Raw genomic sequence first — 82730 nt, 5'->3', positions numbered from 1 at the left:
CAATGGAAACGTAGGCTGCCTAAGAATGTGCTTTCAGACGCGAGTGTACTTCTGACAGGATTCTATCCTAAACAATATTACCCAGAGCCACTTAGGCTGGTTAAATATTGGGATGAAGAACAAGAACGAGAATTTATATTCATAACCAATGCGATGCATATATCTGCGCTTCAAGTTGCTGAACTTTATAAAAATCGCTGGCAGGTAGAGCTGTTTTTCAAATGGCTCAAGCAGCACCTTAAAATCAAAAGATTTTGGGGAACTACAGAGAATGCTGTTCGAATACAGATATATGCTGCTATATGCGCTTACTGTTTGGTGGCAATCATTCAACACGATATGCAACTGAACAGAAGTACATATGAAGTGTTACAAATACTGAGCATCTCATTGACTGATAAGACTTATCTGAGAGACCTCTTTAATAAAACTAAATTTCAAAATGACAAAGAACTATTCGGACCAAATGGGCCAAGTTTGTTTAATTTTTAATTCGTCCCAATTTTAATGGGACACTAATGACTGAATATATATATATCAAATATCAAACTTTGATATATTAATTTCACTTGTCAGAAACCAAACACAGTTAAGCAAAAAGAAACTTTATATTAGATTTCATAACAAAGCATTCATCCGCAAATTCTAAAAGATTCTTTTTTTTCCTCAAAAAAAGTTTGAAGTTCCAATGCTATATAACTTTCCAACTTTCATAAAACAGGCTACAATCAATACTCAAAAAAGAACCAGAGGAACATTAACAGCCTCCAACAAATACTTCTGGGCGACCTTATCATCGAAAGTAAAGCCAGTGTTCACATCAGGAAAGACTTTCTTTCCAGCTATTTGCAATGTACACAAAAGCTGTTTAGCAAACAACGTATCTTTATAAATAGCATGATGATGATGCCACATAAAAATGTCACAATCAGTCAACTGGTCAATAATATCATATTTATAGGCATCAACCACCTTATATGGAATATGATTATCCCGACAATATTCAATCCAAGCATCCGAAAAAGAGCCTATTCTATGATGTATTGCAATTTTCATAAACAGTTGTCTTTATAACCTTCCATCAACAGCCGTCTTATCAAACACACCTTTCACATCAAACAAAATAAATGGTTCTTTTAGAAGATGATCCAACTGCAGATGGAGAAATTCTTTATGTGCCACAGCCAAAATTACAGCATCAAACTTCTCTTTCGGCAATTCATTTACAGCCTCAATGCTATACTCATTCTTCACCACTTTAGGATTAGCCCATGGATCATATACTGTGATATTCACATTATATTCTTTCAGTGAATTATAGATATCAATCACTTTCGTATTGCGAACATCCGGACAATTCTCTTTGAATGTAAAGCCAAGTATCAATATGTTAGAATTTAATACCTGGATACCTTTCTTCAGCATCAACTTCACTACTTGATTGGCTACATATTCTCCCATGCCGTCATTCATACGACGACCGGCAAGAATAATTTCCGGATTATATCCAAAGGTTTGTGCACACTGAGCCAAATAATAAGGATCAACACCTATACAATGACCACCTACCAAACCCGGCTTAAACGGCAAGAAATTCCATTTTGTACTTGCAGCTTCAAGCACATCCTGCGTGTCAATACCCATACGGGTAAATATTTTAGAAAGTTCATTAACGAAGGCAATATTAATATCGCGTTGAGAATTCTCAATAACCTTTGCAGCTTCTGCCACTTTCATCGTAGGAGCCAAATGAGTACCTGCCGTAATAACCGAGGCATATATCTCATTCACTTTCTTACCTATCTCAGGAGTAGAGCCGGAAGTTACTTTCTTAATCTTCTCCACTGTATGCAATTTGTCTCCCGGATTAATGCGTTCAGGTGAATAACCTGCAAAAAAATCAATATTAAATCTCAAACCGGACACTTTCTCTACCACCGGAATACATTCATCTTCAGTTACGCCTGGATATACCGTTGATTCGTAAACTACGATGTCCCCTTTTGAAATCACCTTACCCACGGTAGTACTTGCCCCATAAAGAGGAGTCAAGTCAGGATTGTGGTTCTTGTCTACAGGAGTAGGAACGGCCACCACATAAAAATTACAATCACGAATATCTTCAATATCAGCTGTACAAATAAATCCGTTGGCTATGGCTGACTGCAATAATTCATCCGATACTTCCAGCGTAGCATCATGCCCTTTCATTAACGCATCTACCCGTGCCTGATTCATATCAAACCCTACTGTTTTGTATTTTGTAGAGAACAAACGGGCCAAAGGAAGCCCTACATAACCGAGTCCGATTACGGCAATTTTTACTTCATTCATACCTATGAATAATTTTGTTTAGTTAATAGAAGATTAAATATTATTCCAATACCACAGCACAGCCCCTTTCAACCCTTCGCGCATATTGAATTTAGGATTATATCCCAATAATTTTTTAGCCTTATCAATGCAAGCCAATGAATGAGGAATATCTCCTAAACGGTTAGGGCCATGCAGTATTTCAATATTTGCAATTTCTGAATCGAACTCACTCAAAAATTCTTTCAAATAATCTACTAATTGATTCAGAGTTGTACGCTCACCATAAGCAGTATTATAAACTTGGTTGACTGCTTCAGGATTAGTAGTAGTCATGGCAAGCATATTCATTTGGATGACATTATCTATGTAAGTGAAATCACGGCTGTACTCACCATCCCCATTAATAATCGGACTCTCATGAGCCATCAATTTCTTTACAAATAGAGGAATAACAGCAGCATAAGCCCCAAACGGGTCTTGACGACGGCCGAAAACATTGAAATAGCGCAAGCCTATGCACTCCATACCGTATGTGCGAGCAAACACATCCGCATACAGTTCATCCACATATTTAGTAATGGCATAAGGTGACAAAGGCTTACCGATTACATCTTCCACTTTAGGTAGAGATTTGCTATCACCATAAGTAGATGAACTGGCCGCATACATAAAGCGTTTCACTCCGGCATCACGGGCAGCAACCAGCATATTCAGGAAACCACCGATATTGACTTCATTCGTCGTTAACGGATCCTTAATAGAACGTGGAACTGATCCAAGAGCAGCCTCATGTAATACATAATCCACTCCTTCCACTGCCTTTTGACAATCGGATATATTACGTATATCTCCAACTATCAGTCTAAAAGTTTGCGGATACTGATTTAATAAAGGAAGAAGATTTTCTATTTTTCCGGTAGCAAAATTGTCCAGACAGACAACGTGATAATCGTGAGCAAGCAAATGCTCACAAAGGTTGGAACCGATAAAGCCGGCTCCACCTGTTACTAAAACTGTTTGCATATATCTATATTATTCAAAATCAATCTTCAACTTCCTCAAACGGATAAGGATTCTCCTCAATATTCCTCAACTCCTTCACCAACTCCACTTGCTCTGCCGTCATGACTTCCTTACCCCAACCATCTATAATAGCATGAGCTTCCTGAAGCAAAGATTCCTCATAAACCTCGCCATACGTATAAGCCAACAAGCGGACTTTGAGCAAAGAAGCCGGAAGCCGACCCAAAACCTCACAAGCACGATTCAAGGCAGTCTGTTTCTTTTGCTCCTTATCCCCATCATCATAGATGGTAGCATTATACCCCATCAAAAGAGCCAGACATATATTCGCCTCCTCTGCAACATCGGAACTTTGAGCAGAAAAAAGAGAATCGGACTTAACAAGCACTTCCTTATTCAACCGGCAAAAAGTGTCGGAATAGACCGGATTACCGTCCATACCAAGATACATCAGCTCATGAGCTGCATGCTGAAGCTCAAGAGCACGGGAAGTTAAATCATTCATTATTATGATATATGATTAAAATATAAGATTATACTTATTTAGAAGTCACCCGATTATTTTCAGATAGGATTTGGGGACTTTGACACTTGCAGTCAAAAGGTCTTTAATGCGGATAACAACATATGTTTTATTGGCTTCGACGGCAACCTCACCTTCAATACCACTGAGTTCGCCTTTGATAACTTTTACTTTATGCCCAACAGTAAGAATTTCGCTATCAAGACTGACACCGTCAGGATTCAAATCCATTACGAACATAAAGTCCTCCATTTGCTTATCCGGTACCACTAGCATGGAATGTGTAGCAAGGTCTTTCATATAAAAAAGGGGGACATTATAGATGTTGGATATATCGCAGGCTGTCTGCTTGGTGGAATGAACAAATACCAAATTGCGGATTACCGGAACTTCGCTACGCTTACGCCGATACTTCAATTGAGAAATGACAAAGCGCGTGGGGAGATAATAGTCAAGCTCCAAATGCTCTTCCGATTTAAGTCGGTCCAAAGATTTCCGGACTGTGAATTCCTGCTTGTCACGGGTGCGAGCCGCAAACCAATATTTCTGTTGTTCAGTCACTTAGAAATTTTCTTTCGAATGAATTAGCTCAGTTCCGGGTGCGCTTCGCGGTTTGAACGAGACATTTTCCCACCCAAACCGTATTGTACACTTTTGCAATGATAATAAGCTATTAAAGAAGATATTAGACTCATAAAAGTGTCCAATAAACGTTCGTTTAATGAACGCAAAGATAAGCTGTATTTTTTGAACTAACAAAATGTTTAATAAAAATATTCCCAAAGTGATTTCTGTTTCATATTAATATATTGAATTGCAGCAGTGTACGTCTAACATTTAACATATTAAAGTTCTGTTCCTTTTTAACTTTTATGCCTCTACTTATTTTCTTAAAAATAGACGTTTATTAAACGAACGTTTAAAAAACACCTCATCATTTCCAATATATCATTCTACATTCCAACATCTTACCCTCATAAATGCATTATTGAAGTTTCGTAAATATACCTACTGATAAATGGGAATTTATCGCACAGAACGCAAGTGAAATAAAAGCCCACTTCCATAACCTATGGAGAGAGTGAAAGCCCATGGATTTCTATCTAAAACAAAAGCATTACTTTACTTTTCGCCCTTTGTTTGTCCACTGTTGCATAGGGAATTAATAACGCCTAACGGCCATGAACAGCTCTGCTAATGGCCATGAAGCAATCGTTTAACGACCATAAGCAGGGTTGTTCATGGCCGTTAGGCGTCACTAACTCCAAGGCTTTTACAGATGAAGTACGTAGCCCGCGCCTATTGCGCACAAGGTGCAAACGTATTGTACAGCAACTTAAAAGACATCAGACTCCACTATTCATAGTCGGGCAAACTCGAAAATGCAGGAAAACTACACTGACCGATTTATGTAACCCACGCGCGGTATTATGTTAAAGGATAATAAGTTACGACAAAACTCAGGCGTTTTTGGCAGGTGGAAGCAAATTTTGCTTCCACCTTTTCAAGTTGCTTCCACCGCAGGGTAAATGCCGATGGATAGGGAGATACAGGAGATGGGTGGAAGTGTGGAAGCAAAGCAGATGCAAATTTATGTTTCAGCAACACGCCTTAAGTTTTAAAAAAGATGTAGTACAAAGGCATAAAATATAATAAGTGTTACAAATACACACTTTATGCCCCGATACTCTTGCAAATGTCGAAAAAGTCCGTACCTTTGCAATGTGTTTTTCATAGTATTAGATTTAAGGTTAACAAAGGTTGGAGTACAGCGGTACTCCTTTTTTTATGCCCATACGTACCGTCCCGGTTCTCCAATAAAATTTTCACGTAAAATGCAAGGCAACTTTTTATATCCATTTAGTTTTTGGCTATCTTTGCACTGCTTTTGGTGGGCATAGGCACGCATAAAGCAGCTTAACTAACAATAAATCAATAATTAAAAACAGAAAATTATGGCAATGCATACATGGTTTGAATGTAAGATCCGTTACGAGAAAACAATGGAAAATGGAATGAACAAGAAGGTGACCGAACCGTATTTGGTGGATGCCCTCAGTTTTACGGAAGCGGAAGCACGCATCATCGAAGAGATGACGCCGTTCATTTCGGGAGAGTTCACCGTATCGGACATCAAACGTGCCAACTATAGCGAATTGTTCCCCAGCGAAGAGGAAGCTGCCGACCGCTGGTTTAAATGTAAGCTGGTCTTCATCACACTGGACGAGAAAAGCGGTGCGGAAAAGAAAACCTCTACCCAGGTATTGGTGCAGGCTGCCGACCTGCGTGATGCAGTGAAGAAACTGGATGAGGGCATGAAAGGCACAATGGCTGACTACCAGATAGCATCTGTAGCGGAAACAGCAATCATGGATGTATATCCGTACAGTGCAGAGCCTGACGACAAACCGGAAGTTTAATTTAAGTTATGAGTTATAAGTTATGAGTTATTATTGCGACCCATAACTTATAACTCATAACTCATAACTCAAAAAAAAGATGATTGCAGAGAATTTAAAACAAGTACTGAGCGAACTGCCTGAAAAGGTACGGCTGGTGGCTGTTTCCAAATTTCACCCCAACGAGGCGATAGAAGAAGCGTATCGTGCCGGCCAGCGTGTGTTCGGAGAAAGTAAGGTGCAGGAAATGACCGCCAAATACGAAAGTCTGCCCAAAGACATAGAATGGCATTTCATCGGGCATCTGCAAACAAACAAAATAAAATATATCGTTCCTTACGTAGCGCTGATTCATGGCATAGACTCCTACAAGCTGTTGGCCGAGGTGGACAAGCAGGCTGCCAAAGCCGGAAAAACCGTCAACTGCCTGCTACAGCTGCACATTGCCCGGGAAGAGACCAAGTTTGGATTCAGCTTTGACGAATGCCGGGAAATGCTGGCAGCCGGTGAATGGAGAGAGCTCAAGCATATCCGGATATGCGGATTGATGGGCATGGCCACAAATACGGACAATGACGAACAAATCAAAACAGAGTTTTGTTCTTTAAGTAGCTTCTTCAATGAAGTGAAAGCCAAGTGGTTTGCCGATGCAGAGTCATTCCGGGAACTGTCCATGGGAATGTCTCACGATTACCACGAAGCCATTGCAGCCGGGAGCACCTTGATACGTGTAGGAAGCAAGATTTTTGGAGAAAGAAACTATTAACCATAAAAAATCATTATCATGGCAACATTAGAAACTACTTTTGCAGGGCTGAAACTCAGAAACCCCATTATCGTCAGCAGCTCCGGACTGACAGACAGTGCCGCCAAGAACCAGAAACTATCTGAGGCCGGTGCAGGTGCCATTGTGCTAAAATCACTCTTTGAAGAGCAAATCATGATGGAGGCTGACTGGATGGGAGACCCGAATATGTATCCCGAAGGCAGTGACTATCTTGTAGGATATATCCGTGAACATAAGTTAGGCGAATATCTGAACTTGATTAAGGAAAGCAAAAAGGTTTGCAACATCCCCATCATAGCCAGCATCAACTGCTATCAGAATGCCGACTGGGTGGAATTTGCCGCCAAAATAGAAGAAGCCGGCGCAGACGCACTGGAAATCAATATCCTTGCACTGCAGACGGATGTACAGTATACATATGGAACCTTCGAGCAACGCCACATCGACATTCTGAGCCACATCAAGAAGACGGTCAAGATACCCGTCATCATGAAGCTGGGCGACAACCTGACCAATCCGATAGCTCTGATAGACCAACTGTACGCCAACGGCGCCGCCGCAGTAGTGCTGTTCAACCGCTTCTACCAGCCGGACATCAACATTGAGAAAATGATACAAGTATCCGGCAACGTATTCAGCAACGAAGCCGATTTGTCTAAAGCCCTGCGCTGGATAGGCATCGCTTCGGCAGCCGTAAACAAGCTGGACTATGCCGCTTCCGGTGGTATCCACTCGCCCGAAGGCGTTGTCAAGGCAATATTAGCAGGTGCTTCGGCCGTAGAGATATGCAGTGTGCTTTATCAGAATTCAGCTACCATCATTGAAGAATACATCCGCTTCCTCAACTTGTGGATGGACCGCAAAGGTATGGAAACCATCAGCCAGTTCAAAGGTATTCTGAACGTAAACGACCCGAAGGGAGTCAATACCTTCGAACGTACACAGTTCTTGAAATACTTCTCTTCACATGAATGAGACAAAAGACTGACAAGAAGACAATAAAATTGAAAGGGTGATAACACTACAATGACGTTATCACCCTTTCATTTTATACTATACCGCTATCTTTTTATTTCTTCTTATCCAGCGCCTCAAAGCAGGAATTCTTGCTCACGAACTCCGGAACAATATCCTTCATGGCAGCAACAATTTTCATCTGGTCATAGGTGTAACTTACATCAATCAGTTTCTGAATACGCTCCTTCACCTCGTCATAGTCATACTCACGCACCGTAGCAATCATAATCTTCTCATGATAGGTGGGCTTTGTAAGCTCCTTCACATTCAAGAGTTCTTCGTAGAGCTTCTCGCCATGACGGAGACCGGTAAATTCAATCTTCACATCCGTACGTCCGGAAAGGCTGATCATACGCTTGGCAAGGTCCACAATCTTCACCGGCTTACCCATGTCGAAGATGTAGATTTCACCGCCGTTGCCCATACTGCCGGCCTCAAGAACAAGGCGGCAAGCTTCGGGAATGGTCATGAAGTAACGGATTATCTCAGGATGGGTCACTGTCACCGGGCCGCCACGCTGAATCTGGTCGCGGAAACGGGGAATGACAGAACCGTTGGAACCCAGCACATTGCCGAAACGCGTAGTGATGAACTGAGTGGCATGGCCTCCCTCCTTCTGCAACTTCTTCGCAAGAGACTGCACATAAATCTCGCAAATACGCTTGGAACAGCCCATCACGTTTGTAGGGTTAACAGCCTTGTCCGTAGAAATCATCACAAACTTCTCGGCACCGTATTTCACGGCAAGATCGGCAACGGTGCGCGTACCGAATACGTTCACCTGGATGGACTCGGAAACGTTGTCCTCCATCATCGGTACATGCTTGTAGGCAGCCGCATGGAAAATATACTGGGGCTTGAACTCCTTGAAGATGTCCTCCATGCGCGTGGCATTGGAGATGTCGGCTATGATGGTCTCGGCATCGATGTCGCGCCAACGGTCCTGAAGTTCCAGACGGATGTCGTGCAGAGGGGTCTCGGCCTGGTCCACTAAAATAAGTTTATAGGGATTGAACGAAGCCACCTGGCGCATGATTTCGCTACCGATGGAGCCGGCGGCGCCCGTAATCATCACACGCTTGCCCTCCAGATGAGAGGCAACCTTATGGATATCTATCTCGATGGGATTGCGCTGAAGCAAGTCCTCAATCTGAATTTCCTTCAACTGTGTGCGGCTCAGCGCCTGACCGTTCCACTCGCTCAAAGGAGGCGCGGTCATCAGTTTGATGTTGTGCACCAGCAGGCGGTCAGCCATGTCGGACTTCTTCAGTTCCTCCATCTTGGCAGGAGAAATGATGATGGTCTGCACATCGCGGTCGTTCAGCACATCAATCAGCGTATCATCGTTGGGGAACACCCTGACACCCATCATCACCTTGTTGATAAGCTCAGGTTCGTCCGCAATGAATCCGCGCAGACGGTAGTGGTTGCGCAGATTGACACGCAATGCCTTGGCAATGTTGACCCCGGCTTCCTTGGCACCGTAAATGAACACATTGGCACTATGGGTGCCGTCGAAGTTCAGCGCCTCGAAGAAAGTCTTGACAATCACACGGGAGCATGCCATCATGGCAAAGCTGATGATATAGGACATGAACAGCACGCTGACCGGAGCCAGGTTGAACTCCAAATAGCTTTCCGTCAGGACGCTCGTTATCATCAGCAGTGCATACGACACCGTCAATGACACAAAAATGCGCATGATATCCACAAAGGAGGAAAAGCGCAACACATTGGAATACGTACGGAAAACACGGAAGAAAATCAAGTTGACAACAACCGTCCATAAAATGGTCTTGTCAATGGTAGAGGATTCCAAAAAAATGCTTCTGAAATCATATCGGAGAGCATAGGCCAACAGACTGGATATGACGATGATAAATACGTCAATTAATAGAATAGTCCATATCGGAAGCACTTTCGCGGAAAGATACCGATGAAAAAAATTTCGCTTCATTTCGCTTGACAGTTTTGTTTTAGGCGAGGCAAAGATACACTATTTTAGTCAAAACGGACAAGAAATCGATAAAAAAATGTTATAATAATTATTTATCGTCTATAAAGAAACTATCCCGCCTCCCTCGTTTTAACAGTTGGAAAGCGGGATGGAAATAATTTTACCCCAGAAAATGCGGTATCCGCTACATCAGATTACTTGCCAACTCGCTCAACTGGCTACGCTCCCCTTTCACCAGATTGACATGGGCAAACAAATTCTGGTCCCTCATGCGGTCTATCATATAAACAAGCCCATTGGACTGACTGTCCAGATAGGGTTGGTCTATCTGCTGAATATCACCGGTAAACACCATTTTTGTGCCTTCACCGGCACGGGTGATGATGGTCTTAATCTCATGCGGAGTCAGGTTTTGGGCTTCATCAATAATACAGTAGGTCTCGCTCAAACTGCGCCCGCGGATAAAGGCTAATGCCTCGATGACCAATTGTTCACTTTTTTGCATATCCTCCAAGCGTTTCACTTCAGAGGAATTGGCAGCGAACTGATGCTTGATTACATTCAAATTATCGAACAAAGGCTGCATGTAAGGAGCCACTTTCTCATTGGCATCACCGGGAAGGAATCCAAGGTCTTTATTGGATAGGGCCACGATGGGACGTGCCAGGAGAATCTGCTTGTAGTCGGTAAGTTTTCCCAATGCGGCGGCCAATGCCAGCAGGGTCTTGCCGGTTCCCGCCTTGCCGGTCAGGGCAACCAACTTGATGTTCGGGTCGTTCAGCACCTCAAAAGCAAAGCTCTGCTCGGCATTGCGCGGCTCAATGCCATAATTCTTTGTCTTGTGGACCCGGCAAATCGAATGGGCAAAGGGATTATAACGCGCAAGCACACTGCTGCGGTCACTCTTCAGCACAAAACATTCGTTGGGACGAATGATGTCCTTAAAATCGAACTCGTTGATGTCCAGTCCTTCTTTGGAAGAATAAATGCGATCTATCAGCGCAGGGTCAATACCCTCGAACACTTCATTCGACTTTTCGAATATATCCACATTGATTACCTTATCATTGATGTAGTCTTCGCACAGCAGACCGATGGAACGCGCCTTCATGCGCAGATTCACGTCTTTCGTGACAAGGATGGTTTTCATTTTAGGCTTTTTGGTGGAAAGCCAGTCCACTACCGACAGAATCTGATGGTCGGGGATGCGTTCGGGAAAGGAATCACGTACCCGGGGAGAGTCCACCATGCCTGCCACCACAAACAGACGGCCCAAGCCCTCTCCCAATGGCGCCCCTTTGGTGAACAGATTGTCATCGGTAATCAAATCTAGCTCACGGACAAACTCACGCGCATTGAAATTAATCTGCTCATTACCTTTCTTGAATTTGTCCAGTTCTTCAAGGACTACGATGGGAAGATAAATGTCATTCTCTTGAAAATTCTTCAAACAGTTATAATCGTGAAGAATCACATTCGTATCAATCACAAAATTTTTCTTAGCTCCCATACACGTTAGATTTAAATTGTTAATACCTTTGCATAAGCTTAAGATAAGCTACACTGCAAGCAATTTCAAGCAAGCTTGATTGCGTTCGGTCTGCATTATCTTTGTCGCTTTTAAAGATAACAAATTAATAGGGAGAAAGGATTGCTTCTCCGTTAAATATTATAAAAGATGGATTATCAGGACACTTTAACTTACTTATATAACAGTGTGCCCATGTTTCAGCAAGTGGGCGGCTCAGCATACAAGGAAGGATTGGAAAACACTCTGACCCTGGACGCACACTTCGAACATCCCCACCGCAGTTTCCGCAGCATTCATGTGGCCGGTACCAATGGAAAGGGTTCCTGCTCGCATACGCTTGCCGCCATACTGCAAGAGGCAGGATACAGGGTCGGGCTCTATACCTCGCCCCATCTGGTGGATTTCCGGGAGCGCATCCGGATTAACGGACAGCCTATACCCGAGGAATACGTCATCCGTTTTGTAGAGCAGGAACGTGGCTTCTTCGAACCCCTCCATCCCTCTTTCTTTGAGCTGACCACCGCCATGGCCTTCCGCTACTTTGCCGATGAAAAGGTGGATGTAGCCGTAATCGAGGTGGGACTAGGCGGACGCCTGGACTGTACCAATATCATCCGTCCGGATGTATGCATCATCACCAACATCAGTTTTGACCATACCCAATTCCTGGGGGACACCTTGGCAAAAATCGCAGGAGAGAAGGCAGGAATCATTAAAAGCGGTATCCCCGTTGTAATCGGCGAGACCACTCCCGAAACGAAACCGGTATTTCTGGAAAAAGCACAGACAACGGGTGCTCCCATCTACTTTGCCGAGGAGAATGACCGTGAAGACTATCCCGGAATAGAATACGAACTGAAAGGGCTCTACCAGCAGAAAAATGCCCGGACCATCCTCACCGCCCTCCCGCTACTGAAAGAAGCCGGCTACCGGCTGGACGGACAAGCAGTGCGCAGTGGCTTTGCCCGTGTGGTGGAACTGACAGGCTTGATGGGACGCTGGCAAAAACTGCAGGAGTCGCCCACCCTGATTTGTGACACCGGCCACAATGTGGGAGGCATCACCTACATTACAGAACAACTGAAACAGCAGGCTTACCGCCAGCTACACATCATCATAGGCATGGTGAATGACAAGGATATACGGGGGGTACTGGCCCTGCTGCCCCGGGAAGCGACCTACTACTTCACCAAAGCCAGCGTGAAGCGAGCATTGCCCGAAAGCGAACTACAGGAGCTTGCCGAAGCAGCAGGTCTGGAAGGACATTGCTATCCTGATGTACCTGCCGCCGTGCGGGCCGCACAAGAAAAAAGCCTCCCGGAAGATTTCATCTTCGTGGGAGGCAGCAGTTTCATTGTGGCCGACTTGTTAGCGAACCGCGATGCACTCAATCTCTACTAAGGCATCTTTGGGCAACGCCTTCACTGCCACAGCCGAACGTGCCGGGAAAGCACCGTCAAAATAAGTGGCATATACCTTGTTCATATCAGCGAACAAGGACATGTCTGCCAGGAAAACAGTTGTCTTCACAATATTCGCCATACCCAGCCCTGCCTCTTCCAGGATATGCTTTATATTCTCCAAGGACTGGCGAGCTTGCGCTTCCGCACCTTCAGCCATCACTCCGGTAGCTGCGTCAATAGGCAACTGACCTGATACAAATACCATTCCACTGGCTTCGATAGCCTGGCTATAAGGGCCTATGGCGCCCGGTGCCTTCTGGCTGCAAATCACTTTCTTCATGATTGTCAAAGTTTGTTTTTATTAATAATCGAGTCTATTTTCTTTTTTGAAATAAAAAAAATCCGAAGTATATGCAGTATTCCGGAAATCCACGCATTTTATAAATAAAACAACGTAATTTCACTCATAACCTGTTATACCTAGACTTAACTCATTTAACACGGGGGAGTTCCCCAAAACAGAGGCTCTGCTTGCGAAAGCAGAGCCTTTATTCTATCCCATCCCTTTACTTGCAATGCTTCTCAATCAAAGCATCCACATTGGGGTCACCCAATTCCTTTGCCTTGGCAAAGCTGGCACAAGCTTCCTTGTCCTTCTTCATCTGCAGCTGGGCGATACCCATCAGACGGTAGGCCTCGGCATACTTAGGGTCTTTCTCCAGAGCAGCCTTCAGCACATTCAACGCCTCTTCGTAACGTCCCACGCGAAGATTCACCACTGCCAGTTCGGCACGGTAAGTCAAATCCTCCGGATTCAGTTCGATGGCTTTCGCCATATCGTCCAGCGCACACTGGTACTGCTTGGCCTTCAAAGCAGCCTGCTCACGGTAATAGTAGAACATGTCGTTCACTTTACCGTTCACGGCATTGTAATAGGCGTCATAATCCAGCATGGCATTACGCGCCTGGTCTGCATTCATACGGGCTTGGGCACGCTCCAGCAAGTAAGGGGCGGCTTCCTCCGTATAGGGCTGGGTAAAGCGGGCCACACAACTGTCCATCAGAGCCAGTACCTCCTCGGCAGGCGCCTGCATCAATTCCTTGGTCTTGGCGGCACTGAAGAAGGTAGCCGGAGAGGCCAGAATGGTCTTATTCACTTTATCATAGCTGGTAAATGCCGACGGATAGTCCTGCTTGGCAAACTGGATGTCACCCTCCAACTGGACATAAACCGGAAGCTCGTCAATGGCTATCGCTTTCCGTACCTCGTCCAAAGCCTTGTCGAGCGACCAGTCCTTATAAACTTTCTCGGGCTTGCCCAATGCATAATTATAGATTATCTTGGCCCGATTGTAATACACATCATCTTTCTTTGCGGCAACCTCCAAAGCCTTATCCATATCTGCGGCGACCTTATCCATGGAAGCATCTTCACGGGACATGAACAGATGCTGGGAAGCGCGGCGCAGATAACCGTCGGCACTGGCAGGATATTGTGCAATGAAATCGTTCAGAGTCTCCATATACTTCTCCGGAGACAGTTGGGAAGAAGCCATGTAGAGGAACACCAAAGCCTGCTCTTCGGTATCGGGCAATGCCTTCTTAATACCGATGCCCTTCAATGACATATCTCCATAAGACAATGCGGAGATATTCTGCGACATGGCGAAATTGGCATCAATGGCATAGCAGATGGTAGCCGTGTCTTGTCCGGAGGACTTCTGCGCAAGGCCGAAGACCTGCCCGTCCACAGTCATCAGCGGACAACTCACCATCTTGTCCTTCAAACGCATATCAAGTGTATAATAGGAATAGTTACCGGAAATCTTATCAGCTTCCTTTACTTTCCCGGCAGTGAAGGAACGGTCCTTCTGGGTGGAATAAGGCAGCAGATATACATCCGCACCGGCAGCCGGAGCCACAGCAGCCAAAGTGAGTGCCGTGACTTTCTTTCCGGGGATGCCGACACGGAACTTGACAACATCGTACATGTCATCGGCCCCCATAATGGCCTCCACCGGCATCTGTGCCCCGTCCGAGCTCATCACAACGGCGCGCCGGGCACCTTTGAACAAGGTGTAGTCAGAAAGCGCAACGCCATCTTCAGTGACAAAAAAGCCGTTTCCAGTATTCAGTATCTTATCGTTCTGGTCGTAGGTCACCACCGAAAAAACGGCACGTTTGGCTTTGTCTACCCACTTCGGGGCTTGTGCCACACTCCACTGAGCCAATAAACAGAGAGTGAGCATCAACAGCAATTTCTTTTTCATATCTTAGTTGGTTCTTTGTTTTACCGCTTCATAAATCAAAATGCCGGCTGCAACGGAAACATTGAGGGACTCGATGGTTCCCAACATGGGAATCTTCACCCACTCGTCACACAACGCCAGGTTGTCATAGGACACCCCCTTGTCTTCGGCACCCATAATGATGCACATCGGACCGGTATAGTCGGCTTTGGTATAGTCGTAATCGCCTTTCTCCGTGGCTGCCACGATATGGAAACCACTATTCTTGAGGAATTGCAGGGTCTCTTTCAGGCTGTGTTCGCGGCAAACGGGCAAAGTGTGCAAGGCTCCTGCCGAAGTTTTCATGGCATCTGCGTTGACTGATACACTGTTCCGTGCAGGGATAATCACGGCATCTACCGCCGCACACTCGCAAGTACGGGCAATGGCGCCGAAATTGCGGACATCCGTGATGCCGTCGAGCATCACAAACAGAGGATTCTTGCCCTGCTCGAAAAGGAAAGGTACCAAGTCCTCCGTCTTCTGGTAAGTGACTGAAGAGATGAAGGCAATCACTCCCTGGTGATTCTTACGCGTCACGCGGTTGATGCGTTCCACCGGAACGCGCTGTACCGGTATCAAAGTCCCTTTCAAGACAGCGAACAGCTCTTTTGACAAATCACTCTGAATGTCCTTCTTTACCAATATCTTGTCTATCTCTTTTCCTGCCTGAATGGCTTCTATCACGGCACGGACGCCGAAAATCATTTCACTGTTATCAACCATATATGGGTATTTACTATTTGACGATTTACTATTTACTATTTGATACTTCCAGCAATGCTCTGGCATTGTTCAGTGCGGCTTCGGTCAGCTTAGCGCCACTCAGCATATGGGCTATTTCTTCCACACGTTCATCGTCGGTCAGACGACGGATGTGACTGTTTGTTTCCGTCTCGTTGTCCTGCTTGTACACCTTATAATGGGCGCGTCCGCGGGCAGCAATCTGGGGCAGATGGGTGATACTGATTACCTGGCGGTCCTGCTCGCCCATCTCCTGCATGATATCCGCCATGCGGTCGGCTATCTCGCCGGAGACTCCGGTATCTATTTCGTCGAATACAATGGTAGGAAGCTTGACGGCACCGGCTATCATTGCTTTGATGGAGAGCATGACGCGGGCTATTTCACCACCCGAAGCTACGGAGGAGACGCTTTGCAATGCCCCGTTCTTATTCGCGGAAAACAAGAAGTTCACAGTATCCGCCCCGTGTATGCCCGGCTCTTTGCGGGCACCTATCTCTACCTGGAAACGGACATTGGGCATGCCCAACGGAACCAGCCGCGCAGCCATCTGCTTCTCCACTTCACGGGCAGCGGCAGTACGCGCCTTGGTGAGGACGGCAGCCTGCTTTTTCACCTTATTATATAAAGCGTCGCAACGCGCTTTCAGTTCCTCGATGTGCTCGTCGGACGAAGTGATGGCTGAGAGTTTGGCGGCGTATTCATCCGTCAGCGCCAGAAGTTCACCGACAGTGGAAACGCGGTGCTTCTGTTGGAGCGTATAAATCAAGTTCAGACGTTCGTTCACTTCATCCAGACGTTCGGGGTTGAACTCTATTTCATCCTCCTTACCCGACACTTCCTGCGAAATATCCTTCAACTCGATATAAGTGCTTTCCATGCGTTCGGCAAGTTCCCCGGCAACCGGATAAACCCTCTGCAGGCCGAGCATCGTATTCAGGCATTCCTTCAGCCCGGACAACAAGCCTCCTTCGTCCGAGTAGAGCGTCTGCCCTACCCGATAGAGTCCGGCCTTTATCTCTTCCGCATGGCTCAGCGTATCTGCCTCTTGCTCCAGCTCCTCCTGCTCACCGGCAGACAAGTGTGCCTCTTCCAACTGTTCCAGTTGGAAACGGATATAGTCTTCGTCCGACTTATCCTGATTGGCACGGGCAACAAGGGCCTCCAAATCCTGCTGTGCCTGCTTCCATGCTCCGAAGATATGCTGGTAAGCAGACAAGGCCTCTTCGTTATGCGACAAGATGTCCAGTACATTCAACTGAAATCCTTCCTTGTTCAGCAATAGGTTCTGATGCTGGGAATGCACGTCAATCAGCTGTTCTCCCAACTCCTTCATCTGAACCAATGAAGCAGGCGTGTCATTGATGAATGCCCGGCTCTTGCCCGAAGCGGACACCTCGCGGCGCAGGATGCATTCTTCCTCGTACTCCAACTCATTCTCCTCAAAGAAAGGCTGCATACCGTAAGCGGAAATATCAAAACGGGCCTCGATAATGCACTTCGAAGCTCCTACACGAATGGCTTTCACATCGGCACGCTGTCCCAGCAGCAGACCGATGGCACCCAGAATAATGGATTTTCCAGCACCGGTCTCACCCGTTATCACCGAGAAACCGCTGCTGAAGCTGATATCGAGCTTTTCAATAAGCGCATAATTCTGTATGTAAAGCGAACGCAACATAAGGATATTGACGATTTGACGATTTACTATTTACTATTTAAATCTTTCACCAGACGGTCTACGATGTCGGCAGCCACTTCGGCTTTGGACTTCAAGGGGTAGTCCGTCTTTCCCTGGTGGTCTATGATACTGATTTTATTGGTATCGCAACGAAAACCGGCTCCCTTGTCGTTCAGGGAGTTCAGCACGATGAAGTCCAGATTCTTGCGGTTGAGCTTGTCTTCCGCATTCATCTGCTCGTTATGAGTCTCAAGGGCAAAGCCTACGAGGAGGCGCCGTTGGTGCTCTGTATCGTTCTTCAGATTGCCTAAGAAAGCGGCTATGTCGCGAGTAGGTTTCAAGTTCAAACTCATCTCCCCGGTCTTTTCACGCTTGATTTTCTCATCCGCCACTTGTTCGGGGGTGTAGTCTGCCACGGCAGCCGTCAAGATGGCGGCATCGGCATGGACAAAGGCGGCGGATGCAGCCTCGAACATCTCCTGCGCCGACTCTACCGCATGGTACTGGTGCATCGGGAAGTAAGTGCCTTGCTGCACCGGACCGGCAATCAGTATCACCTTGGCCCCTCTGGCGGTACATTCATCTGCCAGGGCAAGTCCCATCTTGCCGGAAGAATAGTTGCCGATGAAGCGCACCGGGTCTATCTTCTCATAAGTAGGTCCTGCGGTTATCATCACTGTCTTGCCCACCAGGTCGCCATCTTTGGCAGCAAAGTACATTTCCAGGTGGCGGATGATATTCTCCGGCTCCTCCATACGGCCTTTCCCCACCAGATGGCTGGCGAGTTCTCCCGTAGCAGGTTCTATGATGTGGTTTCCATAAGAGCGGAGTGTATCCAGATTCTTTTGGGTGGAAGGATGGGCATACATGTCCAGGTCCATGGCAGGCGCCACAAACACCGGAGCTTTGGCGGAAAGATAGGTGGTAATCAGCATATTGTCTGCCACGCCATTCGCCATCTTGCCGATGGTGGAAGCCGTAGCCGGGGCTATCAGCATGGCATCTGCCCACAGACCGAGGTCCACATGGCTGTTCCAGGTACCATCGCGTTGGGCAAAGAACTCACTGATAACCGGTTTGCTGGTCAGGGCAGAGAGCGTGATAGGGGTAATAAATTCTTTTCCGGCAGGCGTAATGACCACCTGCACCTCTGCACCACGCTTAATCAGTCCGCGAATAATATAGCATGCTTTATAGGCGGCAATGCTGCCCGTAATGCCCAATACTATTTTCTTCCCTTTCAGTATATTTGCCATTTATTTCTGAGTCATTTCACGCAGACGTATCTTGGTCAGCGTGGCTTTGGTATTCAGGGTAAAATCACTGTTCAGAATCCAGCTGTAATAGCCGGGATCGCGCTTCAGGACATCGGATACCGACATGCCCTTGTACTTGCCGAAGTTGAATACTTCCACACCTTTGTCATCGTAGACCATACGACCGGCAAAGTCCACATTCTTGTTGAAGCTGGAATAGTCGGCAAGGAAAGCCACGTCATTCTGCAACTCCGGATAGCGGTCCAACTGCGACATCAGCACTTCGTAGGTGGCACGTGTATCAGCCTCTGCCGTATGGGCGTCTTCCAAATTCTTGCCGCAATAGAATTTATAGGCAGCAGATAGCGTGCGTTGCTCCATCTTGTGGAAAATGACCTGCACGTCCACAAACTTGCGGCGGCTCATGTCAATGTCCACACCGGCACGAAGGAACTCTTCCGCCAGGACGGGGATATCAAAACGGTTGGAGTTGAAGCCCGCCAAGTCGCATCCTTCAATGTCATTGGCAATGTTGCGCGCCACTTCCTTGAATGTGGGGCAGTCGGCTATATCGGCATCGTAGATGCCATGAACGGCAGATGCTTCGGCAGGAATGGGCATTTCGGGGTTGATACGCATGGTTTTGGACTCCTCATTCCCGTTGGGATATACCTTGAGGTAACAGATTTCGACAATTCGGTCTGAGTTGATATTGGTACCCGTAGTCTCCAAATCAAAAAAGACTATCGGATTTTTCAGATTCAATTTCATTGTTTTTTCGTTTTATAAGCTCTGGCTATGAGCTATAAATTATAAGTTTAACTTACAAGCCACGAGCTACAAGTACCGTGCGGCATAATTGCGCAGCCACTTGTAGCTCGTAGCTCATAATCCGATTGCTAATATTCATCAGTCATTCAGCATCATCGGCATCAGCAACATCAGCAAGTCTTCGTTCTCTTCCTGCTCTACCGGAATAATGACACCTGCACGTGAAGGATCTGCCAGTTCGATAACGATTTCATCGGCAGAAATGTTATTCAGAATGTCAATCAGGAAAGTGGACTTGAAACCGATGCTCATCGGATTGCCCGCATATTGGCAAACCAGTGTTTCTTCGGCCGATGTAGAGAAGTCGATGTCCTGTGCGGAGATGACAATCAGATTCTCCTGCATACGGAGCTTGATAAGGCTGCTTGCCTGCGAGGAGAAGATGGACACGCGGCGCAAAGCACCGAGCAGTTGCAGGCGGTCTACCGTCACTTTATAAGGGTTGTTCTGCGGAATCACAGAGTTGTAGTTGGGATAGCGCCCTTCAATAAGGCGGCATACCATGCGGTAGCTTTCCAATGTGAACACAGCGTTGCGTTCGTCGAACTCGATAGTCACCATGCCTTGCTCTTTCGGTAGCAGGTTCTTCATCAGGGAAGCCGGCTTCTTGGGCAGGATAAAGGCAGCACGTTCGTTGCCCTTGGCGGCCAGTGTCTTGCAGCGCACCAGTTTATGACCGTCCGATGCCACCATCGTGATATCCTCCGTTGTGATATCGAAATAGATACCGTTCATCACGGGACGAAGTTCGTCATCAGCCGTAGCAAACACGGCACGGTTGATGCCACCCAGCAACACTTGTGCATCCATTTCCACACGTACGGCATTGTCACCCAACATGGCGGACTGCGGGAACTCGTCCGCATTCTGCCCCATCAGGCTGTATTTACCGTTCTGATACTGTACCGTGATTTCAAGGGAATCCGTATTGATTTCAAAAGTCAACGGTTGTTCGGGAATTTCCTTCAAAGCGTCCAAAAGGGTTTTGGCTGTGACGGCAAAACGACCGTCCATATCACTTTCATTCACTTCGACTGTAGTGACCATCGTCGTTTCACTGTCGGAAACAGTTGCAGACAAGGTTCCGTCTTGCAGTTCAAAGAGGAAACAATCCAAAATAGGCAACGCATTCTTCGAATTAATCACACGGCTAATAGCCTGCAAATGACTGGAGAGCGCAGTACTCGAAACGATAAATTTCATATCTTCTGTATATTTAAGTTTTTTATTTTGCTAACGTCTTAGAAACCGTTTTTATATTTTTCAAACTGACGGACAAAGTTAAAAAAAGAATTCCCTACGACAAAGAAATAGCAAGAAAAAACAGCCGAATATTCGTCTCATATTCCTAAAAAATTGTAACTTCGCCGCATCATTTAAAAAGAAAACAATGGAATTTACAGGAAAAATCATCGCTATACTCCAGCCCAGAGGCGGAGTTTCCAAGTCAGGTAACGAATGGAAATCACAAGAATATGTGATTGAAGACCATGGCCAATATCCGCGCAAAATGTGTTTTGACGTATTTGGAGCGGACAAAATCGAACAGTTCAATATTCAGATGGGCGAAGAGCTGACAGTATCTTTTGATGTAGACGCACGCCAATGGCAAGACCGTTGGTTCAACAGTATTCGCGCATGGAAGGTAGAACGCGTAAGCACTGCCGCACCCGCTCCGGGCGCTCCCGTTCCACCGCCGGCTCCCACTGCCGCACCGGAATTCCTCGCAGGGGATGCAAAGGATGACCTGCCGTTCTAAGAATATGTTATAATTCACCACAGATTGCACAGATTAACACAGTTTATTCTAGAATTTTGATAATCAAGAATTTTTAGCTGTGTTAATCTGTGCAATCTGTGGTGAGTGTGTATTTTGACTTTCCTCGTGCTTATTTTCCCTCAGCACTCTACAGAATGACCGATTAATCACCCTTTATAAAGCAATACGATATTCGGATAAACCACCCCTTCTGTACAAGTAAACTGTACTGCAAGCATGAAATGACGGAAGAAGTTGGATTGACGGAAGAAGAAGTTCGGTATCAGACGCACATACGTTTCAGGCTGGCTCAGCATCATCTCCATATCCACCATCATCACAAAATTATATATGGGTGAAAGACTGCCTATACCCTCTTCGTACACCGGTGTTCCGTCTAACACATCTCCACTCTCCACCGCCTCAATATAGGCCGAAAGGCTCAGTGCATCGGGAGCCAGCAACAGACTACCCCGATAGAAACAGGCAAAGGTATAAAGGGCAGACTCCGTGATGCCCGTCAGCTGGGTGAGCAGCGTGTTACGGGGCAACACATATTTAGGGAACTTCCTTGCTTTGGGATACAACGAATTATTTGAAACCACCTTCGGCATAAGCGGAGCATCCTCTTCCTTGGGGGTACTGTAAAGCAGAGACTGCAAGCGGCGTTCCGCTGCCAGTTCATCCTTGAGAGGGATACACATCACGGCGCAAGGCAGCTTGTCCAACGTGTCTTTAGACTGGAACAAGCAAGACATCACGCTCTCGCCCGCATGCTCATTCAAGTAAGCAATCCACTCCTCGTCGCGCTGCTTGATATAGTCTGAATAGGTGGCCTTGGCATACTCCTGACTGGCAGTAAAGCCAAACCAGGAATTTCTGTCAGACATTGCCCAGCGATCGTAAAAGAAAGTGGAAGACGGAAGCAGAGCCCCGGAAAATCCGTCCTCTACCGGCTGCTGCACCCGCAAGGCATTGATAAACGTCTGTGTGGAATCCGACCCATGGCTGATGCCGGAGCAATAAATGGCATCTTCATTGAACTTCATGTCAAACTCCGCCCAACTGCCCAGCTGCGTCTGCGAACGGATACCGTCCGTAGGCTTCCCCATATCCACTCCTTTCATACGCACATAGACCGTGGCAGCCACGTTACTCTGCTTGCCCGCGTACATAGTGCGGAAAGAAGGGAGGTTCATCAGGGACTTTTTGCTGCGCCGCGCATCAATCACATGTTCTATCAAACGCTTCTGGAAACTTACAACCAGAAAATCGGGAGTGAAGTAGGCAGCCAGGAAACGACCGTCTGCCATGGGATAGATACGTATCTCCTCTCCCTTGTAATCGAAATACTTGGAAGGAAACGAACTGGAGCAGTACTTCTCCACAAAAGACTCCACCAACTCATAATCACCCGAACCCAAACTACAATACAATACTTGGTTCATCGGTGTATCCGGCTCGTGAAAGCTAATCAGCATCTTGTTCATCTGTTTACTCAGTCCATGCGGAGTATCCTCCACCAAAGTATACAAATACTTCTTCAAGTAAACAAAAAGCTCCGATACGTATAGAAAATGATTGTCTTTGCTGCAATTCAGTTCATTGATATCTTCCACGAGGTCTGCCATACGGTCGGTTTCGAGTATGGCTGTGGCATCTTGCGGCACCAAAGTATAAAGATTGAAATCCTGCCGGTTCTCCACCGAATTCAACCGCAGGAAGGAATACACGCCAAAACCGGTACATAGCAGCACTATGGACACAACGACAGCTATCTGTATGAGGAGTCGGAGTTTCATGGCATTTATTCATCAACTTTTGGCAAAAATAGCATTTTCTACTAATAAAACAAAACAAATGTTTCAAAAAGTTTAGAAATCTATTTCAAGTCCATCGTAGGCAAAGTGTACATGGGGTGGCAGCTGCTTTTCGATGTCGGCATGAAGCCCTGCATGATGGCTCATATGGATGAAATAGGTCTCTTTGGCACCAATACGTCCGGCAGCCTCCAACGCCTCCGAAATACTCTGGTGCGTAGGATGCGGCTTTGGCCGTAAAGCATTCATTACCAAAACGTCCAAGCCCTTCAATTGTTCATAAGATTCCTCAGGCATCATGTGCATATCCGTGATATATCCCAGCCGGCCGCCAATGCGGTAGCCCAGGATGGGAAGCCTACCGTGCATCACCCGTAAAGGCAGCACCTCCGTCCGGTTGATGTGGAACGCCTGCCCCGCCTCCACTTCCTGCAGATAGATACGCGGAACTCCCGGATATACTTTATCGACAAAGCAGTAAGGCATCCTTGCCCGCAGATGGGCAGCAGTGTAGGCATCGGAATAGATAGGGATATCGGCAAAACGGCCGAACGGGCGCAAATCATCCAGACCGCCCACATGGTCATAGTGTTCGTGTGTCACCAGTACGCCGTCTATCTTCTCAAAAGAAGAGGCGCGCAGCATCTGTTCCCTGAAGTCAGGGCCACAATCTATCAATATCACCGCATCATCCGTATGCAGCAGGGATGACGCACGCAAGCGGTTGTCCCGCGGGTCAGTGGAAGTGCAGACCGGACAAGTACAGCCTATCTCAGGCACTCCGGTCGAAGTTCCGCTTCCTAGTATTCTGAGTTTTCCCATTGACTAAATCAAATAAATTTCTAAAATCAGGTTATATACAACGATGTTTGGGTGCGTCAAAACTCTCTTACTATTTTATCAAACAAACTTCCGGGTGAATGTCAATGCCGAATTTCTCGCGGACAGAAGCCCGCACGGCATCCGAAAGAGCAACAATATCCGCTCCCGTGGCACCACCCGAGTTCACCAGTACCAACGCCTGCCGGCCGTGCACCGCAGCAGGCCCCAGCGCCTTCCCTTTCCAGCCACACCGGTCTATCATCCAGGCAGCCGGTATCTTTACCCGGCCGGCATCCACATCATAGTGGGGCATATCCGGATATTCCCGTTGCAAAGACTCGAACTGCCGACGCGGCACGATGGGGTTCATAAAAAAACTACCCGCATTGCCCAGCACCTTCGGGTCGGGCAACTTGCTTTGACGGATGTCTATAATCACGCGGCGCAAAGTTTCCAGATTCAGCACCGGATATTTCTCCAGCTCCTGCCGGATAGTACCGTAATCCAATGTATAATGTTCCCGTTTACTCAAGCAGAAGTTCACGTAAGTCACAAACACGGCCTTCATCTCCGGTTGCTTAAACAAGCTCTTTCTGTAGGAGTAGCCGCATTCATCCACCCCGTAGATACGCTTCTCCCTTGCCATATTTATGGTTTCCACGGATGTTATCAGGTCCTTTACTTCCACACCATAAGCACCGATATTCTGTACTGCACTTGCCCCGACCTCACCCGGTATCAGCGAAAGGTTCTCGGCACCATACCAATGTCGTTTCACACACCAAGCCACAAAATCGTCCCATACCACACCAGCACCCACACGCACCCACACGTGCTCCTCATCCTCTGACGTCACCTCCAGGCCACCGATACGTGAATGCAGCACCGTGCCTTCATAATCCTTGATAAAGAGCAGGTTGCTCCCTCCACCGATATGCAGCCAGGGCGCAACGACCTGTCCTGCCGCAATCAGCTCCCGCAGTTCATCCTCCGAACCGTATTCCAGAAATCTTGCAGCAGTAACGTCAATTCCAAATGTATTGGGTATCTTCCTCAAACCTTTCCTCCTTTATTTTAAATGCTCGTGTCTTCATATTTGTACAGCTCCCATCCCTTACTGCGTTTGCGGAAATAGAAGATATTGGAGTATCCGTTGCCTATGCCATTTACCTTCAGTATTTTGGTGTCCGACAAGTCCTCATTCTTCTGTCCGTAATTGATATTAGACAGTCTGTCGGCAGGCATTACCGGACGGAAGGCATACCACTGGTCCACATCCAAAGTGGTTTCCAGGATAGAGAACTCGTCGTCAGGGTCTATGGTGATGAATTGTAGCGGATGGCTGATATGCTTGCTCTGATAGACACTGTCCGTCACAAAACGGGTATAGAATTCCACGAAGTCCTCATTTTCGCCTTTCTCCATCTCGCGCAGGTTGATGGCTTCGAGCATCCACATTCCCCGCTTCTTCTCAAAATAATAACGCTTCATCATACGCGTTTTCAAGAAAATCCACTCCACTTGTACCGATGTCAGCGTAGTATCGCCCACCATGTCCATATCCTCTTCCTTATCAAAAAGCAAGGTGTAATAGTTCTGCTTGGTAAACAGATAATCGTGCTTCCAGAAGTCCGCCTCTATCTTCAGCGGAGTGTCACGGTCATAATAGGGCAAAGGAAATACCGTCCTCTGCCTTTGCAGAGCATCATCCGAAGCATAATTGAAGATAAAATCATCAAACAGCTCGTCTGCCTCCATCGGCTTCGGTTCTTCCTTCACTTCTGCTTCTAGCAGCGTATCGGCCTTGTGACCGGCCGAATCCACCATTTCCGTAATGGTAGCAAAGGGATCCATTTTCGCCTTTTTGTTTCCACACGAAATCAAAAAGGCGAACAACAAAAATCCCAATAAAAGTTTTTTCATTCTTTACGGACCGCTTACGGTCACTTGTTTAATTTAGCCCTTAATTTCTCAAGCATGTCTACGGTCATGGACTCCAGGTCGTACTGCGGCATCCAGTCCCATTCCTCGCGTGCACAAGAGTCATCCAGAGAGTCGGGCCAGCTGTCGGCAATGGCCTGCTTCAGCGGATCAATCTCGTATGCCATCTCAAAATCAGGCATATGCTTCTTAATTTCCTGATAAATCTGTTCCGGGTCAAAACTCATGGAGGCGATGTTGAAGGCGTTGCGGTGCTTCAGCCTTGCCGGTGCCGCTTCCATCAGCGAGATGGCCGCGTTCAGTGCGTCGGGCATATACATCATATCCATATACGTGCCGGCCTTCACCGGACATACGAATTTTTCTCCCTTCACGGCAGAGTAGAAAATATCCACCGCATAGTCCGTAGTGCCGCCACCCGGAGGGGTCACGTTCGAAATGATTCCCGGAAAACGTACCGAGCGTGTATCCACACCATATTTTGTATAGTAATAGTCACTCAACAATTCAGTCGTCACTTTTGTCACCCCATACATGGTACGCGGACGCTGGATAGTGTCCTGCGGTGTCTTCACATGAGGCGTAGCTTCGCCGAACGAACCGATGGAACTCGGAGTAAACACGGCACAATTGTACTCACGTGCCACTTCCAGTACATTCCACAACCCGTCGATACCGATTTTCCAAGCCATGGCCGGACGGCTTTCGGCAACTACCGAGAGCAAGGCAGCCAGGTTGTAGATAGTATCAATCTTGAACTGACGTGCCACCACCTCGATGGACTGACGGTCTGTCACGTCGGCAATGGCCGAAGGGCCGGATGCTTTCAATTCTCCCTTGGGCATAGCACTCGGAATGTATCCTGCCACAACATGGTCATCGCCATAACGTTTGCGCAACTCCAGCGTGAGTTCCGACCCAATCTGTCCGGTAGCTCCAATTACCAAAATATTCTTCATACGAGTTATTTATAAGGTTTCGTTATTATATATGGTGCAAATATACATACTTTTTTTTCATATTTCTGCCATATTGATATTGTTTATTCCAAGAAAAATGATGTTCTTTGTGGGAAATGTAATGACAACGTATTACCTAAAAAATAAAATGCTATGTACGGTAAAATGAAAGACCATCTCAGCAAGACACTTGCTGAAATAAAAGAAGCCGGACTCTACAAGGAAGAGCGACTGATTGAGAGTGCACAACAAGCTGCCATCAGCGTAAAAGGCAAAGAGGTGCTGAACTTCTGTGCCAACAATTACCTGGGACTGTCCAACCACCCGCGGCTGATTGCCGCCGCCCAGCAGATTATGGAACGCCGCGGATACGGCATGTCGTCCGTACGCTTCATCTGCGGAACGCAGGACATCCACAAGGAACTGGAAGCAGCCATCTCCGACTACTTCAAGACTGAAGACACCATTCTCTACGCCGCTTGTTTCGACGCCAATGGCGGTGTGTTCGAGCCCCTCTTCACCGAGGAAGACGCCATCATCTCGGACTCCCTGAACCATGCTTCCATCATTGACGGCGTACGCCTCTGCAAAGCCAAACGCTATCGCTACGCCAATGCCGACATGGCCGACCTGGAAAGATGCCTGCAGGAAGCCCAGGCACAGCGTTTCCGTATCGTGGTTACAGACGGGGTATTTTCCATGGACGGCAACGTTGCCCCGATGGACCGGATTTGCGACCTTGCCGAGAAATACGACGCGCTGGTCATGGTGGACGAATCACACTCCGCCGGCGTGGTAGGCCCTACGGGACACGGCGTAAGCGAACAATACGGCACCTACGGACGCGTGGACATCTATACCGGAACCTTGGGCAAAGCCTTTGGCGGCGCTTTGGGAGGATTCACTACCGGACGCAAGGAAATCATCGACCTGCTGCGCCAACGCAGCCGTCCGTACCTCTTCTCCAACTCATTGGCTCCGGGCATCATCGGCGCCAGCCTCGAGGTATTCAAGATGCTCAAAGAGAGCAATGCCCTGCATGACAAACTGCTGGAAAACGTGAACTACTTCCGCAACAAGATGACCGCCGCCGGTTTCGACATCAAGCCGACACAAAGCGCCATCTGCGCCGTCATGCTGTATGATGCCAAACTCTCCCAGATTTATGCCACCCGCATGCAGGAAGAAGGCATCTACGTCACCGGCTTCTACTACCCCGTAGTGCCCAAAGACCAGGCACGCATCCGCGTACAAATCTCTGCCGGACACGAAAAGGAGCATCTGGACAAATGTATCGCTGCATTTATTAAGGTGGGGAAAGAGCTGGGAGTGCTGAAATGAGTGATGAGTTATAAGTTATTTGCTTGTGCTTTCCCTTGCGGATATAAGCCCTTCATCAACAAATAACTCACAACTTATAACTCATAACTAAAAAAAATCCCGCGACTAAAATTAGCCGCGGGATTTTTTTTAGTTTCTCTCTTATCTACGTTCTCCCAGTTTTGAGTCAACGAAGAAGATTCCGGCATCACCGGCTTTCTTTATCATATCTACAATGCCGTCAGCAGTAGCTTCTTCTTCTACCTGCTCGCGCACGAATCCCCAAAGGAAGTCTTGTGTAGCCTTATCTTTTTCGGCAGAGGCAACATCTACCAATTCATCAATCATTTTGGAAACACGGCGTTCGTGCTGGGCTACCTGCTCGAACACTTCCAGTGGAGTACCGAAGTCATTGGGAACAACATCAATCTTGTCCAGTTTGGCCTTACCGCCACGCTTGATGATATAAGAAGCCATTTCACAAGCATGAGCTTTTTCTTCAGAAGCCTGCTTCTTCAACCAGGAAGCCATGCCGTTATAACCTTCTTTCTCCATATAGAAAGACATTGCCAGATAAAGGTTGGAAGACCACATCTCAGCCGTAATCTGCTCATTAATTGCATTCTGTAATTTTTCTGTAATCATAATCGTATTTATTTAAATTGAAATCATTACAAAAGTAACAAGAAACCTTAAAAGTTGTTCACGCAATAACATTTTTTATATAAAAACAGAAGCCTTGGTATAATAAATGCTTCGCCATTCATGCAACGCATCTCCAGCCTCTCTATACCAGCTCGTCCGACGTATATCCTTGAGGCAGCTCACGGCAGTTATAGCCCGAAGCCATAATTTCGCCATAAGCCCCTGCCGAACGGAGGGCGATAAGGTCGCCACGCTTCACCCCATTCAAATCAATAGCCTTACCGAATACATCAGAAGACTCGCAGATGGGCCCTACGACATCATAAGCCTGAACCGGCGCATCCGAAGTGATATTCTCTATCTTATGGAACGCTTGGTAGAGTGCCGGACGAATCAAATCCGTCATGCCGGCATCCAGAATGGCAAACTGCTTGTTGGTGCCCTGCTTCACATAAAGCACCTGCGAAATCAATGAACCGCATTGTCCCACTACCGCACGTCCCAGCTCGAAGTGGAGCGTCTGGTGGGGACGGAGTTTCAGATGGCTGTTGTAAGTCTCGAAGTAGCTTTTGAAGTCGGGTATCGGCTGACGGTTGGGGTGACCGTAGTCAATGCCGAGTCCGCCCCCCACATTGACGTGCTCGATGCGGATATGGCGAGCTTCCAGCTTATCCTGCAATTCGTTGACGCGGTTACACAAAGCCACGAAATCGCCCATATCCAATATTTGGGAACCGATGTGGAAATGCAGTCCGATGAATCTCAGGTTCTTCATATTCTGCGCAATGTCTATCACATGGTCCATATCCTGCATGCTGATACCAAACTTGTTTTCGGCCAGCCCAGTGGTAATATTGGCATGGGTATGGGCACCTACATTGGGATTGATACGGAAAGCCACATTGGCCACCTTACCTTTAGCGGCAGCCAGCTCGTTGATAATCTCCAGCTCGGGGACAGACTCCACATTAAAGCAGAAAATGTCATAATCCAGCCCCAGATTGATTTCCCAATCAGCCTTGCCCACCCCTGCAAAAACAATCTTGCCAGTGGGAAAACCTGCCTTGATGGCTGCACGGATTTCACCGCCACTTACACAGTCGGCACCCAAGCCGTTCTCGCGGATAATGGCAAGCACCTTGGGATTGGCATTGGCCTTCACAGCATAATGCACCGAATAGTTGCCATATCGGGCAGCTTCCGTACGGATGCACGAAAGTGTGTCGCGCAAGACCTTTGTGTCGTAGTAATAGAAGGGAGTACGCAATTCGCGGAATTTATGGATAGGGAATGTTCCTTTCATATAATAATCGTAATCTTTGTTTAGTTTAAAAAAGGAAGATGAAAGAGGTGTCTACAAATAATTTTTCAGACGCAGATGACGCAGATTACACAAATAGGAAGCAAAAAGAATCTGCGTCATCTGTGTAATCTGCGTCTGAAAAATATCAAGAGTTATTCCTCATTGAACAGCGCATCACTGAGTGACTGCAACGCTGCCTTCTTGTCGCACTCGCGGATGAGGAAAGAAATATTATAGTTGCTACCACCGAAAGAAATCATACGTACCGGTATGTCGCGCATGGCATCCAATGCCTTGGCTTCGAAACCGACGTTTTCCCATTCGAGGTCGCCCACCACGCAGATGATGCACATGTCCTTGTCCACCGTCACTGTGCCATACTTCTTCAAGTCATCCAGAATTTCATTGAGATGCTTCACATTATCGATAGATACGGACACACCCACTTCTGAAGTACAAATCATATCGATGGAAGTCTGGTAGCTCTCGAATATCTCGAAAACCTTACGCAAGAATCCGTGAGCAAGCAACATGCGGCTGGATTTTATCTTGATGGCCGTAATGTTGTCCTTGGCAGCCACCGCCTTAATCTTACCCTTCTCCGTATCATTGGAAATCAGCGTACCCGGAGCAGTGGGGTCCATCGTATTGAGCAGACGGACGGGGATATTGGCATACTTGGCAGGCTGGATGCAGGTAGGGTGCAGAATCTTGGCACCGAAGTATGCCAGCTCGGCGGCCTCTTCGAAATGCAGATGACGCACCGGCGCAGTCTTGTCCACAATACGGGGGTCGTTGTTGTGCATGCCGTCGATATCCGTCCAAATCTGGATTTCGGAAGCGTTGATGGCAGCACCAATCAGCGAAGCCGTATAGTCGCTTCCGCCACGCTGCAGATTGTCTATCTCGCCGTAGGCGTTGCGGCAGATGTACCCCTGAGTGATATAAATCTCAGCATCCGGATGCAGTTCCAGCTGAACCTGGAGCTTGTCCTTGATATAGACCGGATCGGGCTCGGCATTCTTGTCCGTACGCATGTATTCTAAAGCCGGAAGCAACACAGACTTCACGCCGCATTCCTGCAGATAGTAGTTCATCATGGCGGTGGAAATCAACTCGCCCTGAGCCAACACCACTTTCTCCTCAAACAGAGTGAAGAGGTCTTTGGTATAAGAACGGATATAGTCAAAATGTGATTTGATGAGTTCCAGGCCTTTCTGTTTATACTCCGGAGTAGCAAAGAGTTCATCAATGTGCTGGCGATATTTACTTTCCAGCTTGTTGATAATCTCGTTGGCACCTTCCGGATTCTTCTTGTACAGATAGTCCGAAATCTCAACCAATGTGTTTGTGGTACCCGACATGGCAGAGAGAACCACAATCTTACGTTCACCATCGGTAATCAATTTGGCCACTTCCTTCATTCGCTGAGCCGAACCTACTGAAGTACCTCCAAACTTTAAAACTTTCATTTTCGTTCCTGTATTAATTAGTTTATAGTTACAAGCTACGAGCTACAAGTAGGCAGCTGCGGAGCTTTATCGTTAATTTCTGTTCTTTATAAGAATCAGTAGTTAGAGATAACTACTTAACTACTAATCATTGGTTATTGCAGGGGCGTATTCTGCTGTAACATCAGTCATCAGATGGTCTGCGCACCGGTACACCTTGCCGGGACACTCTCGCAGCAGCTGCAGGTTGTGCGTGGTCATCACCACCAGTGCGCCGGCTTCACTGATGCCGTGCAGAAGTTCTGCAATGGCATGTCCGGTTTCCGAATCCAGGTTTCCGGTAGGCTCATCCGCAAGGATTATCTCCGGAGAGTTGAGCACTGCACGCGCAATCACAATGCGCTGTTGCTCACCACCCGACAGTTCATTAGGCAGCTTATATCCTTTGTTGCTCATCCCCACCAGGTTCAACACCTCTTCTATTTTGTCCTTAATCTCCCCTTTGCTCTTCCAACCGGTAGCACGGAGAACAAATTCAAGGTTGTCGTACACCGTACGGTCTGTCAGCAACTGGAAGTCCTGGAATACGATTCCCAGCTTGCGGCGCAACTGCGGGATGTGCTTACGCTTAATATGGAGCATGTCATACCCCAATACTTCAGCCTCGCCCGATGCAATATCCAGTTCGCCATAGAAAGTCTTGAGCAGGCTCGTCTTGCCGGAGCCCACTTTACCTACCAGGTACACGAACTCCCCTTTGTGAAGTTCCAAATTCACATCGTTCAGTACGCACAACTCCTGCTGGTGTATCTCTACGTCCGTATATCTTATCAGCGCCTCGCCCACCCCCATTTTAATTATTAATTTTTAATTACTTAATGTTTCTTCCACGTCGCACTGTGACGTTCCTCCAATTCACGCGCAAGGTCTTCAATGCGGTATCCTTTGGATGTGAGCAGCACGATGAGGTGATACAACAAATCAGCTCCTTCATAAATCAGGCGTTCGTCCGTACCGTTGCAAGCCTCAATGACGGTTTCCACAGCCTCTTCGCCTACCTTCTGTGCCATTTTGTTGATACCGGACTGGAAAAGACTGGTCGTATAGGAACCTTCGGGCATTTCATCATAACGCTTACAGATGAAATCCTGAAGAAGCTTTAGAAACATAACCGGCTGTTCGTTCTTCTCACCCCAGCAAGTATCTGTACCGGTATGGCAAACCGGGCCTACGGGATGTACCTGCACCAGTAACGTATCCCGGTCACAGTCTTCCTTCATGGAAACCACATTCAGGAAGTTGCCACTCTCCTCGCCTTTCGTCCAAAGACGGTTCTTGGTACGGCTGAAGAAAGTCACCTTTCCTGTTTCCACCGTCTTGTCATAAGCCTCCTTGTTCATGAAACCAAGCATCAGCACCTTAGCGGTATCTGCATCTTGTATAATCGCCGGAACGAGTCCGTTCATCTTGTCAAAATCCATTCTATTTACGATTTAGCTATTTACTATTTACGATTGATATTACTTTAAGTGACTGGAGACTTATGATTTGCTTGAGTAATCCCAATCGTAAATCGTAAATCGTCCAATCGTAAACTCACCTTCATCTTCTCATCGCAATTCCTTGGGCACAAAGATACGATTTTAATTCGGGAATTTTGATTTCTCCGAAATGAAAAACACTGGCTGCCAAGGCAGCATCTGCTTTTCCCTGCAAAAAGACGTCACGAAAATGCTCTTTGGCACCTGCCCCTCCCGATGCAATGATGGGGATGGACAATCCGTCGGCAAGGCTGGAAAGCGCTTCATTGGCATAACCGGTCTTGACACCGTCGTGATTCATGCTGGTGAACAATATCTCGCCCGCGCCACGTTCCTGGGCTTCTTTTGTCCACGCAAACAGTTCCTTATCCGTTTCCACACGGCCACCGTTCAAGTAGCACCACCATCCCTTCTCTGTCTGTTTGGCATCAACGGCCAGTACGCAAACCTGAGAACCGAAGTTCTTCGCAATCTCGTCTATCAATCCGGGACGGCGGATAGCAGAGGAATTGATGGAGATTTTATCGGCACCTGCATGCAGTAGCCTATCCACGTCACCCAGTTCATGAATGCCTCCACCTACTGTAAAAGGAATGCTGATATTCGCAGCTATACGTTTCACCAATTCAGTGAAAGTCTTACGGCCTTCAAAACTAGCTGTGATGTCGAGAAAAACCAGTTCGTCGGCACCCTGCTCACTATAAACACGCGCCAGTTCTACCGGGTCGCCCGCCTGGCGGAGGTTCACGAAATTGGTACCTTTCACGGTCTGCCCATCTTTAATGTCGAGGCAAGGAATGATTCTTTTTGCTAACACGGCGGTTTGAGTTATAAGTTATAAGTGATTAATTTTCAACTTTCAACTAACAAAGTTTTCCAACTCTTTGAAGGTGATGCGGCCTTCGTACAGAGCCTTACCGAAAATAACGGCAGGTATGCCGACAACTTCCAAATGGCGTATATCATCGGCACAGCTTACGCCTCCACTGGCTATCAGATAGAGTTCAGGATGGTGCTCCAGTATCTCCTTATACAACGCTATCGATGGTCCTTGCAGCATTCCGTCACAACTGATATCAGTACAGATAACCTTACGGACCCCCTTCTCTACATAGTCTTTCAAGAACGGAAACAGTTCGCAGCCACTCTCATCCTTCCAACCATTGACGGCTATTTTATGCTCTTTCACATCAGCACCAAGAATAATCTTCTCGGAGCCATACATTTGAAGCCACTTACAGAACAATTCGGGATTCTTCACAGCAATGCTGCCGCCGGTCACCATCTGCGCACCGTTCTCAAAAGCTATCACCAAATCTTCATCACTCTTCACCCCACCTCCAAAATCAATAATAAGAGACGTACGCACAGCTATCTGTTCCAACGTGCGGTAGTTTACCACATGATGGGAAGCCGCACCGTCCAAATCGACCACATGAAGTCTACGGATACCATGAGCCTCCAGCTCCAGGGCCACTTCCACAGGATTTTCGTTGTACACCTTCTTGCTGTCATAATCGCCTTGGGAAAGGCGTACACATTTTCCGTCAATAATGTCAATAGCGGGAATCAGTTCTATCATTTTATTTACGATTTGACGATTTACAGTTCCAGGAAATTCCGCAAAATACGCTCTCCCACACTTCCACTCTTTTCCGGATGGAACTGTGTGGCGTAGTAATTGTCTTTATGCAAAGCGGCACTGAACGGATGAATGTAATCCGTCACGGCTGCCGTACAATCATTGACTGGCACATAGAAACTATGTACGAAATAGACAAACTCTTCTTTAGTAAAGCCTTTAAAAAGTCCGCTATTCGTCCGGGCAATGGTATTCCATCCCATATGAGGTACTTTATCCTCGTGCCTCTGCGAAATGAAACGTTTTACGTCAGTATCAAAAATCCCCAGGCAATCCACGTCTCCCTCTTCAGAGTGGCGGCACATCAACTGCATGCCCAGGCAAATGCCCAGCACCGGCTGACGCAACTCTTTTATCAGCCGATCCATACCACCGGCACGCAAAAAGCTCATCGTAGTTTCCGCCTCTCCCACACCGGGAAAGATAACCTTATCGGCAGCACGCAGCACAGCCTCATCCGCCGTAATCACCGCCTCTATCCCCAAGCGCTTCAAAGCATAATCCACCGAGCGGATATTGCCTGCATTATATTTGATAACTGCAACTTTCATTTTTTTAATTGAGAATTGACCATTGAAAGGTAATAATTGAAAGGTAATGACAAGTTCCCCACCATCAACTATCAATTATCAACTATCAACTAATTAAATATTACCGTTTTGTTCTTATATGCCAACACCTTGCGTTCAATATGCTTCTGAACAGCACGAGAAAGCACAATCTTTTCCAAGTCCTTACCCTTGTTCACCAAATCCTGCACAGTGTCCTTGTGTGTAATACGCACCACATCCTGCTCTATGATGGGACCGGCATCCAACTCTGTGGTAACATAGTGGCTGGTAGCTCCAATAATCTTCACTCCACGTTCAAACGCAGCATGATAGGGCTTCGCTCCCACAAATGCCGGAAGGAAAGAGTGATGAATGTTGATTATCCTATTGGGATAAGCGTTTATCATTTGCTCGGAAATGACCTGCATGTAGCGCGCCAGCACTATGAAAGTTATCTTATGCTTTGCCAGTAACTCCATTTCCTTCTTCTCTTGTTCCTCCTTTGTCTCTTTGGTAATGGGGAAAAGATGGAAAGGAATACCGAAACGCTCGGCCACGTGCTGCAAATCGGGATGATTGCTTATAATAAGAGGTATCTCCACATTCCACTCACCAGCGGTGTAACGCGCCAACAAGTCGAACAAGCAATGGGACATCTTTGAAACAAAGATAGCCATACGCGGTTTTGTATCGGAGAAATAGAGACGGAAATTCATCTCATATTTCTGTGCATACAAAGTGGCAAAATAATCCTCAATCTTTTCCTGAGGCACCAGAAAATCTTTCAATTCCCATTCAATACGCATAAAAAAGATATTCTCTACATGGTCTACATACTGATCCAAATAGATAATATTACCTTTATTCACCGTTATAAAGTCTGTTACTTCTGCCAATATGCCTGGTTTGTCAGGGCAGTGTAGCAACAGTTTGGCTGTTTTCATCATCCTAAAATGTTTTTTATCATTTTTCAAATTACAACATTCTCGTTTTGAGTTCGCAAAAATAACGATTTATTGCAAAACAACGAACTTTTCGAGCAAGAAGTTTAAAACAAGCTCCGAAATGTTTCGTTTTCTCCAGGAAAGGTTTTCATATCAAGAATAAAACAGTGCATAAACGTATTTCTAAACAGTTGTTAAATTTACTTTTCTCTTATTTTTCCAATCTTCTCAATATGAGGATATAAAGCAAATACAGCACAAAACGCTTGGAAAAAAGTTCGCCATAGCTATTGCAGATATCAAAGAAATGCCTACCTTTGCAACCGCAATCAAGAGAGATAGCAACGAAAGAATGAAATAATGGTGCGTTAGTTGAGTTGGTTAGAATACATGCCTGTCACGCATGGGGTCACGGGTTCGAGTCCCGTACGCACCGCGAAAGCAAATAGCAAATTAAAGCAAAGCTCTGAAATTCAAGGATTTCAGAGCTTTTTCTTTTTCTCGCTCCGGCAAAAATGGGGACCCGAAATATCCGGTGCATAAGCAATTTTCGAGTTTCAGCTTTCTCAGACTTACATCACAAGAATAAGAAACTGAGCAGCAATGAATGGGCAGACCGTCCTCCGGATAGGGACAAAACTGGAAGAAGGTATAGGCAGAATCCACGTATGTCCCATGCTTTTTATTATGAAGGTTCATGTAAACCCTCGTCCCACGCACGTGGGCTCAACGGTTCACGCAGGCAAACCGGCGAGCACACATGCGTGGGACGAAGTTTTGTAATAAGGTTTCGGGAATTATGCGCCAAGCTTCTCTGCATTACACACAGGACATGAAGGGAAAAAGTGCCCATATACGGGGAGCAAAAGCCATACTTCCGGCACTATAGACAACGGAGTTCGCCCCTTAATCACCATATTTGCACAAAGAAAACGGAAAATAAGCCCGAAATAGACATTAACAAATGTTATTTATTATAAACGAGAAACGAAAAAAAACACGTGGTTAAATTCTTGCTGTCAGATAGTTAAAACCGAATATGAGAAGAAAAAGTAGTGCTGGCAAAAATGATGATTTTTAAAATCGGGGTCTGACTTACGAACTACAACTGCATGTGTAAAATAGGATATTCTTTACCTTCTCCGTCCAAATCAGACCTTTTGTATACGTTAAAGCCTATATATTTATAAAAACCGACAGCTTGAATATTCTGCTCGTTCACATCGACTTTCGTTACCTGCAAATGATTTATGGCATAAGTAACCAGTTTTTTCCCAATTCCTGTGCCTCGATAATTATTGTCAATAAACAACATTTCAAGATTTCCTTCTGCAATTCCCATAAATCCGATTAAGATTCCCTCCTGTTCAAATCCGAATAGAGTGACATACTGAAAATATACCGGAAGCTGTTCCTTATAGTACAGAAAATCTTCCTCTTTAAGAAAATCATGTGTACTCAATACTGCACTTTCCCAAATTTCTATCAAACGTGGATAATCCGTAACTTTAATTTTTCTAATCATAATTGTAATTGCTATTTAAAGCCGCAAAGTTCGGAACTTATACATTCAATACACTGAACCCAGGTTAAAAAACACGTTTACGGATTCTGCTTAGTGCTTGCGGCGTGATACCCAAATAAGAAGCTATATCTTTGAGTGGGATATAGTTTAATGTAATGCCATATTCTTCAATCATCTGTAGATAATACTGTTCAGGAGAATATTTAATCAAGTCGATATTTCTTTTCAAGAGCTTATTCAGTAGTATGGCATTCAAATCTTCAAATACGGTTTTCACCTTAGGAATAGCAGTATACAGTTCATCTACTCGCTTCTTGTCTATTCGGTAAATAACGCTATCTACAATTGTCTGCACATTAAATGCAGATTTTGTTTGTAAGGTAAAAGATATGTTCGACATTGAAAACGTACCTTCTTTACAAAACCAAAAAATCTGCTCTTCCCCTTTATGATTCAAAAGCCAACAACGTAACATCCCATCATAAACGAAATAACTATATCTTTCTATTTCTCCTTCCTTAATCAAAAATGTATCTTTACCAATCAATATCCGCTCAAAATATCGGTCAAATAACTTAGATTCCTCCAAATTAAAAGTATTGATGCTAAAATTAAATTCTTTAAGCAGTTTTTCTAAAAGCATAATATTCACTGACTATAGTTTTCATAAGTTTTGACAGCCGATTTTTATTCCACAATACCAAAATGAACCAGAGCGTTCCGGATACCATGCTCATCCACCGTCTCCGTTATATAATCGGCAACGCTTTTCACAGCCTCGGAAGCTCCTCCCATAGCTATTCCCATCCCGGCTGCACGAATCATGGAAATATCATTCCCGCCATCACCAAAAGCGATGGTTCTTGAAACATCAAATCCATAATAGGAAGCAAACTCATTGATACCCATAGCCTTGTTTACTCCCGCCACATTGACATCCGCAAAGAAAGGGTTCCATCTGGAAACAGAAAGTCCGGGAAGTTGTGCCATTACTTCTTTTTCCATTTCTTCATCACAATATATGCATAACTGACAACATTCGCCTCCCATAAACTCTTTTTCGATGTTTGCCACCGGCGGTGTAGGGTGATTGACCAGCCTGGCCAATTCGATGACGGTCGGGTTGAGTTCGTTGACAAAAATACCTTTATTCGTTTCGATAGCCAGAGCAAACCCATAATGTTGAGCCAATACCAGTACCCTCTGAAAATCCTTTTCGGGAATCTGTTTACGAGATATAGGAGTGCCATCTCTCAGTACACAATCGGACCCATTCAAAGCTATCACTGCATCGTATGGAATCTCTTCAAGTTCGTGAAGATCGGTAAACGCCCTCCCAGTTGCTATTATGATTTTTATACCGGATTCATGAACTTGCTGCAACGCTTCGATAGCCGACTGCGGAACGCGGTGAGTGTCGAAACTCACCAATGTTCCGTCTACATCTAAAAATATAGCTTTGGTCTCCATTATAAAATATTTTGGTCTAATAAATTCATTCTATCTGCATCATCTCAATTTTGTGAATATCTATATTCATTCGGTGCAACTCCCGTTGCTTTCTTAAACACCAGACTGAAATATTGCACACTCGGATAGCCCAGCCGACGCGCTACGGCAGCAGGTGTATTACCACCTTCCGATAACATTTTCTTGGCCGTGTACAAGCATTTGAACTGGAAGTATTCAGCCAATGTCTTACCCGTCTCAAACCTCAGCAAATCATCAAAGTAAGCCGTCGAAAGATTCAGTTTTTCGGCACAGCATCCGGAAGTGGGCAGCTTCCCCTCCTGCAACTTTCCGGAAGTGATATACTCGTCCAATATCCCTTCCATTTTCCCCAGAATCATCTTGTTCTTATTCTCACGGGTGATGAATTGCCGCTCATAGTAACGTGAGCAATAATCCAGCAGCAATTCGATGTGACGGGACAAGATGGTATTGCTATGCATATCAATGGAATGATGAAGTTCATCATCAATATTCTCAAGGCAACACGTCACTTTGGCCGTTTCGCGCTGTGACAGATGCAACGCCTCCTCCTTGCGGTAGAAAAAGAAAGTATAGTTGTCGATATGATTCTTTAACGTAGTACAAAGCAATAAATCGGGATGAAATGCCAGCAGCCAACCTTTGTCCGGAAGCGTATTGTTCTTGTTCATCCGGAATATCTCGCCGGGAGTAAGAAATACCATCGTAGCATTGGAATAATCATAATATTTCCGTCCGCAGCAGTCACAATCCCCTTCACAGTCCTCAATCAGTAGGATGGCATAGAATTCAAACTTCACAGCATCCTGATACACACTAGGATTTTCCAGATTAATAATGCTTACCTGAGGATGCAACGTTTTACATCCCAGGCACCGGTTACATTCACATACGGTCTTTATGTCCAATGTATTGTCTTTCATCACCTATAAAGTCATTCTCATTATTGTAACTTCAGATATATAAAATCTTAAGGATATGTTTTCCACACCTTCACAATATACCAATTACAAAATTAGAGGAAAATCCAGACATCTTCACTACCCTTATTACGGATTATATAACCTTAGTTACTGTTTTTATATCTGGCTACGTGACTTCATCTCCAGATACTTGTTTATCACGTCCACAGAAAGATTTTCCGGTGTAGTCAGTACAGAACTGATGCCGTGCTGCTTCAAGGTGGAGACTATCAGCCGTTTCTCGAATACAAATTTCTCGGCAATGACATGGCGGTAATACCCTTCCGTATCCCTCGCAGGAGTGGCGACGTACTCTTTCAGAGCGGCATCTTCGAAGAAGATGACCAGCAACCGGTGCTGGCGGTTCAACTGCTGCAAATAAGCCAACTGGCGATTCAAGCTGCCGATGCCGGAAAAATTGGTATACAGCACCAAAAGACTGCGTTTGTTGACGCGCTTGTTCAAATGTACGCACAATGAGGAAAAGTCGGTCTCCCCAAAAGTAGTCTGCTGGCTGTAAAGGTTCTCCAATAACGCCTGCATTTGTCCGGGCTGTCGGGAGGCGGGGATAAATGTATCAAAGTGCTCATTAAACGTTACCAGTCCGGCTTTATCCTCCTTCCGCATGACAACGTACGAAAGAACCAGGGAGGCATTAATAGCATAGTCCAGCAAGGTCATCCCGCGAAATGCCTGCTGCATAATCCGCCCCTTGTCTATCACGTTATAGATTTGCTGGGAACGCTCGTCTTGATAGACATTTACCATAAGTTCGTGCCTCCGGGCGCTTGCTTTCCAGTTTATCGTGCGGTAATCGTCGCCTTTCACATACTCCTTTATCTGTTCGAACTCCGTATGATGCCCCACCCTGCGGATACGTTTGATGCCCAATTCCGTCAAGTTGTCGCTGATAGCAAGCAACTCATACCGATGGAGCATCAGATAGGACGGATATACCTTGACATCCAGCGGAGCATCGCAAGTATATCTGCGGGAAAGCAATCCCATTCTGCCTGCCACAAACACCCGAATCCGTCCGAAAGAGTAAATCCCCCGCCGCGTAGGACGCAGATGATACGTAATCGTCCTGCCCTCATTCGCCTGGAGCCTCATCCGGAAATCAATATTCCGCAACTGGAATGCAAAAGGAATCTCATCCACCACTTCCACAGCCACCGGATGCGGATAACTGCTCTCCACACGTATGTTCACGGTGTTTTCATCTCCGTTGGAGAAGCGGGTAGCACACTGGCGGAATGCCCGGATGCCGCGAATGCGATAGAGCATCACCCCATCCACCAGCGCCGACACCGCCAAAACAAAAAGCGCCCACTGCCCGATTGCAAAGAATGGAGCAAAGACGTACCCGATACCCATCAGCAGGACTATCAGAACAAGAGCAATATAGAATCGGCGGCCTAATCTCATTTCGGCACTTCCACCTTATCAATCAGACGTTGCGTCACCTTTACCGGCGAATAGCCTTCCATCTCGGCTTCCGCTGTCAATATCAAGCGATGCTGAAGCACATACGGAGCAACGAACTTAATATCCTCCGGTGTCACAAAGTCACGTCCCTGCAACAGTGCATATGCCTTGGAGGCCTGCATCATTGCCACGGACGCACGCGGAGAAGCTCCTAAATATACAGCCTTGCTGGTACGCGTCTGCTGTACAATCAACGCGATGTACTGAAGCAGCGTGCGGTCTACAAACACGTGTTCCATCAGCCTGCGCAACGAAAGCAGTTCTTCTTTTGTGAGCACGGGCGCCAGGCTCTCCAACTTCACCAACGAAGCATTGGCGTGGTGGCGCTCCAGGATGTCCACCTCCTCCTCCAATGAGGGATATCCCATGGTTATTTTCATCAGGAAGCGGTCCAGTTGCGCTTCAGGCAACTTATAAGTCCCCTCCTGCTCCACCGGATTCTGGGTTGCCAGAATCGTATAGAGTTCTCCCATCTGATGCGTGGTACCGTCAATGCTGACCTGCCGTTCTTCCATAACCTCGAACAAGGCTGCCTGCGTCTTGGCGGGAGCGCGGTTTATCTCGTCCACCAGCACGAGGTCGGCAAACACCGGTCCTTGATGAAAGTCAAAGTCATTGGTTTTCATGTTGAAGACCGTAGTACCCAACACGTCACTCGGCATCAAGTCCGGAGTAAACTGAATGCGGCTGAAGTCCGCCTTAATCAAGCGTGCCACCAGACGGGCAAGCAGTGTCTTTGCCACCCCCGGCACTCCCTCCAGCAACACATGACCGTTTGCCAGGACAACCGTCAGCACCAGGTCCACCGTCTGCTCCTGCCCCACTATGACCGTAGCAATCCGGTCCTTCAACGCTTGTATCTTCTCGGAAAAGAGAGTCAAGTCCACCCGTTTTTCTGTGTTCTCTTCCATAAATATCTTCTTTATATATGATTGATTATTTCATTCATTCTATCAATAAGCCGTTTCATCTCTTCCTCAGAGATACTGCGCCCTCCGTACACCACCGGCCTCACCTCGCGGATGAACGCGGCTATTTCCCCCGCTTCCATACCCGTCTTCCGGGCAATCCTGCCGAAAGAGCGCTCATCCTCTGCCACTTCCTCCACATCCACTTGTATTTCCCTCCTCAGTTCCTCCGCAAAATAGAGATATTTCTTGCGGACTAAGTCAGCATGGTCCTTCTTCTGATAATAAAGAGTACCTATCAACTCTGCAAACTCCAAAGACTTATTTTCCGGTTCGCGGATAACCGGAATGGCGCGCTGCTTCCTGCGGGCTGTAAATATCATAAAGAGCAGGATGGAAACCATACTCAAGTACAATGCCCAGCGAAGCGGCGGCTGCGAAAGGAAATAGCGAAAAGGAGACATCTGTACCTGGGCTGTTTCTTTCATATAGCCTTCGGTACGGACAATGGGAAATCCACCCATCTGGGACAATATACGAAAAAGATAAGCCGCATTCTTCCCATCCAGCACACCATAGTTCGTAAAAAGCAGGGGAGTGGAAGCCAGTATAACTTCCCCCTTTCCCCAAGAAACCGACATGGCAACCGGATGAGCAGCTTCTCCGGTAACAGTTTTTTCCGCCAACACTTTACTAGAAATGGAATCTGCAAAGAAATAAGACTGACAAAGTTGGGGATAGAAACAGAAAGTCTGCTGCGGATAAACCGCCGAATCCCCCACCCAGCACAAACTGTCTTTCGAAAGCAATGCAGTGGCATATTTTTTCAAAGCCGACGGACTGAAATAGGAATAGCTGCACTCAAATCCCAGCGTATCTTTCAAAATACGGCTGAAAGAGCTCCCCGCCAGCATAATCCGGTCTCCCCGTCCCGCCATCTTCAACATCGCCTCCACATCTACATCCGTCAAATGCAGGTTATCGGTAACAACCAGTATTCCGCGGCGGAGCGTCGTATCTTCCTGCTCCAGTTCATAAAAAGTCTTTCTCGACAACGAATATCCCTTCGGCAACGATGAAGACAGCAGGCTATCGAACACGGCACAGCCGAACGGTTGCTTGTCATAATGGCTGAACGTAGGGTTCCAGACAAACTTCTTTGGCAGACGGCACTCTATCGCAAACATCAACACCAGAAAAACAATGATACCGGCTATAAACCAATGGTTCCCCTTCATGCCGCCCCTCCTTTCTCCACTTCTTTCTGCAAATCCCGCATCGCATGGAACAAAGTTTCGGTCGCTTCAAAATTTCCGTAACGTACTCGTAGAAAATGGTTGGTCATTTGGCGGAAAGCTGGCAGACGGACTTCATAGATATATTGTGTTGGCGTTTTATATAACTGCCAGTCTATACGTTTTCCATCGCTGAGCTGTTTCAGCGTCTGCAGATAGAGCAAACGCACCGCCTCCCGATAATCCGTCCGGGCAAGCGCATCGGCAATTCTTTCCGCAAAATCCACTCCATAGATGGTGTCCTCCCCCACTGTATAGGGCAGGGTACTCTTGCGCGAACGCATGAACAGTTCCGGACGCTTCTTGTACACAAACCAAATGACCAATACCAGGATAAGAACGGCAATGCATATCAATACGACCTCCGAATATTCTGCCACCAACGTATTCCCGAATATCTTGTCCAGCAGCTTGCCGAACCATCTGCTGAACCACTCAAGTACATTAATTTCGGGAGCTATCAACTCACGACTGTAAGCAAACGCCGGGTCAGACTGCCAAGCGGCAACCTGTGCAGTATCACAAACCAGTGTATCAGCCGGAGCCATATTCATAGTCCGTTATCAGAGTTTATCAAAATTGTCAATATCACTCTCCACCATCACATAATCTATCTTTTCCGAAGCATGACCGTATTGATAAGCCAGTCCCAGCAATGAGAAAATCATGGACATATAAACGCCGAATGCCTGGACCACCGCCAGCAGATAAAGCACAAAGCTATAGGCTGCCGATACAGTGGCACCGCCACCTGCATCAGTCATTGCAAAGATATATTTCACAATAGTCCCGATATACCATGGAATCATCGTCACTCCCTGCAAGATGGCGGCGATGAATCCCATAACAATGGAAATCAGTACGATACCTCCCCAGGTAGCGAAACCCAGTCGGTAGGCCTTCTTCAAGGCATCTATGATATAGATATCTTCGAACAGATAGACTGGAGCCCAAATAGCAAGTGGCACAGACACCACCACAACGAGCAGAACGAACAAGAACGCAATCGCCATGAACGGAATGACGGTGGCTATAAAACCAACAATAAGCCCTACAAACAGCACCAAAAGCACACCGATAATCATTATCAGAAATACCCTTCTGACATTACGGAACAACAAGGGCTTCAGCATCCCTAACGTCACTCCCTCCAAGCGTTCTTCCCGTTCATTGTAAGTACGGACCAATGCGTAGACCAAAGAGGTCAGCATGACAGTTCCTAGCAGATAGAGAACGGCATACAGACTGTAATAAGTCACCAGTGCCATGATGGACGCTCCGACAACAGAAGAGTCGAACGAGCCTCCGGTCATATCACCCAGAGCCATTGTACCGCTCATCAGCCCGTTCAAGCTCAGTCCCTGAAGCAGACAAAGCGGCAACATCAGATATGTGGTGAATTTCATCAACGGCTTCCAATTCTCTTTGATAAAATCAAAGGTAGCAGTTAGTTTCTCTCCAAAAGAACGTTGTACATACAGTGCGATTTTAGGTTTCTGTGCTTCCATGCTTCTTTCTGTTAGGTAAATAAATATAATAAAAAAAGATAAACGACAAAGAGAGTAGAATAAAGCCGAACCTCAAAGCATCCGGAAGTTCGGTATGGCGGGTAACGAATCCTTCTATAAATCCTGCCATGATGAATACGGGTACCGTACCCACCACTATTTTCAGTCCTTTTTTGGCTCCCCGTTTGAAAGATTCCAGCCTTGAATAGGTTCCGGGAAAGAGCCATCCGTTGCCCAGGGCAAGACCGGCGGCACCGGCTACAATAATCGCCCAGATTTCGAGTGTCCCGTGCAGCCAAATGGCAAGGAAGGACTCCCAAAGCAAGTCGTGCTGATAAAAGAAGGTTTGGAAAGCCCCTATCATGATACCATTGTTAAGGAGCATGTATCCGGTGCCAAAACTGGTCAGCAACCCCATGGCAAAGCAGTTGAAGGAGACCATGATATTGTTCAGCGTGATACTCAGAAACATGGGGAACTCGGAGGAACCATTATATACAGCCATGGGTTCACCATTAGCGATATTGTTCAAAGTCATATCCACATAAGAGTTTCCTAAAATCAAACGCACAAAATCGGGGTCTCCGGCAGCAGATACCACTCCTATCAATGCGCTGACCACAAATATAATGAAGGAAGCCACTAACTCACGGCGTGCATCGTACATGGCCGAAGGCACTTCACGGGTCCAGTAGGTGATAATTCTTGACCATTTCTCGCGCTTGTTTCTATAAATGTGGTTGTGCAATGCCGAGGCAAGATTGTTCAGATAGATAGTGATGCGGGAAGCGGGGAAATGCGTTTGGGCAAAAGCCAGGTCTGCCGTAAGCTCCGTATATGCGTCGGCAAGCTCATCGGGAGACAGACTGTCCGCCTGCTCCACTATTTTTTCTGCTTGTTTCCATTTTTCGATGTTCCGCCGGATAAACGTCACTTCTTTCATACCCCATGAATATTTCAGAGAAGTTTTGTCTGAAATCGGTAACAAAAATAAGAGAATAATGATATATTTGCAATGAAATACTAAAAATGTTTTATCAGGAATGGCAGAATCTACAATTATCACCGGGCAGTTTGTCCGCATCAGTCAAACGCCTGCCAGTATCGGTGAACGGCTCATTGCACTGGTCATAGACTATATTCTGCTCGGATTCTATGTATTTTCTACTTTGGCCTTGTTTTCACGGATTCATCTGCCCTCTGATTTCACGATGCTTTTCTTCCTCACTATCGTCTACCTGCCGGTCTTGTTTTACGCATTTCTCTGCGAAATGTTCAACCAGGGACAAAGTCTCGGCAAGCGGCTGATGAACATCCGTGTCGTAAAAGCAGACGGTTCCACGCCCGGCATAGGCTCGTACCTGCTCCGATGGCTTCTCTTTCCTATCGACGGACCGGTGACCGGTGGCCTGGGACTTCTGGTCGTCCTTTTGACCAAAAACAGCCAGCGAATGGGCGACCTTGCTGCCGGCACCATGGTAATCAAGGAAAAGAATTACCGCAAGATACACGTCAGCCTCGATGAGTTCGACTACCTGACCAAAGACTACCGGCCTACCTATCCACAAGCTTCCGACTTGTCATTGGAGCAAATCAACGTCATTACTCGGACCCTGCAATCGGGTAAGAAAGACCGTACACGCCGCATTGCCTCCCTTGCGAAAAAAGTGCAGGAACTTCTCTCCATCACTCCTCATGACAGTAACCCGGAAAACTTTCTTCAGACCATTCTCCGGGATTACCAGTATTATGCCTTGGAAGAAATTTAATACAAACTTCCAACAAAACCAAAGAAGTGTTAAGTCTTACGCTTATTTAAGATTCAAGCTGCATCTTTTTGGCTTTTCATTTGTTAATCAACCAGAAGGTCTTAACTAAATAACAAAGAACAATTATGAAACGAATCATTACATTAATCACACTGGTGTTGGTAAGTGCATCGACCCTGATGTATGCACAGAGTAGCAGCGAAACACGCCAAGCAGAGCGTAAAGCCCAACGCGAAGCCCAGAAAGCACGCGAAAAAGCAGAAAATGAAAGGAACTATGCCATTGCCGTCCAGGCATTGAAAGAGGGCAAGTTTGTATTGGAAGCAGACCAGCTGGTGTTCAAGAGAGGACGGAGCGCATTTGTTTCATCGACAACAAACTTCGTTCTGATGGACGGTGAACACGCATCCGTACAAATAGCTGCCAACAATGCCCTTGCAGGCCCCAACGGAATAGGCGGCATCACAGTGGACGGCAGCAGAAAGGAAATGAAAATCACGACCGACAAAAAGGGAAACGTGAATTGCAGCTTCAGCGTACAAGGCATCGGAATATCCGCACAAGTGTATATCACACTGACCAACGGCGGCAATAATGCATCGGCAAGAATCAGCCCGAACTTCAATTCGAATACCCTGACGCTGAACGGAGTCCTGGTTCCATTGTCCCAGTCAAACGTTTACAAAGGGCGGGCTTTATAAAACACCCCTTTTGTCCGTACAAAGTATAAAGAAAAGAAGATATTCATATCGTGTTCGCAGGATACGAATATCGTGTAGACACGATATTAACAGAATGCGATACAAGGAATTAATAAACTGTTATACAGAATATTAATTCCTTGCATCGTACATAAAGGGAGCTAACAGAATGTGGACATTTATTCTTTTATCTGTTGACACGTTGGGCAATAATATACCGAACCACCCATATAAGCCTCTTTTATGATGGTACTGCCACAACGGAGACAAGGATTCTTCCATGTTTTGGCAGAAAGAATGGTTTTGTAACCTCCGGCGTTGCCATAAAGATCTGTTTGCGTATCGCGTCCGCCCTCGAACGTCATATCCACCAATGTTTCTTTTAGAGCATTAAAAAGAACGTCTTTCTGATTATCCGACAGAAGTAGCACTTTCTGTTTGGGATTTATCCGTGCATTGAACAGAATATCCTGCGTTACGCCGTTACCTACACCAGGAATACGCTGATTGGTTGCTAATAGAGCTTTAGCAGAGAGGGTCTTCTTTGCTTCGGCAACGAGTTTCTCAAATTCCGCTTCGGTGTATTTATCGCTCAACGGCGAAATGCTTTCCCGACTCAATTTATAGTACTTATTGTCGATATAGCTATCAGGATAAACATTGATAAAACCATACATTACAACCGTGAAGACAAGGAATGAATCATCATTAAACGTCAGCAACAACTGGTAATTGGCAGGAATCTTATCTCCCGCATTGTAATAACGGACACTGACTCCGTCGCCTATATTCATGATCACATTATCCGAAAGATTGAAATTGACAAACATGCCATATCCTTCGGATGAAAGGATGGTTTTACCTACGAGCAGTTTACCATACTCCGACGGATTGCCGTTATAGAACGTAAACTTATGCGGTTTGGTGGCATTGAATACCTGCGTGATTGTTTTACCGCTCAAGGCGTTGTTCACTTGTTTGCTCAGGGTGATAACTTCGGGTAATTCCAACATATTATCTTACTTTTATTTTCGATAGGGATATATATTTCCGTTAATAACTCGTCAATAGCTAATCAATATCGTTCATTATTTTAACCGGACCACTTCCCCTATAATAGGCATCAACACGTTCAAAGAGTCTTTCTCTTTCAGATTCATGGCATTCTTCAACGGTTCGTCCCAGCGGTGTCTAGCCAAAGCATATTTGGAATGATGGACAGTCAGAATCTTTTCCGCATTCAAGTCCCTGGCCACTTGTCCCAAATATTGGGGCATGGTATGGATATATTTCCAATCTTCGTTATACTGCCCATTCTCCAATATGGCAAGGTCAATGCCAGGATATTGCTTGCCTATTTCGGCAAAATGCGTATCATATCCACTATCACCGCCCATATAAATCTTCTGCGAAGGGGTTTCGATAAGGAAAGAGGCCCATAGTGCCTGATTCGCTTTCAACGAGCGGCCCGAAAAATGCCGGGCGGGCAAGCAATGAAGCAGAAATCCCTTATCCAGTACAGTATCTTCAAACCAATCCAGCTCAACCAGGGATGATTTCTCAAATCCCCAATACTCGAAATGTTCACCTACCCCCAAAGGACAGACCACCTTATCTACCCGATTTTTCAGCTGCATCACCGTTTCATAATCCAGATGATCCCAATGGTCATGTGATATCACCAGATAGTCAATCTCCGGCATATCGGCAGGCTTGTAGGCATCCGCCCCCTTGAACGGCTTGTTTACAAACGAAACCGGAGAAGCCCCACAAAATACGGGGTCTACCAGTATACGCTTTCCGTCTATCTGGATAAAATAGGATGAATGTCCGAACCATACCAATACATTCTCGTCCTTGCTTATCTTGCTGAGGTCCGTCTTTATAACCGGAATCTCTTTTTCAGGACGTAAATCGGTTTCTTGCTTAAACAAGAATCCCCAGAAAGCTCCCAAACGTCCCTTTTGGGAAGTCATCATCATCGTACTGTGCAGATTCCGGAATTCTCCGTCTTTGTAATGAGGCGACTTCTTAATCCTCTCCAACCGTTCTCCTTGAGGAGCCCTCCCGAAACTCGGCTGATTGACAAAAACGAATCCCACTATGACCGCAACAGCCACAATACCCACTATAATGCCAACTATCATACGTACTCTTTTCGTTTTTAATGAATTCATATTCAATGAGGCTACATTTACAGCTGCAAATATAGTCGAATTGTTATTAAATCACTATCTTCGCGCCCAATTTACGGAATCAATACAATAAAGCAATAAAAAGCCAACAAAGAAATGAACACACACAGTCTATGTTGCATCGGTTATATTACCCAAGATAAAGTCGTAACCCCTAAAAATACCATATATATGCCGGGAGGCACCTCCTTCTACTTCGCACATGCCATCAAGCACTTGAATGCTAACGATTTTTTATTGGTAACAGCTTTGGCTGATACTGACATGGGCATTGTGGAAGACATTCGGAAAGAAGGTATTTCCGTCAAAGCCTTGCACAGCACACATTCCGTCTGTTTCGAGAATATTTATGGAGAAAACCAGAACGAACGTACACAACGTGTCACGGCAAAAGCAGACCCTTTCACCGTGGAAGGTTTGAAAGATACCGATGCACGGATTATCCACTTGGGCAGTCTGCTTGCCGACGACTTCTCTTTGGAGGTCATCAAGTTCTTGTCCGGAAAGGGACTCCTCTCGGTAGATGTGCAGGGATTTCTCCGCAAAGTGGATAATGAAAAAGTGCTGGCAGTAGACTGGCCGGAAAAGAAAGAAGCATTGAAGTATATCCATATTCTGAAAGCCAACGAAGCTGAAATGGAAGTACTGACCGGATGCAGTGAACCGCACGAAGCCGCATTGCTGATTGCAGACTGGGGCGTCAAGGAAGTGCTGCTGACCCTGGGAGATAAAGGTTCGCTGATATATGCCCAAGGAGAATTTCACGAAATCCCCGCCTATCCTGCCCTTCAGATTACAGATGCAACAGGATGTGGAGACACCTATATGGTGGGGTATCTGTATATGCGCAACAAAGGTGCATCCCACCGGGAAGCGGGATGCTTTGCTGCCGCCATGTGCACCATAAAACTACAATCACACGGGCCATTCTGCGGAACGGAAGAAGCGATAAATAACGTGATAAAAGGATAAAGTGATAGGGTGATATAACACCCTACCATCTTTATTTATAATCCGAATTTTTTCAAATCATCTTCCACACTACCGATACCTGCGATATGAAACATATCAACCAGTACCTTCACAACATTCGGAGAAAGGAAAGCGGGCAATGTGGGGCCTAAGTGAATATCCTTCACCCCGAGACTCAGTAATGCCAACAATACAATAACCGCCTTCTGTTCGTACCATGCTATGTTGTAGACAATGGGAAGTTCGTTGATGTCATTCAGCCGGAATACTTCTTTCAGCTTCATGGCTATCACGGCCAGTGAATAACTGTCATTGCACTGTCCGGCATCCAATACACGGGGAATGCCGTTGATGTCTCCCAAACCAAGTTTATTATAGCGGTATTTGGCACAACCTGCGGTCAGGATAACGGTATCTTGCGGCAAGGCTTTGGCAAACTCCGTATAGTAATCGCGGCTCTTCATACGTCCGTCACAGCCTGCCATTACGATAAAGCGGCGTATGGCTCCGGTCTTCACGGCATCTACCACCTTGTCTGCCAGTTGCAGTACCTGGTTATGGGCAAAACCACCGATAATCTCTCCATGCTCTATCTCCACCGGCGGCTGGCATTGTTTGGCAATCTCTATGATTTCAGAGAAGTCTTTCCTGCCTTCCGCATCCTTATCGATATACTTGCAACCCGGATAACCGGTAGAGTTGGTGATGAACATACGCTCTTTATACACTGCATTAGCCAAAGGAGGAACGATGCAGTTGGTGGTAAACAGAATCGGTCCGTTGAAGGAAGTGAATTCTTCACGCTGTTTCCACCAGGCATTGCCATAGTTGCCTACAAAATGAGAATATTTCTTGAAAGCAGGATAATAGTGGGCAGGCAGCATTTCACCATGTGTATAGACGTCTATCCCCGTACCTTCTGTCTGTCTCAATAATTCTTCCATATCCTTCAAGTCATGGCCGCTAATCAAAATTCCCGGACGATTCTTCACACCGATATTCACCTTTGTAATTTCGGGATTACCGTAAGTACCGGTATTGGCAGCATCCAGTAGAGCCATTGTCTTTACTCCGAACTCACCAGCTTCGAGAACCAGCTTCACCCATTCCTCTGCCGATAGAGACTCAACCGCAATGGTAGCCAGTGCACGCTGCATGAAAACATGAACTGTATCATCATTGAATCCCAAGCGCATAGCATGCTCCAGATAAGCTGCCATACCTTTCAAACCATAGACAAGCAATTCTTTCAACGAACGGAGGTCTTCATTCTGTTCACGCAGAACACCTACTGTCTTCGCTTTCTCGGCATAGTCGTCACGCGTTCCCTGCCAAGTCAGTTCATCTACTTGGGGTAGGAACACTTTGTTGTGCTTGGCCTCTTGAATCAATCCATTACGCAAAGCAAGTCCCCTATCCACCCGTTTCAAGATGCTTTCATCATCGAAATTCGCATTCGTGATAGTACAAAACAAAGCATCCGTCACAAAAATATTCACTTCTTCAGAGACTGGAGAATCTGCCTTGCGTAATGTATCGGCAACAACAGAGATACCCCTGACTACAAACAGTAACAAGTCCATAGCTTGAGCCGTATGACTTTCTTTTCCACATACACCTTTCAATATACAGCCGGTTCCTTTGGCTGTCTCCTGACATTGATAACAAAACATGTTTGGTTCCATATTCCTATTCATTTAAAAGTTTGCATAATCTTTTGATAAGATAAGCAGCACCTCAGCAATAAAAATAAGCAGGCTTATGTTCTATTGCATTCGATTTGCATTATCTTTGTGCAAAGATGAGAGTTCTACAACGCACAAACTGTCACGAATGTTACATCGAATCACAAAAAAGTAAAAAAAGAATGGAAATCCATACATTATTGGAAATGCCTCCTTTCCAAGACATAACAGAAGAAGAATTATTATCCCTCATCCTGGCACCCGAACATGCACACAGGCAATACAAACCTGCTGACTTCATTGCCATGCAGGGAGAAGCATATCGTTCTCTATTCATATTGTGCAACGGCAGTGTGCGTACCCAAATGGTCAGTGCGGAGGGGAAGCAACTCACCATCGAAACGCTGAAAGCCCCGCAACTGCTTGCCCCGGCTTTTGTCTTTGCCTCCGAAAACCGCTTCCCGGTAAATATCGAAGCTAAAGAGAAATGTGAGATACTCGTTATAAACAAGAACATTTTCCTGGAATTCCTGCATCAACACCCCGCTGTGATGCGCAACTTTCTGCAACTGGTATCGGACAGAACCCTATTTCTCTCCAAAAAGCTAAATGCCTTTGCCCTACAAAGTCTGAAATCGCGTATACTGAACTATCTACGCATGCATGGCACGATACTCAACCAGCAGGAAGTGGCACAAATACTGGGAGTGGCGCGTCCCTCGCTGGCACGTGCCTTATCGGAACTGGCAAGCGAAGGGTGCATCCGAATGGAAGAGAAGGAAATGCGGATAAATGCAGTCTCCGCCCAAAAGTATTTATAAAAAACGTTCGCACTTATATATTATTCTTACCTTTGTCCAAGAATAAAAAGCTATGGAAAAGATTCTACTGGATGAAAAGTACGAACAGTTGTTGTTCCAAATCCCTCTACTAAGGGATTTGCCACATAATATCAAGCAATCGCTGCTTGAGAAACTGGAATATTCAGTCTATTCTATAGACAAGAAAGATATAGTTGCCCGGCAAGGCACCCCCTGCAAGAAGCTATATATACTATTGGAAGGTAAATTGCGTGTAGATATTATAGACGGTCTGGGCAATAAAGTTATGGTAGAATACATCGTTGCCCCCCGGGCCTTTGCCACTCCCCATCTCTTCGGCAGCAACACCACACTGCCGGCAACTTTTACTGCCATTGAAGACTGTATCCTATTCACTGCCACCAAAGAATCCACCTTCAAGCTTATCAGCCAGGATCCCAAAGTGCTGCACAACTTCCTTTGCATAACGGGAAATTGCAATGCCTGCACGGTTTCGCGATTAAAAACCCTTTCCCGCAAAACAGTCCGCGAAAGGTTTGTCGTCTATCTGTTTGAAAACAGAATTTCCAACTCTACCAGCATCACCATTGCGCATACCCAATCTGAGCTGGCAGAATACCTCAATGTAACCCGCCCGGCACTTTCAAAGGAAATCAATAAGATGACCAAAGAAGGTATTATCCTAATGACGGGTAAGAAAATTGAGGTATTGAATGAAGCAGCTCTGAAAGAGTATATCTAAACTACCATTTTACAAACAAGATTCTCGGATTGATGTTGACAGATACCCAGCCCCAATCCTGCCAGCGTTTATGGTCGCCGCCTTTCACCACGTCCATAGACTTCGTACCCCGCATAATGGAGTAACCGGCAGAAAGCTTCACGTCCTTCATCACATTCCAGTCAAGCTGATAGTCCATCTCCGAACCCAATCCCTTTTTTACATCATCCAGCTTGGCAGCAGTAGCAAAATAGTGATAATTCAGTTGCATACTCACCTGCTTGGATGTCTTGAAGTTGACACCCAACTGGGCATCCTGCAAACCGGGAGCTACTCCCTGCCAAGCAGAAGCATAGAAATAGTCCATCGCTCCATAGAACTTATGATGTGTTCCGTAAAGAGGATCGAATGCTTTGAACTTGTCACCTTTCCCGTCACTGCCACTCAGATAATCATAACCCAAGCTCACACTCCATTGCTTGTCTATGGCATAGGCAGCCTTCACGTTTACCATAAAGGCAGATACACTCTGCGCATTCTTGTTCTTTCCGGTCTGATAATAGAAAGCAGCCTGCACAGGTAGCCAATTTCCCGATTCCGGCTGATAAGTCACGTAAGTACCGAACGTCTGCAAATAGCGGGTATGGGAAGTTTCTGTTTCTGCATCACCGGTTTCCAGGCCCAGATTCATGAATAACAAAGAGACATCAAGGTTGGGGGTTTGCGCCGCATAATGATACCAAAGGGTCTGCATATTCTTATAAGGTTGTGCACCGTCATAATAATAGGTACCGCCTTTTGCCTTTTCCTTGTTCTGGTTGAAGGCAAGAATGAAATGCAGTTGGTGGGCATTCTTGGCATAGCCCAACTTCAATGCATCGTGATAGCGACCGGCCACATTCCAGTCCAGCCCTCCCAAAATACGTTCGTCGTCATAAGACAAGGTCTGGCGCCCCAGTTGTGCAAAGAAACCGGCACCAAAGTTGAGTTTTGCCCATGCTTCGTTCATAATGAAACGCCCGTTAGTGTCTATCTGCGGGTCCTGCCCCCATACGCCTACATGTTGGGCCGAAATCTTCATACTCAAATCCGAACGTTTATACTCCATGGAAAGACGTGCACGGTTGTTGATAAATGAAGCAGCCTTGTCTCCCTCGAAACGTGGTAACTGTGCTCCGTTACGGTATTCTGCACGGGGTCTGATTTGCATCGACATGGTGAATTCGTTCTCTTTCTCCGAACCTTGTGCCCACAACATTCCGGGCAACAGCAATAAGCCTAATGCCAAATAAACTGTTTTCATAAGTATTTTAATTTAAGTTATACGTATGTACACTCACTCCTTGTGCCGAGGGCAAGTAATTGATGCCATACCAACACATTTGCAACAACAGAAAAGATACAAGCAAGCCAAACAGTGCCTTACGATAGGCCGCGGGGCATCCCAATCGGAAATGGATATATGCCAGATAGGAGAACCAGGTAGCCGCCGCCCAAGTCTCCTTGGGATCCCATGCCCAATAGTGTCCCCAAGCAGCTTTCGCCCAGACAGCACCGGACAGCATACCCAGTGTCATGAAGGCAAGTCCTACATAAGTCAGATTATCGCACAAAGCCATCTCATGCCGTTCAATTCCTTTTTTCTTGAACCACAGCAGGTAGACAGCCATCACCGTAGCGGCACCCAGCATGGCATAGGCAAACATATAGACAATGACATGAGGAGTGAACCACGGACTCTGCAAAGCGGGCATCAACGTCTTGTTGTGTATTTCGGGCCTAAAAATATTGATGCAGACAAACACCAAGGACAAGACGGAACTGAAACCGAGAATCCATTTGTACCTCCAACGACTGTAAGTGATGATTCCTGCCAATGGAAGAAAGAATGAATACCACAAACGCGTCTCCCCCATCGTCCGCATCGGAGGACGCTCCAAAGAAATCCACATGCCGACAATGAAGCTGAAAAAGACAGCCAAGCCCAGACAAGTCAAAGTGTATACCACTACCGGACGTTTACCACGCCATGCAGCGAAAGCTCCCAATCCCCAGAAAAGTAAAGCGACAATGGCAAACAGAGCAAAATAATCCCAACTCATACCGTCTCCTCCTTTCTTTCTTCTGTTCCTTTCGGTGCATTGACAAACAAGCAGACTGCCCCCAGCACCATCATTATGATGCCGGCATATACAGCCGGAAGCCAGGGATCGCGTACCAGTTCAAAAACACTGACATCACTCCACCGTCCTTTCGTTTCGTCATAGCTTAATTGATAAATGTTCCATCCGAATATCTTCAAAGGACGGTTCACTTCGATTGTGTCTTCCACTACCTCTCCTGACTGCGTATAAACCGTTACAGCAGAAACAAATCGCTGCGGCTCACGTTCGGGCATCACCAGACTGGTCTGTTCCGACAAGCGCAATGCCTTATAAGGAAACATGAAACTACCGCAACTCACCCATCCCTCCTTCGACTGTCCGGAGGTAGCATTCACCGCCTTCAGATAAACAGCATAGGTAGCTCCCATCGAATGGAATTCGGTAAACTTCAAGGTATCTTCCGCAGCTACAGAGGCAGCCATCGGAATGGATTGAAGGATAGAGATGTCCCAATCCAGCAACCTCCCCCGTTCTACCTTCTCTTCCAACAGCAAATGTTCCGGCACATCCTTCGGCAGTGCCTGCCCGGTCTCATTATTTATCAGCATCAGCTTGGGAGGGTATTCATGTATGGTGAATTCTTTCAGTTCAATGGCAAGCGGAAGCTCCGTCAGCTTGCCATCCTCATTCGTGGCACGCCATTCAGTCTTGCCCAATTGGGTAATCATTCTCAGTCGTTGCATATCTGCATTGCCCAGCGTTGCCGTCAAGAGGGCGACAAACAAGCCGACATGATTCAGCAGAAAAGGAATCTTACGCAATTTTAAAGGAATACATACACGGAGAATGGTCAGTCCCAAGACAGTAACCAGCCAGATATAAAGCAACACGAACGGCCAGAAAGAAAGCATCTTCGAAAAGCCGATGACATCTGCCGAAGGCTGGGTAGAAGGAACCTGCCGCACCAATCCCATAACGACAGTGACAACCGCCACACATACCAGGGAAGAAACTGCAGCCGTATAATGACTGAGCCATCCGAAACAGTACACCCGTCTACGAAATCCATGCATGCATGCCAACAATAGCAGGAACAACACCAGAACGATGACATTGACCGGCCACGCAAACAAGCCCCAACGAATATCTCCAACGCTCCACTGCAACAGCAAGCCCGTGACGAACAGTCCTGCCCCACAGATAAAACCTTCCTTATACCTCCACGGTTTCTTCCACATCTTCTGATTTACGATTTGACGATGTACGATGTACGATTGGAGTTAGATTGTTGATAGAGTCAATCCGAGATGTACATATCGGGGAGTAATCCCAATCGTACATCGTAAATCGTCCAATCGTAAATAAATTTATTTTAGTGCTAACCGGTTGTTGGCTTTGGCTTTTTCCAACCAAGCCGGTACGGTAGTCTTCAAGAATTTGTCCTTTGCAGCTCTTTCGGCATCCATATCGAGGCCGATATATTCCTGCGCCTTGTCTTTGGTAGAGATATCCGGCATGGGAACATTGTCCGTATATCCATGCTTTGCCAGCACTTTGGAGACAGCCAAACGCGCCTGCATAGCTCTATCCAAGCCGTGAGACAAGACACGCTGGATTTCCTGTGGTGCATGGAAAGCACCTCCGTGAGATGCCACACCGAAGTCCCAACGCCATTGCGCCTGGCGAATCAGTGCCAGCACTTCTTTCATCTGCTCTTCCGTAGCTCCCTTGTCCCAGGCAAATTTAGCTTCGATATGAGCTTTGGCAAGTTCCTGTTCAAGGCGGTTGCGGATTTCATTGGCCTTGCGCTGGCGTTCGTAGACATTGTTGCGCAAAGTCTCCTCACTTTCGCGATGGCAGGTTTGGCAGGTACGGTCTATCATAGCCAACGGACTTTGTATATGGTGGTCGCTGAACTTCACGCCACCTTCACTCTTATAGGGCATGTGGCAGTCCGCACACGATACGCCACGCTGACCGTGAATGCCCATCCGGGCTATTTCAAAATCGGGGTGTTGCGCTTTCAGGATGGGGGTACGGCTCAACTTATGTATATAGTCGTAGAAACCGGCCTCATCATAATAGGCTTCCATGTCTTCCACCGTAAAACCTTTGTCCCAGGGGAAAGTCAGGTACTTGCCGTCACCCTTGAAGTAATATTCCACGTGGCACTGTGCACATACCAGCGAGCGCATCTCCTGCGGAGTGGCCTCGGTAATATCCTTGCCCTGACGTTCAAAAGCTTCTATCAGAGCCGGACGGCTGATATGCAGATTCATATTTTCCGGTTCGTGGCAGTCCGCACAACCAATCGGATTTACAATTTCACCACCCAAAGCGCCCCACTTATTATTATAGAAAGCATCCACACCGATGGCTTCCATCATACGGGGGACATCGGGACTCTTGCAAGTCCAGCAAGTGGACGGTTGCGGACCATCTGCATCAGTGGCAGGCGCACCGGTACGCAGGGTTGCCGTAATATCCTCGATGGCATGCATGTGTCCGCGCGGAGTGGAATAGTCTTTGGAGAAGGCATATCCAGCCCAAAGTATCACCATTTCGGGACGCTGTTCCAATACATCCACAGCCACATTTCCATTGAATTCACTCTGGAAGTCGGTCTTGGCGGTTTCAGTCCACGTCTGATACTCACGTGGAAAGTCACTCTTGAAGACTTCGTTGCGTGCCTCAATTCCTTCAATCACAGTTTTGCGGTTATTGAATACACTTGCCAGCTCGGCCCTGCGCTCCATCAAGGCAGAAACGCATAGACCCAAGACAAATACAACGACCATTGAACCACCGAACAACAGCCATCCTTGCCATGATTTTAATCTCTTTTCCATATATATGAAGATTTATTGTTATTCAAGTTTCTCATGTCTTTGACCTGCTTTCAGTGAACAAATTGACAAGGCTACAAGGAGGGATAAACAGCCCTTTGTCTATATCTTGCTTTTTAAAGTGATTACAAGGAAAAGCCTTGTGTACTTGTTCACTGAAAGCAAGTTCTTGAACTTGCGAAACTTGAGTTGTCATTATTCCTTTATCAGTTTCTGCAACCACTCCGGTACGGGAGATTCCGGATAGGGTACCAGTGCAGCGGGCGTGGACGAGAGGCTGTTCATTCCACCATGAGGCACATCACGGTGGCAGTCCCAGCATGCCTTTCCGTCGCCGATGAGGGTCATCATGTAGTCTATCCTGCCGACATCCACAAACTCGTTGGTCAGTTGCGTATGGCAACGGATGCAATTATTCATAATGACCTGCGCACTGGCTTCCTCGGCTTGGATGGCCTGCGGTTCGCTTTTAGTGAGAAAGGCACCTACGTGCTTCATGCCGTCCATTCCCTTAAACATCCATTTCTTTACCATATTCTCATGAGGGACATGGCAATCGTTGCAAGTGGCATCCCGGCTGTGGGAGCTGTGCATCCAGGTTGCATAATAGGGAGCCATGATGTGGCAGTTGACACATGCCGCAGGGTCATCTCCCAGATAAGTGTGCGCCCGGAGAAGATACATAAACAAGCCTCCGCTGCCGACGAGGACACCGCAAACAATGAGTGCCGTTACTTTCCACCTGTAGGATGGAAATAGTTTACTTATGATTGGTAACTTCGCCATAAAATGAATATTTTCAGCAAAAATAGGCAGTTACAATCTAAAAAAGTGTAATCATGATTACATTTTTCCATTTATTTTTCGGTATTTTTAATAAAGCATTCATTCTCACGCATACCTATATGAAGATGTCCACAAAACACGCACGCCTGCGCATCTTGTGGACATCTTCATCCTTTTATAAAACTGCCTGCTTTTTTTAAGCTGCTTTCTTTAATTGAACATTCACTTTTCTGCCACTCTTCCGGACCAATCTTCGAATCCAAAGATAATAGCCCGTCAACGGCAGGCTTGCGCCAATCAAAGCGGCCAGAAAGCTCAAGATGCGGGTGGCCCATCCTCCCCAACTGCCTACATGGACGGAGTATATCCAGCCACGGATTTTCCCGGAAGTGTCGGCATCCTTATATAAGGTAGTCCCGGTGATTTCACCATTACGGGGATTGAACGTATAGCGGTCGGCAGCACGACGGTTGCCCAACCGATTGAAGGAGACTGTAGCAGAGCCACGCGATACGGTTATCTGTTTATAATCAGGACTAAGCTCCTTCAGTTCTTCGTAAACCTTCTGCCAGTTTGCAAAAGGAGAGAAAGGCTTTCTTTCACGATTCTCGCCACCAGACCTGCCTTGAGCCCTATCTCCTCCGTGGGCAGCAGTTTGTGCCTGAGCACCATGTCCTCCACCCCCTTGCATGGTTTCCACTCCAAAAACTTTGTAGAAGCCGGTGCGATACCAGGAGAAAGACCATGTCAGTCCCGTAAGTGCCATCGCCAACAGAAAAATCAGCGTGTACATGCCGCCTGCCACATGCAGGTCGTACCAGAACCGGCGCCAACCTTTACCGGCAACAATCTTCAGACTGTTCTTTAAAGCCTTTTTTGTACGGGGCCACCAGATGACAACGCCTGACAGCAGCACAAAGACAAGCATCAGTGTGGCAGTGCCCACAATCATTTTCCCCCAGAAGATACTTCCATCGGGCTTCATGCTGTCCAACAGCCAGCGGTGCAGGCGGAACATGGTCATGAAAAACGGCGCACGCTCATACCGGCCCTTCACCTCACCCGTGTACTGGTCCACATAGACGGAGGCACGACGAGGTTTGGAAAGATTCACCTGCCAGGCACGTTCCGGATTGGACGATGCAGTGATACCCGTCACAGAGACACTATCCGGCAAAGTAGCGGCTACTTTTTCGGCCAACCGGCTCATGGGAAGCGGTGCCGGTCCGGCTTTTTCTACATAGTAGAGGTCGCGGCGGCAAAGCTCCATCACTTCCGTCTCGAATACCAGCATGGCACCGGAGAAGCAGATAAGGGTAATCAACAGTCCGAAGGGGACTGAAAGCCATAAATGTATCTTACTGAAAATTTTCTTCATAAGTATGTTCTCTTATTCATTTCATATCAGAACCTTTATTCCAGTTTACCTACACCGTTCAGTTGGGTTGCATTGACCACCAGCCCTTTGGTAGCTGTTGCATTGGCAGGGTCTACCTTATAGATGGCAGGATAGCCGGAAGAGGTAGTGACTGCCACATATGCGTTGCCATTTTCCATGTACGGGGTATTACCAAAGCCAGAGACATCGCTTGGAAGGCCGTTCACATAAGTCAAAGCTCCAGTGGAGGCATTGAAGACGGCAAGTTGGTTGGCAACCTTGTCTGATGCCGTAATTGCCTTATCATACATCAGCAGCAGGAAATAATTACCTGAAATATACCAAGTCCGCAAGAAAGAGGCGCCATTGGCTTTCTCTTCAAGATTATAGTAATAAGCGGCATCAAATTCTTCTGCTTTGGTATCGATGCGTACAACTCCAGCAGGCAATGTAGTCTGCTGACGCGAATCACTCATGGTCTTGGCATAGCTCGGAGAAAATACATATACATAGCCGTCGTCGGCAAGCCAGTTCATCTGGTAGTACTGTGAACGGTTACGTCCGGCAGCATAACTGATTTTGTCTGTAGTGATGACCTTATGAGAATTCAGTGTCTGATCACCAAAGATAGCGATATGGCATTCATTAGGATACTGGGTCCATTGCAATTCGTCCTTCTCATAGGCACCGCTACCCTGCCCGCCGGATTCTGTCTTTATTAAATCCTCATTACCGGAAAGCACCCACTTGTAGCTACCGTCTTCGTTCTTCTGCATGCAACCATACTGGCTAAGCCCCATGGGAATGGCTGCTGCATAAACCTTACTGCCCACTTGTTCTATACCGGCCAGTGTTACGTATTCACCATTTTCAAGGAAATTTTCGGCAAGAAATGGAGTATCCTTTGTTACCGAGTTCTTTGTATAAGTCTGTTTCTCGACATCCAGATAGGAAATCAAAAAAGATTGGGGAGTATATCCATTTGCATCATTCAGTTCCGTAGGGCCGTCGCCGGTAGAAGTCGTCATTATAAATTGGTCATAATAGCCGTAGGTAGTGAAACGATTGACGTTATACTCCTGGCTACGTTTTTCCAGTTCACCGTTTGTATTCATAATGAACGACTGGGTAGTGCCTGCATTTCCCTGGTGATAGTTCAAGGCATACAGATATTTGTTTCCGTAGAACACCCAGTAAGTAGCCCCATCGTTCACAAGGCCATTGCCGGCAGCAGTAATTTCACCGCTTTCCAGTGACTCGGCTGTCAGCAGGACAGGAACGGAGCTACCTGAAACTGTAGCCGTGGCAGCTATCACATAGTTACCCTTTGAACCGGAACCGGAGCCGGAACCCGGTTCGTCTGTGTCTGTACAAGAAATTAAAGCCATTCCGGTCATTGCCATTGCCAAGAGGCCGGACAAAAGATAATTCTTCTTCATTTGTTCTTCTTATTAATTACACCTATTAAAACCATTATATTTATTAATCACCAAAATGTACACGTACCTTGCCATAGAACGCACGCCCGGCTTTCTGAAGACTGAAATTGTCGTACAAATCCTCGTTCGTGAAGTTGCGGCATTCAAACGAGATATTATAGCGGCCATTCTTCAGACTATAGCTCAATGTCAGGTTATGGGAGAACTGGTCGGGTACCATGAAATCCTTGTTCTTGCTACCGATGGCCTGCGAATAGTAGGAGAAGCTGTGCATGTACTGGTTGTCGTAAGTCACGGACAGCATATTCCCTTTCTTCCAGAGGTCGCGCCAATAGAAGTTTACGTCAAAATCAGCAAACTGATAGGGCACATTGGGAATGCGTGCCTTGTAACCGAGATTTTCCACAGAGTTGCCGGTACTGCCGATTTGCATCTTCTCATTGTCACGCACATTCATCTGCGTGAAGTTGCCGCCCACACTCAGCCAGCGTCCGAAGCCATAGCGTGCCGATACATTGTATCCCTTCGTCAGCACCTTGCCGTAGTTGGTATAAGTGGCCCCTTCTTTTCCTCCGCTCAAGTCCTGGATATTGCGCTGGATATAATCCTTCGTATTGCGGTATACCACACCGCCTTCCACGTAGACAGAATGTTTTCCAAAACTCCGGGAATAACTCAGGTTCAAGTTGATGTTGTCACTTTTCTCGGGACGGATGCCGATGTCTCCACTCTCCAGGTCTTCGTCACCAAACATCTCTTCGATAGTGGGCAGGCGGTAAGCTTTTTCATAAGAGAGCTTCGCCTGCAAGCCGGGCAGGATGAAGTAGGTTCCGGCAGCACCATATCCCCAAGAGTCTACCGTACGGCTGGTGCGTACATAATTACTACCGGTATCATCCTCGGCCATAGGTCCTGCCACATACTGGCGGTAGTATTTGCCGAATGCCGAGAAGTTCCACTTTTCGGAAGGCATCAGGCGGTATGACAAACCGGAGATATTCTTGCGGGTCTGCTTGGCAATGGCATCCGTCTGTTCTTCCACCGCCAACAGTGAAGTATTATCACGCTGGAATGCACTCAACACATGATTGAAAGTCAGCATGTGGACTCTGGCAATGCGGTAATTCAAGGTCAATGTACCGTTCCAATTGTCATTATCGGCACGGGAATACTGGCGGGACTGTTCGCCGGGACTGTTCAGCGGATGTTTCTCACCAAGCCAGTTGTATTCATAGCGGGCAGTATCCACATTCGTAGTGGCATTGCGATTGTAGTTGGCTGTCAACACCATATCCAGCCCCTTGATTATCAAGTTGCGTTTGCTGTATTCCATCGAAGGCATCAGTGAATGGCCAAAGCGGTGCTTTTCCCCGAAGACTGTCTTCTGGCGTACGCCGGTCTGTATGTCCTTGTACATGTGCGAATAGGTGAAACCGAACATCAGCCGGTCTGCCCAACTTTTGTCCACAATACCCGCTTTAGCCACAATGGCTTCGTTGTGGTAAGTATCATTGAAACGCTTCACGCACACCTTCTCACTTTCGTTGAAACTGCCCGTCTCAAAATCCTTTACCGGCGCATCTACATGATAATCGTTGTCCGAGTAGTTTTGAAAGGCATTGATTTCATAGCTGAAACCGTTCTTGAAAGTCTGTCCGAAGTTAACGTATGAGCGGTGGGTATTGAACGAGCCGTAAGAATAAGAAGCATCCAGGAACCAGTTCCGGCGTTTCTTGTTGGTAACAATATTGATGACACCGCCAATGGCATCCGTACCGAAGCCCACGGGAACTACACCCTTATATACCTCTATACGGTCGGCAAAGCTCACCGGAATATTGTTCAGGCTGAAGGAGCTTCCCACACCTTCCTGCGGCACACCGTCAATGAACACCTTGACGTGCTTTCCGCTAAAACCGTCCAGCATCAACTGCATATCCGAACCTACCCCACCCGACTCACGGAGTTTCATGCCCGGAGCCTTGGTCAAGGCATCGCTCAGATTCTTCGTGGTGTTCTGGAGTTCCTTTGTATCGACTGCCACAGCATTGAATGCCGACCTCTTCACCCGGCTTACTCCGGTAGAAACGATAGTCACCTCGTCCAGCTGTTGCGTTTCGGGAGCGATGGTTATGTTCAGCTTCATCCGCTCATCATTGACCAGTTTCACCTTTTTCTCCACCTTTGTATAACCTACGGCAGACACCACCAGCGTATAGTCGCCGGCAGGCGCCTTGATGTGATAGAGGCCTTCCTGATTCGTGGTTCCTCCATAACTCGTCCCTTTCAGATAAACAGTCGCAAAATCCACCGTTTCTTTTTCCGTAGAAATGATTCTACCCGAAATCATCCCTCCTCTCCTCTGCGCATGTACAGACAGAGAAGCCAACAGAAGGAAAAACAGCAGCGAGAATTTAAGTGTATATGCTTTCAATTTTATAATAATTATAATGTTGTTAGTAAACCGGTGCAAAGGTCATTATTAACAGCCAGCTGTGCAATCACTTATTGTAGGTAATTATATGGAGTGGATTTATCGTATATATCATATTACGCAATCACCATTGATGGGTATTATCAATAATAAATCTAAAAAAAGAGGAGCCGGGAAATGAAAAACCCCTATTTATAGGTATTGCCCAATATGCCTTTTTGTACGACCTTTGCTGCAAATTAAAACAAGACAACGGACAATAAATTATTAAAGTTTAAGTATGAAAATTGAAAAGATTGTAGCCCGTGAAATCCTTGATTCACGCGGCAATCCCACAGTAGAAGTGGACGTTATTCTGGAATGTGGTGTTATGGGACGCGCAGCAGTGCCTTCCGGTGCTTCTACCGGCGAGCACGAAGCGCTGGAACTTCGCGATGGCGACAAGCAACGCTACGGTGGTAAAGGTACACTAAAAGCAGTAGAAAACGTCAACAAGATAATCGCACCGGCACTGATTGGCTGGTCGTCACTGGAACAGCGTACCATCGACCACAAGATGCTTGAGTTGGACGGCACGCCTACCAAATCCAAGCTGGGTGCCAACGCCATTCTGGGTGTCTCACTGGCAGTAGCCAAAGCCGCTGCCAATTATCTCGATATACCTTTATACAGATATATCGGTGGAGTAAATACCTACGTAATGCCGGTCCCGATGATGAATATCATCAATGGAGGTTCACACAGCGACGCTCCTATCGCTTTCCAAGAATTTATGATTCGGCCGGTAGGCGCCTCTTCCTTCCGTGAAGGCCTGCGCATGGGAGCCGAAGTATTCCACGCCTTGAAAAAAGTGTTGCACGACCGCGGCCTCAGCACTGCCGTAGGTGACGAAGGCGGTTTTGCACCGGCACTGGCAGGAACAGAAGATGCGCTGGACTCCATCATGAGCGCCATCAAGGCTGCCGGCTACGAACCGGGCAAGGATGTGAAAATCGGTATGGACTGTGCCTCATCCGAGTTCTTTAAGAACGGTATCTATGACTACTCCATCTTTGAAGGCGAAAATGGTAAAAAACGTACTGCCGACGAACAAATAGCTTACTTGGAAGATTTGATTAATAACTACCCGATTGACTCCATCGAGGATGGCATGAGCGAAAACGACTGGGAAGGCTGGAAGAAGTTGACCGAACGCATCGGCAACCGTTGCCAGCTGGTTGGCGACGACCTGTTCGTGACTAACGTGGAATTCCTTGAAAAAGGTATTGCCATGGGCTGCGCCAATTCCATCCTTATCAAAGTCAATCAAATCGGTTCACTCAGTGAAACGCTGGATGCTATCGAAATGGCACACCGCCACGGTTATACCACAGTGACTTCTCACCGTTCCGGCGAAACCGAGGACGCCACCATTGCAGACATTGCCGTTGCCACCAACAGCGGACAAATCAAGACCGGTTCTCTGAGCCGCTCCGACCGCATGGCGAAGTACAACCAACTATTGCGCATCGAAGAAGAACTGGGTAACCTTGCTGTCTATGGCTACAAAAGAATAAAATAACCCTTTGTAGTGAATAAGTCATAAAGAGGGAATAGCGTCTTTGGGAAAAGGCGCTATTTTTACTAAAGAATCGTCTATATCTTTGCAAAAGTCATCCCCTACTATCCTCTATAGGAAAGATTCTTTCCAAGATGGTAGCAGGTTAATGTTTCATTGACTAAAGACTATTCGTCCGACAGTCGTTACATTATCGTCCGACATATGTTTAATTATCGTCCGATAGCTGTTGGACGATAATTAAACATATGTCGGACGAATAGTTTTTAGTAAGCAAGAATATAAAATATAGCGGCGCAACAATCATTTGCTCCCAAAGCCTCCCTTTATTATTTACGGAGGCCTTCAAAAACAGTCCTCATTCACGGTTCATCAAACGATGCTCTGCCATCTGCTCGAACTTCGTGCCGGGACGTCCGTAATTGGCATACGGATAAATGGAGATGCCTCCGCGCGGGGTGAAGATACCCGTCACCTCAATATACTTAGGGTTCATCAAATGAATGAGGTCTTTCATTATGATGTTCACGCAATCCTCGTGGAAAGCACCATGATTGCGGAAGCTGAACAAGTAGAGTTTCAAACTCTTGCTCTCTACCATCTTGACATCGGGGATATAGCAAATACGGATTTCCGCAAAGTCCGGTTGCCCCGTGATGGGACAGAGGCTGGTGAATTCGGGGCAGTTGAAACGCACCCAGTAGTCATTGCCGGGATGCTTGTTATCAAATGCCTCCAATACTTCGGGGGCATAGTCCTGACGGTATTCTGTCTTTCTCCCCAAAAGGGAAAGTTGGTCTTTCAATTCTGTCATAGCCATATATTTTTAGTGATACAAGTGTGCCTCATTTAGTAGAAGCCAAAAACTTTTCCAATCCTTCTCTGCGCAACGTGCATGCCGGGCAGTGTCCACAACCATCTCCCGGGATACCGTTATAACAAGTCAGCGTTTCGTGACGTATAAGTTCGAGCACTCCAAGCTCGTCTGCCAGCGCCCAGGTCTCCGCTTTGTCAATCCACATCAGTGGTGTGTGCAGTACGAATTGCTCGTCCATAGCCAGGTTCAGCGTCACGTTAAGCGACTTGATGAAAGCATCCCGGCAATCGGGATAACCGCTGAAATCGGTCTGCGACACCCCCGTCACAATATGATTAATCCCCCGCTCGCGGGCGTAGACGGCGGCTATACTCAGGAAAAACAGATTGCGTCCCGGCACAAAAGTATTCGGAAAGCTGTCTGCCGGCTTCTCCTGGTCCATCTCCATGCCGGCATCTGTCAATGAGTTATGTCCCAGCCGGCCGATAAAGGAAACATCCATTACTTCGAACTCCACACCTGCCTTACGGGCAATGGCCCTCGCCAAGTCCACTTCCTTCTGATGTTTCTGTCCATACAGAAAACTCAGCGCATACACTTTCTTAAATTCACGTTTTGCCCAAAAGAGGCAAGTGGTCGAGTCCTGCCCGCCACTGAATACCACCAAAGCAGTGTCCCTATTCATCTTGTTAAAAGCCTCTCCCCTTGCCCTCCCCCGTAGGGAGGGAAACAGAGAGGGCATTGCTAATTATTTGTTTGACATAATAACTGATTTCCCCTCACTACGGGTAAGGGGCTTTAAATATCGCCTATTTTCCATACTTTATAGGAGATGCCTTCATCATAGACATCACTACCGTCTATCCGCTTAATAGCTTTTACCACACGGATAGTCACAGGCAGTATCAATACCTCGTACATGGACTTCAGCAGAATCTGGATACACATCATCACCAGCAACTCCCGCCATGCAATGATTCCTCCGAACGCCACCGGAAAGAAAATCAACGAGTCTGCCGTCTCACCAACCACCGTCGACCAAATGGCACGTGCGGAGAAATTACGCCCGTTGCTTGCCAGTTTCATGCGGCTCATTACGTAGGCATTCAGAAAAGAGCCCACCAAGAATGCCGTCAGACTGGCTATGACAATACGGGGCGCCATTCCAAAAACAAAATTGAAATGCGCGGCACCATCCCAGAAAGGGGCGGCAGGCAACGCCACGGCTATCAGTCCCAGCATTACCACAAAAAAGTTCATGGCAAAACCGCTCCAGATAATCAGGCGGGCTTTACGAAAGCCCCAAACCTCGGCAATGCAATCGTTGATAATATAAGAAATCGGGAAGACCAGCAATCCGGCTGTTACGGTAATACCAAAAACCTGGATAACTTTAGTCTCAAGAAGATTGGCTGCAATCAGGCATACATTGAACAGAATGCCCAGCAACATAAAAGGTACAGATACTTTTTGTTTCATACTCCTGTTTTTTACGTGGTGTTCTAGAATACACGACCGCTATTCACGGCATCATACATTTTAAATCCGGTTGCAAAGGTACAACAAGTTTTGCAAATGAACAAACAACATATATTTTAACTAAAACTCAAGCAAGACAAAGCTCCTTTTTTTTATTCGAAGTAATTACAGACAGTGCATATTTAGTTAACGAGACTTAAATAAGATTTCCCAAACCAAGAATATTATTTACAATAGTTTTAAAAAACATAAACCAATAGCATAAAAATCAATATATTAACTGATTTTAGCACAAAATCAAAAACATGCAACCAAGTTTGCTCTCAAACAAGATTTCATTCACGCAAATTTCTTAAGCAAATAAAATAATGGACAACATATTTTAATACATACGATTCTATATTTTAAATAATGAAAATTAGGATTATATTTGATAACAACAATCCGGAAGCTCTGGAAAGCACATTGATATTAACCAAGAATATACCATATTATATATAGTAACCTTAGAAAAACAATGAATGCCTATGATTTACCCGAAAGCCCCAAGACACTATTAGTGTCATCTTCTATTCAACCTATTTATTTTGAGATCCATTAGCTTAAACAAAAAACATCTATTATGAATGAAAATCGTAAACGAGGAACATCGAACAACAAAATCCTCACAGCAATTGCCATCGCCTCCCTATTTATAGGAAGCAGCAAAATCATGGCAATAGAGACCTATTCGGAAAATTCATTCGGAGTGACAGAACAGATGCAGGCACAAACAGCCCGCGGTATCATTGTCGACCAGAATGGAGAGCCTATCATCGGAGCAAGTATCTTGGAAAAAGGTACTACCAATGGAGTTACTACCGACTTATACGGTAAATTCTCGCTAAACGTAAAAAGAGGTGCCACCCTGGTCATTTCCTACATCGGCTATAAGACGCAGGAAGCCAAAGCAGATGCCAACATGAAAATCACCCTTACAGAAGATTCCGAACTACTGGATGAAGTAGTTGTTGTCGGTTACGGTGTACAGAAAAAGAAACTTGTCACCGGCGCCACTGTACAAGTGAAAGGGGAAGACATAGCCAAGCTGAACACTGTGGATGCCCTGGGCGCTTTGCAGAGCCAGTCACCGGGTGTCAACATCACACAGAACAACGGCTTCCTGGGTTCGGGCTTTAAGGTGAATATCCGCGGTATCGGTACTACCGGAACCTTCTCCCCGCTTTATGTGGTAGATGGAGTTGCCAACGGTAGCATCGACGGGCTGAACCCGAGTGACATTGAATCTTTGGACGTCTTGAAGGATGCCGCTTCTGCCGCCATCTATGGTGCGCGTGCTGCCAACGGCGTTATCCTGATTACCACCAAACGAGGTAAAACCGGCGTTGCCGAAGTCAGTTACGACGGCTATGTCGGCGTGCAGAACCTCTACAAAATCCCTACTATCCTCAATGCCCAAGAGTACATGATGATGCAGGATGAAGGCCGTGTAATGGACGGATTGAGTCCGTACAACTGGGCGACCTATATTCCGGAAAGGGATTTGCAGGCCATACAGAACGGAACATGGAAAGGGACAAACTGGCTGAAGGAAGTACTGAATGAAGATGCATTGGTACAGAACCACGCAGTCAACATCACCGGAGGAACAGACCGTTCCAGATATGCCATAGGTATTTCATACACCAACCAAGAAGCCACCATGGGAGTTCCCGGCGAATTTCCAGAAATGAACCGCTACAACTTCCGCGTCAACTCGGACCACGTAGTCATGAAAAAAGGCAATCTTGACTTCCTGAAAGTGGGCGAAACCATCAACTACAAATATTCGCAAACACAAGGTTCATTCGGAACCGGCGGCATTTATTGGAACGGAGTGCACAATATGCTCATCATGAGCCCGTTGATGCACCCTTACAATTCAGACGGAGACTACTACCTCTACGCAGACCAGGAAAAGGACAACTACAAATGGGATATCTCCAACGGAGCCAATAAAAACCCGATAGCTTATCTGGACTACTATATGAACCAGAACCTAAGCAAGTCCCATTACATGCAGAGCAGCTTCTATGCAGAACTGCAACCCATCAAGAACCTGCGTATCAAGAGCCAGTTCGGTTACATCATGGGAGCCTCCAGTTATCGTTCCTATTTGCCGAGATTCGATTATCTGAGTGCGTCACTCAACAACGCAGAAGACAAGGTTACCCAATCCATGTCTATGTATAACCGTTGGTCATGGGACAATACAGCCAACTACATCTTCAATATCGATGACCATAACATCGACGTCCTGGTAGGTCAGAGTATTGAAAAATGGGGTATGGGAGAAGAAATGAGCGGTTCAGCCATAGGCTCAAACTTCTATGACTTCAAGCACGCTTATTTGTCCAATGTTCCATTGACCGCCAACAGTGTGTCCTCCTTGACTGGCAAGCCTAACGGGGAAGGTTCCATCGCTTCCTTCTTCGGACGCGTCAACTACAACTACCAGGAGAAATACATGGCTTCTGTCATCATGCGTGCGGACGGTTCCTCCACTTTTGCCCGCGGACACCGCTGGGGATACTTCCCTTCAGTATCCGCCGGATGGGTTATCAGCAACGAGTCCTTCATGTCAGGAATCAAATGGCTGGACTTCTTAAAGCTACGCGCTTCCTGGGGGCAAAACGGTAACTGTAATGTATCTACTTTCCAATATCTTTCACTGATAACTTCCAACAACGGATATGGCGGTTATACGTTCGGCGACTCCATGGACCTCATCAGTACCGGTTCATACGCCTACCGACTGACCAACCCGGACCTTACCTGGGAAACACAGGAGCAATTGAATTTCGGTATCGATGCACGCTTCTTGAACAACCGCCTGGGCTTTGAATTCGACTGGTATAACAAAAATACCAGAGACTGGCTGGTTACGGCTCCGGTACTCTCTTCCTTCGGTGCCAATGCAGTGTCCGTCAATGGCGGTAATGTAAAAAACACGGGTATTGAAGTAGGACTCCACTGGAACGACAACATCGGAAAGGATTTCCAATATGGAGCCAACCTGACCCTTGCTCACAACAAGAATGAAGTGACCAAGATTGCCAACAAAGACGGAATCATCCACGGTAGCGGCAGCGTTCTGTGGGAAGGAGCCGAAGAGTGCTTCCGTGCTGAAGTAGGCAAACCCATCGGCTACTTCTACGGCTACAAGAGTAACGGCATATTCCAGAACCAGGAACAGATAGACAACTACAAAGGTCCGAAACTGAACGGCGACAAGACACAGCCGGGTGACGTAATCTGGGCAGACACCGACAATAGCGGTACGCTCGATGCCAATGACCGTACTATGATAGGTAACCCGAATCCCGACCTGACAATGGGACTTTCCCTGAATGCCAGCTGGAAGGCCATTGACTTCTCAATCACTACTTACGGCGCATTCGGCCAGCAGATTCTGAAGTGTTATCGTGACTTCTCCTCCTCACCCTTGAATAACTATACAGCAGAGATATTCCAACGCTGGCACGGCGAAGGTACGTCCGACAAGTTCCCGAGACTGTCCAGCGCTTCCAGCTCCAACTGGAACAGAGTATCAGACATTTATATCGAAGATGGAGACTATCTCAAGATAAAGAACATCACTGTGGGATTCGACTTCAAGAAAGCATTCAAGAAGTTACCGGTACAACAGCTGCGCCTATATCTGACCGCACAGAACCTCTTTACCTTCACCGGCTATTCCGGTATGGACCCGGAAATCGGTTACGGCGGCGACGATTATGGTTGGGCATCAGGCATCGACCTGGGCTACTACCCCAGTGCACGTACCTATATGATAGGCTTAAATGTAAAATTCTAATTAACCGAAGAAATTATGAAAAAGATATTATTCATAGCATCAGCAATACTGATTCTTCTTTCAGGATGCGAAAACTTCCTCGATTCGGAACTTCTGACCGAAAAGACAACCGCCAACTTCCCGGAGACAGAAAAGGATGCCCAAGAGATGGTGACGGCCATATACGCCCATCTGTTGTTTGAAAGTCCTGAAACCTCTTCCCAGTATTACATTGCCCAGTTGGCAGGTGACGACTGTCTGGGAGGCAACCTCTCCTACTCCAACAACTGTGCCACCAACTTCCTTATGTACAGTGGCAATCTGAATACATTTGCCGGCATCTGGGACCGTTGCTACACCCTTATCAACCGTGCCAACAATGCCATCAACACAATGGAGAATGTGAAATCATGGTCCAGCGAGAGCGAACGTAACCGACTTTTCGGTGAGTCCTACTTCCTGCGTGCCATGGCTTATTATGAGCTGGCACAAGTCTTTGGCGGAGTTCCTTTACGCACCACACTGGAAAGTACCAACCTGCCGCGTGCATCCGTAGACGAAATCTACACCCAGATTGCAGCAGACTTGAAAAATGCTATCGAAATGATGCCCGCAAAGATTTATCCGAAAGGCTCAGACATGACCGGACACGCTACAAAATATGCTGCCGAAGCCATGATGGCACGTGTATTCCTTTTCTATACCGGACGCTACGAAAAAAACGAACTCCCCAACGGAACTACCAAAGAGGAGGTCATCTCTTGGATAGATGACTGTGTAAACAACTCCGGTCATAAACTGGTGTCCGACCAACGCAACATCTGGGCCTACACCAACGATGCTACCGAAGACAATACCGAAGGGCTCCGTTACCAATACGTTATCAACCATAACCTGAAATGGGAAGGAAACAGTTCCGACGAAACTTTATTCGCCAACAAACATAACCTGAAATCCGACTGGACCTATACCTGGTTCTCCAACACATGCGCGCAATTCTATTCACCGTCTGCCGACAACTATTCCAACAAAGACAGTTATCCCTTCGGCACCGGTTGGGGAGCTGGCCCTGTATCTCCGGCTATGGTCAACGAATGGAAAGACTGGGCCGCCAAGCAGACCTATACGGACGGTTACAAGGAGGATCCCCGTCTGACCGGTTCCATATGGTCGTACAAAGCACTTGATCCGAATGTTGCCGGCAATGTGCTGATGGACTGCACCATGGACGAGGGTGAACCGGAATATACCGTATCCTATCGTTACTATGAACAAACCGGCTATTTCCAGAAAAAATACATCAATATCAATTCCTACAATGAAGGCAAAATCGAACCTTTCGGCAAGCAGATGTTCCCCGGAATATCTTCGCAGACATCCCAACAGCTACTCCAAATTGCCGACTTGATTCATATCCGTTTTGCCGACGTTCTGCTCATGCAGTCCGAGCTGAAGCAAGATGCTACGGGTCTGAACAAGGTACGTGCCCGCTCCCACTTGGCTCCGGTGGCCTACTCCCTGGAAGCCATCAAGCAGGAACGCCGCTGGGAACTTGCATTCGAGTCCATCCGCTGGTGGGATATCCTTCGCTGGTCGGGTCCTTCGCTTGAGGAAGCCGGTGACATACTCAACAAACAGACCGGGTTCAATATAATAAATGCCGCTACGGTGGTACCGATGGTAAAATTCGACTATAAGAAACGCCTACAAGCAACCCAAGGCTACTGGCCCATTCCGCAAGACGAAATCGATATCTCCAATGGAGTCCTTGAGCAGAATCCAGGCTGGGATGCATCTGCCCAGTTCTCGGATTGGAACAATATGTAAGAGTATTAACCTATAAATAAAGACAATATGAAAGTAACAAAAATATTGATAGCAATGCTTGCTTCAGCCTTCATCGTTACTGCATGCGATCCTATCGAAGACGAAGACTTGCGAGACAAATATGTGACTGATGCCGGTACACCCATAACCAAAGAGGCATTACAAGCCGCCATATCCATTACCCAACCCTTCCCCAACCAAGACGGAGTAGTGGAAGGCGACCAGTATATAGCCCTGAAAAACTCCCGCCCGGACATTGGCGGTTCATGGCACATAGAATGGGGGGGCGAAGGAAGTAAACAAAGTAAGACTCTGGTCACGGACAACGCTACGGTCATCATGGAGTCCAATGCGGACTATTCCATCTACTATATGGGCATTTCCGCCAATCAGATTATCAAGACAGATCCGGTTGTAGTGACTGTGACCAATGTATTCGACGATTGGTCCACTTACTTCACCGGTGCAACCGACAAGAGTGACAAATCTGCCAAGAAGACCTGGAAATTCCGTGAAGTCAGCTGGGGTTCCGTCTGCAATATGGGGGCTCATGGAGGCTGGAAATATACCAGTGCAGGCTATACTCCCGAATCAAATTTTGCCTGGTGGGCCAATGTCACTGCCGCCGAAGCGGGAGACCAGTCCATGGTATTCGAATTCGACGGAAACAAGATGAAAACCTATGATGCCAGCGGAAACCTGAAGGCAGAAGGTACTTTCTCCTTCACACACGAAAAACCGGAAGACGGAGTACTGGGTGAACTGATAACGAGCATCCCCACCATCGGAGGGAATTATGACGACAACGGACAAAGCGTAGGCAGCAACAAATTCTGGCTGCTGACACTGGATGAGAACTATATCACAATCTATCATCCCGGCAAGTATAGCGGTGGTGTGGATTGGGACGACAGCGGCTGGTATGCTTACTTCAAGACTGAAGCAGGAACCGATTCTGAATAATATGCACTCTCTATGAAAAAGAAACTGCTATTTATAATAGCTACTGTCTTTCTAGTAGCCGCATGTCACAATGACGACTACATTCCCGGACTGCCAGCTCCGGGAAATGAAGACAACGAGACCGAAATGGCCGAGCAGGTTGCAGGCCGGGTTGCATTGGGCTACGTCACTTATTATGGCACATCCATACCCGATGCCAAATACCTGACCCACATAAACTACGCTTTTGCAGAATTATATGTTAAAAACGGAATTTATGAAAAGTTTGGCCTGCAAGGTGATAAATCCCGTTTTGATAAGGTAAAGAAAATAAAGAGCCAGTATCCACATGTGAAGATATTACTCTCTTTTACCAATAGCGTTTCCAATTCTGACAATTCCCAGGACGGAGGCTTCTCCGCCCTGGCGAAGAGTCCGGAAATGCGCAAGCAATTCGCACAAGACTGCAGAGCCTTTGTTCTGAGTGAGGGCATAGACGGTATTGACATTGACTGGGAATTTCCCGGTATGACTTTCAGCAGCAATGCCTATGACGAGTTGGTAGATGTGGAGAACTTCACCCTATTGATGAAAGACTTGCGTGCAGAGTTGGGGCAGTCCACCCTATTGACCTATGCAGGTTATTGCATGGACAAGCGTCCCCAAGGCGAAGGCTACAAATATATTGATGTAAAGGCTGTAGACCCGTATGTAGATTTCGTCAATATCATGGCCTATGATCTGGTTGGTGCCCCCCAGCATCAATCAGCATTGAACAAGCCAAGTAATTACTGGGACTGCCAGCGTTCCGTAGACGAATACCTGAATGCAGGGGTATCTGCCGACAAATTAGTGTTGGGAATTCCGTTCTACGGAAGAGCCGATTTCAATGCCGGCGGCAGCATCAATTATCGGGATATTCTCAACCTGAGTAAGGATGACGGCTATGTCATCGAAAATTGGGATACAGAAGGCAATGTCCCCTATGTCACCAAAAACGGCAGTTTCTACTGTGGTTACGACAATCCCCGCAGTATTGCCGCAAAAGGTGAATGGATATTAAAAAATGGCATGAAAGGCATGATGTTCTGGGATTATGAAGGCGATGACACTATGGGAACTCTACGCAAAGCGCTGTGGAATGCCGTCATGAAAAAATAAGTAACTTAACACACATTCTCAGGAGGTTATTCCGGAAATTAGGGTAAGGGTAATTTTGCATACGATCTTCATTCAAGGCAAGAATACTGACGGAATAACCTCCTTTCCTCCTCCAAGACTACAAAACCTTTTTTCATTTAAGTTGTTGAAAGCACATTCATCAAAACCTAACTTAAATGAAAACAATCTTAAAAGCAATGTTTCTGTTGTGCGTAGCCGGACTTCCCTTGTCCACTATCCATGCACAAAAAAAAGAGATCATCGATGACGAAGCCCCCAACGGCATTGTCATAGTTACCATCGACAAAGCGGGCGACGAGATTATCCGCATCATGAATGAGTCACAATTGCCTTACATCCATGACCCGAAAGCTCCCCGCTTCCTATTGATGGACAAACAAGGCAAATTCGCCCTGGGTATCGGAGGGTATGTCCGTGCCACCGGCGAGTATGATTTTGGAGGTATTGTGGATGATATTGACTTTGTTCCTGCCAACATTCCAAGCATTAGTAAAATCAAAAATCAATTTCAAATGGATGCCAGTACGGCCACTATCTTTCTGAAATTAGTCGGACACACCCGGCTATTGGGTGACTTCACAGTCTATACAGCCGGAAATTTCCGAGGAGGAGACAAAACATTCCAGCTACGGAATGCTTATATGTCATTCCGAAATATAACGGTGGGATATACTTACGGCGGTTTCATGGACTTAGGCGCCCTCCCCTCCACCATTGACTTCCAGGGGCCCAACGGTGCCACGTTCTACCGCGCTACACAATTGTCATATACTTATAAAGGGCTGAAAGACTTTCGTTTCCAAGCTTCCATCGAGGCGCCTGCCGTTGACGGCACAACAAGCAGCCAATTCGAAATTGCCCAGCAACGCATGCCGGACTTCACAGCTTCGGCACAATACAGTTGGAACAGCAGCAGTCATCTGCGTGTAGGAGGTATCATCCGCAGCATGACATATACCAGCACGGAAAGGGACAAGGCTTCCAGCGTCACCGGATACGGTGTACAAGCCTCAACGACCTTTAACCTCGGTAAAAAATGGCAGGCATTCGGACAAATCAACTATGGTAAAGGTATCGGGCAATACCTGAATGACATCAGTAATCTGAACGTCGATATTGTCCCCAATCCCGAAAAGGAAGGCAAAATGCAGGCATTGCCCATGCTGGGCTGGTATGCAGGTCTACAATATAACATTTCTCCAAAGGTATTCCTTTCAAGCACTTACAGCATGTCCCGCCTTTACTCTGAAGACGGTTATCCCAACGACCTGCCAAGTACCTACCGCTACGGACAGTATTTCGTAGCCAACGTATTCTGGAACGTAACCCCGAACATGCAGGTAGGCGCTGAATATCTGCGTGGCTGGCGCACCAACTTCGACAATTCCACCAACCATGCCAACCGTATGAACCTGCTTGTACAGTATTCTTTCTAATCCAATATAAAATAAGAAAGAAGCCGCCTCAAATCGATATTTGAGACGGCTTCTTAATATATAAAGGTAGGATTGTGAAATCAGAACTTATAGTCAACACCAAGACCAAACACTTTATTAGTACGGCTATAAACATTCTTGGTGGTTTCACTTATCTTCTTTGTATAATCATCATAGTTTGTCCAAAAATAGGCTATATTCATAGTCAAATGCTTTGTCATTTTGATGGCAGCACCAAACCCCAGTGAATAAGAGTCACATGAAAAACTTATATCACTCTGAAAATCATCAGCCAAGCCATAATCTGTACGCTGATAACCACCACTGATGGTCAGCTGTTTAGCTATATCCCATTCTGCACCAATCAAAATTTCATGTGTGCCATGCTTCAACGCTTTCTGCTTATCATTGGCCATCCCTGCCGCTTTATCAAAAAAATGGTGATATTCCAGCGTTGCACGAAGCGTAGGAAGGAATTCATAACCAACAGCTGCAGTCAATAATGCAGGGATATCACTCGGAGTATTCACACCATCCTTATAGTCAGCCAAAGGATTCCCTTCATCTCCCATAGCAGTTCCCATTGCACGCACTTCAGCTTTTTTGGTTTTATTTTCGAGATTAAGACTTGTCATAAACTCGTACTTCAACCCAATATTCCATTTGCCCAACTTCACATCAGCTCCCAAGATAGGGGTCAATCCCCAGCCGGTCTGGTCGCAGTCTAAATCGATACCAACCAATTCCATGCCACCATAAGTAGGAATATTACTGTGTGCTGTTGCAGTCAGAAATCCTTCATACCCACCGGTAAAATAATTCATACGTCCACCGGCAAACACACCTAACCAATCATTAACTTGATACGACAACCCCAATTGCACACCATAAATAAACTGGCTTCCATCCATTGCACTATTGATAGAATACATATTGGGAGTGATTTGACCACCCGAAATAGTATGGACTTGTCCCATCACCATTGAATCGAACATACCCAAACCATCATCAAACGATGCCTTACCGCCACCACCTACAACAGCAAAGCTACCGGAAATAGTCCAGTCTCCTTTTTTATATGCACCTTGAAAACTAGGAATGAAAGGAGCAGAAGCTTTTCCTTTATAATAACGTGTATTCCCATCTTCAATAAACAAGGGAAATGTCGCTTTTATGTTACGGGTCTGATAAGCACTTTGTCCATTCAAAGACAAATAGAGACCATCTTCCGGCAAGAAGGCCAAACCGGCCGGATTAGAATAGACACCGTCAATATCAATGGAAGCACCACGCGCTAACATTCTAAGAAAAGATACATGCTGATTTGTATTTGTTAGGATACCACCCGCAAAAGTTGGAATTGAAACGATTAACATCGCAATGCCAATCAACGAAAATTTTCTCATCTAAATCTTTTTTAATTGTTTTCGGGCGCAAAGGTACAATAATATTGCACATAAAAAATAGTTTTGTGCATAAAGTTATCCTAATATAATACTTTCATTGAAATACCAAATAGTTTCTGATGAAACAAATGGAAATAATTATCATTTTATGAATCCTTCCGGCCACTGAACCATATCAACTTTCCACTTGTTATCTCCCTATAATTATGTAACATTTAAAAAATAACAAATCTCATGGCATACACTATCGCATTTTTTGGCAGCAAACCTTATGATGAAGCGTCTTTCAACGAAAAAAACAAGGAATATGGTTTTGAGCTCCGCTACTATAAAGGGCATCTTAACAAGCACAACGTTATTTTAACCCAAGGAGTAGATGCAGTCTGTATTTTCGTGAACGACACGGCCGATACCGAAGTTATCCGTCTGATGGCAGACAACGGCGTGAAATTATTGGCGTTGCGCTGCGCCGGCTACAACAATGTAGATTTAAAGGCAGCTGCCGACTGTGGCATTACCGTAGTGCGTGTCCCTGCTTACTCCCCTTATGCCGTAGCAGAATATACCGTTGCCCTGATGTTATCCCTCAACCGTAAAATTCCACGTGCCACCTGGCGGACACGAGACGGAAACTTCTCGCTGCACGGACTTCTGGGCTTCGACATGTACGGAAAAACTGCAGGCATCATCGGCACGGGAAAAATAGCCAAGAAACTGATATGTATCCTGCGTGGATTCGGCATGAATATTCTTGCCTACGACCTCTATCCCGACTATAATTTCGCCCGTGAACATCAAGTGGTATATACCAGCCTGGATGAGCTATATCACAATTCGGATATCATCTCCCTGCACTGCCCGCTGACTGAACAGACCAAATATCTCATCAACGACTATTCCATCAGTAAAATGAAGGACGGAGTAATGATTATCAATACCGGACGTGGACAACTCATCCATACCAACGCCCTGATTGAAGGACTAAAAAACAAGAAAATCGGCTCTGCCGGCCTGGATGTGTACGAAGAGGAAAGCGAATACTTCTATGAAGACCAATCGGACAAAATCATTGATGACGATACCCTGGCGCGGCTACTGTCCTTCAATAATGTCATCGTCACTTCGCACCAGGCCTTTTTCACACGCGAGGCACTGGCAAACATTGCTTCGACAACCTTGCAGAACATCAAAGATTTTATGAACCATAAGCCACTGGAGAACGAGGTCAAGGCATAGTCCCCACTCATTTATAAATTCTTAGACATCGGTTTTTAAACTTTATAGCTTTCCAAAGCGTTACTAGTACATAAACCATTTTAAGAAAAGGAATAAATTATGAAAAAAGTTATAGACAAATCAGACAGCAGAGGTCATTCCCTATATGATTGGCTTGACAGCCACCACACCTTCAGTTTCGACGAGTATTACAATCCCCGCCGGATGAATTTCGGCGCCTTGCGTGTACTGAACGACGACCGTGTGGCTCCGGGAAAGGGCTTCGGCACACATCCTCATAAAAATATGGAAATCATCTCCATTCCCCTGAAAGGGAAACTGAAACATGGGGACAATCATCAGAACAGCCGCATCATCATTCCGGAAGATATACAAACCATGAGCGCCGGCACCGGCATCTACCACAGCGAAATGAACGGCAGTGACACTGAAGCGGTAGAATTCCTGCAAATCTGGGTGATGCCCGAAAAGCTGAACACACCACCCGCATACCAGGACTTCGACGTACGTCCACTCCTGCGCAAAAATGAAATGGCACTAATAGTATCCCCTGACGGCGATGCTCCTGCCAGACTGCTACAACAGACCTGGTTTTCTATCGGTGAAATAGAAGCCGGAAAGAAGATTGACTACCACATGCACCAATCGCATTCCGGTGCATACATCTTCGTAATGGAAGGTGAAGTCAAAGTGGACGGCACAATACTCTCACGTCGTGACGGAATGGGAGTATACGAAACCGGCAGTTTTGAGCTGGAAACATTGAAAGACTCTCACATTCTCTTCATAGAAGTACCGATGTAGCGTGCTTTTGCATAAAATAACAGCTTAAACCGGAAGTTTGTGTAGCGTTTTTTGTAATATTGCGCTATAATTCAATCCGTAAATGAAACTTGATTACATCTACCATAGCGGCTTCGCGATTGAAGCGGACGGAGTGACGGTCATTATCGATTACTATAAAGATTCCTCGGAAGAGGTTTTCAATAAAGGTATCGTGCACGACTATCTCTTGGAAAAGCCGGGCGTACTCTACGTACTATGCTCGCATTTCCATCCCGACCACTTCAATCGCGAAGTTCTTTCATGGAAAAAACTGCGGCCCGACATCCGCTACATATTCTCCAAAGACATCCTGAAGCACCGCCGCGCCTCAGCGGAAGATGCCACCTACATCAATAAGGGCGACACCTACGAAGACGAACATATCCGTATCCAGGCCTTCGGTTCTACCGATGTGGGTATCTCCTTCCTGATAGACCTGCAGGGCAGACGGCTGTTCCATGCCGGTGACCTGAACAACTGGCACTGGAGCGAGGAATCCACTCCGCAGGAAATACGCAAGGCCGAAGGTGACTTTCTGGCCGAAGTGAGAGAGCTGCAGCAAACTGCACCTGCCGTAGATGTAGCCATGTTTCCGGTGGACAGCCGTATCGGAAAAGATTATATGCGTGGAGCAGAACAATTCGTGGAACGAATAAAAATCACTATATTTGTACCGATGCACTTCAGCGAAGATTATCAGGGAG

General features: G+C 46.4%; 74 protein-coding genes and 1 tRNA gene (1 of these 75 only partly in view). 22 read left to right on the top strand and 53 right to left on the bottom strand.

What is annotated here, in order from left to right; genetic code table 11:
• On the top strand, positions 1-492 hold a 492-nt coding region (locus tag DW096_RS07570; protein WP_147401831.1), incomplete at its 5' end, for a transposase.
• A gap of 243 nt (positions 493-735) precedes the next feature.
• Here DW096_RS07570 and DW096_RS07565 read toward each other — a convergent pair.
• From DW096_RS07565 to DW096_RS07545, 5 genes are read right to left on the bottom strand one after another with little or no spacing between them, the layout of a single operon-like run.
• Positions 736-1056, bottom strand: a complete 321-nt coding sequence (locus tag DW096_RS07565; protein WP_009038227.1) for a hypothetical protein — start codon at positions 1054-1056, stop codon at positions 736-738.
• 12 nt (positions 1057-1068) lie between these two features.
• The gene (locus DW096_RS07560; RefSeq protein WP_120028686.1) at positions 1069-2334 is read right to left on the bottom strand and encodes a nucleotide sugar dehydrogenase; all 1266 of its coding nucleotides are present in this window, start codon (positions 2332-2334) and stop codon (positions 1069-1071) included.
• A gap of 33 nt (positions 2335-2367) precedes the next feature.
• A complete protein-coding gene (locus DW096_RS07555) occupies positions 2368-3339 on the bottom strand; it encodes an SDR family oxidoreductase (RefSeq protein ID WP_009038225.1) in 972 nt (323 codons plus the stop codon).
• A gap of 19 nt (positions 3340-3358) precedes the next feature.
• Positions 3359-3844 (bottom strand): UpxZ family transcription anti-terminator antagonist, encoded by a 486-nt coding sequence (locus DW096_RS07550; protein ID WP_117652577.1) that lies wholly within the window; start codon positions 3842-3844, stop codon positions 3359-3361.
• A gap of 45 nt (positions 3845-3889) precedes the next feature.
• Positions 3890-4423 (bottom strand): UpxY family transcription antiterminator, encoded by a 534-nt coding sequence (locus DW096_RS07545; protein WP_117652578.1) that lies wholly within the window; start codon positions 4421-4423, stop codon positions 3890-3892.
• Between the two features lie 1394 nt (positions 4424-5817).
• Between DW096_RS07545 and DW096_RS07530 the strand changes: the two genes are divergently transcribed.
• From DW096_RS07530 to DW096_RS07520, 3 genes are all read left to right on the top strand, one after another.
• Positions 5818-6282 carry a DUF4494 domain-containing protein gene (locus DW096_RS07530; protein WP_005831367.1) on the top strand — a complete coding sequence of 155 codons (465 nt, stop codon included), beginning with the start codon at positions 5818-5820 and terminating at the stop codon, positions 6280-6282.
• A gap of 79 nt (positions 6283-6361) precedes the next feature.
• The gene (locus tag DW096_RS07525) at positions 6362-7027 is read left to right on the top strand and encodes a YggS family pyridoxal phosphate-dependent enzyme (RefSeq protein ID WP_087333023.1); all 666 of its coding nucleotides are present in this window, start codon (positions 6362-6364) and stop codon (positions 7025-7027) included.
• Positions 7028-7045: 18 nt separating this feature from the next.
• Complete coding sequence (locus DW096_RS07520; protein WP_009038219.1) at positions 7046-8023, top strand: dihydroorotate dehydrogenase-like protein; 978 nt, start codon at positions 7046-7048, stop codon at positions 8021-8023.
• Positions 8024-8117: 94 nt separating this feature from the next.
• On the opposite strand, the gene DW096_RS07515 is transcribed toward DW096_RS07520, so the two are convergent.
• Positions 8118-10022, bottom strand: coding sequence for a nucleoside-diphosphate sugar epimerase/dehydratase (locus DW096_RS07515; RefSeq protein WP_005832351.1), 1905 nt, complete (start codon positions 10020-10022; stop codon positions 8118-8120).
• A 184-nt stretch (positions 10023-10206) separates the two neighbouring features.
• Entirely contained in the window at positions 10207-11532 is a 1326-nt protein-coding gene (locus tag DW096_RS07510; protein ID WP_005831374.1) for a PhoH family protein, read from the bottom strand.
• A 168-nt stretch (positions 11533-11700) separates the two neighbouring features.
• Here DW096_RS07510 and DW096_RS07505 point away from each other — a divergent pair, with 168 nt between their 5' ends.
• On the top strand, positions 11701-12954 hold the full coding sequence (locus DW096_RS07505) for a folylpolyglutamate synthase/dihydrofolate synthase family protein (protein WP_120028688.1): 1254 nt from the start codon (positions 11701-11703) through the stop codon (positions 12952-12954).
• Here the strand turns inward: DW096_RS07505 and DW096_RS07500 are convergent.
• From DW096_RS07500 to dnaN, 7 genes are all read right to left on the bottom strand, one after another.
• Complete coding sequence (locus DW096_RS07500; RefSeq protein ID WP_117991434.1) at positions 12922-13296, bottom strand: RidA family protein; 375 nt, start codon at positions 13294-13296, stop codon at positions 12922-12924. The two genes, DW096_RS07505 and DW096_RS07500, sit on opposite strands and share 33 nt — an antisense overlap.
• Before the next feature lie 226 nt (positions 13297-13522).
• Entirely contained in the window at positions 13523-15226 is a 1704-nt protein-coding gene (locus tag DW096_RS07495) for a tetratricopeptide repeat protein (protein ID WP_120028689.1), read from the bottom strand.
• A gap of 3 nt (positions 15227-15229) precedes the next feature.
• Positions 15230-15970 carry a 23S rRNA (guanosine(2251)-2'-O)-methyltransferase RlmB gene (gene rlmB, locus DW096_RS07490; RefSeq protein WP_005831382.1) on the bottom strand — a complete coding sequence of 247 codons (741 nt, stop codon included), beginning with the start codon at positions 15968-15970 and terminating at the stop codon, positions 15230-15232.
• A gap of 28 nt (positions 15971-15998) precedes the next feature.
• A complete protein-coding gene (gene recN, locus DW096_RS07485; RefSeq protein ID WP_117867121.1) occupies positions 15999-17669 on the bottom strand; it encodes a DNA repair protein RecN in 1671 nt (556 codons plus the stop codon).
• Between the two features lie 26 nt (positions 17670-17695).
• Complete coding sequence (gene coaBC, locus DW096_RS07480; protein ID WP_005832361.1) at positions 17696-18925, bottom strand: bifunctional phosphopantothenoylcysteine decarboxylase/phosphopantothenate--cysteine ligase CoaBC; 1230 nt, start codon at positions 18923-18925, stop codon at positions 17696-17698.
• Positions 18926-19696, bottom strand: a complete 771-nt coding sequence (locus DW096_RS07475; protein WP_005831385.1) for a 3'-5' exonuclease — start codon at positions 19694-19696, stop codon at positions 18926-18928.
• 138 nt (positions 19697-19834) lie between these two features.
• Positions 19835-20959 carry a DNA polymerase III subunit beta gene (dnaN, locus tag DW096_RS07470; protein WP_005831387.1) on the bottom strand — a complete coding sequence of 375 codons (1125 nt, stop codon included), beginning with the start codon at positions 20957-20959 and terminating at the stop codon, positions 19835-19837.
• Between the two features lie 187 nt (positions 20960-21146).
• Here dnaN and DW096_RS07465 point away from each other — a divergent pair, with 187 nt between their 5' ends.
• Positions 21147-21515 (top strand): DUF3127 domain-containing protein, encoded by a 369-nt coding sequence (locus DW096_RS07465; RefSeq protein WP_005831391.1) that lies wholly within the window; start codon positions 21147-21149, stop codon positions 21513-21515.
• A gap of 167 nt (positions 21516-21682) precedes the next feature.
• On the opposite strand, the gene DW096_RS07460 is transcribed toward DW096_RS07465, so the two are convergent.
• From DW096_RS07460 to DW096_RS07440, 5 genes are all read right to left on the bottom strand, one after another.
• Entirely contained in the window at positions 21683-23317 is a 1635-nt protein-coding gene (locus DW096_RS07460; protein ID WP_005831393.1) for a DUF3352 domain-containing protein, read from the bottom strand.
• A 72-nt stretch (positions 23318-23389) separates the two neighbouring features.
• Entirely contained in the window at positions 23390-24157 is a 768-nt protein-coding gene (locus tag DW096_RS07455) for an MBL fold metallo-hydrolase (RefSeq protein WP_117958890.1), read from the bottom strand.
• A gap of 70 nt (positions 24158-24227) precedes the next feature.
• A complete protein-coding gene (gene murB / locus DW096_RS07450; RefSeq protein WP_005832367.1) occupies positions 24228-25214 on the bottom strand; it encodes a UDP-N-acetylmuramate dehydrogenase in 987 nt (328 codons plus the stop codon).
• Between the two features lie 17 nt (positions 25215-25231).
• Positions 25232-26080, bottom strand: coding sequence for a DUF4348 domain-containing protein (locus DW096_RS07445; protein WP_005832369.1), 849 nt, complete (start codon positions 26078-26080; stop codon positions 25232-25234).
• 20 nt (positions 26081-26100) lie between these two features.
• On the bottom strand, positions 26101-27057 hold the full coding sequence (locus DW096_RS07440) for an NAD-dependent epimerase/dehydratase family protein (protein WP_005831407.1): 957 nt from the start codon (positions 27055-27057) through the stop codon (positions 26101-26103).
• A 153-nt stretch (positions 27058-27210) separates the two neighbouring features.
• Between DW096_RS07440 and kbl the strand changes: the two genes are divergently transcribed.
• Entirely contained in the window at positions 27211-28398 is a 1188-nt protein-coding gene (gene kbl, locus DW096_RS07435) for a glycine C-acetyltransferase (protein WP_120028690.1), read from the top strand.
• Positions 28399-28539: 141 nt separating this feature from the next.
• On the opposite strand, the gene DW096_RS07430 is transcribed toward kbl, so the two are convergent.
• The 9 genes from DW096_RS07430 to purU all read right to left on the bottom strand — a co-directional run bounded on the left by DW096_RS07430 (position 28540) and on the right by purU (position 36457).
• Entirely contained in the window at positions 28540-29022 is a 483-nt protein-coding gene (locus DW096_RS07430) for a ferritin (RefSeq protein WP_005831414.1), read from the bottom strand.
• Between the two features lie 142 nt (positions 29023-29164).
• Positions 29165-30325, bottom strand: coding sequence for a diaminopimelate decarboxylase (lysA, locus tag DW096_RS07425; RefSeq protein WP_005831416.1), 1161 nt, complete (start codon positions 30323-30325; stop codon positions 29165-29167).
• Between the two features lie 152 nt (positions 30326-30477).
• Positions 30478-31797, bottom strand: coding sequence for an aspartate kinase (locus DW096_RS07420; RefSeq protein WP_005831418.1), 1320 nt, complete (start codon positions 31795-31797; stop codon positions 30478-30480).
• 123 nt (positions 31798-31920) lie between these two features.
• Positions 31921-32628 (bottom strand): cell division ATP-binding protein FtsE, encoded by a 708-nt coding sequence (locus tag DW096_RS07415; RefSeq protein WP_165853712.1) that lies wholly within the window; start codon positions 32626-32628, stop codon positions 31921-31923.
• Positions 32629-32651: 23 nt separating this feature from the next.
• On the bottom strand, positions 32652-33257 hold the full coding sequence (gene hisIE, locus DW096_RS07410) for a bifunctional phosphoribosyl-AMP cyclohydrolase/phosphoribosyl-ATP diphosphatase HisIE (protein ID WP_009038209.1): 606 nt from the start codon (positions 33255-33257) through the stop codon (positions 32652-32654).
• 121 nt (positions 33258-33378) lie between these two features.
• The gene (gene hisF / locus DW096_RS07405) at positions 33379-34134 is read right to left on the bottom strand and encodes an imidazole glycerol phosphate synthase subunit HisF (protein ID WP_120028691.1); all 756 of its coding nucleotides are present in this window, start codon (positions 34132-34134) and stop codon (positions 33379-33381) included.
• Between the two features lie 42 nt (positions 34135-34176).
• The gene (gene hisA, locus DW096_RS07400) at positions 34177-34899 is read right to left on the bottom strand and encodes a 1-(5-phosphoribosyl)-5-[(5-phosphoribosylamino)methylideneamino]imidazole-4-carboxamide isomerase (protein ID WP_005831427.1); all 723 of its coding nucleotides are present in this window, start codon (positions 34897-34899) and stop codon (positions 34177-34179) included.
• A 20-nt stretch (positions 34900-34919) separates the two neighbouring features.
• Complete coding sequence (hisH, locus tag DW096_RS07395; protein WP_016274335.1) at positions 34920-35510, bottom strand: imidazole glycerol phosphate synthase subunit HisH; 591 nt, start codon at positions 35508-35510, stop codon at positions 34920-34922.
• 89 nt (positions 35511-35599) lie between these two features.
• Entirely contained in the window at positions 35600-36457 is an 858-nt protein-coding gene (gene purU / locus DW096_RS07390; protein ID WP_005831431.1) for a formyltetrahydrofolate deformylase, read from the bottom strand.
• A gap of 359 nt (positions 36458-36816) precedes the next feature.
• Here purU and DW096_RS07385 point away from each other — a divergent pair.
• Positions 36817-36890, top strand: a tRNA-Asp gene (locus DW096_RS07385).
• Between the two features lie 666 nt (positions 36891-37556).
• Here DW096_RS07385 and DW096_RS07375 read toward each other — a convergent pair.
• The 10 genes from DW096_RS07375 to DW096_RS07330 all read right to left on the bottom strand — a co-directional run bounded on the left by DW096_RS07375 (position 37557) and on the right by DW096_RS07330 (position 46574).
• On the bottom strand, positions 37557-37979 hold the full coding sequence (locus tag DW096_RS07375) for a GNAT family N-acetyltransferase (RefSeq protein WP_057089038.1): 423 nt from the start codon (positions 37977-37979) through the stop codon (positions 37557-37559).
• A 64-nt stretch (positions 37980-38043) separates the two neighbouring features.
• The gene (locus DW096_RS07370; RefSeq protein ID WP_057089040.1) at positions 38044-38622 is read right to left on the bottom strand and encodes a Crp/Fnr family transcriptional regulator; all 579 of its coding nucleotides are present in this window, start codon (positions 38620-38622) and stop codon (positions 38044-38046) included.
• 44 nt (positions 38623-38666) lie between these two features.
• Positions 38667-39449, bottom strand: a complete 783-nt coding sequence (locus tag DW096_RS07365) for a Cof-type HAD-IIB family hydrolase (RefSeq protein ID WP_118264325.1) — start codon at positions 39447-39449, stop codon at positions 38667-38669.
• Between the two features lie 44 nt (positions 39450-39493).
• Positions 39494-40393, bottom strand: coding sequence for an AraC family transcriptional regulator (locus DW096_RS07360; RefSeq protein ID WP_016274303.1), 900 nt, complete (start codon positions 40391-40393; stop codon positions 39494-39496).
• A gap of 156 nt (positions 40394-40549) precedes the next feature.
• Positions 40550-41860 carry a DUF58 domain-containing protein gene (locus tag DW096_RS07355; RefSeq protein WP_005831453.1) on the bottom strand — a complete coding sequence of 437 codons (1311 nt, stop codon included), beginning with the start codon at positions 41858-41860 and terminating at the stop codon, positions 40550-40552.
• Complete coding sequence (locus DW096_RS07350) at positions 41857-42831, bottom strand: MoxR family ATPase (RefSeq protein WP_005831454.1); 975 nt, start codon at positions 42829-42831, stop codon at positions 41857-41859. Before DW096_RS07350 ends, DW096_RS07355 begins: the two co-directional genes overlap by 4 nt.
• An 11-nt stretch (positions 42832-42842) precedes the next feature.
• The gene (locus DW096_RS07345; protein ID WP_117866752.1) at positions 42843-44066 is read right to left on the bottom strand and encodes a DUF4350 domain-containing protein; all 1224 of its coding nucleotides are present in this window, start codon (positions 44064-44066) and stop codon (positions 42843-42845) included.
• Complete coding sequence (locus DW096_RS07340) at positions 44063-44677, bottom strand: DUF4129 domain-containing protein (RefSeq protein WP_009038199.1); 615 nt, start codon at positions 44675-44677, stop codon at positions 44063-44065. Before DW096_RS07340 ends, DW096_RS07345 begins: the two co-directional genes overlap by 4 nt.
• Before the next feature lie 9 nt (positions 44678-44686).
• Positions 44687-45631, bottom strand: a complete 945-nt coding sequence (locus DW096_RS07335; RefSeq protein ID WP_005832395.1) for a hypothetical protein — start codon at positions 45629-45631, stop codon at positions 44687-44689.
• Positions 45612-46574 (bottom strand): stage II sporulation protein M, encoded by a 963-nt coding sequence (locus DW096_RS07330; RefSeq protein ID WP_044468228.1) that lies wholly within the window; start codon positions 46572-46574, stop codon positions 45612-45614. The genes DW096_RS07335 and DW096_RS07330 overlap by 20 nt, the downstream gene beginning before the upstream one ends.
• A 100-nt stretch (positions 46575-46674) precedes the next feature.
• Here DW096_RS07330 and DW096_RS07325 point away from each other — a divergent pair, with 100 nt between their 5' ends.
• Together DW096_RS07325 and DW096_RS07320 are read left to right on the top strand one after the other, a co-directional pair.
• Complete coding sequence (locus tag DW096_RS07325) at positions 46675-47400, top strand: RDD family protein (RefSeq protein ID WP_044468227.1); 726 nt, start codon at positions 46675-46677, stop codon at positions 47398-47400.
• A gap of 125 nt (positions 47401-47525) precedes the next feature.
• Entirely contained in the window at positions 47526-48101 is a 576-nt protein-coding gene (locus DW096_RS07320; RefSeq protein ID WP_008664890.1) for a DUF4251 domain-containing protein, read from the top strand.
• Between the two features lie 179 nt (positions 48102-48280).
• Here the strand turns inward: DW096_RS07320 and DW096_RS07315 are convergent, their stop codons facing one another.
• Together DW096_RS07315 and DW096_RS07310 are read right to left on the bottom strand one after the other, a co-directional pair.
• Positions 48281-49114, bottom strand: a complete 834-nt coding sequence (locus DW096_RS07315) for a DNA-formamidopyrimidine glycosylase family protein (RefSeq protein ID WP_005832407.1) — start codon at positions 49112-49114, stop codon at positions 48281-48283.
• Between the two features lie 75 nt (positions 49115-49189).
• On the bottom strand, positions 49190-50278 hold the full coding sequence (locus tag DW096_RS07310) for an MBL fold metallo-hydrolase (protein ID WP_305000171.1): 1089 nt from the start codon (positions 50276-50278) through the stop codon (positions 49190-49192).
• Between the two features lie 114 nt (positions 50279-50392).
• Here DW096_RS07310 and DW096_RS07305 point away from each other — a divergent pair, with 114 nt between their 5' ends.
• Complete coding sequence (locus DW096_RS07305; RefSeq protein WP_005832412.1) at positions 50393-51268, top strand: PfkB family carbohydrate kinase; 876 nt, start codon at positions 50393-50395, stop codon at positions 51266-51268.
• A 35-nt stretch (positions 51269-51303) separates the two neighbouring features.
• Here DW096_RS07305 and hcp read toward each other — a convergent pair whose 3' ends face one another.
• Positions 51304-52953 (bottom strand): hydroxylamine reductase, encoded by a 1650-nt coding sequence (hcp, locus tag DW096_RS07300; protein WP_005832415.1) that lies wholly within the window; start codon positions 52951-52953, stop codon positions 51304-51306.
• A gap of 182 nt (positions 52954-53135) precedes the next feature.
• Here hcp and DW096_RS07295 point away from each other — a divergent pair, with 182 nt between their 5' ends.
• Entirely contained in the window at positions 53136-53774 is a 639-nt protein-coding gene (locus DW096_RS07295) for a Crp/Fnr family transcriptional regulator (RefSeq protein ID WP_005832417.1), read from the top strand.
• A gap of 52 nt (positions 53775-53826) precedes the next feature.
• Complete coding sequence (locus DW096_RS07290; protein WP_005832420.1) at positions 53827-54516, top strand: Crp/Fnr family transcriptional regulator; 690 nt, start codon at positions 53827-53829, stop codon at positions 54514-54516.
• A gap of 1 nt (position 54517) precedes the next feature.
• Here the strand turns inward: DW096_RS07290 and DW096_RS07285 are convergent, their stop codons facing one another.
• The 8 genes from DW096_RS07285 to DW096_RS07250 all read right to left on the bottom strand — a co-directional run bounded on the left by DW096_RS07285 (position 54518) and on the right by DW096_RS07250 (position 65399).
• Positions 54518-55798, bottom strand: coding sequence for an alginate export family protein (locus DW096_RS07285; protein WP_117963283.1), 1281 nt, complete (start codon positions 55796-55798; stop codon positions 54518-54520).
• 7 nt (positions 55799-55805) lie between these two features.
• The gene (locus DW096_RS07280; RefSeq protein ID WP_009038192.1) at positions 55806-56597 is read right to left on the bottom strand and encodes a cytochrome c biogenesis protein; all 792 of its coding nucleotides are present in this window, start codon (positions 56595-56597) and stop codon (positions 55806-55808) included.
• Entirely contained in the window at positions 56594-57838 is a 1245-nt protein-coding gene (locus DW096_RS07275; RefSeq protein WP_005832426.1) for a cytochrome c biogenesis protein ResB, read from the bottom strand. The genes DW096_RS07280 and DW096_RS07275 overlap by 4 nt, the downstream gene beginning before the upstream one ends.
• A 129-nt stretch (positions 57839-57967) precedes the next feature.
• Positions 57968-59449 (bottom strand): ammonia-forming cytochrome c nitrite reductase, encoded by a 1482-nt coding sequence (gene nrfA, locus DW096_RS07270; RefSeq protein WP_009038191.1) that lies wholly within the window; start codon positions 59447-59449, stop codon positions 57968-57970.
• A gap of 192 nt (positions 59450-59641) precedes the next feature.
• A complete protein-coding gene (gene nrfH / locus DW096_RS07265) occupies positions 59642-60232 on the bottom strand; it encodes a cytochrome c nitrite reductase small subunit (RefSeq protein ID WP_005832432.1) in 591 nt (196 codons plus the stop codon).
• 196 nt (positions 60233-60428) lie between these two features.
• Positions 60429-61610: a PepSY domain-containing protein gene (locus DW096_RS07260; RefSeq protein WP_005832435.1), complete on the bottom strand. Its 1182-nt coding sequence runs from the start codon at positions 61608-61610 to the stop codon at positions 60429-60431.
• A gap of 35 nt (positions 61611-61645) precedes the next feature.
• Positions 61646-63049: a DUF4374 domain-containing protein gene (locus tag DW096_RS07255; protein ID WP_005831492.1), complete on the bottom strand. Its 1404-nt coding sequence runs from the start codon at positions 63047-63049 to the stop codon at positions 61646-61648.
• Positions 63050-63092: 43 nt separating this feature from the next.
• Positions 63093-65399 (bottom strand): TonB-dependent receptor, encoded by a 2307-nt coding sequence (locus DW096_RS07250; RefSeq protein ID WP_230321319.1) that lies wholly within the window; start codon positions 65397-65399, stop codon positions 63093-63095.
• A 364-nt stretch (positions 65400-65763) separates the two neighbouring features.
• Between DW096_RS07250 and eno the strand changes: the two genes are divergently transcribed.
• On the top strand, positions 65764-67044 hold the full coding sequence (eno, locus tag DW096_RS07245) for a phosphopyruvate hydratase (protein ID WP_005831501.1): 1281 nt from the start codon (positions 65764-65766) through the stop codon (positions 67042-67044).
• A 355-nt stretch (positions 67045-67399) separates the two neighbouring features.
• Here the strand turns inward: eno and queF are convergent, their stop codons facing one another.
• The 3 genes from queF to DW096_RS07230 form a co-directional block, all read right to left on the bottom strand.
• A complete protein-coding gene (queF, locus tag DW096_RS07240) occupies positions 67400-67855 on the bottom strand; it encodes a preQ(1) synthase (RefSeq protein ID WP_008664917.1) in 456 nt (151 codons plus the stop codon).
• A gap of 31 nt (positions 67856-67886) precedes the next feature.
• On the bottom strand, positions 67887-68543 hold the full coding sequence (gene queC, locus DW096_RS07235; protein WP_005831503.1) for a 7-cyano-7-deazaguanine synthase QueC: 657 nt from the start codon (positions 68541-68543) through the stop codon (positions 67887-67889).
• Positions 68544-68656: 113 nt separating this feature from the next.
• Positions 68657-69337 carry a queuosine precursor transporter gene (locus DW096_RS07230; RefSeq protein ID WP_005831504.1) on the bottom strand — a complete coding sequence of 227 codons (681 nt, stop codon included), beginning with the start codon at positions 69335-69337 and terminating at the stop codon, positions 68657-68659.
• 622 nt (positions 69338-69959) lie between these two features.
• Between DW096_RS07230 and DW096_RS07225 the strand changes: the two genes are divergently transcribed.
• From DW096_RS07225 to DW096_RS07205, 5 genes are all read left to right on the top strand, one after another.
• Positions 69960-73193, top strand: a complete 3234-nt coding sequence (locus DW096_RS07225) for a TonB-dependent receptor (protein WP_016274293.1) — start codon at positions 69960-69962, stop codon at positions 73191-73193.
• 15 nt (positions 73194-73208) lie between these two features.
• Positions 73209-74999, top strand: coding sequence for a RagB/SusD family nutrient uptake outer membrane protein (locus DW096_RS07220; protein ID WP_118931161.1), 1791 nt, complete (start codon positions 73209-73211; stop codon positions 74997-74999).
• 27 nt (positions 75000-75026) lie between these two features.
• Positions 75027-75962 (top strand): hypothetical protein, encoded by a 936-nt coding sequence (locus DW096_RS07215; RefSeq protein WP_057097813.1) that lies wholly within the window; start codon positions 75027-75029, stop codon positions 75960-75962.
• 12 nt (positions 75963-75974) lie between these two features.
• Positions 75975-77102, top strand: a complete 1128-nt coding sequence (locus DW096_RS07210) for a glycosyl hydrolase family 18 protein (RefSeq protein ID WP_009038186.1) — start codon at positions 75975-75977, stop codon at positions 77100-77102.
• A gap of 176 nt (positions 77103-77278) precedes the next feature.
• Complete coding sequence (locus DW096_RS07205; RefSeq protein WP_009038185.1) at positions 77279-78559, top strand: hypothetical protein; 1281 nt, start codon at positions 77279-77281, stop codon at positions 78557-78559.
• Positions 78560-78639: 80 nt separating this feature from the next.
• Here DW096_RS07205 and DW096_RS07200 read toward each other — a convergent pair whose 3' ends face one another.
• Complete coding sequence (locus tag DW096_RS07200) at positions 78640-79965, bottom strand: OmpP1/FadL family transporter (protein WP_005831520.1); 1326 nt, start codon at positions 79963-79965, stop codon at positions 78640-78642.
• Between the two features lie 234 nt (positions 79966-80199).
• Here DW096_RS07200 and DW096_RS07195 point away from each other — a divergent pair, with 234 nt between their 5' ends.
• From DW096_RS07195 to DW096_RS07185, 3 genes are all read left to right on the top strand, one after another.
• Positions 80200-81201 carry a 2-hydroxyacid dehydrogenase gene (locus tag DW096_RS07195; RefSeq protein ID WP_005832453.1) on the top strand — a complete coding sequence of 334 codons (1002 nt, stop codon included), beginning with the start codon at positions 80200-80202 and terminating at the stop codon, positions 81199-81201.
• Positions 81202-81300: 99 nt separating this feature from the next.
• Positions 81301-82005, top strand: a complete 705-nt coding sequence (locus DW096_RS07190; RefSeq protein ID WP_118931160.1) for a pirin family protein — start codon at positions 81301-81303, stop codon at positions 82003-82005.
• A gap of 82 nt (positions 82006-82087) precedes the next feature.
• Positions 82088-82730 carry the 5' portion of an MBL fold metallo-hydrolase gene (locus DW096_RS07185; protein ID WP_005831526.1) on the top strand. 92 nt of this gene lie beyond the right edge of the window, so only the first 643 of its 735 coding nucleotides appear in the window; its start codon is at positions 82088-82090; its stop codon lies off the right edge, out of view.

Origin of the sequence: Bacteroides sp. AM07-18 (genome assembly GCF_003602695.1) — a bacterium.
Lineage (GTDB): Bacteria > Bacteroidota > Bacteroidia > Bacteroidales > Bacteroidaceae > Bacteroides > Bacteroides uniformis.
This window is presented reverse-complemented; position numbering and strand designations above follow the sequence as displayed.

Bases quoted from the DNA above. Each gene is read 5' to 3' on its own strand.
- DW096_RS07565 (WP_009038227.1), bottom strand. From the start codon at position 1,056: ATGAAAATTGCAATACATCATAGAATAGGCTCTTTTTCGGATGCTTGG.
- DW096_RS07560 (WP_120028686.1), bottom strand. From the start codon at position 2,334: ATGAATGAAGTAAAAATTGCCGTAATCGGACTCGGTTATGTAGGGCTT.
- DW096_RS07555 (WP_009038225.1), bottom strand. From the start codon at position 3,339: ATGCAAACAGTTTTAGTAACAGGTGGAGCCGGCTTTATCGGTTCCAAC.
- DW096_RS07550 (WP_117652577.1), bottom strand. From the start codon at position 3,844: ATGAATGATTTAACTTCCCGTGCTCTTGAGCTTCAGCATGCAGCTCAT.
- DW096_RS07530 (WP_005831367.1), top strand. From the start codon at position 5,818: ATGGCAATGCATACATGGTTTGAATGTAAGATCCGTTACGAGAAAACA.
- DW096_RS07525 (WP_087333023.1), top strand. From the start codon at position 6,362: ATGATTGCAGAGAATTTAAAACAAGTACTGAGCGAACTGCCTGAAAAG.
- DW096_RS07520 (WP_009038219.1), top strand. From the start codon at position 7,046: ATGGCAACATTAGAAACTACTTTTGCAGGGCTGAAACTCAGAAACCCC.
- DW096_RS07515 (WP_005832351.1), bottom strand. From the start codon at position 10,022: ATGAAGCGAAATTTTTTTCATCGGTATCTTTCCGCGAAAGTGCTTCCG.
- DW096_RS07510 (WP_005831374.1), bottom strand. From the start codon at position 11,532: ATGGGAGCTAAGAAAAATTTTGTGATTGATACGAATGTGATTCTTCAC.
- DW096_RS07505 (WP_120028688.1), top strand. From the start codon at position 11,701: ATGGATTATCAGGACACTTTAACTTACTTATATAACAGTGTGCCCATG.
- DW096_RS07500 (WP_117991434.1), bottom strand. From the start codon at position 13,296: ATGAAGAAAGTGATTTGCAGCCAGAAGGCACCGGGCGCCATAGGCCCT.
- DW096_RS07495 (WP_120028689.1), bottom strand. From the start codon at position 15,226: ATGAAAAAGAAATTGCTGTTGATGCTCACTCTCTGTTTATTGGCTCAG.
- rlmB (WP_005831382.1), bottom strand. From the start codon at position 15,970: ATGGTTGATAACAGTGAAATGATTTTCGGCGTCCGTGCCGTGATAGAA.
- recN (WP_117867121.1), bottom strand. From the start codon at position 17,669: ATGTTGCGTTCGCTTTACATACAGAATTATGCGCTTATTGAAAAGCTC.
- coaBC (WP_005832361.1), bottom strand. From the start codon at position 18,925: ATGGCAAATATACTGAAAGGGAAGAAAATAGTATTGGGCATTACGGGC.
- DW096_RS07475 (WP_005831385.1), bottom strand. From the start codon at position 19,696: ATGAAATTGAATCTGAAAAATCCGATAGTCTTTTTTGATTTGGAGACT.
- dnaN (WP_005831387.1), bottom strand. From the start codon at position 20,959: ATGAAATTTATCGTTTCGAGTACTGCGCTCTCCAGTCATTTGCAGGCT.
- DW096_RS07465 (WP_005831391.1), top strand. From the start codon at position 21,147: ATGGAATTTACAGGAAAAATCATCGCTATACTCCAGCCCAGAGGCGGA.
- DW096_RS07460 (WP_005831393.1), bottom strand. From the start codon at position 23,317: ATGAAACTCCGACTCCTCATACAGATAGCTGTCGTTGTGTCCATAGTG.
- DW096_RS07455 (WP_117958890.1), bottom strand. From the start codon at position 24,157: ATGGGAAAACTCAGAATACTAGGAAGCGGAACTTCGACCGGAGTGCCT.
- DW096_RS07445 (WP_005832369.1), bottom strand. From the start codon at position 26,080: ATGAAAAAACTTTTATTGGGATTTTTGTTGTTCGCCTTTTTGATTTCG.
- DW096_RS07440 (WP_005831407.1), bottom strand. From the start codon at position 27,057: ATGAAGAATATTTTGGTAATTGGAGCTACCGGACAGATTGGGTCGGAA.
- kbl (WP_120028690.1), top strand. From the start codon at position 27,211: ATGTACGGTAAAATGAAAGACCATCTCAGCAAGACACTTGCTGAAATA.
- DW096_RS07430 (WP_005831414.1), bottom strand. From the start codon at position 29,022: ATGATTACAGAAAAATTACAGAATGCAATTAATGAGCAGATTACGGCT.
- lysA (WP_005831416.1), bottom strand. From the start codon at position 30,325: ATGAAAGGAACATTCCCTATCCATAAATTCCGCGAATTGCGTACTCCC.
- DW096_RS07420 (WP_005831418.1), bottom strand. From the start codon at position 31,797: ATGAAAGTTTTAAAGTTTGGAGGTACTTCAGTAGGTTCGGCTCAGCGA.
- DW096_RS07415 (WP_165853712.1), bottom strand. From the start codon at position 32,628: ATGGGGGTGGGCGAGGCGCTGATAAGATATACGGACGTAGAGATACAC.
- hisIE (WP_009038209.1), bottom strand. From the start codon at position 33,257: ATGGATTTTGACAAGATGAACGGACTCGTTCCGGCGATTATACAAGAT.
- hisA (WP_005831427.1), bottom strand. From the start codon at position 34,899: ATGATAGAACTGATTCCCGCTATTGACATTATTGACGGAAAATGTGTA.
- hisH (WP_016274335.1), bottom strand. From the start codon at position 35,510: ATGAAAGTTGCAGTTATCAAATATAATGCAGGCAATATCCGCTCGGTG.
- purU (WP_005831431.1), bottom strand. From the start codon at position 36,457: ATGATGAAAACAGCCAAACTGTTGCTACACTGCCCTGACAAACCAGGC.
- DW096_RS07375 (WP_057089038.1), bottom strand. From the start codon at position 37,979: ATGATTAGAAAAATTAAAGTTACGGATTATCCACGTTTGATAGAAATT.
- DW096_RS07370 (WP_057089040.1), bottom strand. From the start codon at position 38,622: ATGCTTTTAGAAAAACTGCTTAAAGAATTTAATTTTAGCATCAATACT.
- DW096_RS07365 (WP_118264325.1), bottom strand. From the start codon at position 39,449: ATGGAGACCAAAGCTATATTTTTAGATGTAGACGGAACATTGGTGAGT.
- DW096_RS07360 (WP_016274303.1), bottom strand. From the start codon at position 40,393: ATGAAAGACAATACATTGGACATAAAGACCGTATGTGAATGTAACCGG.
- DW096_RS07355 (WP_005831453.1), bottom strand. From the start codon at position 41,860: ATGAGATTAGGCCGCCGATTCTATATTGCTCTTGTTCTGATAGTCCTG.
- DW096_RS07350 (WP_005831454.1), bottom strand. From the start codon at position 42,831: ATGGAAGAGAACACAGAAAAACGGGTGGACTTGACTCTCTTTTCCGAG.
- DW096_RS07345 (WP_117866752.1), bottom strand. From the start codon at position 44,066: ATGAAGGGGAACCATTGGTTTATAGCCGGTATCATTGTTTTTCTGGTG.
- DW096_RS07340 (WP_009038199.1), bottom strand. From the start codon at position 44,677: ATGAATATGGCTCCGGCTGATACACTGGTTTGTGATACTGCACAGGTT.
- DW096_RS07335 (WP_005832395.1), bottom strand. From the start codon at position 45,631: ATGGAAGCACAGAAACCTAAAATCGCACTGTATGTACAACGTTCTTTT.
- DW096_RS07330 (WP_044468228.1), bottom strand. From the start codon at position 46,574: ATGAAAGAAGTGACGTTTATCCGGCGGAACATCGAAAAATGGAAACAA.
- DW096_RS07325 (WP_044468227.1), top strand. From the start codon at position 46,675: ATGGCAGAATCTACAATTATCACCGGGCAGTTTGTCCGCATCAGTCAA.
- DW096_RS07320 (WP_008664890.1), top strand. From the start codon at position 47,526: ATGAAACGAATCATTACATTAATCACACTGGTGTTGGTAAGTGCATCG.
- DW096_RS07315 (WP_005832407.1), bottom strand. From the start codon at position 49,114: ATGTTGGAATTACCCGAAGTTATCACCCTGAGCAAACAAGTGAACAAC.
- DW096_RS07310 (WP_305000171.1), bottom strand. From the start codon at position 50,278: ATGAATTCATTAAAAACGAAAAGAGTACGTATGATAGTTGGCATTATA.
- DW096_RS07305 (WP_005832412.1), top strand. From the start codon at position 50,393: ATGAACACACACAGTCTATGTTGCATCGGTTATATTACCCAAGATAAA.
- hcp (WP_005832415.1), bottom strand. From the start codon at position 52,953: ATGGAACCAAACATGTTTTGTTATCAATGTCAGGAGACAGCCAAAGGA.
- DW096_RS07295 (WP_005832417.1), top strand. From the start codon at position 53,136: ATGGAAATCCATACATTATTGGAAATGCCTCCTTTCCAAGACATAACA.
- DW096_RS07290 (WP_005832420.1), top strand. From the start codon at position 53,827: ATGGAAAAGATTCTACTGGATGAAAAGTACGAACAGTTGTTGTTCCAA.
- DW096_RS07285 (WP_117963283.1), bottom strand. From the start codon at position 55,798: ATGAAAACAGTTTATTTGGCATTAGGCTTATTGCTGTTGCCCGGAATG.
- DW096_RS07280 (WP_009038192.1), bottom strand. From the start codon at position 56,597: ATGAGTTGGGATTATTTTGCTCTGTTTGCCATTGTCGCTTTACTTTTC.
- DW096_RS07275 (WP_005832426.1), bottom strand. From the start codon at position 57,838: ATGTGGAAGAAACCGTGGAGGTATAAGGAAGGTTTTATCTGTGGGGCA.
- nrfA (WP_009038191.1), bottom strand. From the start codon at position 59,449: ATGGAAAAGAGATTAAAATCATGGCAAGGATGGCTGTTGTTCGGTGGT.
- nrfH (WP_005832432.1), bottom strand. From the start codon at position 60,232: ATGGCGAAGTTACCAATCATAAGTAAACTATTTCCATCCTACAGGTGG.
- DW096_RS07260 (WP_005832435.1), bottom strand. From the start codon at position 61,610: ATGAAGAAAATTTTCAGTAAGATACATTTATGGCTTTCAGTCCCCTTC.
- DW096_RS07255 (WP_005831492.1), bottom strand. From the start codon at position 63,049: ATGAAGAAGAATTATCTTTTGTCCGGCCTCTTGGCAATGGCAATGACC.
- DW096_RS07250 (WP_230321319.1), bottom strand. From the start codon at position 65,399: ATGATTTCGGGTAGAATCATTTCTACGGAAAAAGAAACGGTGGATTTT.
- eno (WP_005831501.1), top strand. From the start codon at position 65,764: ATGAAAATTGAAAAGATTGTAGCCCGTGAAATCCTTGATTCACGCGGC.
- queF (WP_008664917.1), bottom strand. From the start codon at position 67,855: ATGACAGAATTGAAAGACCAACTTTCCCTTTTGGGGAGAAAGACAGAA.
- queC (WP_005831503.1), bottom strand. From the start codon at position 68,543: ATGAATAGGGACACTGCTTTGGTGGTATTCAGTGGCGGGCAGGACTCG.
- DW096_RS07230 (WP_005831504.1), bottom strand. From the start codon at position 69,337: ATGAAACAAAAAGTATCTGTACCTTTTATGTTGCTGGGCATTCTGTTC.
- DW096_RS07225 (WP_016274293.1), top strand. From the start codon at position 69,960: ATGAATGAAAATCGTAAACGAGGAACATCGAACAACAAAATCCTCACA.
- DW096_RS07220 (WP_118931161.1), top strand. From the start codon at position 73,209: ATGAAAAAGATATTATTCATAGCATCAGCAATACTGATTCTTCTTTCA.
- DW096_RS07215 (WP_057097813.1), top strand. From the start codon at position 75,027: ATGAAAGTAACAAAAATATTGATAGCAATGCTTGCTTCAGCCTTCATC.
- DW096_RS07210 (WP_009038186.1), top strand. From the start codon at position 75,975: ATGAAAAAGAAACTGCTATTTATAATAGCTACTGTCTTTCTAGTAGCC.
- DW096_RS07205 (WP_009038185.1), top strand. From the start codon at position 77,279: ATGAAAACAATCTTAAAAGCAATGTTTCTGTTGTGCGTAGCCGGACTT.
- DW096_RS07200 (WP_005831520.1), bottom strand. From the start codon at position 79,965: ATGAGAAAATTTTCGTTGATTGGCATTGCGATGTTAATCGTTTCAATT.
- DW096_RS07195 (WP_005832453.1), top strand. From the start codon at position 80,200: ATGGCATACACTATCGCATTTTTTGGCAGCAAACCTTATGATGAAGCG.
- DW096_RS07190 (WP_118931160.1), top strand. From the start codon at position 81,301: ATGAAAAAAGTTATAGACAAATCAGACAGCAGAGGTCATTCCCTATAT.